Below are 82,392 nucleotides of genomic sequence, written 5' to 3' on the forward strand. Positions count from 1 at the left end.
TTATCGCCCCTTCTGCTCGAAGCGCTGCCGCTTGCTCGATCTGGGCGCCTGGGCCGATGAATCCCACCGCATTGCGGGTGAGCCCGCCATGGACGAAACCGATCTCGACCGCTTGATCGACGACCTGGAGCGCGGCGAACCACGCCAATGAGACATGAACGCCAACGGCCCGCCAAAATGGCGAGCCGTTGGTATGCGATACCGCGCTGTTGCGACGAGCGCGTTACTTCCAAAGGTCGCGAATCGTCGCGATTCCCTGGGCGCCCACTGCACGCGCCTGATCGATATCGTCTCGGGTGACCCCGCCTAGCGCATAAACCGGCATCCCCGCCGTCTCCACCAGCTGCTGAAAATCGTGCCAGCCGACTGGCGCAGTTTCAGGATGGCTAGGGGTCACGCGCACCGGCGAAAAGGTCACGAAATCGCAGCCAATTGCAGCAGCCTGTTCAAGCTGTTGAGGATCATGCGTCGAGGCCCCCAGCCACTTGTCATGTGCAATAGGGCGATGTTTGAGTGCCATCAAGGCACGACTGGGCAGATGGATACCATCGGCATCGATGCTGTCGAGCAGTGCGGGGTCGCCATTGAGCATCAAGCGTGCCGCGTAGCGACGACAAAGCGCCAGCACTTGCTCGGCACGCTTTATATACGCGCTTTCATCCAGCGTCTTGGCACGCAGTTGCACCAGGCGCACATGATCGTCGCGCAAGGCGCGCTCGAGCTTGTCGAGAAATACCGTGTCGTCGGCTTCTTCGTCACTGATCAAATACTCGTGCGGCAAGCACACCGCACGCAAGATCGGGTGATTGGCCTCCGGGAACGGGTAATTGTGCAGCTCGTTCTGCGGTACCCAGCGCACCGCTTGGCCTTCGCGCCCAAAGGGCTCGCCCTCGAACTCATGCACCTGCCAGACATCGAGCAAAATGCGTTTGTCGGCATATTCATGGTGAACGCGAATGAGTGGTTGAGCGCGCAGGATCTCGACGCCCAGCTCTTCACGGAGCTCACGCGTGAGCGCTTCGAAACCGGTTTCGTAGGGTGCCAGCTTGCCCCCGGGAAATTCCCATAGCCCCCCCTGATCTACGATCGAGGGACGGCGTGCCAGCAGCACGTGACCATCCTCGCGAATGATGGCAGCCGCCGCTACGTGTACCCTTCTCTTCACCATGTTGGTCATTTCACCTTGACTGACTGTTCATGATCCGCGGACCGAAGACGGCCCGCTTATCGCTGCTGCCATCCGCACTCGGCTAGCCGTACTTTACGACTCGCACTCAACTACGGTAGTCGGCATTGATGGAGACATAATCGTGTGACAAGTCTGACGTCCAGACCGTCGCCGCGGTATCTCCGCGTCCCAGATGGATGCGAATCGTGATCTCGGACTCGGCCATGACCGCGCTTCCCGCCTCCTCGGTATACGAAGCCGCGCGACCGCCTCGCTCGACGAGCGCCACACTACCGAGGTCGATAGCGATACGCGACACATCCAGATCGGATACCGGAGCACGCCCGACCGCCGCCAAAATGCGTCCCCAATTGGCATCACTGGCATAAAGCGCCGTTTTCACCAACGGCGAATGCGCCACGGTAAAGGCAACGTCCAACGCTTCCTGCCGCGCCATCGCCCCTTCGACTTCGAGGGTTACGAACTTGGTCGCGCCCTCGGCATCACGGATGATGGCCTGCGCCAATTCTACCAGCACCTCGGTCAACGCCGCAGCAAAGCGCGACTCGCGCTCGTCGGTATCGATGCGAGCACCGCGTCCGGTGGCCGCCAATGTACAGGCATCGTTGGTCGAGGTATCCGAGTCCACGGTGATGCAGTTGAAAGAGTCATCGACGGCTCGCCGCAATAGTACTTGCAGGCGCTCGTCGTCGATAGCAGCGTCGGTGAAAACGAAGCTCAGCATCGTGGCCATGTCGGGCTTGATCATGCCCGAGCCCTTGGCAATGCCGTTGATCGTCACCATTTGGCCGTCGATCTCGATACACGCCGTGGCCCCTTTGGCACGCGTATCCGTCGTCAGAATGCCTTCGGCTGCCGTCTGCCAGGCATCCGCCGACAACACGGCAAGCGCCTCCGGCAAGGCATCGCATAGCCGACTCACCGGCAGCGACTCGCCGATCACACCGGTCGAAAACGGCAAGACGGACTGTGCGGCGACATCCGCCAGCTCGCCCAGTGCCTGGCAACTCGTCTCGGCATCATGCATGCCTTGCTCACCCGTACCGGCATTGGCATTACCGGTATTGATCAGCAGATAACGCGGCTTTTCCGTCTCGAGATGACGTCGAGCCAAATGAACCGGTGCCGCGCAAAATGCGTTGCGGGTAAACGCCGCCGCCAGCGTCGTTGCCTCGGGCAACTCGACCACCACCAGATCACGGCGCTCCGCTGCTTTGATACCTGCCATCGCCGTTCCCAGGCGAATACCTTCGATGGCCGGCATCGCCGGAAAACTCGCGTCCCCCACCGCCATATTGCCTCTCCTCACGCCACGCTTGCCTTGAGCTCAGTTCAACTGACCGTGGCAATGCTTGTATTTCTTGCCGGAGCCGCAAGGGCACGGGTCGTTGCGGCCCACCTTGGGGCCTTCGCGACGTACCGGCTGTCCATCCTCTTCGTCGCCAGTACGTTCCTCGCCTTCGACGGCCACTGCCTCGGCGGAGGCCACGGCATCTTCATGCACCGGCTGGCTGATCGCGCGTTCGCGCTCCAGCGTGGCACGCCGCTCACGTTCCATCTCATCGACTTCCTCCTGACGCCGTACTTGCACATGACTCAGGATGCGAATGACATCGTGCTTGATGTTGGCCAATAACGACTGGAAGAGCTCAAAGGCTTCACGCTTGTATTCCTGCTTGGGATTCTTCTGTGCATACCCACGCAGATGGATCCCGCGGCGCAGATGATCCATGTGTTGCAGGTGTTCCTTCCAGCGCGTGTCGAGCACTTGCAACATGACCTGCTTTTCGAAGCGGCGCATCAGCTCCGGTCCCACTGCCTCGGCCTTGCTGGCAAAGAGACCGCGATGCTGGTCGTGCAGACGTTCACGCAGCAGGTCTTCATGGAAGTGTTCGTCTTCTTCTGCCCATTGCACCAAGGGCACGTCGAGATTGAACTCCTGCTTGAGATAGTCCTGCAACCCGGCAAGATCCCACTGTTCGGGCAGACTCTGCGCCGGCACATAACTGGTAATGGCCTCGGACAAGACCTGCTCACGAATCTCAGCGATATTGGACGAGAGATCATCGGTAGCAAGCACTTCATCGCGCTGCTGATAAACGACGCGGCGCTGATCGTTGGAAACGTCGTCGTATTCCAGCAACTGCTTGCGGATATCGAAATTGCGACCCTCGACCTTTTTCTGGGCACGCTCGACAGCATTGGACACCATCTTGTGCTCGATCGCCTCGCCGCGCTCCAGGCCCAAGGCATTCATCATCCGCTGCACGCGATCGGAGCCGAACAACCGCATGAGATTGTCTTCCAACGAGAGGAAGAAGCGTGTCGACCCTGGATCGCCCTGACGGCCGGAGCGTCCGCGCAGCTGATTGTCGATGCGCCGCGATTCGTGGCGCTCGGAGCCAATTACGTGAAGACCGCCCGCAGCCAGTACAGCATCGTGGCGTTCCTGCCATGCCGCCTTGAGTGACGCGACCTGATCTTCGGAAGGATCATCGAGAGCCGCCGCTTCAGCTTCCCAGTTACCGCCCAGCACGATATCGGTACCACGCCCGGCCATATTGGTAGCGATGGTCACGGCACCAGGCTGTCCCGCCTGGGCGATGATTTCCGCTTCGCTCTGGTGCTGCTTGGCGTTAAGCACATTGTGCGGCACCTGATACTGCCGCATCAGTTGGGCGAGGTATTCGGAGGTTTCGATCGACGCCGTGCCCACCAAGACGGGACGCCCCGCTTCGCGTTGCGTCTTGACATCATCGATGATGGCTTCGAATTTCTCCTCACTGCTCATGTAGACCGAATCATTATGGTCCACGCGCACCAACGGGCGGTTGGTGGGAATCACCATGACATCCAGCCCGTAGATCTGACGAAACTCGAAGGCCTCGGTATCGGCGGTCCCCGTCATCCCCGACAGCTTGTCATACAGGCGAAAGTAATTCTGGAAGGTCGTCGAGGCCAGTGTTTGACTCTCTTTCTGAATTGTCACGCCTTCCTTGGCCTCGACCGCTTGGTGCAGACCCTCGGACCAGCGGCGACCTGGCATGCTACGTCCGGTATGCTCATCGACGATGACTACTTCATCGTTGTTGATGATGTAATCGACGTCGCGATGATAGAGATGGCGAGCACGCAACGCCGAATGCACATGCTGTAGAAGCCCCAGATTCTGCGCCGAGTACAACGAGTCGTCCGCACCCAGAAGCTCCGTCTCTCTCAATATCCCTTCCAGCTTCTGGTGGCCGGTTTCCGTCAGTTCCACCTGCTTTTGTTTCTCATCGAGAATGAAGTCCCCACTGGTCGGGTCCTCTTCGTCGCTGCACTCCTCGAGCCCCAGGGATAGCTGATTGATACGCCGATAAAGCTCGACGTTTTCTTCGACCGGGCCGGAAATGATCAGCGGTGTGCGCGCCTCGTCGATGAGAATCGAGTCGACTTCGTCGATGATCGCGTAGTGCAGCTCGCGCTGAACCTTGTCATCCAGCGAAAACGCCATGTTGTCGCGGAGATAGTCGAACCCGAATTCGTTGTTGGTCCCATAGGTGATATCGCAGGCGTAGGCTTCACGCTTCTGGGGCGAAGCCTGGCCGGAATAGATCGTCCCCACGCTGAGGTCGAGAAACTCGTAGAGAGGGCGCATCCACTCGGCATCGCGGCCCGCCAGATAGTCGTTGACCGTCACTACGTGCACGCCCTTCCCCGGCAACGCATTGAGATAGACCGACAGAGTACCGACCAGGGTCTTGCCCTCGCCGGTTTTCATCTCGGCGATGCGCCCTTCGTGCAGCGTCATCCCGCCGACCATCTGCACATCGAAATGACGCATTCCCATCACGCGCTTACTCGCCTCGCGCACGACGGCGAAAGCTTCGGGAAGTATCTTGTCAATGGATTCGCCGGACTCCAGACGCTTGCGGAATTCGCTGGTCTTTGCCGACAGCGAGGCATCATCGAGAGACTCGAAAGTGGGCTCCAGCGCATTAATGGCTTCACTGGCCTTGCGCATGCGTTTGACTTCACGCTCGTTCTTCGAGCCGACAAGCTTACGTACAATGGTATTGAGCATGTGAGATCCTGAAATACAAAAGTGCCTAAAACGTCATATCGGCCCGCATCGACGCGGTGCCGACGTCGATATCAGGCGGTTAGCCACCCGATATCTCGGAACGAGACACTGTGTGGTGGACCTCGGCGCGAGATGACATCCAACCCCACGCTCAACACATGATAGAAACGCTGGGGCAAACGCCACAGGCGAGAAGACCTTGGACGACGACGTCCAGTGCCCAACAAGCGCTTGCGCCGCACCACACGACGCGATTGGGCACGAATGGCTTCCGGCGCCATCAGACAGATCTGCGTCAACCGCCCAGCGATACGTAACGCGTCGGGGTGCATCAACCCTGCCGGCAATAGGCACCCGACCAACAGACCGGCAAGCCACCATTGCGCACGATGGCGCGTGCGGACGCGACGCGGCGGCGTTGAGCTATGGTGCGTAGCGCTGGTCATGCTATCGACGAGCTCCGGCTCATGGTAGATTGCGCAGACATTCTGCTTTCCTTCGCGCGGGCAAGCCCATGAGTATAAAGGCTAAGCGTTTCCGAGCACAGTCCATCCACCATCTCATCGACGGTTCCGGCGAGCTGGGGTCGGTGGTACGTATGGCGAAACTGCTGCAACGGGCCCAACAGCACCTGCGTGCCGGGCTTCCTGTCGAAATCGCCGAACACGTCTACGTCGGGGGCTACCGGGAAGGTGCTCTGACCCTCATCACCGATGGTGCCGTATGGTTGACGTGGCTACGCTATGAACGCCAACGTCTCCTCACATTGCTGCGTCAACTCCCCGAATTTGAAGCCGTACTCGCGCTCAACTTCAAGGTCCGCCCCGTACACCCTCTCAAGGCACCCGCTTATCAGCCACGCGCGCTTTCAACCGAGGCTGCACAACATCTCAAGGCATGCGCCGATGACACTGCAGACCCCAAGCTGAAAAAAGCCCTGGCTCGCCTGGCTTCCCATGCCCCGAACGACGCCTAGCCAGCCGCGTCACCCTAATAAAAAACGCCGACCTATCAGTCGGCGTCAATAAAAGCTTGGTCTTACACCTAATCTTAAAAACGGCTAATCTTACAAACGGCGCGACTATCAAACCAATGCTGGCGCTGCGTACGAGATAGGCGCAGCTTGCGTCTCGTCTTCAAAGGTCACGATTTCCCAGGCATCCTGCTGAGCCATCAAGGCGCGACATAGCTTGTTGTTCAATCCATGGCCAGATTTAACGCCACGGAACTCACCGATAAGGCTATGTCCTAGCTGATACAGATCGCCAATAGCGTCGAGTACCTTATGCTTGACGAACTCATCTTCGTAGCGCAAACCACCCTCGTTCACGATACGGTAATCATCGACGACGATGGCATTATCCAGGCTTCCTCCGAGCGCCAGATTCTGAGCGCGCAGAAACTCGAGATCACGCATGAACCCGAAAGTACGTGCGCGGGAAACTTCCTTCACGAACGAAGTCGTCGAGAAGTCGACGCTTGCTGTCTGTTTCTGGTGCGCAAAGACCGGATGATCGAAGTCGATGGCAAACGCTACTTTAAAGCCGTTATGCGGCAAGAAGCGCGCTTCCTTGTCATCTTCTTCAACCACGAGCTCCCGTTTGATACGGATGAACTTCTTGGCCGCCCCTTGTTCAGCGATGCCCGCCGACTGAATCAAGAAGACGAACGGTCCGGCACTGCCATCCATGATGGGCACTTCCGGAGCACTGAGCTCGACGAAGACATTGTCGATCCCCAACCCAGCAAACGCCGACATCAGATGTTCCACCGTCGCCACCTTGACGCCGTCACGTGAAAGCGCAGTACAAAGCGTTGTGTCGGTGACGTATTCAGCGTTGGCGGCAATCTGCACCACTGGATCGAGATCGGTACGTACGAAGACGACGCCAGTATTGACCGGCGCGGGGCGCAACGTCAGGTAGACCTTTTCACCTGAGTGCAAACCGACACCAGTGGCACGGATGGTATTCTTTAATGTACGTTGTCTAATCATGGGCGTAAGCCAAGCTTGGAAATCGTTATGAAACGCTGTTCACTATAACACCGAACGAACGTTTCAACAAAAAAATGTCGCCTGGCCACGCCTGTGCGCCCAGCATGTCGTCCGATCAATCGGCCTGACGGCGCAAGAACGCCGGGATATCCAGGTAGTCGTCGAGCTCTTGCGACTTACGGCGCGACTCCTGCCGGGACTTAGCCGACTCATCCTGCTCCTTGGCAGCCTGCTGACGCATGACCGTTGGCTGCTGCAGCTTGCGATAATCGGGCGATTCGGCACTGCGTGCCGCCGCAACCGTCTCACGCTGCGGTGTGGCGACTGTCGCTTTTTCCTTGAGACCCTCGAGACCCGCGGCCACCACGGTGACGCGTAACTCGTCGGACAACTCCATATCGATGGAAGTCCCGACCACGATCGTCGCGTCCTGGGAAGCGAATTCCTGCACGGTAGCCCCGACATCGTTGAACTCGCCGATGGATAGGTCCGGCCCCGCCGTGATGTTGACCAGGATCCCGCGCGCGCCATGCAGGTCGATATCTTCCAGCAAGGGACTGCGGATGGCCTTTTCGGCAGCTTCACGTGCACGGTTCTCGCCAGTGGCCGCGCCGGTCCCCATCATCGCCATGCCCATCTCGGACATCACAGTGCGCACGTCGGCAAAGTCGACGTTGATGATGCCAGGACTAGTAATCAGCTCAGCGATCCCCTGAACCGCACCCAGCAGCACGTCGTTGGCGGCGCTGAATGCCGACAGCAGGCTGGCGTTCTTGCCGAGCACTGCGAGCAGCTTCTCGTTGGGGATAGTAATCAGCGAGTCGACATACTCGGACAGCGCCTCCATCCCCTCTTCGGCAGCCCGCATACGCTTGGGCCCCTCGAAGGGGAACGGGCGTGTCACCACCGCCACGGTCAGAATACCCAGTTCCTTGGCGACCTGTGCCACGATAGGCGCGCCGCCGGTACCGGTACCACCGCCCATGCCGGCCGTGATGAACACCATGTCGGCGCCTTGCAGCAGCTCGGCGATCCGTTCACGGTCTTCCGTCGCCGCTTGACGACCAACTTCGGGACTGGCTCCAGCCCCCAACCCTTTGGTGATGTCGCTGCCGAGCTGAAGAACGGTCTTGGCAGCGACGCGTTTGAGCGCCTGAGCGTCGGTATTGGCACAGATGAACTCGACGCCTTCGATGTTGCTTTCAACCATGTGGTTGACGGCATTGCCACCGCCACCACCGACGCCAATCACCTTGATAACCGCGCTGCTAGAAGGTGCGTTATCTACCAGTTCGAACATAAGCCCCGTCTCCTGTGACCGCTACTTGTGCGGCCCTCTCAGAAATTTCCTTTAAACCAGCTTTTGATCCTTTCCAACCCCGAGCGTTCCTGCCTTTGTCCACGTCGGGTATGAGCCTCTTCTCTACGGGGCTGAGCCGACACGACGGCATTACGTTTGGCATCATTCATACCGTAGAGTAGCAAACCCACTCCCGTCGAATAAATCGGGTTACGAACGACATCGGCGAGGCCGCGAACGTTTTGGGGATAAGCAATGCGCACGGGCATGTGAAAGATTTCTTCGGCTAGCTCGACGACACCCTCCATGCGCGACGTACCGCCGGTTAGAACCACCCCGGCCGCCACGAGGTCTTCGTAGCCGCTACGCCGCAATTCTTCGCGCACCAATGTAAACAATTCTTCATAGCGCGGTTCGACTACTTCAGCCAATGCCTGGCGAGACAAATCCCGTGCCGGCCTGTCTCCCACGCTGGGAACCTTGATCATTTCGTCGCTGCTTGCGAGCTGGGTAAGCGCGCAAGCGTATTTGACCTTGATATCTTCCGCGTATTGCGTTGGTGTGCGCAATGCCATGGCAATGTCGTTGGTCACCTGGTCACCCGCGATGGGAATCACCGCCGTATGGCGTATGGCCCCCTCGGTAAACACGGCGATATCGGTGGTACCGCCACCAATATCCACCATGCAAACGCCCAGCTCGCGTTCGTCCTCAGTCAATACCGCATGACTGGAGGCCAGCTGCTCCAGAATGATGTCATCGACTTCCAGACCGCAGCGCCGCACGCATTTTTCAATGTTCTGCACGGCATTCAATGCCGCCGTGACCAAGTGAACCCGCGCCTCGAGACGCACACCCGACATCCCCATGGGCTCACGGATACCTTCCTGGTTGTCGATGGCGAATTCTTGGGGCAACACATGAAGAATACGCTGTCCTTCGGAAATAGCACGTGCGCGTGCCGAGTCGATGACACGATCGATATCCGAGGGTGTTACTTCCCGCTCCTTGATAGCCACGACACCGTCGGAATTCATCGAGCTGATATGACTACCCGCCACGCCAACATACACCGAGTGAATATCGCAACCAGCCATCAACTCAGCTTCCTCGACGGCACGCTGAATCGACTGCACGGTCGACTCGATATTGATGACGACCCCTTTTTTCATACCGCGCGAGGGGTGCGAGCCAATACCTGCGATCTCGATGCTTCCATCATCGGAAGGCTGGCCGACGATAGCCACTACCTTGGACGTTCCGATATCCAGCCCGACCACCATGTTGGAAGCATTGGATTGTCCTACCATAGGTCGGGGTCACTCCTCGAACTGCACTGGGTTTGAAATTTATCGATCTATAAAAACGCGTTGGGGTAATTATAGTAACATGTGACTTTATATCACCACCCAACAAATGAAATCGGCCTCAGAATACGGTGATTTTTTCGAAAAGGGAAACCCCCATCGCCCGGATTTCGTGGCCTGGCGCCGAAAAAGGCAACTGCGCCGTTACTCTGTCGCATCTATTTCTGTCTGTCCATGCCAAGCGACGGAAACACCATTGGGATAACGTAAATCAATGTAGCGAATTTGCGACGCCTGCGTCCCCAACTGTCGTTGCCAGGCCGCAGTAAAACGCGCTAGACGAGATTCGAGATCGGCACGCCCCAGGATAACCCATACACTGTCATTAACCTGAAAACGCCAAGCGCCACGATCCTCCAATCGTAATTGCGTTACACGCAAGTCCAAGGTCTTCAGACGGCGTAGCAACGAGTCAAGGTACGCCAGCACTTCAGGCCCACTGCCCTCGGGGCCCGCCAGATCGGGCAAAGGTTCATCGAAGTCATCGACCGGACCCGGCGAGAAAGGCTCTCCATGCGTATTGAGCAGCTTGTCGTCGTTCCAGTGTGCAACTGGCGTTTGTTCGAACAGCTCGAAGCGTAGGGCATCCGGCCATTCTCGCGAAACTTTTACTTCCGACATCCAATCGATATCGCGCGCCTTGTCGCGCACCTGGTCGAGGTCGATGGATAACCAGGTCTCACCGCTGACCAAGGGGGCGAGATTGCGCTGCAAGTAGGCCGCCGAAACGTAGTGCAGATCACCAGCGATGGAGACTCGCTCGATAGGCCGGTCGAGCCAGAGCCACAATGTACGCCCGCCCGCGCCGAACAAAACGATCAACAAGATCAAGCCTAACAAGGCACCACGCAAACCGGCCTCCTTCATTCCCGCGTCACTCACCGATCGTGGTGTCGAGAATCCGCAACACCAGCGCATCGAAATCGCACCCGGCATGCGCCGCCGCTTGCGGCACCAGGCTATGATCGGTCATGCCCGGCACCGTGTTGACCTCGAGTAGCCAGAAGCGTCCCTGCGCATCGCGCATGACATCGACACGCCCCCAACCACTGCCGCCGATCACCTCGAACGCACGGCGGCACAGATCGCCCAGCGCCCGCTCATCGGCGGCCTCGAGACCACACGGCAATAGATAGCGCGTGGTGTCGGAATGATACTTGGCCTCGTAATCGTAAAAGCCACTAGGTACCTCGACGCGAATCGCCGGCAACACCTCGTCGCCAAGCAGCGACACGGTATATTCCTCGCCCTGCACGAAACGCTCGGCCATGATGGCGTTATCGAAGCGTGCCGCCTCGGCATGAGCAGCGATCAATTCCTCCCGCGTGTCGACGATGCTGATCCCGATGGTCGAACCTTCGTGCACTGGTTTGATGATCAACGGCAAGCCGAGAGTCTCGATGACCGCATCCCAATCCACTGTACCTTCCAGCATGACGCTTTCCGGCGTGGGCAGACCATGAGCACGCCAGAATTGCTTGGTGCGTTCCTTGTCCATGCCCAGCGCGGAGGCCAGCACACCGCTGCCCGTATAGGGAATATCCATTAGCTCCAGGGCACCCTGCAAAGAGCCGTCCTCACCGTCCCGGCCATGCATGGCGATGAAGACACATGCCGGCGCAAGCGCTTCTAATCCACTCACCCCTCCACCGGCGAAATCGAACCCGCGAGCGTCGACACCGCTGCGCTTGAGCGATGCCAGGATGGCGCGGCCACTGAGCAGCGACACCTCACGTTCGGCAGAACGGCCACCGTATACCACGACGACGCGTCCCGGATGCTGGCGTTGCGCGCCCTCGTTCGTCACGCTGTCATTCATAATTCCATTCCATCCAGATGTAACCGACAATCGGCCAGACGCAACGAGATCCCACCGATATCACCGGCACCCTGGGTGATCAGAATATCGTCGGGGCGCAGCACGCGTGACAACAGCGCCGGTAGCTCCTGCTTGCTTTCGACGAACAATGGATCGACCTGGCCACGCTGACGAATCGATCCGGCCAATGTCCGACCCTCCGCACCCGGAATGGAGGCTTCCCCGGCGCTGTAGACATCCAGCAGCAACAGTGTGTCCACGCCCGAGAGCACACGCACGAAATCCTCGTACAAATCTCGTGTACGCGAATAGCGATGCGGTTGGTACAGCATGACCAAGCGACGCTCGGGCCAGCCCGCGCGCACCGCATCGATGACCATTTCCACCTCACGCGGATGGTGGCCGTAATCGTCGACCAGCATGACCTCGCCTTCAGCAATCGGTGCCGGAAACTGCCCCTGCACTTGGAAACGCCGCCCCACGCCGGCAAAGTTTGCCAAGCCGCGTTGGATAGCTTCGTCGTCGACACCCGCGTCGCTGGCCACGGCGATCGCCGCCAGCGCATTGAGGGCATTATGGCGCCCCGGCATACCCAACTGGATCTCGAGCGGCGCCATGCCCGGCGGGCGCTCGGCGGTAAAATGCACCACGCCACCGCGCTGGACGAAATCGCACAACCGGTAATCGGCATCCTCGGCGAACCCGTAGGTGACGAACTGACGCTGGAGGCGCGGAATCAAACCACGCACGTTGTCATCGTCGAGGCACAGCACCGCCAGCCCGTAGAAAGGCAGATTATGCAAGAATTCCAGGAAGGTATCCTTTAGCCGTGTAAAGTCGCCCCCATAGGTCGCCATATGGTCGGCATCGATATTGGTGACGATCGAAACCATCGGTTGCAAGTGCAGGAACGAGGCATCCGACTCGTCGGCCTCAGCGACCAGGTAATCGCCCTCGCCCAAGCGCGCGTTGGCGCCGGCACTGGTCAGCTTGCCGCCGATCACGAAGGTGGGGTCAAGCCCGCCCTCACCGAGCAGCGTCGAGGTCAAGCTGGTGGTAGTCGTCTTGCCATGCGTTCCCGCGACGGCGATGCCATGGCGAAAACGCATCAACTCGGCAAGCATTTCCGCACGCCGAACGACGGGAATGCGATGCTCACGTGCCCAGCGAATCTCCGGATTCTCGGTATCGACTGCCGTGGAGACGACCAGGACATCGGTCCCCTGGGCATGCTCATCGACGTGCCCGATGCACACACGAATGCCGCAATCGCGCAGATGCCGCGTGACCGGTGACTCACGCAGGTCGCTGCCGCTGACCGTATAGCCCTGATTGGCCAGCACTTCTGCGATCCCGCACATGCCGGCGCCGCCAATGCCCACGAAATGGATATTGTGAATACGGCGCATGCCCAATCCGGTGCGGTTGGGGCGGGTTGGGCCGGAAACGTTATTCGCTGTCAATATTTGCCTCCATGCACCCTGCCACCAGGCGCTCGACCGCCTCCAAGCGCGCCTCGGAGCGTGCCGCAATCGCCATGGTAGCCAAGGTCTCGGGTTCGAGAAGTGCCGCCAACGTCTCGGCGAGACCCGCCGCCGACAGTTGATCCTGCGGCATCAAACGCGCGGCACCGGCATCGACCAACTGTCGCGCATTGAGTGTCTGATGATCATCGACGGCATGCGGAAAAGGCACCAATACCGAAGGCTTGGCCGCTGCGGCTAGCTCGGCAACCGTCAAGGCGCCGGCACGGCAGACAATCAGGTCCGCCCAATCATAGGCTGCCGCCATATCGTCGATGAAAGCACTGACCTCGGCGCTGACGTCCACTGCAGCGTATTCCGATTGCGTCGTAGCTTCCTTGTCGCGCCCCGCTTGATGACGCACTTCGGGACGACGAGTCACCGGCAACTGTGCCACGGCCCGGGGCACATTGGTATTCAGTGCCTGCGCACCCAACGAGCCGCCCAATACCAGCAATCGCAAGGGGCGCGCGCGAAGCGTCTCGATATCGCGCGGTAACTCACCCAGCGTCGCAATGTCATCGCGAACGGGGTTTCCCACCACCTTCACCTGGCGTTCGCCGAACGCACCTGGAAAAGCGGCATAGACGCAATCCGCCAGACGCGCTAGATAGCGATTGGTCATCCCGGCCAAGGCGTTTTGTTCATGGATGATCAAGCGCCGCCGCATCAACCAGGCGGCCAGCCCACCGGGGCCGCTGGCGAAGCCGCCCAACCCGACCACCACTTGCGGGTCAAATGTGGCGATCACCTGGCGTGCCTGCCAGATAGCTTTGGTCAGACGCCATGGGGCCAACAACCACCCGGCAATCCCGTTGCCGCGCAAACCAGAGACCTGCACGCGGTGCAAGGTCATATTCGCCGCCGGTACCAATTGGTTTTCAATTCCCCGAGGGCTGCCCAACCATTCCACCACGACACCGCGCTCACGCAGCGCCTTGGCTAGCGACAGAGCAGGCACTACATGGCCGCCGGTTCCGCCCGCCATGATCAGAACACGGGACACTTGCTGATGAGGCACTAGCGCTCTCCTCGTTCTTGCTTCCTGGCTTGGCGTGCCGCCTGAGTGGCACGTGTCTTGGCCCGCATTTCGGCATCGACGCGCAGCAACAAGGCGACCATGACACAGCTGACTGCCAAGCTGGAGCCCCCATAGCTCAATAGCGGTAAAGTCAGCCCTTTGGTGGGCAACATGCCCGCGCTGACAGCAATATTGATGAATGCCTGCGCCCCGAACACCAGCGAGATGCCATAGCACAAGTAGGCGGAAAAGGCCCAGCCGCGCAATTCGGCCTTACGCCCGATGCGAAGCCCACGAAAGACAAGCAGCGCGAAAAGACAGACCACCCCCACGGCCCCAATCAGGCCCAGCTCTTCGGCCAGCACCGCAAACACGAAATCGGTATGCGCCTCGGGCAAATAAAACAGTTTCTGAATACTGTTACCCAATCCCAGGCCCAGCCAGTGCCCACGTCCGAAGGCGATCAATGCTTGCGTCAACTGATAGCCGCTGGAGTATTGTTCCGCCCAAGGGTTCGCGAAGCTGGTAATACGTTCCAGGCGATAGGGCTCGGCCACGGCCAGCAAACCACCAGCCGCCACGACCACGATCATGACAAGCCCAAAACGTCCCAACGGCGCGCCCGACATCAATAGCATGCCCATCATGCAACTGCCGAGCACCACAACGGCCCCGTAATCCGGCTCGAATAGCAACAGTGCGACGTACACCCCGAGCACCACGAATGGGCGCAAGAAGGCTCCCCAGTCACGGCGCACTTCGGGTAGGTAACGTTGCAAATAATCGGCGAAGTAAACGATCAGGCACAACTTGGCAACTTCCGAGGCCTGGATATTGGCAAAGCCCAGGGGGATCCATCGCTTGCTGCCATTGACTTCATGACCGATGAGCAGCACCACTATAAGCAGCACGATACCCAACAACAGAAAACCCGGCCCCCAGGAACGCCAGCGCTCGAGCGGTATACACAGCGCCACGAGCCCTAGCAAGATCGAGCAAAGCACGAACACGCCATGGCGAATACTGAAATAATAAGGATTGCTGGTGAGGCTGGTCGCGATCTCGGACGACGCCGACGTCACCATTATCCAGCCCACCACCAACAACGAGAATGTCGCCAGCAGCAACCACCCATCGGTGGCCTGCCCTTGGGTGGAAAGCCGTTTTTCCCAACGCGCTAGCATGTCATCGCTCCGCCCGGCATCAGCCACTGTCGAAAGGCGTCACCGCGCGCCATGTAATGGGGAAATTGGTCGAGGCTTGCGCACGCGGGCGATAGCATGACGGCATCACCGGCGCGCGCGATAGCCTGCGCCCGCCACATGGCCGCGTCGAGATCGTCGACACGGGTAACCGGGACGCGCCCGGACATGACATGCTCGAGACGCTGAGCATCGCGCCCGAAAACCACGGCTTCGCGCGCATAGCGCATCAGCGGCTCAATCAGTGGCGTAAAATCCGCGCCCTTGCCGTCGCCACCCGCCAGTAGAATCAGGCGTCCCACTAGCACCGGCCCAACGCCATCAATTGCCGCCAATGTCGCCCCCACATTGGTGCCCTTGGAATCATTGATCCAGCGCACGCCCTCACGCTCGACGACCAGTTCGCCACGGTGCGGCAAGCCAGGGAAACGCTCGAGTACACGACGCATCGCCATCAGCGGCAGCCCCAATTGAGTTCCCATCGCCAGAGCCGCCAGAGCATTGGCATGATTGTGTCGCCCTGGCATGCGCACACTACGCGTCGGCATCAATGGCGTATCGCCGTACATGAGCCAGGATTGCTCGGCGATACCCCAATCGTCACCAGAAGGAGCTTCAGTAGTAAACCGTGCCACGTCGCGCACATCAGTGTCAGGCCATGTGGTGGCATCGTCAGCATTGACGACAGCATGCCGCGCGCCGCGAAAAACGCGCTGCTTCGCCGCCCGATAGCCATGCATGTCGCCGTGGCGATCCAGGTGATCCTCGCAAAGATTGAGAAACGCTGCCGTCTCGGCGCTCAGCCAAGCAGTAGTTTCCAACTGGAAGCTCGAGAGTTCGAGTACGAACAACTCGGCATTCGGTGCCTCGGCAAGCAAGTCGAGTGCCGGTGTGCCGAGGTTCCCCCCGACCGCAACGCGATGTCCTGCTTCCCGTGCCATCTCACCAAGCAACGTGGTCACTGTCGACTTGGCATTGGAGCCGGTAATGGCGGCTATCGGCGCACGACTCGCACGTACGAATAGCGCAATCTCGCCGACCACCTGCGGGCCTTCACCCTCGGCAATCGCGTACTCGACGAGCCCCGGCGTGCGCAAATCCACCCCCGGGCTGACCACGATTTCACGCGCCTCGCGCATATCCAGCGCTTGTAGCGGGCCGCACACGACATCGACGTCCGGATAGGTCGCGCGAAACGTCTCCAGATCTGCGGGCATCTCGCGCGTATCGGCGATCATGAACGGCACTCCCTGACGGGTCAGATGCCGCGCGATCGCTTGGCCGGAGACACCCAACCCAATGATCAGCGTATATTCAGGTGGCACCTTGGTCATGTCAGCGAATCTTCAACGTCGCCAGCCCCATCAAGACCAGCACGACCGTGATAATCCAGAAACGCACGATCACGCGCGGCTCTGGCCAGCCCTTGAGCTCGAAATGGTGATGCAAAGGGGCCATGCGAAAGATGCGCCGCCCCGTCAGCTTGTAGGACCCCACCTGCAGCATGACCGAGACCGTTTCCATCACGAAAACGCCGCCCATGATGAACAGCACTATTTCCTGGCGCACGATGACGGCGACCACCCCCAGCGCCGCGCCCAAGGCCAACGCCCCGACATCGCCCATGAACACTTGAGCGGGATAGGTGTTGAACCACAGGAAGCCCAGACCGGCACCCGCGATGGTGCCACAGAACACGGCCAACTCGCCGGCGCCCGGCACCAGGGGAATATGCAGATATTGCGCGAATATGGTATTGCCACTCGCATAGGCGAAGATCGCCAACCCCATGGCAACGAGCACCGTGGGCATGATCGCCAGGCCGTCCAGACCATCGGTGAGGTTGACCGCGTTGGAGCTGCCGACGATGACTAAATAGGTCAGCACGATGTAGAACAGACCCAGCGGCACCACGATGTCCTTGAACAACGGGACGATCAGGCTGATCTCGACGGGGCTGGCAGCCGTCAGATACAACACCACCGCCGCGCCGAGCCCGATGGCCGATTGCCAGAAGTACTTCCAACGTGCCGGCAAGCCACGCGGGTTCTTCTCGACGACCTTGCGATAATCGTCGACCCAGCCGATGGCACCGAAGCCTAACGTCACGGCCAGCACCAACCAAACGTAGTGGTTGGTCAGATCTCCCCAGAGCAGGGTGCTGATAGCGATGGCAATGAGGATCATCGCACCGCCCATGGTCGGCGTGCCGGCCTTGGAAAGATGCGATTGCGGTCCATCGTCGCGCACCGCTTGGCCGATCTGACGCTCGGCCAGGCGTTTGATGACTTGAGGCCCCAACCACAGGCACAGCATGAGCGCGGTCAGCGTTCCCAGGATCACGCGCAGCGTCAGGTAGTTGAAAACGTTGAAGGCGCTTTGGAAATTCGCCAATAAGTCAGCCAGGAAAAGCAGCATGAGTCGCGTTCACCTTGGTGCATCCGTGCGCAGCTCGGCAATCAAGCGCTCCATGCCGGCACTGCGCGACCCCTTGACCAGCACACTGGCCCCAGAGGGAAGATGGTCGTGGGCGTAACGCACGAGCGTCGCCCAATCATCGAAATGACACGCCGAATCGCCGAATGCCGCCACCACAGGGCGGGCATCGGCACCGAACGTGCCGAGAAAGTCGATCTTCAGTTCCCGCGCAGCGCGGCCCAAGTCAGCATGCAAGCGCTCGCTATCGCGTCCCAGCTCCCCCATGGCGCCCAGGAAGCACCAGCGGGGCGCGGGCATATCGGCCAACACCGCCAGAGCAGCATGGACCGCGCCAGGATTGGCATTGTAAGTATCATCCAGCAGGCGCGAGCCACGCAGTCCCGGCACACACGCCATACGGCCCGACATTGCCTCGCAGGCCTCGAGCCCGACGACGATATCTTCGCGCGAGACGCCAAGTGCCCACGCCGCCGCTGCACTGGCCAGCGCATTGAGCACATTGTAGCGCCCCATTAAAGCCAACTGGATCCGGCCCAATGGCTCGCCATCCACGGATAGCGTGAAAGCATAACGCCCGGCGTCGTCACAGGCCAGCGCCTGAGCACGTACTCGTGCCATGGTATCGAGCCCGAAATCGAGCACCTCGGTTTCACCGGCCAGTTCCCGCCACAGCGGATAAAACCGGTCGTCACGATTGAGCACGGCTGCGCCAGAGGCCGGCAACCCCTGAAGAATTTCCGCCTTGGCCTGGGCGATCTGACCGAGACCACCGAACTCACCGATGTGCGCACCCGTGACATTGGTAATCACCGCCACATCGGGACGCGCCAGCGCCGTTGTCCAGGCGATTTCCCCCACGTGATTGGCCCCCACCTCGATGACCGCGCGGCGATACGTTGGCGATAACGTCAGTAACGTCTGCGGCACGCCGATATCATTGTTGAGGTTACCCTGCGTGGCGAGGGTGGGCTGCGAACGGGACAGGATCGCCGCGAGGATTTCCTTGACCGTGGTCTTACCGCTGTTGCCGGTGACCGCCACCAGTTCACCCGACCAGGTACGTCGCCGAACGCGCCCCAGCATCCCCAGTGCCAAGCGCGTGTCAGCGACTTCGATCTGGGGCAAAGAGGTCGCCACGGGCCGCGATACGATCGCCCCCGCCGCGCCCTTGGCGCCCGCCTCTTCCAAGAAATCATGGCCATCGAAGCGCTCGCCGACCAAGGCCAGGAAGACGTCGCCCGGTGCGATTCGACGCGTATCGCTCACCACCTGCACCGCCTCGGCGTCTACCTTGGGGGGAGACACCCCCAACCAGTCGGCGATATCGCGTAGCGTCGTCGCGCTCATGCCTCATGCTCCCGACGTCGCTCGAGTGCGGCCTGCGCTACCTCGACATCGCTGAACGGATAACGTCGGCCGTCGATATCTTGATAGGTTTCGTGCCCTTTGCCAGCGATCAGCACGATGTCGTCCGCGCCGGCCTCCTGCAAGGTACGCTCGATCGCCTCGCCACGCCCCGCCACGCATTGCGTGCGGGCCTGGCCCGTACTCGATAGTCCCGCCACGACCTCGTCACGAATCGACGCCGCCGGCTCGCCACGCGGGTTGTCGTCGGTAATCACCATGCAGTCGGCCAGCGCCTCGGCGGATTGTGCCATCAGCGGGCGCTTGCCGCGATCGCGATCACCGCCGCACCCCAAAACGCACCATAGCTTGGCCCCCTCTTGGGCGGGCACATGCGCACGTAACGCATCGAGCGCGTTGTGAAGCGCCTCCGGCGTATGCGCGTAGTCGACCACTACCGTCGGCGCATTATCCGCGACCAGACGCTGCATCCGCCCCGGCACCGGCGCGAGCTGCGCCGCAGCATCGAACAGCGCGGCCATTTCGTTCCCCAGGCCATAGAGCGTCGCCATCGCCAAGAGCACGTTGTCGAGATTGAAACGCCCCAGCAGTGACAACTCCAATTCACGCTCACCCTCCGGCGTCGCGATCAAGGCACGCTGCCCGAGCGCATGCGGAAACCAGTCGATGACACGCAAGGTCGTGGCTTCATCGCCTCCCGTAGCGAGCACGCGTACGCCCTTGGGCAGGCCAGCCAACATCAATGGCGCCAGGCGATCATCGCCATTGACCACCGCCAGCGACAACTCACGATGCTTGAACAGGCGTGCCTTGGCCGCTGCGTATGCAGCCATGCTGCCGTGATAATCGAGATGATCGCGGCTGATATTGGTGAAAACCGCCGCGTGAAACCGGCACCCGACCACGCGACCTTGCTCGAGCGCATGCGACGAGACCTCCATGGCGACGCGCTCGATACCCTGCGCACTCAGACGCCCCAGCGACGCTTGAAGCGCCAGCGGACCCGGCGTGGTCAACGTGGCGTGCTCGAGCTGCCCCGGACGTCCAATGCCCAAGGTGCCGATTATCGCCGTCGGCGTACCCAGCGATTCCGACAGCGCGGCCATATAGTGGGTGACCGAACTCTTGCCATTGGTGCCGGTCACGCCAATCAGCTCCAGTCTTTCGGGGACATCGAACAGATAGCGCCCGAGTTCGCCGAGTTGCCCTAGCAGGCCTGGCACGCCAAGCACACGCGCGTCCTGTACGGGCGTCTCTTCCGGTATCATGTCCGCATCGCATAGCACCGCGTCCGCACCGGACGCCAGCGCCTGCCCGATAAAGGCGCGCCCATCGACATGCGCTCCCGCCACGGCCACGAACAGCACGCCGGGCCCCGCTTCACGACTGTCGAGCGTCACCACACAGGTGGATAGCGCAGGACGCCAGCTATCGAGCAGCGTGGGCGTGGCATGCGATGGCCAGAGCACTGCCAGAGCGTCGACCAAACGCTGCGTATCGATTTCCATCACTCGGAAGTCTCCTGTTTATCGGGGGGCACATCGAGAAGTCGCAACGCCTTGCCCACTACACGGCCAAAGACCGGCGCCGCCACCAGACCACCGTAATAATCGTCTCCCTTGGGATTGTCGATCATCACCACCGTTACGATGCGCGGGTCGGACACCGGCGCAATACCCGCAAACAGGCCGCGGTAGGCTTTTTGCTGATAGCCTCCGGCAGTCACCTTGCGAACCGTACCGGTCTTGCCCGCGATGCGGTACCCCTCCACCATCGCGCGCGCGCCACCGGCATCGGGCTGAACGATTTTCTCCAGCATGCCCAGTAACTCATGCGCGATCGTCGGCGACATGACCTGGTCACCGATAGGAGCCGAGGTGCGCTTCAACAACGAGGGATGCAGACGCCGCCCGTCATTGGCGATCGCCGTGTACGCACTGGCAAGCTGCAGTGGCGTCAGTGAAAGACCATAACCATACGCCATAGAAGCCTGGGCACTACGCGATAAGCCAGTCAAGGACGGCAGACTGCCGCTACCTTCGCCCGGAAAACCGGTTTCCGGGGGCTGCCCCAGCCCCAGCTTCTGGTATTGTTTCCAGATAGTGCCCTTGTCCAACTTCAAAGCGATATGGGACATCCCGATATTGGACGAATGCAGCAGAATCCCCCCGGGGGTCAGCTTACCGTAATTACGAAAGTCGCTGATCGTATACCCATCGATGACCATCCACCCAGGCGAGGTATCGATGACCGTATCGGGATCGATCTTGTCCGTCGCCAGCGCCGCCGACATCGCCAACGGCTTCATGACCGACCCGGGTTCGATGGCGTCGGTCACCGCCTGATTGCGCAAACCATTGATGTCGATCGAAGTGCGATTGTTGGGGTTATAGGACGGGAGGTTGGCCATCGCCAGGACTTCGCCGCTGCGCGCATCCATCATGACCAGAGAGCCACCGTCGGCATTATGATCGTCGACGGATTTCTGCAATTCACGGTACGCCATGTACTGCAAGCGCAGGTCGATCGATAGCGTCAGATCGCCTCCCGGCTTGGCATCCTTGAGCAAGTGTAGGTCGCGCACCAGGCGGCCCTTGCGATCCTTGAGCACACGACGCTTGCCAGGCTGGCCACTGAGATAGTCGTCGTAGGCCAGCTCCAGACCTTCCTGGCCATGGTCGTCGACATTGGTGACACCCACTAGCTGAGCGGCGACATCTCCCGAGGGGTAATAACGCTTGTACTCGTCCTTGGCGTAAACACCCGGTATATCGAGATTGCGGGCAGGCTTTGCCGCTTCAGGTGTCAGGCGCCGACGCAGATACATGAACTCATGCTCGGAATAACGTTCGATACGCGCTTCGAGCTTATCGGGCTTCATATTCAAGGCACGCGCAAGCGTCGCCAGTTGGACCGGGTCGGAAGGTAGTTCTTGGGGGTTGGCCCATAGCGTGACCACCGGCGTGGAGATCGCCAGCGGGTCGCCATTACGATCGGAGATCATTCCTCGGTGCGCATTGATGGGCTCGACACGCAGTGTGCGCGCATCCCCTTGGTTCTGCAGGAAGTCTCGGTCGATGACGTTGAGATAGGTAATGCGGCTGACCAGGGCGCCCAGACCGATGATGACGATGCCCAGCAAGAACAGGTAGCGCCCACGGCCCATTGGCCCGTTATTCGGCGAACGACGCCCCGTGGTGGATCGACGCTCGCGACTCATGGACGAATCACCTCGACGTCATCAACGTTTGGCACACGCATATTCAGGCGCTTAACGGCCATGTCCTCGACCCGCGCCGGCGCCGACCAGGTACTCTCCTCGAGAAGCAGCCGTCCCCAGGCGGTCTGCAAGCTATCACGTTCGCTTTCAAGCTCTTGAAAACGCGCATACTGCACACGCGTCATATGGGTACTGGCGATGGACGCCAACGAGCTGATCAGCATCACGCCAATCAGCACCAGCAAGATGACATGGCGCCAACGCAAGCGGCTGGCGAACGGCCAGCCTGACTTGAGCGCGGTGCTTCGTCCTTGTGCCGCCATCACAACCTCAGTCGAGTTTCCGAGCCACACGCATCACGGCACTGCGCGCGCGGGGATTGAGAGCCACCTCGCGCTCACCAGGACGGCTCGCCTTGCCGACCATGGACAGGCGGCGGTTCAACTGCGTATCTCGCACCGGAAAGTCGCGCGGCAAGTGTGTATCGCCACGCGCCTGGTCACGAATGAAGCGCTTGACCAGCCGATCCTCCAGGGAATGGAAGCTGATGACCACTAAACGCCCCCCCGGCGCCAGCGCCTCGAGTGCCGCGGAGAGCGCGGCCTCGAGCTGTTCGAGTTCGGCATTGATATGAATGCGAATCGCCTGGAAGACGCGGGTCGCGGGGTGCTTGCCTTTCTCCCAAGCGGGATGCGCAGCCTTGACGAGTTCCGCCAGGTCTTCGGTATGCGTGATCGGTCGCTCGGCGCGGCGCGCGATGATCGCTTTGGCAATACGGCGCGCGAAACGTTCCTCGCCATAACGCTTGAAGACATCGCTCATGTCGCGCTCGGGGACGCGGGCCAGCCAATCGGCGGCACTTTCTCCTTGCGTGGGGTCCATACGCATGTCGAGCGGGCCATCGCGCAAGAAACTGAAACCACGCGTAGAATCGTCAAGCTGTGGCGATGAAACGCCGACATCCAGCAACACGCCCCTTAGACGACCATGCAACGCATGATCGTGAGCGATGGTGTCCAGCTCGGCGAAGCGTCCATATTGAAGAGAGAAACGCGGGTCATCTAGCGTGGCGCCTTCAGCCAGTGCCGCCGGATCGCGATCGATGGCCAGCAGGCGTCCTTGTGGAGATAGCCGCTCGAGGATCGCGCGGGAATGCCCACCGCGACCGAAGGTCCCATCCAGATAACTGCCATCGGGATCGGTAATCAGTGCGTCAACCGCGCCGTCGAGCAACACACTCGCGTGTCGGTAATCAGCCGCCCGATCATCGGAAGCACTCGGCGTATCAGAAAGCGGGGCCTTCTCAGGATTGTCACGATGCTGCATGAATCACTCGGGCGTTGGGGCCTGCCGCCGCTGTATCGGGCCGCCCGACGGCAGACGTCGCGGCATGACGCGCACAGACCCGGAGATCTGAAATTCGAATGGGAGCCAGCCTATAAGCCGGGTTCTGTCGAGGACAGCCATTCCTCTAGGGGCCGCGTCACCACGACCCTCAAGCAACCTACCCGAACCCAGCGCGGGCCACGCCTTTGGGTTCCTATTTGGTCTTGCTCCGGGCGGGGTTTACCTTGCCACGCACTGTTACCAGGCGCGCGGTGCGCTCTTACCGCACCCTTTCACCCTTACCGGCGGGCCAAAAGCCCGCTTAGGCGGTCTACTCTCTGCTGCACTTTCCGTCGACTCACGCCGCCCAGGAGTTACCTGGCACCCTGCCCTGTGGAGCCCGGACTTTCCTCCCCCGCGCAATACGCGGCGGCGACCGTCCGGCCGACTCCCAAGCGCGCAAGGATAACAGCACCTCGCAGGCCCCTCAAGCGCCTAAACTCCGCAAGGACACATTATCACGCATCGCCGTCCTTGAGGGCTTGAGCGCATTGATACCAATATTTCTTGCGCCCCCCAAGCCGGCTGGACACAACCGTCGCCGCCGCCTTGACCCCAACACCTTCGGCAAGCATCGCTGCGAGCCATGCCTCACCCTCGGCAAGGAAGTGCGTTTCATCATCCCGCGGCTCGGCGCCCGCCATCATGATCACGAACTCACCGCGTGCCTGATCGGGGTCTTCGCTCATGCGCGCCAGCAATGTCTCGGCATCGGCATCGAGAAAGGTTTCGAACGTCTTGGTCAACTCACGCGCCAGAACCACTCGCCGCGAACCGAATAGCGCCGCGATATCCTGAAGAGTTGCCTGAATGCGATGCGGCGACTCGTAATAGACCAAGGTTTCTTCGCGCTCCAGCGCTGCCGTCAGGCGCTGACGTCGCGCACCTCCCTTGGCGGGTAGAAACCCTTCGAATAGAAAGCGATCCGTCGCCAGACCGGCCGCCGACAACGCTGCAATCAGCGCACAGGCACCGGGCACCGGGATGACCCGATGGCCACTAGCACGCAGCTCTCGCACCACCACGAAACCAGGATCGGAGATCAGCGGCGTGCCCGCATCGCTGATCAATGCAACATCCTGACCGGAGGCCAGTGCATCGCGCAGCGCCGCCACCCGCGATGCCTCATTGTGCTCATGCAGCGACACCAGCGGCTTGTCGATTCCCAGATGACGCAACAAGCGTGCGCTGTGCCGCGTATCCTCCGCAGCCACCCAGGACACCTCACCGAGCAGACGGGCCGCGCGAGGGCTCAGATCCTCGAGATTCCCAATCGGCGTGGCGACCACGTACAATGACCCTTCACATCCTTCGCTCATTCGTTAATATCCCGGTTGCGACGCTCTATTGGATAACTTGCGTCGTGTCATGTCGCCAGAGCGCCACGCGCCAGTGGCTCAAGCGGTTGGCGCCAGGCTCAGCATGCGTCAGACATAATCCGGAACAGGGAACCGTCCGAGTCACACCGCCATAAAGGAATGACACCATGCCCAAATCGTTGCGCAGCCTGTTCAGGCTCGCCTTGATCGCTCTACTACTCGCCGGGTGCGCCAGCGGCCCGGGGCCCAGCGATACACGATCTGCCTCGCAGGGCCTCAGCCCCAGTGAGCTGCTGGACAAGGCCCAAGGCCAATCCGCTACGCAGGCAGCACAGAGCAGGCTCCAAGCGGCTCACATGCTATCACGGCAAGGCGACGACGAGCAGGCGCTGAACATCGCCCGAGACCTCGATGCGTCGCAGCTAACGCGCGAAGATCGCATCGACCGCGCCCTTCTGATCTCCGACCTCAGCCTGCGCAAGGAAGATGGCCGGAGCGCGCTGGCGGCCGCTCAGATACTCGGCGATATCGACGACATACCACGCGATGCACAGCAGACATTACGCCATCGTCGCGGCCTAGCCCTGACGCTAGTGGGCGAGTCGCGTGCCGCAGCAGAGTCTCTGATCGAGCTGCAACGCGACGAGGCGCCTTTCGAACTCAACGATGACATCTGGACGCCACTGTCGCGCTTGAGCGAGGCCACACTCGACCGCATGGAGGATCAAGGCGACACGCTCACCCAAGGCTGGGTCGAGCTCGCACGGTTATATCGCCAAAGCGGCGGCGACGTATCCCGTCTCACCGACGCACTGGACGATTGGCGCTCGGAGTACTCCAACCATCCCGCTGCACGCCGTCTGCCGAGCGACCTATCCGCGCTGAAGGATCTGCGCGGCAACGACGTCAAGCACATTGCCATCTTCCTTCCCGAGTCCGGCCCGCTGTCCAATGTGGCCAAAGCGATCAAGAAAGGCATCGAGGCTCGCCATATGGACGCCCTCAACCAGGGCGAACAGACACCACAACTGACGTACTACGACAGCAGCGCAGGAAATCTCGAGGCCCTTTACGCACAAGCCACCATGGACGGTGCACAAGTCGTGCTCGGACCGCTCGACAAGGACCTGGTCTCGCAACTCGAGCAACGCGACAACGTCGCCCTCCCGACGCTGGCTCTCAACTATGGCGAACACGACCGCAATCAAGCAGACGAGCTGTTCCAATACGGGCTATCGGCCGAGGATGAGGCGCGTCAGGTGGCCAAGCGTGCACGCATGGATGGCCATCACGACGCGGCCGCACTGATCCCCGACAACGCATGGGGCAAACGCGTCTTCAAGGCCTTCCGCACTCACTGGGAAGACCGGGAAGGCAAGCTCGATGCCGTCGTGCATTATGACCCCAAGGGCTCCGTCAGCGAGGCGACGAAGCGTCTGCTGAATGCCGACGGAAAGCGCAGTGGCAACGAGGATATCGACATGCTCTTTCTCGTGGCATTGCCTAGCTATGCGCGCCAAGTGCCACCCACGCTGGACTATTACTACGCGGGCGACCTCCCCGTCTACGCGACGTCTCAGGTCTACAGCGGCCGCCCCCAACCGCGCGCCGACCATGACCTCAACGACGTGATGTTCATGGATATTCCCTGGTTGATACCGGATGCTGCGGCCGGCGGCGAAGAAGCGTTGCCGTTTTACTCCACTTATCGCAAGCTCGGCGCCCAGGATGACCCCAGCTTGCTCAAGCTCAATGCCATGGGCGTCGACGCCTACGAACTAGCACGCCGTCTACCACAGATGCAGGCACTGCACTCGCTGGAAGTCTTCGGTGCCACCGGGACACTTCAACCACGGGACGACGGACGAATCCAGCGCACCTTGCCCTGGGCCAAGTTCCAATCCGGCGTACCCGCGCCGCTACTGACCGGCGGGTCCGACCTGGATATCGACAATGTCACGCTCGACCCATGACCCACGGCGGCGCGGCCTCGATATGGAGCGTCACGCCGCCGACTGGCTGACTACACATGGCTTGCAGCTGGTGGATACCAACCAGCACGCCAGACGCGGCGAAATCGATCTCGTCATGCGCGACGGCGAGATCCTGGTATTCATCGAAGTGAGGCACCGCGCCCACACCAGCCATGGTCACCCTCTCGAGACCGTGACCGCCGCCAAGCAGCGTCGCCTGATCAGCGCAGCACGTTTTTATCTCCATCGCAACGGGCTATCATGTATGTGTCGTTTCGACGTCGTAGGCGTCACCGGCACGCCACCCAACGTGTCGTTCGACTGGATTCGTTCGGCATTCGACGCCTTTTGACCCAAGCAAGGCCTCTATCCATGGATTTCCAATCACGTATACTCGGCCACTTCAACGCCAGCATCGATGCCAAGACCTATGCCAGTGAGGTGCTACCGGCCTTCATCGAAGTTGCCAGCCAGATGATGGTTCAATGCCTCGTCAGCGAAGGCAAGATTCTTGCCTGTGGCAATGGCGGTAGCGCCGGCGACAGTCAGCACTTCTCTTCCGAGCTGCTCAATCGCTTCGAGCGCGAGCGTCCCAGCCTGCCGGCAATGGCGCTCACCACCGACACCTCGACACTCACCTCGATCGCCAATGACTACAGCTATAACGAGATTTTCTCCAAGCAGATACGCGCCCTGGGGCAGCCTGGCGACGTATTGCTGGCAATCTCCACGAGCGGTAACTCGGCCAACGTAGTACAGGCCATTCAGGCCGCACATGATCGCGACATGCATATCGTGGCATTGACAGGACGCGATGGCGGCGACATGGCATCGCTGCTTGGCCAGGACGACTGCGAAATCCGCGTCCCTTCGACCTCCACGGCGCGCATTCAGGAAGTGCATTTACTCGCGATACATTGCCTATGCGATCTCATCGATCAACAACTGTTTGGCAGCACCGAATAAGGAATTCGTCATGACACGACAGGTTATCCTCCCGCTCCTCCTTGGCATCACGCTAGCGCTGGCAGGCTGCGCCTCACCTTCCACCGACAACCAGGGCGGTGAAAACTATGGCAAGCGCACCCCCGGCATGAAGGTGGAAGACGACAGCATCCAGGACAAAATTTCCGACAGCCTTGCCAGCACCGACGCGCGCTTTCGCGACGCACATATCAACATCGACAGCTACAACGGCATGGTGCTACTCACCGGCCAGGTGGCAAGCGACGAGCTCAAGCAGAAAGCCGGCAACGTAGCCGAACAAGCACGGCAGGTGCGTCGCGTTCACAACGAACTGGAAGTCGCCGCCAATTCCCCCATCGGCCAGCGTATGACGGACACCTGGATCACCGGACGGATCAAAGCGAGCCTCGCGACTGACGAGCGCATCGACGGCAGCCGCATTCGGGTAATCACCGAAAACAGCACGGTCTATCTTATGGGCATGGTGACCCACCAGGAAGCAGACATCGTGACCAATATCGCTTCACAAGTGGGTGGTATTCAGCGGATCGTCAAAGTCTTCGAATATCTTGATTGAGCACCGAGCAGGGTCGAAGACCCTGCTTTCACTTCACGACACGCAGTGATGGGCGCCCCTTGGTACGCGGGGCGTCGTCACTTTCACTCTCAGCTTCACTAGCTTCTTCATCGTCAGGCGACTCGACGCCTTCCAGCGCAGGACGCTCGCCATCGTCCTCCGGCTGCGTGTCGTCACCCTCGCTCGCTTCGGCTTCCGGCATGACCGGCTCATGGCCAAAGACCATACCGACCCCATTCTCACGCGCGTAAAGCGCGATCAATGCTTCCATGGGCACGATGACATCCATTGGCTGGCCGGAAAAGCGCGCCCCGAAGGTTACGGCGGCATTCTCGATATATAAATCACGTACCGCGGAAGGTGCAATATTGAGGACGATCTGTCCGTTTTGCACAGACTGACGGGGTACGTTCACACCTTCACGCTCGGCGTCGACAACGATATACGGTGTATGTCCGTTGTCCAGCAACCACTCATAGAGTGCGCGGGCCAAGTAAGGGCGACTGGAAAGCATAGACAACTTCCTCTTTCGGTTCGCGGCGACGGTTCATCAGCGCTGCACACTCATGCATGGCAACGCTAAGTGCGCATTTCCTTCTCTGCCTCCAGCAGGGAAGCCTTGAAGGCATCACGGCTGAAGAGGCGCTCCATGTAGTTCACTAGCGGCTGGACTTGCTTTTCCGGCAGCTCGACGCCCAGCGACGGTAGCCGCCAGAGAATCGGTGCGATGCAGCAATCTGCCAGCGAAAACTCATCGCTCATGAAAAACGGCATGTCTTCGAAGATCGGTGAAATGCCCGTGATGCTTTCGCGCAACTCCTTGCGCGCCTTCTCGGCATCTTTCTTGCTGCCCTGCTGAATCGTTTCGACCAGCGGGCACCACTCGCGTTCGATGCGATGCATCCACAAACGGGTCTGCGCACGCGCCACGGGATAGACCGGCAACAGCGGCGGATGCGGAAAACGCTCGTCCAGGTATTCCATCATGACCTTGGACTCGTAAAGCACCAGATCACGATCCAACAGGGTAGGCACGCTGTTGTACGGGTTGAGATCGGCAAGCTCTTCAGGGCTATTGTCATCGTTGACCTCGATGACATCGACGGCCACCCCCTTTTCCGCCAACACGATACGAACGCGATGGCTATAATGATCATCGTTACCAGAATAGAAGGTCATCGACGACCGCTTGGCCACTACACCCATGAAACATTCCTCGCTTCAGTTCGGACCCAGATGATAACACGTTAATAGGGGGCACGAATGCCACCCGCCGCCACTCATTGAGCATGTGGGAGGATAGATAAGGTCATGCACCCATACAAGCCGCCCCTATCGCGTGCGTCACGCAAAAAGGCCCGGACGACAGGTCCGGGCCTTTGCGTAGCGCGCCCCGATGGGTGCGAAGCGCTGCGTCTTAACGCTTGGAGAACTGCGGACGACGACGCGCCTTGCGCAGACCGATCTTCTTACGCTCGACCTGACGGGCGTCACGCGTCACGTAGCCCGCATCACGCAGCGGATGACGGAAGTCTTCGTTGTAGGCGAGCAAGGCACGCGTAATACCGTGACGAATCGCGCCCGCCTGCGCAGAGCCGCCGCCACCGCTCACGGTGACATAGACGTCGAACTGATCAGTGGTTTCAGTCAACTCGAGCGGCTGACGGACGACCATCTCACCGGTGACACGACCGAAATAGTCGTGCAAGTCACGATTGTTGACGGCGATTTTGCCGGTGCCCGGCTTCAAAAACACCCGAGCTGTGGACGTCTTGCGGCGCCCGGTACCGTAATACTGCTGTGTCATGGCGAAGAATCCCTTAGAGGTTCAGTTCAAGCGGCTGCTGCGCGGCATGCGGATGCTCGGCACCAGCATACACCTTGAGCTTGGAGTACATGGCACGGCCCAATGGCCCCTTCGGCAGCATGCCCTTGACAGCATTTTCGATAACACGCTCAGGCGCATGATCGATCAATTGCTCGAAGGACATGGAGCGCAGACCGCCCGGATATCCGGTATGACGATAATAATTCTTGGCTTGCGCCTTGTTGCCAGTGACGCGCACCTTCTCAGCATTGACGACGACGATGTAATCGCCAGTGTCGACGTGCGGCGTGTATTCCGGCTTGTGCTTGCCGCGCAAACGGCGAGCGATTTCGGTGGCCAGGCGGCCGAGCGTCTTGTCAGTCGCATCGACGACATACCAGTCGCGTGTGACGGACTGTGGCTTAGCACTGAACGTCTTCATGGGTGAATCACCAATTGCTTGTGTGGGCGTCACGCGTGTAAGGGCGTGATCAGCCAATCCCTATTTTTCTTGGTTGCCGCGCCTCGAAAGACGGACAACGTTAGAGCGAGCGCGCATTGTACACGACGTTTCTTCGGCCATAAAGCACGATGTCGCGCTTCACGGCAACCCTCATGGCTTGTGCGGCAATGCCAGATACTCTTGGGACTGCATTTCCTGCAAGCGAGACAGTGTCCGCTCGAACTCGAACTCTAGCTGACCATGAGTGTAAAGCGACTCAATGGCAACCTCGGCGGAAAGCAGCAGCTTGACTCCGCGATCATAGAACTCGTCGACCAGGTTGATGAATCGCCGCGCCAGGTCTTCCGTCGCCCCGCTCATCTGAGGCACGTTGGAGACGAGAATCGTATGAAACTCGCGGGACAACTCGATGTAGTCGTTCTGACTCCGCGGGCCATCGCATAGCGTCTCGAACTCGAACCATACGACATCTTCATGCAATCGATGAGGCTGCAGGACACGATGGTTAACATCGATCTCAGCTTCCCTCTCGCCTTCGGCACCCGCAATGGCATAGAAGCTTTCGCCCAGCGCACGGTCGGCGGCCTCGCCCCACGGATGATAGAAGATCTTCACTTGTTCCAGTGCCCGCAAGCGGTAATCGATTCCCGAATCGACGTTGACCACTTCGCAATGACGCTTGAGCAAGTCGATAGCAGGAATGAAACGCGCACGCTGCAGGCCATTCTTGTAAAGATCATCGGGCACGATATTGGAGGTCGTGACCAACACCACGCCCTGCGCAAACAACGCTTCAAGCAGATTGGCGAGAATCATCGCATCGGTGATGTCTTTGACGAAGAACTCATCAAGGCAGATCACCCTGGCCTCAGAAGCAAACTTGGACGCAATCAGCGTCAGCGGATTTTTTTCGCCCTTGTAATGCGTCAACTCATTGTGCACACGCTGCATGAAGCGGTGAAAATGCGTGCGCATCTTGTCGGCGAACGGCAAGGCCTCGTAGAACGTATCCACCAAGTACGTCTTGCCTCGCCCTACGCCTCCCCAGAAATACAACCCCAAAATCGCCGGCGGCGCCTCGAAAGGAGAAGGAGCAGACTTCTTGCCGAAGAGCTTGGCGACCTTGGACGTGAGGCCATCGTCACTTGCCGATGGTAAGCTCGACGATTGGCGTGGCGTATTTACCAACTCGTCATAGAGCCGCTGCAAGTATTTAACGGCCTCTTCCTGATCGGGATCGTACTGGAAATCGTCGCGCTGCAAGTCATGGCGATATTTTTCCAGGGGCGTACGTGTGTCCACGGACGGCGGCATGGTGGCACTCATGGGGGCGAAACACACCTCGACTGAATGATGAAAGCTGACATTATACGCATCATCACGATACTTGCATGGACACGCGCGGCGTGGTGCCACCCTTTCGGGTTTGACCCGTCGCGCCAAGACACCGATATAATAGCCATGCTTGGTATGCCATCGCATCGTAACCGCATGCCCGTGACGATCAAGGAGAGCATTGTGAACGAGAGCAACATCGACTGGATACTGGCCATCGCGTGCTTTCTGGCAGGCATCGGCATCGGTGCCCTCGGCTACCATCTGCTGAACGCCAACGTGGCGCGCAACCAGAAAGTTCGCCAACGACTAGCAGAGGCGGAATTGGAACTCAGCCAAGTAAAGGATGCACTGAACGACCATTTCGCCAAGGCAACTGACCTGGTCAACAACATTCAGCGTCAGAGCCATGAGCTTGAGCAGCAGCTATCTCAAGGCGCCGACCGTCTCGTCGACGACCTGCAGCTCAAGCGCCGCCTGCACCCGCGCCAGGAGGGTGAAACGCCAGAAGAAGAAGAAGATGCCACCCCGCCCCAGATGCCACGCGACTACGCTGAGGGCACTAAGGGCACACTCTCGGAAGACTATGGCCTCGAGCCACGCAGGCAGCGCGCCACAGAAGAAGAGACGCCGCCACCGCGCTACTGAGATCAAACGCTCCCGCTCGGCGTCCTCGTTGGGCGCCCCTCACGCTTATCACAACGCCTAAGCGCCAGCCATTTTAAACGCCCGGCGCTTGCTGTTTCGGAATCACTCAGGCCGGATTGTCGATATCAACGAAACGATGCGCGATGTCGAAACGTGACGCCAGCCAGTCCCCCAGCGCCCTGACGCCATCGCGCTCGGTGGCATGATGACCGGCCGCCACATAGGTCACGCCCATTTCACGTGCCATGTGCGTGGTGCGTTCGGAAATTTCTCCCGAGATAAAGGCATCGACACCCGCCTCAGCCGCCAGCGGCAGCATATCCTGGGCTCCGCCTGTGCACCACGCGACACGCTCGATCGGTCGAGCGTGTCCCGCTATGACCAAGGGCTCACGCCCCAGTTGTCGCTCGACATGCGCCGCGAATGCGGCATGATCCATCGACGCTGACATACCTCCATGCCACAAGAGGCCACGCCCAAGCGCGCCGTCGAGACAGCCTGACGACGTGAGGTCGAGCCGCTTGGCGAGCTGCATGTTATTGCCCAACGTCGCATGCGCATCCAACGGCAGGTGATACGCCAACAGATTGATATCATGCGTCATCAACGTGGCCAGGCGGCGACGCTTCATCCCCGTGACCGCCACCGGTTCATTCTTCCAGAAATAGCCGTGATGGACGAGCACCAGATCTGCCTTCCAGGCCACCGCTTCATCGAGCAGCGCCTGGTTAGCGGTGACGCCGCTCATCACGCGCGTCACCGTCTCGCGCCCTTCCACTTGCAGGCCATTGAGGGTGTAGTCCTTGAAGTCGCCGCACTGCAATTCGGACTCAATCGCGGCGATCAATTCTTGTCGAGCACTCATGGGCGGCTCCAGACAGTTTAAGGATGCAATGTTACACTCGGCGCCATTGTAACGGCTGCCTCACGGGGCAGCGACTGCCCGCTCGACGACAAGGAACCGTACATGCGTCGCTCACTGATGTCGCTCGTCTGGCCCATCATCAGTGGCATCCTGCTCGCCATCGTGCTGCTCAATGCTTTCCCCCAGTTGATGGGCGAGCGCAGTACCGGCGATGCCGCCACGCCAGTACCCGATACCAGCGCCGTGCGCGCCATCGCCGAACGTACCGACACCGCCGAGCGCGCACCGGAAGTCGTCGAGGCCGCCCCCCTGAACAGGTCTCAAGGCCCCGCGAGCTATGCCAGTGCCGTGAATAAGGCGGCCCCTGCCGTCGTCAATATCTATTCGTCACGTATGGTCGAGCGTAGCGAGCACCCGTTGATGTCCGATCCTTTTTTCCAGCAGTTCTTCGGCAAGGACATGCCGCAACGTCAGCGCATGCTCTCTAGCCTGGGCTCGGGCGTCATCGTCAGCGCCGAAGGGTACGTACTGACCAACAATCATGTCATACGCGATGCCGATGAGATTCAGGTCGCCCTCCGCGACGGCCGTGAGACACTTGCCAAGGTCGTGGGCACCGACCCCGAGAGCGACCTGGCGGTGCTCAAGATTCCCAGCGAAGATCTTCCCGTCATCCAGCTCAGTGACTCCGAGCAAGTCGCCATAGGCGATGTAAGCCTCGCCATCGGCAATCCCTTTGGCGTCGGCCAAACCGTCACCATGGGCATCATCAGTGCCACGGGGCGTAACCATCTCGGTTTGAACGCTTACGAAGACTTCATCCAGACCGATGCTGCCATCAACCCCGGCAACTCCGGCGGGGCACTGGTCAATGCGGAGGGCGCACTGGTAGGAATCAATACCGCGATCTTTTCACGCTCTGGAGGCTCACAAGGCATCGGCTTCGCCATACCCGCCAACCTGGCGCACCAGGTACTCGATCAGATCGTCGCTCATGGCCGCGTCATCCGTGGCTGGCTGGGTATCGATGTCCAGGCGATGACACCCGACCTGGCCTCGTCATTCGGCCTCAAGACCCTGACCGGCGTGGTCATCGCCAGCGTCGTACCCGACGGCCCAGGCGACAAGGCTGACCTGCAACCGGGTGACGTGCTCATGTCCATCGACGGCGAGCCTATCGTCGATGCCCGCGAGGCCATGGCCGATATCGCCGAGATTTCTCCCGGCACACAGCTCCCCATTACCATCGTGCGTGATGGTAAAAAACGTGAGATTACACTGACGGCCGGCGAACGCCCCGAAGCCTCAGAAGTGCAGTAATCAAAAGCAGCATGCCCCCACCGGCGCATCAGTAAGGGCATGAGAAGACTGATCGGAGGGCGCTAATCGTCGTCAGGTATCGCCGAGACGATTCTCCGCCGAACGCGCATGCGCCGTCAGCGACTCCCCTCGCGCCAGCACCGAGGCAGTACGCCCCAGAGTGGCCGCACCTTCCGGCGAGCAATGGATCAGCGACGAGCGTTTCTGGAAATCGTAAACGCCCAGGGGCGAGGAGAAACGCGCGGTGCCCGAGGTCGGCAACACGTGATTGGGCCCGGCACAGTAATCGCCCAACGCTTCCGCCGTGTAACGCCCCATGAAGATAGCTCCGGCGTGACGTACGCCTTCCGCCATTGACTCAGGGTCGTCGACCGAAAGCTCCAGGTGCTCGGGCGCAATGTGATTGATGATCGTCAGCGCCTCTTCGCGATCACGACACTGGATCAAGGCGCCGCGTGACGCCAGTGACTCGTGGATTATCGCCTCACGTTCCATGGTAGGCAGCAAACGTTCGATAGCGGCGTGAACCGCATCGAGGTGGGCCGCGTCCCAACCCACGAGAATCGCCTGAGCATCCTCGTCGTGCTCGGCCTGCGAGAACAGATCCATGGCCAGCCACTCGGGATCGGTCTCACCATCGGTCACGACCAGAATCTCGGAAGGCCCGGCGATCATGTCGATCCCCACCTGGCCGAACACCGCGCGCTTGGCCGTGGCCACGTAGGTATTGCCCGGCCCGACGACCTTGTCCACACGCGGGATGCTCTGAGTACCATACGCTAAAGCCGCCACGGCCTGGGCGCCTCCCACGGTGAACACATGATCGACACCGGCCAGATGCGCAGCCGCCAGTACGAGATCATTGAGCACCCCGTCTGGCGTAGGCACCACCATGACGATTTCGCGCACCCCGGCAACATGTGCAGGAATGGCATTCATCAGTACCGAGGACGGATACGCGGCCTTACCACCCGGCACATAGATACCCGCGCGATCCAACGGCGAGACCTTCTGGCCCAGCACACTGCCATCGGCCTCGGTATACTGCCATGACTCAGGCTTCTGACGCTGATGGTAGAGGCGAATGCGCTCGGCAGCGTGCGCCAGTGCCTCACGCTGTGCCTCCGGCAGGCCCTCATAGGCCTCGCGCAACCGCGCCGCGTCCAGCGTCAATTCACTCATGTCACGCGCCTGCATGCGATCCAGGCGATTGGTGTACTCGACCACTGCGGCGTCGCCGCGCGAACGCACGGCATCGATGATCTCCTCGACGCTTTCGGCCACCTGCTTGTCGGAGACACCTTCCCACGCCAGCAACGCTGTCAGACGTGTCTCGAAATCGTCTTGTGTGGTGCTCAGACGCGCCACATTCATGACATTGTCAGTCATCTCGCCCTCTCGTGTTCTTACGCCTGCGTCTCACCGCGCCGCGATTCGACCGCGCGCCCCAGACGCTCGATCAGCGGCTTGAGCCGATCATGTTTCATCGTCATCGAGGCCTTGTTGACCACCAGTCGCGAACTGACCTCGTCGATCAATTCACGCGGCTCCATGCCATTGGCGCGCAAGGTGTTACCGGTATCGACGATGTCGACGATTTCATCGGCCAGATTCATCAAAGGCGCCAACTCCATGGCACCGTAGAGCTTGATCACCTCGGCCTGAACCCCCTGCCGGGCATAGTAACGACGCGCCACATTGACGAACTTGGTGGCCACCCGCCGCCGCGCATGAGTCGGTTCCGCTCCGACCACGCCGGCCGTCATCAACTTGCAGCGCGATATTTCCAGATCCAGAGGCTCATACAGCCCTTCGGCCCCGTGCTCGAGCAAGGTATCCTTGCCCGCCACACCGACATCGGCGGCACCGAGTTGCACGTACGTCGGCACATCGACGGCGCGAATCACGACCAATTTGACATCGGGAAGATTGGTATCGAACAGCAACTTGCGACTCTTGCCGAAATCTTCCGCCGGCTCTACGCCCGCATCAGCCAACAGCGGGAGCGTTTCTTCCAGTATGCGCCCTTTGGACAGGGCCAGAATCAGTTGCTTTGACATGATGTTGGCACATCTATTGAACTTGGCGTTCCGCCACCATGGCGGAACGCGAGAATGAAACCGCCGATCAACCGGGGACGCGGCGAATCTTGGCACCGAGCAATTGCAGCTTCTCCTCGATGCATTCGTAACCGCGGTCGATATGATAGATGCGATCCACCTGCGTTTCGCCTTCCGCCATCATGGCCGCAATGACCAGGCTCGCCGACGCCCGCAAGTCAGTGGCCATCACCGGCGCACCGGAGAGATGTTCGACGCCTGTGATCACCGCGGCATTACCTTCCAGTGCAATCCGCGCGCCCATGCGGTTGAGCTCCTGCACATGCATGAAGCGGTTTTCAAAGATCGTCTCGACGACGGTGCCCGACCCTTCGGCGACACAATTGAGCGCGACGAATTGGGCCTGCATGTCGGTGGGAAACGCGGGGTAAGGCGCAGTGCGCACATTGACCGCCTGTGGACGCCGCCCACGCATGTCGAGCTCCAGCCAGCCGTCACCCACCTCAACGTGGGCCCCGGCTTCATCGAGCTTGGCGAGCACGGCCTCAAGCGTATCGGCGCGAGTGTTACGTACCCGGACGCGACCACTGGTCACTGCGGCCGCCACCAGGAAGGTGCCCGTTTCGATGCGATCCGGCATGACATCGTAATGACAACCATGTAGATACGGCACGCCCTCGACCACGATCGTATCCGTGCCGTGGCCACGAATCCGAGCGCCCATGGCGATCAGGCACTCGGCGAGATCTACCACTTCCGGCTCGCGCGCAGCGTTCTCGAGTACCGTCGTCCCCTCGGCCAAGGTGGCGGCCATCAGCAAGTTTTCGGTGCCGGTCACGGTCACGGTGTCGAAGAAGATCGTGGCGCCCTCGAGGCGACCGGCGCATCGCGCCTGCACGTAGCCGCCATCGACATGGATCTCCGCACCCATGGCCTCGAGACCGCGCAGATGCAAATCGACGGGGCGCGACCCGATCGCGCAGCCGCCCGGCAAGGACACATCGGCCGTGCCGAAGTGCGCCAGCAAGGGGCCGAGCACGAGAATCGACGCACGCATTTTCTTGACCAGTTCATAGGGCGCATGGCACTGCGTTACCTGGGAACCATCAAGCTGAATACTCATCTTGTCGCCCATCACCGGCTCGACGCCCATGCGTCCCAGCAGCTCCAGCGTGGTGGTGATATCCTGCAGATGTGGCAGGTTGCCGATAGTCACCGGCTCATCAGCCAACAGGGTCGCTGCCAGGATCGGCAAGGCGGAATTCTTGGCTCCACTCGCCCATACTTCCCCGTCGAGCGGCCCGTTACCGGTAATGATCAATTTGTCCATGAAATTCCGTGCTTAGACGCCCGCGTTTTCAGGGGCTTGCTCCCACTGAGACGGGGTGTAGGTCTTGATACTGATGGCATGTAGGGCGCCACTGGCGATCTCATCTGACAACGCCGAATAAATCAGTTGCTGACGCTTGACCGGCAATAACCCCTCAAAAACGTCACCGACGGCGACCACCTGGAAATTGCAGCCTTCACCTTGAATATGAAACTGGCAATCGTCGATACGCGATTCGAGTAGGGCCTTGACGTCGCTGGGTTGCATAAGGAGTTGGCTCCTGTTCTACGGCACGGCGCGCGTGACACGCACGAGTGCGGTAATTGAGTCGGGATTTCAAACAGGCATGATAAAGAAAACGGGCGCCGTTGGCGACGCCCGCTTGCACGCAGAATACCGGGAGGCGACGCTCCGTGTTGTCATAACGTTTCCGAAGCCACCCGTGTCTCGTCACTGGGAAGCAAGGGATCCAATCCCGCCATGGCCGTCAACCGTGCCAAGGGCCGCGATAGGGCCACATGAACGATATGCACGCCATGCGCCTGCGCGCAACGCAGCCATTCGAGCAGGACACTGAGCACGGCACTGCTGGCACAGCTCACGCCGGTCAGATCGAACTCGACCTCGGCATCGCGCGGCAAGCTTTGCAACCACTCCTGCCCCTTGGCCGCCAGCGAGGCGGCGCTGTCGAAATCCGCCTCGCCGTCGACCCTCAGAATACGCTCGTCGCTTACTTCGAGCCGGGCATCGTCACGCTCGAGCAAGACATTCATTGGTTGTCGTCACCGCCTTTTTCGAGCTCATCGGTAGCGACGTCCGGCGCCCAACCATCGATGACCGCATCGATATCGCGATTATTGTCGCGCATGGCCTGATCGAATTGGTTGCGAAACGTCAGTCCAAGATTGATGCCGTTGACGATGACATTGATCACGCGCCACTCGCCGTCACGCTGGTGCAACGTATACACCACGGGATAGACATCACCATTGGTGGAGACTACTTCCATATCGACGCTAGCCTGATCCTCGTAGCGCCGCTCGCTATCATGATCGAGCACCCGAATGTCACGGTAATCGAATGTCACCAGCCCTTTGGCATACGTCTCGATCAGCGTCTTGCGAAACGTTTTAACAAAACGCGAGCGCTGCTCCGGCGAGGCATTACTGAAATATCGGCCCATGACGCTGGCACCGATATAGCGAAAATCGGCCACATCATCGAGGCTGTCATCGACCAGCGACTCGAGCTCGCCTTCATGCGAGGCGTAATAATCCTTGCGCCCATCCAGTTTTTGCATCAACGCGGCCACGTTGTCTTCGATCAACTGCTGGGGGGCTTGCTGGGCCTGCGCCGTCAATGCCACGCACCATAGGACCGACAGCAGTAGTGCGCAAAGACTGGAGCGCCGGGGAGTGAATTGCCTTGATGTCATGGGAACCTCCTTGGCTCATTCGCTTGTCATGTTCGACACGAACTGCTGAATCAATTGTTCCAGTACCAGCGCTTGCTGTGTATCGCGGATGGTGTCGCCTTCTTCGAGCATCTCAGGATCGCCCCCCACGCTCAGGCCGACATATTGCTCACCCAATAACCCCGAGGTGAGAATCGACGCCGTACTGTCGCGTGAGATCTTGCCCTCGAGATCCTCGTCCAGCTCCATGGTCACGCGGGCATCGAGCCATTCGGTATCGAGCTCGACGTCGCTGACGCGCCCGATGGTCACGCCTGCCATGGCAACCCTGGAGCCTGACTTGAGTCCGCCAATATTGGCGAAATTGGCCTGCAGCGTGAATGTATCCTGCGGTACGCCAAGGCTGATGCCACTGACTCGCAAGCCAAGAAACACCATGCCCAGAATCCCGGCCAGGACGAACAGCCCCACGCCGAACTCCATCATCTTGCTGCGCTTCATCCAAGTTCTCCAAACATCAGCGCGGTCAGCACGAAATCCAATCCGAGCACCGCCAGGGACGAATAGACTACCGTGCGGGTCGTCGCCCGCGAGATGCCTTCCGACGTCGGGATCAGGTCATATCCCTGAAACACCGCAATCCATGTAACGACGAGACCGAACACCACGCTCTTGAGCATGCCGTTGAGAATGTCGTCGACGAACGCGACACTGCTTTGCATATTGCTCCAGTAGGAGCCATCGAACACGCCCAGCCACTGCACGCCGACCAGATAGCCGCCCCAGATGCCGACCACGCTGAAGCCCACGGTCAGCAACGGCATCGAGATAAACCCTGCCCAGAGGCGTGGTGCCACGATGCGCCGCAGCGGGTCGACCCCGATCATTTCCATGCTGGTCAGCTGTTCGGTCGCTTTCATGAGCCCGATCTCGGCCGTCAGCGCCGACCCTGCGCGCCCCGCGAACAGTAACGCCGCCACCACCGGCGCGAGTTCACGCAGCAGCGACAGCGCCACCATCTGCCCCAACGCATCCTCGGCGCCAAAATCGACCAGGATGGTGTAGCCCTGCAGACCCAGCACCATGCCAATGAAGAGTCCCGATACCAGCACGATCGCCAACGACATGACACCGATGAAATGCATCTGACGCAGCCACAGGTGCCATCCTTCTCGAGAAGGAATGCCCAACACCGATTGCGCCAGGAACATCGCCGCCCGGCCCAAGGCACTCAGCGCATCGAGCGTCCCCCGACCCAGCGACGCGATAGGACGAATCATGGACGCTCCCCCTTGGTGGCCAGGATATCGCGATAAAAATCGGGCGCCGGGTAATGAAATGGTACTGGGCCATCGGGCTCGCCATGAACGAACTGCTTGACGCGCGCATCGCGATTGACATCCAGCGTTTGCGGCGTGCCATGGGCCATGACCTGGCCGTCGGCGATGATATACACGTAATCGGCGATGGAAAGCGTCTCCTTGATATCGTGCGAGACGATGACCGCAGTAAGCCCCAACGCTTGATTGACCGTCTTGATCAGTTGCACCAGAACGCCCATTGAAATCGGGTCCTGGCCGACGAAAGGCTCGTCGTAAAGCACCAGTTCGGGATCGAGCGCCACCGCACGCGCTAGCGCCACGCGCCGAGCCATGCCGCCGGACAGCTCCGCCGGCGGCAAGTCGTGCGCACCGCGCAAGCCCACCGCCTGAAGCTTCATCAGCACGATATCGCGTACCATGGCCTCCGGCAGGTCGGTATGCACGCGCAGTGGGAAGGCCACGTTCTCGAAAACGCTCAGGTCCGAAAACAGCGCGCCGCTCTGGAACAGCATGCCCATGCGCCGCCGCATCCGAAACAACGCACGGCGAGACAAGCCATGCACATCCTCTCCATCGATGCACACACGTCCCGCATCCGGCACTAGCTGACCACCGATCAACTTGAGCAACGTCGTCTTGCCCGTACCGCTAGGGCCCATGACCGCAGTAATCTTGCCTTTGGGAATACGCAGATCGACGCCACGAAAGATGTCATTCTCGCCCCGCGAAAAATGCAATCCCTCGACGTCGACCAGGGTCGTGTCAGTCACGTAACGCTCATCCACGTCTCGATAATTATCGAACATTGTATCCTAACTCTAGCGATCACCTCCAGCCTCGCCTTGCAACAATCTCGGCGAGTGCGTTTAATGAGCGCCTCAATTCGCTCGTCGCTCCCCGGAAGTCGGCGAGGCTTGAGCCCAAGGCCGCGAAGGGCAACAATCACCACCATGAACACTGTTACCGAGCAAGATTACCGCGCTAGCGCGCGACGCACGCTGACACTCGAATCGCAGGCCATCGCCGCTTTGATCGAACGCCTTGACGAGGCCTTCGACCACGCCTGTCGCCTGCTTCTAGCCTGCGAAGGACGTGTCGTCGTCACCGGCATGGGCAAATCCGGGCACGTCGCCCGCAAGATCGCGGCGACACTGGCTAGCACCGGCACACCCGCCTTCTTCGTCCACCCCGGCGAGGCCAGCCACGGCGACATGGGCATGATCACACCCCGTGACGTCGTCCTGGCCCTCTCCAACTCGGGCGAGACGGCCGAGATCACGGCGCTATTGCCACTTCTCAAACGCATGGGCGCCCCACTGGTCAGCATGACCGGGCGTCCCGGCTCGACCCTATCGCGTCACGCCGAAGCACATCTGGATACCGCCGTTGCCCGTGAGGCTTGCCCGCTCGACCTCGCGCCGACCACCTCGACGACCGCTGCGCTGGCCATGGGCGACGCCCTCGCGGTGGCCCTGCTCGAGGCACGCGGATTCACCGCCGAAGACTTCGCCCTGTCACACCCCGGCGGTAGCCTAGGACGACGCCTGCTGCTCAAGGTCGAAGATCTCATGCATCATGGCGAGCGCCTGCCACGTGTCGCACTGGGTAGCCCGCTACGCGACGCTCTGCTGGAAATTACCCGCCAGGGCCTGGGCTTTACCTGCGTGGTCGATAACGCCGGGCATCTAGCCGGCATTTATACTGATGGCGACCTGCGGCGCACGCTCGACCAACACGACGACCTTCGCCGTCTGCGCGTCGATGACGTCATGACCCATGGCGGCAAGACAATCCGGCCGGATCTACTCGCCGCCGAGGCCGTCAAGGTCATGGAAGACAATCGTATCACGGCACTTGCCGTGGTCGACGACGACGGACGACCGATCGGCGCGCTGCACATGCACGACTTATTGGTCAGCGGCGTCATTTGAGGAGCCCCATGACATATTCCGACGATTGGCGCGACAAGGCACGCCGCATCCGACTCCTGGCCCTGGATGTGGACGGCGTACTCACCGACGGCACGCTACACTTGCAAAGCGATGGCCAGGAAACCAAGAGCTTCAACATTCTCGACGGTCTCGGCATCAAGCTACTGCAGCAAAGCGGCATCGCAGTGGCATTGATCACCGGGCGTGAGTCGCCCATGGTCAGCCGGCGTGCCGAGGCGCTTGGCATCGCACACGTCGTACAAGGTCGCGAGGATAAGCTAGCCGCGCTCAACACCCTGTGCGAACAGCTCGGCCTACCACTGGACGAGATCGCCTATTGTGGCGACGATTTGCCCGACCTGGCCGCGATTCGCGCCGCAGGACTCGGACTGAGCGTGAACAATGCGCCGGATTACGTCCGTGCGCACGCCGACTGGATTCCCGCGCGCTCGGGCGGCCAAGGCGCGGTGCGTGAAATTTGCGATGCCTTGCTGAGCTGCCAGGGACGGTGGGACGTTTGCCTCGCACCCTATCTCGATGGCCAAGGATGAAGCGCGTCATGCCGACTTTTCTGTCTTCTCGCAAATGGGCACGGCTGGGGCTATTGCTGATACTAGTGGTCCTTGGTATCGGCCTGGCCATCGTCGAACAACGCGATGCTTCTTCTCCTGGCCCGGTCCCCAGCGATGACGCAGGCGAGCCCGATTACTACTTAGAAGGCGTCACCATGACGCGCTTCAACGCGCAAGGCACCCCCCACCAGACGCTTGAATCGCCGCGCCTCGTGCATACCCCTGTCGACGATGTCATTCGCGCCGACTCACCGAAGGCCAAGGTGCGTGACGAGGCGGGACGTAAGTGGGACATCTCCGGCGACAAGGGAAGCCTGGGGCCGCAACGCGATCTACTCACCCTGACCGGGAATGCCCGGCTCGTACAACCCGAGCAGGGCTGGCGTCTCGACACCGACGTGCTGTACTACAAGTCCAGCGAGGGCCACGCCTGGAGTGACACCGAGGCCGTATTGCGGCAGCATGAACAGCGCGTGCGCGGCAATCGCTTCGACGCCTGGATCGACACCAATCAAGCGCGTCTGAGCGGTGATGTGCGAGGCCACCATCCACAGCTTGCCGAGGACGAATCATGATGACACGACCATTGACGATGGCACTGGCATGCGCCGCGCTGGGACTCGCCAGCCACACGGCGCTAGCGCTGGATAGCGATGCCAGCCAGCCTATCGAGATCGTCGCCGATCAGCTGGATCTCGACGACAACGCCGGCACCGCGGTCTATACCGGCGATGTCGATATGCAGCAAGGTAGTATGCAACTGACGGCCGCGCGCGTGAAGATCGAACGCAACGCGCAGGGCGAAGTCTCCACGGTCACCGCCCATGGCGGGGGTGGCGAACGCGCCTATCTCGAGCAAAAGCCAGCGCCGGACGAGCCGGTGGCCAAGGGCTGGGGCGATACGGTGATCTATCATGCCGCCCAGCGTCGCGTGGAACTCATCGACAATGCCGAGCTACACCAGGCCCGGGATACCTTCAATGGCGCCTATGTCGAATACTTCCTCGACCGCCGCCAGGTACAGGCTCGCTCCGACGATGACGGCGATGGCGACCAGCGCGTTCGCATGACGCTGACGCCCCGCGATAGCGAGCAGTGACGTGTTTAGTGATTCACTCACCCCAGTTAGGTAGGACCCGACGCCCATGAAGACCCTGAGTGCCGCCAACCTCGCCAAGAGCTACAAGGGCCGCCGCGTGGTGCATGACATCAGCCTGACCATACGTCAGGGCAGCATTGTCGGACTTCTCGGCCCTAATGGCGCCGGCAAGACTACCTCGTTCTACATGATTGTCGGACTGGTAGGCGCCGATGCCGGCAGCGTGCACATCGACGAGCGCAACCTGTCACATGCGGCCATGCACGAACGCGCCCGCGCCGGTATCGGTTACCTGCCCCAGGAAGCGTCGATCTTTCGCAAACTCTCGGTCGCCGACAACATCATGGCAATTCTCGAGACGCGCCGCGATCTCGACAAGGCCGCGCGCAAGGCACAGCTCGAGCGCCTCCTGGAGGAGTTTCACGTCACCCACATTCGTGACAACCCTGGCATGAGCCTGTCCGGGGGCGAACGTCGTCGCGTCGAGATCGCCCGCGCCCTGGCCACCGAGCCCGCCTTCATCCTTCTCGACGAGCCCTTCGCCGGGGTCGACCCGATCTCCGTTGGCGAGATAAAGAGCATCATCCGCCAATTGCGTGATCGTGATATCGGTGTCTTGATCACCGACCACAACGTACGCGAAACCCTGGATATCTGTGACAACGCCTATATCGTCGGCGACGGTCAGATCATCGCCGAAGGACATGCAGAGGCCATTCTCGCCAACCAGAAAGTGCGTGACGTCTACCTCGGCCATGAGTTCAGATTGTAAACGCAAACTGCTGGAACCGCTGCACGCTTATATAAATGGCATGATTGTTGCTTTCATTCTTGCAAGTAGCGTCGTCGCGAGATAACGTACGAGAACCGTTTCAGGAAGCGACGATCGATTCTCCATGTCCATGAAACCTACCTTGCAGCTTCGCGTCGGCACGCAGCTGACGATGACGCCCCAGTTACAGCAGGCCATTCAGCTCTTGCAGCTTTCAACGCTGGATTTGCGACAGGAGATTCAGCAAGCGCTGGACTCCAATCCTATGCTGGAGCTCGAGGAGGACTTCGAAGAACGCGAGGTCAGCGAAACGCAGCAGGAAGATGATTGGGCAAGCGACATCCCCGAGAACCTGTCGCTGGATAGCGAATGGAGTGATACCTACCAGGATTCAGGCCCCTCACTGACGGGGGGTGGCGGTAGCGAGGAAGGCCCCGATATAGAGCGCAATACCGCGCATACCAGTCTTCACGACCATCTGGCCTGGCAACTCGCCATGGCCGACATGACGCCGCGCGAACATGATATTGCCGAAGGCCTGATCGATGCCATGGGGGCCGACGGTTATCTCACCCTGCCCCTGGACGAGCTTGTTGACGGTTTGCGCGGCCAAGGCCTTTCGGGGCTCAAGGTGGGCGATGTCGAACACGTCATGATGCGCGTACAACAGTTCGATCCCACTGGGGTAGGCGCCCGCGACCTACGCGAGTGTCTGTTGCTGCAACTCGGCGCCCTCCCTGAAGACATGCCGCTGATAACCCAGGCCAAGCGGCTGGTACGCCAGTTCCTCGCAGCTCTCGCAGGCAACGACCGCAAGTTGCTCAAGCGACGCTTGCGCCTCGACGATGAAGAGCTCGACCACGTCATCGCCCTCATTCGGTCCCTCGACCCGCGCCCCGGCCTCGCCTTCGAGGACAGCAGCAACGATTATGTCATTCCCGACCTCATCGCGCGGCGCATCCGACAGGATTGGCGCATCGAGCTCAATCCCGAGGCCCTGCCCCGCGTACGTATCCAACCGGATTACGCTGCACTCATCAAGCGCGCCGACAAGAGCGACGACAACACCTTCCTCAAGCAGCATCTACAAGAAGCCAAATGGCTGCTCAAGAGCCTTTCGAGCCGTAACGACACCTTGCTGCGCGTGGGCCAAGAGATCATGGCACGCCAATTCGACTTCCTCGAACGCGGCGAGGAAGCCATGAAACCGTTGATCCTGGCAGATATCGCCGACGCGGTAGACATGCACGAGTCGACCATCTCCCGCGTGACCACGCAGAAATTCATTCATACGCCTCGCGGCGTCTTTGAGCTCAAGTATTTCTTTTCCAGCCACGTCGGGGGGCAAGGCGAAACCGACGCCCATTCCAGCACGGCAATTCGTGCACGCTTGAAGAAATTGATTGGCGACGAGCCACCACGCAAGCCTCTATCCGACAGCAAGCTCGTCGACCTCCTGGCTCAGGACAGCATTCCGGTCGCACGACGCACCGTCGCCAAGTACCGTGAAGCGATGGGTATACCTTCCTCCAGCGAGCGCAAGCGACTCGCCTGAACGCGGGCAGTTTGCACGTATCGGCCACGCTGCGTAGACTCGCTGCGGTCTTCGTTAGCCAGCCTTGATCCAGGGCTATGCAGCGCTCTAAAAAGGGTTACAATCGAAGTGCCAACCGATGGAATAGGAGCGTGCCATGCAAGCCAATATCACCGGTCACCACATCGAATTGACCGATGCTCTACGCGACTACGTCAATGAAAAGCTCGCGCGTCTGGAACGCCACTACGACAACATCACTACCGTCCAGGTCACGTTATCCATCGAGAAGGAACGCCACCTGGCTGCATGCACGCTTCATGCCGCAGGCGCGGACCTGCACGCCGATACACAAAGCGACGACATGTACGCCGCTATCGACGCCCTAACCGACAAGCTCGACCGTCAGCTCGTCAAACACAAGGAAAAGGTGCAGGCACGCGCTCAGGGCGCCGGTGCCCGTTAATTCGCCATGATATTGGAAAGCATCCTACCCCCCGAACGCGCACTCTTCGGCGTTGCCGGGGGGAGCAAGAAGCGTGTGCTGGAATTTTTCAGCACCTTCATCGCGCAGAACACACCCAGCCTCGATAGCCAGGAAGTGTTCGGACGTCTCATCGGCCGCGAACGATTGGGCAGCACCGGTATCGGTAATGGTGTCGCTATCCCGCATTCGCGCAATCCGCATTGCAAGGAGCCGATTGCCGGTTTTCTACGCCTGCAGGAGCCCATCGACTTCGATGCCACCGATGGCGACCCCGTCGACCTGATCTTCGTTCTGCTGGTTCCAGAAGAAGCCGACGATGCCCATCTGTCGTTGCTTGCCCAGGTTGCCGCCATCATGAACGATAGCGCCATTCGCACCAAACTACGCCAGGCACAGACTCAACGACAGCTCTACGACACTCTGATCGAGGCCATCCGCCAGCACGACACCAGCGCAAACTGACATCCGCGCATACTGATACTCGCGCAACACAAGGGGCGCTCATGCAGCTCGTGATCATCAGCGGCCGTTCCGGCTCCGGCAAATCGATTGCCCTCCAAGCACTCGAGGATCTCGGCTACTACGCGATCGACAACCTGCCGGCCAGTCTCATGGCACCCCTGATCGATGAGCTACGTGAAGGCCCGCCGTCACGCACGCATATCGCGGTCAGTATCGACGCACGCAATCTTCCCGATGCCCTGAGACGCTTCCCGGTGCTGCTCGAAGAGATCCGCGCCCGAGGCATTCAGTGCCAGGTCGTTTATTTGACCGCCGACTCGCGCATACTACTGGAACGCTACTCGGCGACGCGCCGTCGTCATCCGCTGACGCGAACCAGTGAAATGACGCTCGCCGAGGCCATCGAACAGGAACAAGCCTACCTTTCGTCGATTCGCGATATCGCCGATCTGGTCATCGACACCTCCAACCTGTCGGTACACGAACTGCGTGGCCGCATCGCCGAGCAGGTGGCACGCCATAGCGGCCGACACCTGACCTTGACGTTCGAGTCATTCGGCTACAAACGCGGCGTCCCGCTGGATGCCGACATGGTGTTCGATGCGCGCTGCCTGCCCAACCCTTACTGGGACCCTCAGCTACGCGGTTTCGACGGTCGCGATTCTCAAATCGTCACGTTTCTCGAAGCCTACCCCGACGTTCACGCCATGGCCGACGATATACGTCAGTGGTTGGAACGCTGGCTCCCCGCCTATGTTGCCAGCAATCGTAGTTATTTGACCGTCGCGATCGGCTGCACCGGTGGCCAGCACCGCTCGGTATACCTGATCGAAGGGCTGGCTCGGTATTTTGCGACACAAATGAGTGGAGTGCGCCTACGCCATCGCGAATTGGGCGTGCAAGCCGCACTGCCGGAGGATGGCGATGCCGCGTCGTAGGCTGCAACTCACCAACAAGCGCGGCCTCCACGCACGTGCCGCGACCAAGCTCGTGCAATGCTGCCAACCTTATGCGGCGCGCGTCTGTGTGTTCCATGGTCAGCGTGAAGCGGATGCCACCAACATCATGTCACTGCTCATGCTGGCAGCCCCCTGCGGGACCGAACTCGACATTCAAGCCGAGGGCGACGACGCCGACGAGGTACTCAAGGCCCTCACCACCTTGTTCGAGTCACGCTTCGAGGAAGATGCTTGATTAGCGAACAGCGTTCGCGCCTGCCCGAAGCGATGTTAGAATTACGCTTCGCCCAAGAATCGACAAAGGATGCCGATTCCCCATGAGCCCCAATCACAAGCAATTACAGCCTCGGCTGGACCGCCTCAGCGAGGCCTTGGAAAGCGGTGCGCTGGACCAGGCGCGGCGCATGCTCAATCGTGGCCTGGCCCCGGTCGATGTCGCCCATCTGCTTGAATCAACGCCGCCGCGTGAGCGCAATGTGCTGTGGGAACTGGTCGACCCCGAATTGCAGGGCGATGTGCTGCAATACCTGGGTGACGACATCCAGAGCGAATTCCTGAGCCGCATGGACGCCGAACAGCTCGTCTCGGCGACCGAAGGACTCGACGTCGACGACCTCGCCGACTTGCTGCAACGCTTGCCCAACACGGTCATTCACGAAGTACTGCAAGCCATGGAGGCGCAAGAACGCCAGCGGATCGAGACCGTGCTGTCCTACCCCGAGGACACCGCAGGCGGCTTGATGAACACCGACACCATCACCATTCGCCCGGATATCACCCTGGACGTGGTGCTGCGTTATCTGCGCCGACACGAAAAGTTGCCCGACTCCACCGATACGCTGCTCGTCGTCACCCGCCGCGACGAACTGATCGGCACGCTACCGCTCAATTTGCTGTTGGTATCCGACCCTTCGATCCTGGTCCGCGAGGTCATGAACACCGATTTTGCTTCGGTGCAAGCCACGGCCGCGGACACCGAGGTCGCCAGCCTGTTCGAGAAATTCGATCTCATTTCGGCACCGGTGGTGAGCACCGACGGCGCCCTGCTGGGCCGAATCACCATCGACGACGTGGTCGACGTCATTCGCGAGGATGCCGAGCACCAGGTCATGAGCATGGCCGGCCTCGACGAGGACGAGGACACCTTCGCGCCAGCGTGGCGTACCGGGCGTCGACGCGCCGTATGGCTAGGCATCAACCTGATTGCGGCGACCATCGTATCGTTTGCCATCGGCATCTTCGAATCGACCATTCAGCAAATCACTGCGCTGGCCGTGTTGATGCCCATCGTCTCCAGCATGGGCGGTATCGCCGGGTCGCAGACGCTGACGGTGCTGATTCGCGGGATCGCCCTCGGACACGTCGGCGGCGCCAACGTGCAGTGGCTGCTGGTCCGCGAAATGCTCTCGGGGATGATGAACGGTGTGCTATGGGCCGTGATCGTGGCCCTGGTCGCCATCGTGCGCTTCGACGACTACAAACTCGGCGGCATCATCGCCTTGTCGATGGTCATCAACCTGACCGTCGCCGCACTGGCCGGCACCGTGATTCCCGTGCTGCTCAAGCGCCTGAAGATTGACCCAGCGCTCTCGGGAGGCGTGCTCTTGACGACGATTACTGATGTGGTCGGCTTCGTCGCGTTTCTGGGACTGGCCACAGCGTTTTATTGAGACGCGGCGCTGAGGCACCGCGTCACCGAGCTTTTTACTCGCCCGCCACCATCATGTCGCCGATCAACCAGCTCCCGGTATGCACACTGCCGCGCGTATCGGTATCGCTGCCTACGCCTTGGATATTGGCGAACATATCGCGCAAGTTGCCGGCAATGGTGAATTCCTCGACGGGATGCTGAATCTTGCCATCCTCGACCCAGAAGCCCGACGCACCGCGTGAATAATCGCCGGTCACGCCATTGACCCCTTGCCCCATCAATTCGGTAACGAGTACGCCACGCCCCATCCGCGCGAGCAATTCATCCCGCGAAACTAGAGGCGCCTCGATACGCAGATTGCGCGCGCCACCGGCATTGCCGGTCGTGGTCATTTCCAAGCGCCGCGCACTGTATGCCGAAAGCATGTAACTCGCCAAGCGTCCCTGGTCGATGAACACGTTGTCGCGCGTGGCGACGCCATCATTATCGAAGGCCGTACTCGCCATGGCGCCATATTCACGAGGCCGTTCACACAGCGTGAACCACTCGGGGAAGATAGTCTCACCCAACTGACCACACAGGAAGGATGCCTCGCGATACAAGGCGCCTCCGGCGATGGCGCCCATGAAACTACCCACCAAACCGCTGGCAAGCTCGGGCGCAAAGAGCACCGGCATTCGACCTGTCGCTGGTGAGGCTGCCCCCAAACGGGCCAACGTCTTCTCGGCAGCACGTCGACCCACCGCCTCGGGCGACTCCAAGTCCGCTGGATTGCGTACCGAGGTATAGTCGTAATCGCGCTGCATGTCCGCTCCCTGACCGGCGATGAGCATGCACGACAGCGAGTGGTGGCTTCCGCGCTGGCTCCCCAGAAATCCATGGCTATTGCCATAAACGCGCACGCCTTCACCACTGGATAGGCTCGCCCCCTCGGAGTTGGCGATACCCTCGACCCCGCGACCGGCGGACTCGCAAGCAAGTGCCAGTTCGATGGCATCGTCGGTGCTCAACGGCCAAGGATAATGGACGCCGAGATCCGGCAATTCCGTCGCCATCAGTGAAGCATCGGCCAAGCCCGAGGCCGGGTCTTCCGCTGTATAGCGCGCAATATCCAACGCTTTCTCGACCACCGCACGCAAGGATTCATCGCTCGCGTCGGATGTCGACACGCTGCCCTTGCGCTGCCCCACGTACACGGTCACCGCGATCCCTTGATCGCGGGATAGCTCGACGTTTTCCACGTCGCCCAGGCGTACACCGACCTCGATTCCTTGGTCCACGCTGGCGCCCACTTCACACGCATCGGCGCCCAATCGCTTGGCCCATTCCAAGGCCTGCGCGACGCGTGCCTCCAAGCGTGCTTGCTGCTCTACGGCATCGAAGGCCTGGCTCATGGTCTACTCCTGTACTCATAAGGCCCGAGACACTGCTCAAGGGCTCGGTAGGATTGTCGAGGAAGCCTGATATACTGCACGGTCATCCCCGAAGCATGATGGTAATGCAATGTCGATCGATCTCCCCGACCCGCACGATGAAGAGGCGGGACGCCCCAGCAAGACCCAGCGCAAGCACGAGATGAAAGCCCTGCAAGCGCTGGGTGAACGCATCATCGCCATGAGCGATGCCCAGCGCGCACGCCTGCCGCTTTCCGACGACATGCGCGTCGCGGTCGAGGAAACCTCGCGCATCCGCTCCCACGAAGGCCGTCGTCGCCACATGCAGTATGTAGGCAAGGTCATGCGCCGCGAAGACCTTACGGCCATTCAGGCAACGTTCGACGCCATCGAACAGGAAAAGTTACAGCGCGATAACGCCTTCCATCGTCTCGAGCATTGGCGCAACCGGCTCATCGAGGACGACAGCACCGACGCGCTGGAGGCCTTCATCGCCGAATACCCCGAGGTCGACCGACAGACGCTGCGGCAACTCACTCGCAATGCTAGAAGCGAGCGCCAGCGCGAAAAACCGCCGAAGAATGCCCGCAAACTGTTCAAACTAATTCGCGAAACCGCCGAAATGTAAGATTGGCACTCCGTGCCTCAAAGAAGGAAGACCGGCGCTTCGCGCCTGGAAGATGAAAGGAAACCACATATCCTGGCTTGCTCCTCGTTCTTCCTTCTTCCCTCTTATTGCTTACTTCTTCTCCCTTACCTCAGGACTGCGTCCCGCCGACGGTGAGTTCGTCGATCTTGAGTGTCGGCTGGCCCACGCCGACCGGCACCCCCTGACCTTCCTTGCCGCAGACACCGATACCGGTATCCAGATCGAGATCGTGCCCGATCATCGACACCTGCTGCATGACCTCTGGCCCGTTGCCGATCAAGGTCGCACCCTTGACCGGTGCGGTGATCTTGCCGTCCTCGATCAAATAAGCCTCGGAGGCGGAGAACACGAAACGTCCCGAGGTGATATCGACCTGGCCGCCGCCGAAGCTCACCGCATAGATGCCCCGCTTGACGCTTTTGACGATGTCCTCGGGATCATCTTGGCCGGCCATCATGCAAGTATTGGTCATGCGCGGCATGGTGGCGTGTGCATAGGACTCGCGACGCGCATTACCAGTGGGCGCCATGCCCATCAAGCGTGCGTTGAGCTTGTCCTGCATATAGCCCTTGAGGATACCGTCCTCGATCAGCGTGTTGCGTTGCGTCGGCGTCCCTTCATCGTCGACGGAAAGCGATCCGCGCCGGTCGGATAGCGTCCCGTCGTCGACGACCGTGACACCGGGCGCGGCCACACGTTCACCAATACGCCCCGCGAAAGCCGAGCTGCCCTTGCGGTTGAAGTCTCCCTCGAGGCCATGCCCCACCGCCTCGTGCAGCAGAATGCCGGGCCAGCCGTTGCCCAACACCACCGGCATTTGGCCGGCCGGGGCATCGACCGCCTCCAGATTGACCTTCGCCTGACGCACCGCCTCCTTGGCAAAGCGTTCTGCGACGTTTTCGTCGCGCAAGCGCGCCATCGAGTAACGACCGCCACCGCCTGCGCTACCCCGCTCACGACGCCCGTCACGCACGGCGATGACGCTGACGTTGAAGCGTACCAAGGGGCGAATATCGGCTGCTAGCGTGCCATCGCTGGCGCGCACCATCACCACTTCATAGACGCCCGACAGAGAGGCACTGACTTGCGTGATACACGGATCGGCGGCACGGGCCACACGATCCGCCGTCTTGAGCATGGCGATTTTATCCTCGGCGGACAGCCCCGCCAGCGGATCGACATCGGCGTAGCGGCGCGTAGGCGTGGCAGCCTGAACCGCCTGAGGCGGCAAGCGTTGGCCGCTTCGCGCGATACCCGCTGCAATACGCCCGGTATCGGCCAGCGCATCGGGACTGATCTGATTGGAGTAGGCAAAACCGGTCTTTTCCCCGGTCAGGGTGCGTACGCCGACGCCACCGTCGATGCTGTAACCGGCCTCCTTGACGTCGCCGTCCTCGAGGATCCAGCTTTCTTGCCAGGTACGCTGAAAATACAAGTCGGCATAATCGATACCCGGCCCCATGGCGTGGCCCAGGCCGGTATCTAGCGCCGCCAGGTCGAGCCCCCCCGGCGCGAGGAGCAATGAGGTCGCCTGATTCAAGGCGCTGTCGTTGAGTGCGTTCATCGGGCGCTTTCCAGTGTCAGTTGCGGCGACGACCATGGGCCGTGCACGCGGTAATGTATCTGCGTTGCCTTATCGAGCCAGCCGCCGAAAAGCTTGTGGGCGAGGTACAATCCCACGCCTACTTGCGGCGCGCCAACGAGCACGGCCGCCAGCGGCAAATTCTGGCTCACCGGCACGGTGATACCCAGTCGCTGATTCAGTGTACGCTGCACGAGATCGACTTCGCCTTGCAAGGTAAAGTGGGTGGCCGAACCGTCGATTTCAACCGGGCCTCGGGTTATGAGCTTGCCGTCGAATAGCGTCGCCTCGCCATTCACGCTATTGAAAGCCGTCCCCTCCTGGGTAATATCGGAGAAGTCCAACGTCAGCCGACGGAAGATGTTATCCAGATTGAGCAGTCCCACCAGCTTGGCCGGGCCCGATTCGACCTCCCGGAAACGGCCATTGGTCAATGCCAGTGATGCACTGCCCTGCGAGCGTTCAACGGCAAATTGCCATGGCGCCCCGGGCCATGCCAAGCGCGCATCCAGATCGACGCTTTCGCTATTGACCACTTCGGGTTGCCCTAGGCGAACCAGGGCGTCGCCGAGATTGCTCCCCTTCAGGGTCATCCGCGCGCGCGTCAGGCTATCTCTTCGCCCTGTGGCTTCCCAGGCCAGTTCGCCGCTCGCCGTCACGCCGTTGACCACCAACGACAACGGCTTGATATCCAGACGCTGTAACGAGGTCTGCCAGTCGGCATCGAGCGGACCGATGGTCTGCCCGTCATGACGCAGCTCGTCGACATGCAAACGCCCATCGGGCCAGCCTTCCACGCCATCCGGAAGCGCTACGGGATCTGGCGGCGTGGCGATTTCATCGCTGAGTTTCACCTTACCGTCGCCTTGGCTAGCACCCTCGGCAGGCCACAGGGTGTCAAGATCTAGACGCGTGAGGTTAATATCCAGCGAGCGCGGCGCCTCTGGCCGCCACTGCGCTTCTCCCGCCGCCACGGGACCGGCCAGCGCCAATTGCCATCCATCCTCGAGCGGGGTGATATCGGCTTGCAACGCGCCCCGGCATTGTCCATCGAGAACGACACAAGGCGACGAGACGGCGATACGCTGCAAACCACTCGAGAGGTCCTCGCCCGTGCCGCTCGAGGCGTCGTCCGGCACGCCCTTGGGTTGCGTGGTGACTTGTCGGTTGAGATCGCGTTCACGCAGCAGCGATATCCATTGTTGTGGGTCCAACCGAGGCGGCTGCCAGTTCACGCTCCAGCCATCCTGCTGTGGCCACTGGGGCGCTTCCGGCCAGTTTTCCAACCATGCCTGGCCCTGTAAACGTTCGTCTCGCACACGCCAGCGTAATCGCCCCCAATCCGATACGCTGACCCGGCCGCTACCCGAGGCCACATCCGCGTTGACTTTCAGCGACGCCGTGTCGTCGACGGCCTTGCCAAAGGGGGCTGGTAGTTGCAGAGCCAGGCCTTCGAGGTCGCTGGTAACGCGCACGCTCGCGTTGTCCTCATCGTCGAAAGTGACCCGGGCGCGATACGGTAGCGTACCCTCGGCAAGCGCTGGCTGCGGCGCCAGGCGCGCCCAGCTCAATAATCCCTCGGCGCTGGCACGGCCCGTGAAGGTAAAGCCATCACCGCCCATGTCCAGCGTGCCATTCATATTTCCCCCCAGCGCCCGCGCACTCACGTCACCGGTCAGCAGGTCCTGATCCTTGAGGTGTCGATAACGCAGATCGCCCTGAACATCTTCGAGCGGAAGGCGCAACATGCCGAGATACAGTCGCGAGGCCTCGACACGCCCCTTGATATCGGCCTTCATCGCTTCAGGAATTGCCAGCGGAATCGTCATGTCGAGATCGGCCTCGACCTGGCCTTCACTCTGCCAATCGGCAAAGGTCTCGCTAAGATCTTCCAGCGGCGCTGCGGCGAGATAATCCAGCAAGGCTTGGCTGGATCCCGTGACAGGCCCACGCACACCCAACGTATTGCCGATCATCAAGACGCGGGCATCGCGCGTTTCCAGGCCCATGCTAGAGGCGTGGTCCACCTGCGCGACCAGGGTCTGATTGTCGATATCCAAATGGCCGGCAACGTTTTCCAGCGCTGGCCATTCGGGGTCATAGGGTAGCCGGCCCTGCTCGACATCCAGCGCCAGCTGCAGGCGATCATCGGGATTGACGAACAACTGGCCCTCGGGTGCCTCACGTTCGGTCAGCGTCTGCGACAATGACAGACTGCCTTGGGGAACGCGGCCGCTGACCTGCGATAGCCAATCGAGCAATTCGTCGTCCATGGCTTGGGTGGGCAGCCAGTCGAGCAGCGGCGTATCGATCGCATCAGCATCGGAAAACGCCAGATCGAGATCGAGATGCCCGGGCCTGTCCTCTGCCATCGGTATGTGCGTCGCGAACGTACCGTTGACATCGGCCCCACGCCAATTGGCTTGCAGTGCCTTGCCCTCGATGTCGAAAGCATTACCGTCACGTTGCCAGTCGACATGTCCGGTCGCGGCATCCACCGCAATCGGCTGGGCATAGACATCGGGGAACGCAAGCACCATGCCCGGCTCATCACGAAAATGCACGCTGCCCGAGGCGTTGTCGGTGGTCACCCAGGCGCTGAACGGCCCGCCGCCGGGGATGCCGTCCCAAGCCGACACGCGTGCGCCCGTCAATGCCGTGCGTGTGAACCAACGGTCGTCATGACGCCCGACTTCGAGGCCGGCGACTCGCCCCTGCGGCGCCATCTGCTCGAGCATGCGTGCGTGCTCATCGGATAACGGCAGCATGCGGCCCCAGGCGGCCAACGCATCCAGGGAAAAACCACTGCTGCGCAGCCACCAGTCGGCGCCGTCAACACGCGCCTGTAATCGCTCGGGCAAGGGGGAGCCTTCGCGGTCGTCGCCATCGCGCTTGGCAACCAGGTCATTGGCCCAGATATCCCAGCCGCCATCGTCATCCCGCAACGCCTGGGCACGCACGCCGATATCCTCGAATGCCAGCGGCGAGCCACCTCGCCTGGTGATCTCCAGCCTGGGTAGCGACAAGCGCAGACGCACATCCTCGAGACGGGCATCCTGCCAGCGGGCCCATAGCCGGGCGTCGCCTTCTACCGTGTTCAGAGTGTAGCGTTGCTGAGCAGTCAACACCTGGCCCAGGGCACGCAGCCCCTGGGCGTTGACGTCGACTTGCAGGGCGGCATTGAAGGCACCCAGTCCATGACGCCCGGGTAGCACCTCGAGAACCGCACTCAAGGCGGCATCCGGTTGGCCGTCGACATGCATCTGGCCCTCGAGGTGGGCCTGTGAGTCGCCGCCCGCCATCAGCATGCGCGGTGCTACGAGCGTGACCTCGTCCTGCCGCCCATGCAGCACCACGCGCACGTCATGAATGGCGACACGCTGACGCACAAGAACACCGACCCAACGGTCGATATCGGCGAGGCGGAAGCGACCCGGTGCCTGAACCTCATCGGGCACTTCCGCCGAAGGCCAGCCCCATCCTCCTTCATCACGCTGATAAAGATGAAGCGTCGCCTGTTCGACCTCGGCCTTTTCGAAAACGGGATACCCCGCGCGCAGCGACGCCAGGGTATCGAGACGCGCATGCGCACTCTCGAGGCTCAGCAAAGGCGGCGCTTGAGGCGCTTTGGCACGCAAGGTCATTCCCGAAAGGGTCGCCGACGGATCCCATCCATGCCAATCGGCGCCGATATGCTCAAGCTCGGCATCGGCGCTGAAACGTTCGGAAAGTTGGGCTTCGATATCGTCGCGAAACGCATCAGCCTGTGTCGCCAGACCGCGAGCCGCCAGCAGCACCAGCACGATGACGCTCAGTACCACTGCCACGACCGTGAGCGCCCAACGCCACGCTCCTCGCAACGCATTCATGGGCTCACATCAGCACGATGTCGTACTGCTCCTGAGAATAGTGGGCTTCGACCTGGAAGCGAATCGTCTTGCCGATGAAGGCTTCCAGATCCGCCACCGCCGTGGACTCCTCGTCGAGCAGGCGATCGACCACTCCCTGAGAAGCCAGCACCATATAGGTTTCCGGGCTGTAGGCGCGCTCCTCGCGCAGGATTTCCCGAAATATCTCGTAGCACACGGTCTCCGGTGTCTTGAGCGTTCCGCGTCCCTGGCAGGTCAAGCAAGGTTCACATAGGGTCTGCTCGAGGCTTTCGCGGGTGCGCTTGCGCGTCACCTGCACCAAGCCGAGTTCGGTCACGCCGGTCAACTTGTTCTTGGCATGGTCGCGTTCCAGCGCCTTCTCGAGAACACGCAGGACTTGGCGCTGGTGCTCGAGCTCTTCCATATCGATGAAATCGATGATGATGATGCCACCCAGATTGCGTAGCCGCAGCTGACGCGCAATCGCCGTGGCCGCCTCGAGGTTGGTCTTGAAGATGGTTTCCTCGAGATTGCGATGCCCCACGTAACCGCCGGTATTGACATCAATGGTGGTCATCGCCTCGGTCTGGTCGATCACCAAATACCCGCCTGACTTGAGCTGTACCTTGCGGCCCAGCGCCTTCTGGATTTCGTCCTCGACGCTATAGAAATCGAACAACGGGCGCTCGCCGGGATAGTACTCGATGCACGACTCGACATCGGGCATGAATTCCTTGGCGAACTCCTTGAGCTTGGCGTAGTTTTCGCGCGAGTCGATTCGTACGCGCTCGATATCGGCGCGCAACACGTCGCGCAACGTGCGGATGAATAACGGCAGATCGTCGTAAAGAAGGGCCGGTGGTGTGGCGCTGTGGCGACGTTCATCGACCTTGCGCCAGAGCCGCAACAAAAAGTGCATGTCGGTCGCCAGCTCTTCCTGTCCCACACCCTCGGCAGCAGTGCGGATGATCACGCCCCCCGGCGCCTCATCGTGTTTTGCCGCCTGAGAGGCTTCGATCAACGTCTTGAGCCGCTCGCGTTCGCCCTCATCCTCGATACGCTGGGAGACACCGGTATGCGGCGAGTCAGGCATATACACCAGATAGCGCGACGGCACCGACAGGTGTGTGGTCAAACGTGCCCCTTTCGATGCGATGGGGTCTTTGGTGACCTGCACGACTAACGGCTGCCCTTCCTGGAGCAAGTGCGAGATCGTGGTGTGTTCATCGGTGCTCGCGTTGGGCGCAACGACTTCATTGACATGAATGAAGGCCGCCCGATCGAGCCCAATATCCACGAAGGCAGCCTGCATGCCCGGCAGTACACGCACCACCTTGCCTTTGTAGATATTGCCCACGATGCCACGTCGACGGCTGCGTTCGATGAAGGCTTCTTGCAAGACACCGTTCTCGACCACGGCGACACGCGTCTCCATGGGCGTCAAATTGATCAGTACCTCGCCGCTCATGCGTTGCCCCTAACCAGATTATCTGTCGGCATTATGGCACAGCCAAGCGCTCGCCCCACAGCGAGACACCTTGACGCGTCAATAACTTGGCGGTCTCGAAAAGAGGTAACCCGACTACCGCAGAGTGACTGCCTTCGATGCGCTCGACGAATATCGCTGCCAGCCCTTGAATGGCATAGGCACCCGCCTTGTCGACGGGCTCACCACTACGCCAATACGCATCGATCTCGTGCATTTCGAGCGGACGCAGTGTCACCCGGGTCGTCACGTAGGTCGACAAAACGCCACACGGCCCAGTCACCGCGACGCCCGTCATCACGTCATGCGTGGTGCCCGACAACGCCGTAAGCATGGCGACGGCATCTTCGCGATCACGCGGTTTGCCTAGGATGCTCTGCCCCAGCACCACGGCTGTGTCGGCCCCCAATATGGGTAACGACGTTCCCGCCGCACCGGCCTGTGCCTTGTCTCGCGCCAAGCGTTCCACATAAGCGGCAGGCAACTCCCCCGCCCGCGGTGTCTCATCGATATCGGCCGACGCTACTTCGAGCGTTACGCCAATCGACGCCAACAGCTCACGGCGACGCGGCGAAGCCGACGCCAGGCGCAGCGACGCCCCCTGGGATGTGGACATGTGCTTTTCCTCACGACTTGGGTGACAAAGGTTTCGCGGAATGAAGCAGCGAGGTCAAATGATTTTCAAGCGGCGCCGTAGTACTTGCATCATGGTGAACAACCACGGCCATAAGGCAGCGCCTATGAGCGCGGGCAGCAAGAATGCCAGATGAATAGAGACCGGGCCGAAAATCGTGCGCAGCCATTGCTCGACCAGTTGAATCAAGCCCAGCAATACAAAGAGCAAGACGGCCTGTTGCCAGATGGAGTAGGCACGCAGGCGTTGATAGAGCAAGAGACACAAATAGGTGAGCAGCGACAATGTCAAGGCGTTCTGGCCCAAGGGCGTGCCCTCAATCAGATCCAGCAGCAAGCCAAGTACGAAACCATGGAGGACACCGACGCGCTGGGGGGCGGCAATGCACCAATAAGCCAATGCCAGGCCGAGCCAATTGGGACGCCACATCAGCCATGCATCGGGCAGCGGCATGACCTGCAAGCACAAGCTCACCAGCAGGGTGAACCAGATCATGAGAAGTCCTGGCAAGCGCATCATGGACGCGCCTCCTCAAGCTCGTTGGGTATTTTTACCACCCCTCCATCCATCAAGTGCAATGCGGCCTCGATATTGACGTCGCTGGTAATGGCCGCCGCCGCAGGTGAGGGAAACAGTAGCAAGAAATGCCGTGAGCGCTCGGGTTGCGCAAGCGGTCGCGCTTCGACGCTCGCGAAAGAATGCTGGCCATCCCTATCTACCTGCGTGATCTCCGCAACAGGGTACCCCTCGGGAAAACGTCCGCCCAATCCCGAGGTCGTGAGCAGGTCACCTTCCTTGATATCGGCGGTCGCCGGCACATTAAGCACATTCAGAGTATCGAGGTCGCCGGAGCCCTGGACGATGAAACGCTGCCCGCTGCGATTGACCTGCACCGGTACGGCATTATTGGCATCGCTCACCATCAGCACACGGCTGGTATACGCGGAAACGGCAATGACCTGCCCGATCAAGCCAGAGGCATCCATGACAGGCTGCCCCACATAAACGCCATCACGGCGCCCCCGACCGATCACCATCTGCTGGGTGAAAGGGTCGGAATCCAATGACAACAATTCAGCGGTAATATAGGGGACTTCATCGCGCGGCGCAGCATTCAGCAACTCTCGCAGTCGCACGTTTTCCGCCGTCAAGTTCGCCATGCGCTGCACGCGATGCGATAGCGTCAGTAACTGCTGACGCAAGCGCTGGTTCTCATCCACCAGGGCACGCTGATCCGAAAAGACCAGCGCCGCCCAGGACAAACCCTCACTGGGCAGACTCACCGCCCATTGCACGGGCGCCACCACAGTGGTCAATTGCGAGCGCACATCGTCCATGAAAGGCAGGCGATGCTCCGCAAACATCAATGAGAAAGCAGCCACCGCACATAACAACATGCGATAACTGGGCACCGGACCGTGTGAAAACAGAGGTTTAATAAGCCTTCCTCCGCAAACAGGGCGCAAGACTCATAACGATCGGACACACGCTGGAAGCCACACACGACGCATGTGGCTTCCAGGCAGGCGTATCAGCGCTAACATGGCAAGCGCCCGAGTGCGTCAATCGCTGGACAGCAACTCGAAGGTCCGCTGATCGATCATTTCCAACGCCTTGCCGCCGCCACGGGCCACACACGTCAACGAATCCTCGGCAACGATCACCGGCAAGCCCGTTTCTTCGGCGATCAACTTGTCGATGTCACGCAACAACGCGCCACCGCCGGTCAATACCACGCCACGTTCGGCAATGTCCGACGCCAGCTCGGGCGGTGATTGTTCCAGGGCGCTCTTGACCGCCGCGACGATGGACGAGAGCGGATCCTGCAAGGCGTCGAGAATCTCGTGCGAATTGAGCGTGAAGCTGCGCGGGATGCCTTCCGCCAGATTGCGACCGCGCACATCGATTTCACGCAACTCACCGCCGGGATAGGCACAGCCGATTTCTTCCTTGATGCGCTCGGCGGTCGCCTCACCAATGAGGCTGCCATAATGACGGCGCACATAGGCCGAAATCGCCTCATCAAAGCGATCGCCCCCAACGCGAATCGACTCGGTGTACACCACGCCATTGAGCGAAATGATCGCAATCTCGGAAGTTCCGCCACCGATATCGACGACCATTGACCCCATGGCCTCCTCGACCGGCAGGCCGGCGCCGATGGCCGCCGCCATGGGCTCTTCGATGAGGAAGACCTCACGTGCACCAGCGCCTTCTGCGGATTCCTTGATAGCGCGCCGCTCGACCTGGGTCGACATGCACGGCACGCAGACCAAGACACGCGGGCTCGGCGTCAGAAACGTGCTTTGATGCACCTTGCGAATGAAGTTCTGGAGCATCTGCTCAGTGACGGTAAAATCAGCGATGACACCATCCTTCATGGGACGGATCGCGGTAATGTTGCCAGGGGTACGACCTAGCATGCGCTTGGCATCGATCCCCACGGACGCGACGGTGCGCATATTGCCAGACTGGCGGATCGCCACGACCGACGGCTCGTCGAGCACGATACCGCGACCGCGCACGTAAATCAGCGTGTTGGCGGTTCCCAAGTCGATCGACAGATCGCTCGAGAAAAGCCCCCGTAAACGTTTAAACATGGAAGTCTTTCACCTAGTCCAGACCGGAACCCTGTGCGGACGCAAACGGTACCATCACGGGGATGGCGCGGCAAGCAAAGGCCTGTCAGCGCTCGCCAGATATGGTAAATTCTGTGGTTACCCACGGCGACCTTCATTGGCGCTCATTGGCGCGGCGCTGACACACGCCGCGCAGTCTCCATAAAAGGCAAACGATATGGCGATCGAACATGCAGACGTGCTCCGTGCCGCCCACTTGGCCCGCGTCGGCTTGAGTGAAAACGAAGCAACCGGTTATGTCGACGACTTGAGTCGCATACTGAAGATGGTCGACCAACTTCAGGCCGTCGACACTCAAGACATCACCCCGCTGGCGCATCCACTGGATGCCACCCAGCGCCTACGTCCCGACGAAGTGACCGAACATAGCCAGCGAGAGCGCTTCCAGGCTTGTGCGCCAGCCGTTACCGACGGCCTTTATCTCGTCCCGCGCGTCGTCGAGTGAAGCATCCTCGTCAGGATTCGAATCAGGAGTCATATTCTTCCATGCATAACAAGACCCTCACGGAGCTTGCCGCCGGTCTTCAAGCAGGCGAGTTCTCCAGCCGTGAGCTATGCCAGGCGGCACTCGAACGCATCGAGCACCTCGATGGCGAGCTCAACAGCTTTATTACCGTGACCGCCGAGCAGGCACTGGCCAACGCCGATGCCGCCGACCGTGCACGCGAAGCCGGCGATGCCGGCCCTCTCGCCGGTTTGCCGCTGGCCCTCAAGGACATCTTCTGCACCCAGGGCGTGCGCACCAGCTGCGGCTCGAAGATGCTCGACGACTTCGTCTCGCCCTACGATGCCACGGTGGTCGAAAAGCTGCGCCAAGCCGGCGCCGTCAACCTCGGCAAGACCAACATGGACGAGTTCGCCATGGGCTCGTCCAATGAGAACAGCTTCTATGGTCCGGTCAAGAACCCATGGGACTTGAGCGCTGTGCCCGGCGGCTCCTCGGGCGGTAGCGCGGCCGCCGTCGCCGCGGGACTGGTGCCCGCCGCACTGGGGACCGATACCGGTGGCTCGATCCGCCAGCCGGCGGCCTTCTGCGGCATTACGGGCCTGAAGCCTACTTATGGCCGCGTCTCGCGCTATGGCATGGTGGCGTATGCCTCGAGCCTCGATCAGGGCGGCCCACTGGCACGCAACGCCGCCGATTGCGCCCTGCTGCTCGAAACGATCGCCGGTCAAGACGTTCGCGACTCCACCAGCGTGGCGCGCGTCGTACCCGACTACACCGCCGATCTCGATACTTCGCTTTCCGGCCTCAAGATCGGCTTGCCCAAGGAATATTTCGGCGACGGGCTCGACCCCGAGGTCGAAACCGCCGTGCGTGAAGCGATCAAGGTCTACGAGTCGCTCGGTGCCAAGGTCTGCGAGGTCAGCCTGCCGCATACACATCTGGCGATCCCCGCCTACTACGTCATTGCCCCGGCAGAAGCTTCTTCCAACCTGTCGCGTTATGACGGTGTGCGCTTCGGCCACCGCTGCGATGATCCGACAGACCTCGAGGACTTGTATAAGCGCACGCGGGCCGAAGGCTTCGGCGAAGAAGTCAAACGGCGTATCCTCATCGGCACGCATACCCTGTCCGAAGGTTTCTTCGATGCCTACTACCTCAAGGCACAGCAGGTGCGTCGCCTGATTCGTCAGGACTTCCTCGATGCTTTCGACGAAGTCGACGTACTGATGGGTCCGACCGCACCGACGCCCGCGTTCGATCTGGGCGCACAGAAGGACCCGGTGTCCATGTATCTGCAGGATATCTACACCATTGCCGTCAATCTGGCCGGTATTCCGGGCATCAGCGTTCCCGCCGGCTTTGCCGGCAATCGCCCCGTCGGCCTCCAAGTACTGGCACCGCACTTCGCCGAAGCCCAACTGCTCGGCGTGGCGCATCAATTCCAGCAAGCCACCGACTGGCACCTCAAGCGTCCGGCATTCGGCAAGGAGACGGCATGATGCAGTGGGAAACCGTGATCGGGCTCGAGGTTCACGTTCAGCTCGCCACTCAATCCAAGATCTTCTCCGGCGCGTCCACCGCCTTCGGCGCCGAGCCCAACACGCAGGCCTGCGCCGTCGACCTCGGCATGCCCGGCGTACTGCCGGTACTCAATGAAAACGCCGTCGCCATGGCGGTGAAGTTCGGCCTCGCGGTCGACGCCGATATCCCCGAAACGTCGCTTTTCGAGCGCAAGAACTACTTCTATCCGGACCTGCCAAAGGGATATCAGACGAGCCAGATGGCGCAGCCCATCGTTGGCCCCGGCAAGGTCGAGATCACGCTCGACGACGGTTCGACACGCAGCGTCCGCATTCATCACGCCCACCTCGAGGAAGATGCCGGCAAGTCACTGCACGAGGATTATCACGGCATGACCGGTATCGATCTCAACCGTTCCGGCACGCCACTGCTGGAGATCGTTTCCGAGCCCGATATGCGCTCGGCCAAGGAAGCCGTGGCTTATATCAAGGCGCTGCATGCCATCGTCACCTATCTCGGCATCTCCGACGGCAACATGGCCGAGGGCTCGATGCGCTGTGACGTCAACGTCTCGGTACGCCCCAAGGGACAGGCCGCTTTCGGTACCCGGGCGGAAATCAAGAACGTCAACTCATTCCGCTTCGTCGAGAAAGCCATCGCTTTCGAAGTCGAACGCCAGGTCGAACTCATCGAGGACGGCGGCGAGGTCATTCAGGAAACCCGACTGTTCGACCCAGAACGCGACGAGACACGTGGCATGCGTACCAAGGAGGAAGCCAACGACTACCGTTACTTTCCCTGCCCCGACCTCCTGCCGGTCACTCTCGACAGCGCCTATGTCGATCACCAGCGCGCACGCATGCCCGAGTTGCCCAGCGAAAAGCGCCACCGCTTCGAAAACCAGTTGGGCCTTTCCGCCTACGATGCGGGTGTGTTGGCCTCGAGCCGCGCCATGGCCGAATACTTCGAAGCCGTCAAAGAAACATGTGACGATGCCAAGCAAGCCGCTAACTGGGTTCAGGGCGAGCTATCGGCCAACCTCAACCGCGAAAGCTTGGAAATCGGCAACAGCCCGGTCACGGCCGAGCAGCTCGGCGGCCTCATTCGACGCGTAATGGACGACACCATCAGCGGCAAGGCCGCCAAGCAGGTCTTCCAGGCGCTCTGGGACGGCGAGGCGGACACTGCCGATGCTATCATCGAGGCGCGCGGCCTCAAGCAGGTCACCGACACCGACGCCATCGAGGGCATGATCGACCAGGTCATCGCCGACAGTCCGGTTCAGGTCACCCAGTACCGTGAAGCCGACGAGACCAAGCGCGGCAAAATGATCGGCTACTTCGTGGGCCAGGTCATGAAAGCCTCGCGCGGCACCGCCAACCCGCAACAGGTCAACAGCCTCCTCAAGCAGAAGCTGGATGACGCCTAACGGCGCCTCGACATATCCGAAGGCTTTACCCCAGCCACCACGACAGCAGCAAAAGCAGGAGCAGCACGCCGGCCACTATTTTCCATAGCGTGGCCGGTTGCTGCCATGACTCGCGGGCTTCGAGGTCGTCACGGCGCTTGGGCGTGCGCAGATGAGAGGCAAACTCGCCCAGCCGCCGAAAACGCAAGGCACGTTGGGGGTCGAGGGCACGCTTCAAGGCGTCATCGAGTTCGCTGGTGATGGCGGGATTGTAGCGCCGTGCACTGGTGTAACTCATACGCTCGAGATCGGTATGGCTGCGTAACTCGTGGGGCGCCAGCGCATAGGGCTGATGCCCGGTCAGCAACCAATAGATGGTCGAGGCCAGCTCGTATTGATCGCTGCGCCGCCCTACTTCGGTATCCAGCGCATATTCCGGTGCGCTGTGCTCGTTCAATCCCACCTGACGCGCCAGCTCACGCGCTGCTTGCTGACTATCGCTTTCACGCAGGTGGCAGGCGCCGAAATCCGTCAGCACCAGCTGCCCATGTGAATCGACCATCAGATTATCGGGGTGGATGTTCTGGTGCAGCACATCGCGGCGATGCAGGGCCTGCACCGCCTTGACCAACTGACGCGCTAAATCCAGACGTGCCTCAAGACTCGCCTGGGGATGGCGTAGCGCCCAGTCACTGAGCAATTCGCCCTTGATGTAATCGAGCAAGTAATACTGATAGCGGCGCGGGCGGGACGGGTCCACGACCTTGGCCACGAACGGCGAGTTGACACGCTGCACGATCCATTGCTGAAGCGCGAAATGTTCTTGATAGGCATTGCGCAGCGACAGCTCGGGGCTCGGGGCCTTCATTACTATCTCACGCTCGTTGCGCGCATCATGCACGCGATAGACACGCGACTTGGCTGTACGCGACAACACCTCTTGCACCTCCAGCCCATCGAGACGCTCTCCGGGCGATAATTCGGGAGGCACCGGCAAGTCACCATACAACGGCACAGGATGATCGGGCTCGACTTCCTCGGGCAGCCGGTCGATGCGCACCAACTGAAAGCAGAATTGGTCGCCGCCGTAACCGCGTTCCTGAGCCCGGGCCAGCGCCGCCTCGGCCAAGCGTTCGCAGGCCGCATCGAGGTCGCTGACATCGGCACGGATCAGTTGCACGAAATCCGAGGGCAACAGGGTGCCGCGTACGGCCTGGGTAGTGAACAGGAAAAGGTCGCCCTGCTTGAGCGAATCCGTCACGTAATCGATGTCGAGGCTACCGTCCATGCCAAGCGCCCGTGATGGATAGCGATAACCGCCCAGTTCGGTGACGTGATCACGCGACATTTGCTCGAATTCGGCGCCTCGCAGGCGGAATACCAAGGTGTCTCCCATATGAAAGAGATGCACCTCACGATGACGGAACACCATGGCCGATAGCGAGCAGATATAGCTGCCGCCTTCGATGTACGCGCTTTGGCTATAGCTCCAGCCATTCAAGGCACGCAGCACGCGATGTGCCGATGTCTTGACGTCCCAATGCTCCGGCGTCGAATAATAATCGGCGAGAAAGCCCCGTACGCTCAGATCTCCGGCCTGCTTGGCGATGGCGTTGCGCCAGGTGGAATCACTGATCAGGGCGCAGGCCCCCTTGGCGGACAATTGCGAACCGCCGGGTATCTGTACCGACATCGAACTGCGATGGCGACGCCGATCCGGTGCCACGAATGCCTGACCGAAGCTGATAGAAAGGCTGCTTGCCGTCAACGAGCGTCTCCTTGTCAATGATGATGAGACGGATAATTCCCGCGTTCGCTGAGCATGACGATGCATGACAACGATTGCATGATGCCATTTACGTCCCACGTCGGTTGGTAAACGCTGGACGCTACTCGTATAATTTCTCGGATTTTCTCCCGCTGGTGTTCAACCTGCAAACCGCAAGGACTCGACGATGAGTTTCAAAAACATTCCCGCTGGCAAGGATCTTCCCAACGACGTCTATGTGGCGATCGAGATCCCTGCCAATCACACGCCGGTCAAATATGAAATCGACAAGGACATGGACGCGCTGGTCGTCGACCGTTTCATGGCTACGCCGATGTTCTATCCGGCCAATTACGGTTTCATCAACAACACCCTGGCCGACGACGGCGACCCGCTCGACGCCCTGGTGGTCACCCCGTATCCCGTCCAGGCGGGCAGTGTGATTCGTGCGCGTCCGGTCGGCGTGCTCAACATGTCCGATGAAGCAGGCGAAGACGCCAAGCTGGTCTGCGTCCCGCATCCCAAGTTGAGCGCCTTGTATGACGACGTGCAGGAAGTCACTGACTTGCCCGAGCTGCTGCGCCAACAGATCGCGCATTTCTTCGAGAACTACAAGGATCTCGAGAAAGGCAAATGGGTGAAGATCGACTCCTGGGACGGCGCTGAAGCTGCCCGAAAGGCGATCGAGAAAGCAGCCGACGCTTATACCAAAGCCTGAAGCGCTCGCCGCCCGCCCAACACCCCGCGCCGGACATACCGCCGCGGGGTGTTTTATTGAGGGCTATTGTGCCCCGAGATCGCTGCGTATCTCTTGAATCAGTTGTGATGCCCGCAACGTGTAGTTGGCCATCATCAGCGAGTGATTGGCAAAAATGCCAAAGCCGCTGCCATTGAGTACCACCGGACTCCAGACGCGTGCCTGCGAAGCCTCGAGTTCGTCGATCAGCCGATCATATGACTTGCCGACCCCGGCCGCCTCGATGGCCGGCGCGAAGTCACGCTTGGCCGCCTTGAGCAGGTGCATCAAGGCCCAGGTGTTACCGCGCGCTTCGAAGAAGACGTTGTCGATACGCCACCACGGGGTACTCTCGCCATCCTCGCCGGTTTCGATATCGGCACTGTGGCGTTCGGCGCTTCCCACACTCGCTGCCAGACGCTGCGTCTGCTGATCGAGCCGAGTCTGAACACGATCCAGCCAGGCAGCTAATGCCGGGGCATCCGATGAGAAATCCGCCTGCTGCTCACCCAGACGTCCCAAGTAATCGCGTAGTGCTTCGCGCGCCTCTTGGTAACGCCCTTCGGCTGACGGAAAACGCCAGGCGTCACTGCGTGCTGCCAAGGCATCGACGGCTTGTTGTACGTCTTCGTCGCCACTGGCGATGGAATCATTGAGGGTCGCGCTCATGGCCCGCACTTGCCCAAGCACGCCATGTTCCCAGCTCGGCATGTTATCCAGCCACAATCCCGGCAGCGCGATATCGTTGCGCAAATAGCCACCGGGCTTGTCGAGCAAGCTGCCGAGAAGCGTCAAGGTAGTGGCGGTCACGGTTTCGCCTGGCCGAGGGGCATCCGACGCGGCCTCGGCACCGGATGGCTGCGCGGCGCCGCGCTGCACGCCCACCGCGTCATCGACGTTAAAATCATCGGGCCGCTGGCTCCACCAGACGCCCAGCGCCACGCAGACCACGAGGTAGATGATCAGCAAGGCGACCAGAGGCTTCCAGATCCAGCCATATTGGGGCGATTCCAGAATATTGCGCTGTTGACGCTCACGCTTACGAAAAAGAGCCATAAGACGTCCTTGTGATGAAGTTGAGAGCAATAACTTTCATCCTATCATGCAGTGGCGTTTTTGCTTGTGCCAACGCAAACTAGACAGCTCGTCCGTTTTTGGGCAAACTCCGCCCACACTAACGATATATGGCACCAGAAGCGGCATCTTGCGTGATCGTGCCGTGATCTAAGCCAATCCTGAACAGGTTAACAGCGTCGATCAGGACCCATGAAATGGCGAAGCTTCTCGTACTCAACGGCCCTAACCTCAACCTGCTCGGCACCCGCGAGCCAGGTGTTTACGGTACTACCACCCTCGAGGACCTTCGTCTGCGTCTGACCCAGCGCGCCTCTGATGCCGGCCACCAACTCGATTGGCTACAGTCCAATGCCGAGCACTCACTGATCGAGCGTGTTCATGCAGCGCATGACGACGGCACCGACTTCATCCTGTTCAACCCGGCCGCCTTTACGCATACCAGCGTTGCCCTGCGCGACGCGCTCACGGGTGTCGCCATCCCTTTCATCGAGCTGCATCTTTCCAACGTGCATGCGCGCGAGCCGTTTCGCGCGCATTCGTATTTTTCGGATGTCGCTCGCGGCGTCATCGCCGGATTCGGCGCCGATAGTTACGAGCTTGCCTTGGAGGCCGCGCTACGTCAGCTCGGCTGACAGCACCCACGCTCCGATGCAAACCACGCCACCTCACATTCACATTGATCGAGACAGGCTTATGGATATTCGCAAGGTCAAGAAACTCATCGAACTCCTGGAAGAGTCCAATATCAGCGAGATCGAAATCCAGGAAGGCGAGGAGTCTGTGCGTATCAGCCGCCACACCGGTGGTTTCAGCGCACCGCCCGCCGCCGAGGCCCCCGCGCCGGTCGCAGCGCCCGCACCCGCCCCTGCAGCGCCGAGCGAAGCAGCCGCGCCAGCGGCCGAGGCGGCACCCACGCAGCCCAGCGGCCACCCAGTGACCTCCCCCATGGTAGGCACCTTCTATCGCTCGCCGGCGCCGGGCGCGAAAGCCTTCGTGGAAGTCGGCCAAAGCGTCAAGAAAGGCGAGACCGTGTGCATCGTCGAAGCCATGAAGATGATGAATCAAATCGAGGCCGATCAGGATGGCGTGATCGAAGCCATCATGGTCGAGGACGGCGAGCCGGTCGAATTCGACCAGCCGATGGTCATCATCTCTTGAAGCCGTTTGCGATCGCCCTTGGCGGTCAATCGCGCAACGCTTCCGAGCTTACATAGAGACGGACGACACTATGTTGGACAAGGTACTCATCGCCAACCGTGGCGAGATCGCTCTTCGCATACTACGCGCCTGCAAGGAACTGGGCATCAAGACAGTAGCGGTCCATTCCAAAGCGGATCGTGAACTCATGCACGTGCGCCTGGCTGACGAAGCCGTGTGCATCGGACCGGCCTCCTCCGCGCAGTCATATCTGAATATCCCGGCACTGATCAGTGCCGCCGAGGTCACCGATTCCAGCGCCATCCATCCCGGCTATGGCTTTCTCTCCGAGAACGCCAACTTCGCCGAACAGGTTGAGCGTTCGGGCTTCGTATTCGTCGGCCCGCGTGCCGAAACCATCCGCATGATGGGCGACAAGGTCAGCGCTATCTCGGCGATGAAGGCAGCCGGCGTACCCACCGTGCCCGGCTCCGACGGCCCACTCCCCGAAGATAACGACGAAGCCGTACTGGCCACCGCGCAACGCATCGGCTATCCGGTCATCATCAAAGCAGCCGCCGGCGGTGGCGGACGCGGCATGCGTGTGGTGCACAGCGAGGATAGCCTGCTCTCCTCGGTCAGCGTGACACGCAATGAGGCCAATGCGTCGTTCGGCGACGGTACGCTTTACATGGAGAAGTTCCTCGAGAATCCGCGTCACGTCGAGGTACAGGTGCTGGCCGACGGCCAGGGCAATGCCATTCATCTCTACGATCGCGATTGCTCTCTGCAGCGCCGTCACCAGAAAGTGTTGGAAGAGGCGCCGGCACCTGATATCGATCCCGAGGCCCGCGAAAACGTTTTCAAAGCCTGCACCGATGCCTGCATCGAGATCAACTATCGCGGCGCCGGTACCTTCGAGTTCCTGTATGAAAACGGTCAGTTCTTCTTCATCGAGATGAACACCCGCGTACAGGTCGAGCACCCGGTCTCCGAGATGATCACCGGCGTCGACATCGTCAAGGAACAGCTGCGCATCGCCTCCGGACTGCCGCTGTCCATCTCGCAGGACGATGTGCATCTCAGCGGACACGCCTTCGAGTGCCGGATCAATGCCGAGGACTCGCGCACTTTCATTCCCTCGCCCGGCAAGATCGATCTCTACCACGCGCCGGGGGGCTTGGGCGTTCGCATGGACGCGCATATCTATACCGGCTATAGCGTGCCGCCGCATTACGATTCGTTGCTCGGCAAGCTGATCACCTGGGGCGCCAGTCGTGAGACCGCGTTGACGCGCATGCGCAATGCGCTCGACGAGCTGCTGGTCGAAGGCATCAAGACCAATATCGATCTACAGAAGGATCTGGTCCGCGATAGTGCATTCCAACAAGGCGGGGTAAACATTCACTACCTCGAGAAGAAGCTTGACCTGACCTGATCAGCTCAAGCGACTCGACACGGGGCGGCCTTGGCCGTCCCGTTTGCGTTGATGCTCAAGGAGACTTCATGTCCTGGCTACAACTCAAGGCACACATCGCTCCGCAGCATGCCGAGACCCTGGAAGAGCTGCTGCTAGCCGAAGGTGCTCAGGCTATCACCCTGCAGGACGCTTACGACGATCCCGTCTTCGAGCCCGAAAGTGGTACCACGCCGCTGTGGGATGAAACCGTGCTGACCGGCCTCTACGACGATCTGGAAGATATCGAGCCAATGCTCGACCGAGTTCGCCAGCAGTGGGCCGCCGAGATGGCCGACGAGCCCTGCCCCGAGATCGACTACGAGTTGCTCGCCGATCGTGATTGGGAGCGCGAGTGGATGGGCGATTTCACCCCACTCAAGATGGGCGAACGGCTTTGGGTGGTGCCCAGTTGGCATGCCGCCCCCGAGCCCGATGCCGTCAATCTGCTGCTCGACCCCGGCCTGGCCTTTGGCACCGGTACGCACCCCACCACCGCACTGTGCCTCGGCTGGCTCGATGGCCTCGATCTCGACGCCAGCAAGGTGCTGGATTTCGGCTGCGGCTCCGGCATTCTGGCTATCGCCGCGCTCAAGCTGGGAGCCGATCACGCTACAGGCACCGATATCGATTCACAGGCCTTGCAGGCGAGCCGTGAAAACGCCCAGCGCAATGCCATCGCCGATGAGCATTTGTCGCTTTGCTATCCAGAGCGACTCGCGGCACAACGCTACGAGGTAGTGGTCGCTAACATCCTCGCCGGCCCCCTGGTCGAATTGGCGCCGACGCTTTGCGCCCATCTCGCCCCGCGTGGTCGTCTCGCACTATCGGGGATTCTCGCAGGGCAAGCCGAGGAGGTAATGGAGGCCTATCGCGCCCAAGGCATCGACCTCGACACGCCTTGCGAACGCGAAGGCTGGGTGCGCATCACCGGTGTCGCCGCCTCATGATGAAGGGCGGCCACACCAGTGGCGACGAAAAGCCCCTTCAAGAACATCGTTCTGGCGGCTATCATGACCCCCTTTCACCATCTAGACGCGTCTCGTGATGCCGACCCATGTCTCATCTCCGGTGTCGCCGTTGCCGCGCATCGGCCCTTACGCATTGCCCAACCGGGCGATTCTCGCTCCCATGGCGGGCGTGACCGACCGTCCGTTTCGGCAATTGTGTCGAGAACTCGGCGCGGGCCTGGTCGTCTCGGAAATGGTCACCGCCGACGCGCGCCTATGGCATACCCGCAAGTCGCGACAGCGTCTCGATCATGCCGGCGAGCCCGGCCCGCGCGATGTACAGATCGCCGGCGGCGACCCGGAAATGCTCGCTGAAGCCGCGCGCCTCAATGTTGCGCAAGGCGCCGAGATCGTCGATATCAACATGGGGTGCCCTGCCAAGAAGGTCTGCAACAAGGCCGCCGGCTCCGCGCTATTGCGTGATGAGCGTTTAGTTGCAGCAATTCTCGAAAGCGTCGTTGCGGCTGTGGATGTCCCGGTGACATTGAAGATCCGTACCGGCTGGTGCTCGGAGTCGCTCAACGGCAAACGCATCGCACAGTTGGCCGAGGCCGCCGGCATCCAAGCACTCGCAGTGCATGGCCGCACCCGCGCACAGCGCTATCGAGGCGACGCCGAATACGACACCATCGCCGCGATCAAGCAAGCGGTATCGTTGCCGGTGTTCGCCAATGGCGATATCGACAGCGCCGAGAAAGCCGCTCGCGTCCTCGACTACACTAAAGCCGATGCGGTCATGATCGGACGCGGCGCCCAAGGCAACCCGTGGATCTTTCGCGAGATCGAACACTACTTACGTACCGGTGATACTCTGGCGCCCCCGACGCCCGCAGAAATCGCCGCCGTGATGCACCGTCATCTCGAGGCACTGCATGCCTTTTACGGTGAACACATGGGGGTGCGCATCGCACGCAAGCATGTGGGCTGGTATCTCGCCACTCGCCCACAAGCGGCGGCATTGCGCGCACGCTTCAACGTTCTGGAACAGCCCTCGGCCCAACACCGCTTCGTGGATTCGCTCGCTCACGATGCGCTTGCGTTGGCCTCAAATGGAAGCAATGCAGCATGACCAGCAGGCAAGCATTTCCCATCGATCAGAATACGCTCGATGCCAGCGCCACAGCATCGCCAGCGCATCAACAAACCTTGCGTGAGTCGGTCGAGCTCGCCATGCAGCGCTACTTCGGCCACCTGGATGGCGAAACGGTCAGTGACCTTTATGGCATGGTGCTGACCGAGGTCGAAGTGCCCTTGCTGGAGGCCGTGATGCGCTACGCCGACGGCAACCAGACACGTGCTGCCGACATGCTGGGCCTCAATCGCGGCACCCTGCGCAAGAAGCTCAAACAGTATGACCTGATCTGAGTCCGAACCGATTTGACAGGAGCGCTCTCGCCGGGCGCTCTTCACATTTCACGCTAGTGTCTGGCGTCAATCGTCCCTCACCTTTCAAAAGTGGAGCCCCATGGCCGATCACACCGCATCCTCGTCTCCCCAGCCTGTGCGCCGCGCATTGATCAGCGTGTCCGACAAGACTGGCATCGTCGATTTCGCCCGCGAACTCAGCACAAACGGCGTCGCCCTGCTCTCCACCGGCGGCACCTTTCGCCTGCTCAGCGAACACGGCATCCCGGTCACAGAGGTCTCGCAGCATACCGGCTTCCCGGAAATCATGGATGGTCGCGTCAAGACGCTGCACCCCAAGATTCATGGCGGCATTCTTGGGCGCCGTGGGCAAGACGACGAGGTAATGGCCGAGCATGACATCGACGCCATCGACATGGTCGTGGTCAACCTCTACCCCTTCGCCGACACCATTGCCCGTGACGATTGCACGCTGGAAGAGGCCATCGAGAACATCGACATCGGTGGCCCCACCATGGTCCGCGCCTGTGCCAAGAACCACGCTCACACCAGCGTCGTGGTCAATGCGTCCGACTATGGCCGCGTGCTCGACGACATGCGTACACATGGCGGCGTCGGCGCAACGCTGCGTTTCGACCTGGCGGTCAAGGCCTTCGAGCATACTGCCGGCTACGACAGCGCCATCGCCAATTATCTGGGTACCTTGGTGGAAGGCGGCGAGGCGAACTTCCCGCGGACCTATAACGTGCAGTTCCAGAAAAAACAGGCGATGCGCTACGGCGAAAACCCGCATCAGCAGGCAGCCTTCTATGCCGAGACAGATGCCACCGAAGCCAGCGTGACCACGGCAGAGCAGCGCCAGGGCAAGGCATTGTCGTTCAACAACGTCGCTGACACCGATGCCGCCTTCGAGTGCGTCAAGGTCTTCAGCGAGACGGCCTGCGTCATCGTCAAGCATGCCAACCCTTGCGGCGTCGCCATTGCCGACACGCCGCTCGCCGCCTATCAGAGCGCGTTCGCTACCGACCCCACCAGCGCCTTCGGCGGTATCATCGCCTTCAACCGCCCACTGGACGCCGATACGGCACGTGCCATCGTCGACCGCCAGTTCGTGGAAGTCATCATCGCGCCGGGCATCGACGATGCCGCCGCCGAGATCGTCGCCGGGAAGAAAAACGTGCGCCTGCTCGATGTCAGCGAGCACTGGCCCAGTCAGCCGCGTCCTGCCCATGATTTCAAGCGCGTCACCGGCGGGCTCCTGGTCCAGGACCGCGACCAGGGCATGGTCGAATCCGACCAACTACGCACCGTCACCGAGCGCGCGCCCAGCGCCCAAGAACTAAGCGATCTCAGCTTTGCCTGGAAAGTTGCCAAGTTCGTCAAATCCAACGCCATCGTCTATGCCAAGCACGGTCAGACCATCGGCGTGGGCGCCGGGCAGATGAGCCGCGTCTACTCGGCCAGGATCGCCGGTATCAAGGCCGCAGACGAAAGTCTGGAAGTGCCCGGCTCGGTAATGGCCTCTGACGCCTTCTTCCCCTTCCGCGATGGCATCGACGCTGCCGCCGCTGCCGGTATCACCGCCGTCATCCAACCTGGCGGCTCGATGCGAGACCAGGAAGTGATCGATGCCGCCAACGAAGCCGGTATCGCCATGGTCTTCACCGATATGCGCCACTTCAGGCACTGAAGACGGAAGACGGAAGACGGAAGACGGAAGACGGAAGACGGAAGACGGAAGACGGAAGACGGAAGACGGAAGGTCAGGATGACCTTTGCTACGAAAAGCTAAAGCCCCCGTAGATGGATACAGGGGCTTTTCTTCCCTCTTACTTCTTACCTCTGTGGGATCAGCCCAGATCCATGCACAGGTACTTGGTTTCCATGTATTCGTCGATGCCGTACTTGGAGCCTTCACGGCCCAGCCCCGAGGCCTTGACGCCCCCGAACGGCGCGCTGGCGTTGGAGATCAATCCCGTATTGATACCGACCATGCCGTACTCCAACGCTTCGGCCACGCGCCATACACGACTCAGATCGTTGGCATAGAAGTACGATGCCAGCCCAAAGCGCGTGTCATTGGCCATCTTCACGGCAGCTTCCTCGTCATCGAACGGCAGTACCGCCGCCAACGGCCCGAAGGTTTCCTCGTGTGCCACCTTCATGTCGGTATTGGCATGACTCACCAGTGTCGGAGAGAAAAAACGCCCACCCAACGGGTGCGTATGACCACCCAACAACAACTCGGCGCCCCTCTCGACGGCATCCTGAATATGCTCCGAGACCTTGGCAACGGCGTCATCGTCGATCAACGGCCCTATGTTCACGCCTTTTTCGGTGCCCGGGCCGACGTGCAATTCGCTGTTCATGGCCGCCGCCAGCTTTTCGCTGAAAGCATTGATCACGCTGGACTGCACCAGAAAGCGGTTGGTGCACACGCAGGTCTGGCCGGCATTGCGGAACTTGCTGGCCATCGCGCCCTCGACGGCGGCATCGAGATCGGCGTCTTCGAACACCAGAAACGGCGCGTTGCCCCCCAACTCCAGCGAAATCTTCTGGATATGCTCGGCGGCGCTGGCCATCAACTGGCTGCCCACCTCGGTCGAGCCGGTGAAGGTGATCTTGCGCACCACGGGCGATTCAGTCATCGCCTTGCCGATCTCGCTGGCGCGCCCCGGCACCACATTGAACACGCCGCGCGGCACCCCGGCCTGCTCGGCCAGCGCCGCCAGCGCGGTAGCAGAAAACGGCGTCTGACTGGCCGGTTTGATGACGATCGGGCACCCCGCCGCCAATGCCGCCGCCGCCTTGCGAGTGATCATCGACGACGGGAAATTCCACGGCGTGATCGCCCCGACGACGCCGATCGGCTGCTTGAGCACCACGATGCGCTGGTTGGACTTGGCCGCAGGGATGGTGTCGCCATAGACGCGCCGCGCTTCCTCGGCGAACCAGCGCAGGAAACTCGCCGCATAGGCGATTTCACCGGCCGCCTCCTTGATAGGCTTGCCCTGCTCGGCGGTCATGATCGCCGCCAGCTGGTCCTGATGCTCGAGCATCAGGTCGTACCATTTCATCAGGGTATCCGCGCGCTCTTGCGCCGTCAGGGCACGCCAGGCCGGCCAGGCCGACTCGGCGGCTTCGATGGCACGCTCAGTCTCGGCACGCCCCAGCTTGGGCATGCGTCCCACGACCTCACCGGTGGCCGGGTCGTCGACCTCGATCTGTTCGCCGCTGTCCGCTGCCACCCAATTGCCATCGATATAGGCAAAGGGACGAAACAGCGAGTTCTCCTGAAGGGACTCCATGGCGTTCTCCTTCCTGACAATGAGGGCGACGCTGGCCGTCGCCGTGAATTCATCTTATGCCGAGTCTCTTGATGCCACCAAACGCAGCGCACCCTGACATGACGTTCACCCAACACCCCAGATAAAGAGACTCAGCACCGCGATGGCAATGGCGGCCCCACACAGTGCCTGCCCCCTGTAACGCGACGGCGAGCGCCGTATCTGCCGGATCCCGAGCACGGCCAGTAGGATCGCCAGCACATCGACGAGCAGCATATAAGACGCGAACAGCGGAGCCACGGCGACAAGCACCAGCGCCAGCACCGCCCAGGGCGACAATAAAGAAGATTTGATGTGCCCCTGATCGTCACGCGTCTGCCGCGCGGTGCGCTGAGGAACGGGGGCATCGAACACCTGCTCGGCACGACCAGCGTCACCATCGAAACGTAGCCGACTGCCTTCCCTGGGAAGGCCCCGGCCACGCCACTCGGTCAATGTGAACGTATAACGATGTCCATCGTTGCCGACGATCACGCCGCGCTGGGCCGCGTCGTCGAAGTGTTCGAGCTTACCGTTCACGACGCGACTCCCAGCCGAATACCGATGACATGGTCATGTCGCCTCAATCGAGCCGCGAGTCCGATAGCGTCACCGAGACGGAGTCGGAAAAACGCAGCGCGAAAGGCTTGTCGATTTCCACTTGCGCCGTGAGGACCTGCTCGTAACTCATGATGATATCCAGAACCTCGCGGGTCATGCGTTCCAGCAAGAGGAAGCGGTTATCCTCGACATAGCCGATGATATGCTTGGTGATCGTACGATAATTGAGTGCCTGCTCGATATGATCGAACTTGACCGCGCGATCGGCCCGATAACGGATGATGGCATTGATCACCACATCCTGGCGGTTCTGGATTTCCTCGTCCTTGATACCGATATGGGTACGCAGGCGCAGATTCTTGATGTTAATCGTTGCCAGATCGTGATCGAGGTGCTGATCGTTCAGGGCATGTAAGGCCATGCAGCATTTCTCCTAAAGTGTGAAACGCGCGTCACGCGACGGTGATCGACGCCGCGCTCAGCCATGCACCAGCGTCAAGAACTCCTGACGCGTATTCAGGTTATTGCGGAAAGCGCCCAGCATCACGGAGGTCTTCATGCACGAATTCTGTTTCTCGACCCCACGCATCATCATGCACATGTGCTGCGCTTCGACGATCACACCCACACCGCGCGCCTCGGTCACCTCCTGCACGGCCTCGGCGATCTGGCGTGTCAGGTTTTCCTGAATCTGCATGCGTCGCGCATACATGTCGACGATACGCGCGAACTTGGAGAGCCCCAGTACCTTGCCCTTGGGCAAATAAGCGATATGGCACTTGCCGATGAATGGCAACAAATGATGTTCACACATCGAATAGAGTTCGATGTCCTTGATCAGCACCATCTCGTCGGTCTGCGATTCGAACACCGCGCCGTTGACCAATGACTCGAGCGTCTGCCCATAGCCCTGGTTGAGAAACTGCATGGCCTCGGCGGCTCGCATGGGCGTATCACGTAGCCCTTCCCGATCGGGATCCTCGCCCAAGCCGGCGATGATGTCGCGGTAATGCGTTGCGAGTTCTTCTGTCATTTAAGTGCCTTTGAGTGCCTTCGTCATGACGCCCGATCGGGCATACGTTACAAAATGAATACAACACCGGAAGTTTGGCACACCGGCAAAGCGCGACGCACGCGCGATTCGCACCGACGTCGGCGACACTACATTTCCCGACGCCGCCCCGGGGCCTTCGAGGCTGCAAAGTCACGCCAGCCAGCGCGGATTTTCCAACGCGAGGCGCTGTTGCTCGAGAATACGGATGTGCTGATCCCAATACCCCTCACTGGCTACCCAAGGAAAAGCCTTGGGAAACGCCGGATCTTCCCAGCGGTCGACCAACCAGGCGCTATGGCGCATCAATCGCAACGTGCGCAACGGCTCGATCCAGCGCAGTTGGCGCCGATCGAACTCGACATGCTGCTCGTAACCCTCGATCACTTCGGATAACTGCATCTGCCATTCGTCGGCTTCAGACGCCGTCAATAACATCCACAAATCCTGGATCGCTGGCGCCATGCAGCAATCATCGAAGTCAACCAGTGCAAAATCCTCATCGCGCCCCAGGATGTTGCCCAGATGGCAGTCGCCATGTACGCGTTGCAGGGCCGTCTCCGGCCATCGCTGTTCGGCCAGTAGCGTCTGCAGGCGCTCGACGATGCGGGCGTATGCCTGACGTTGACGACGACTCAGCCAATCGCTCGCCAGCACGCGCTCACAACTGGCTTGGCTGATCGCCATAGGCTCCTGAACAGGACGCGCATGGAAGGAACCACGACGTGCCACGGCATGCACCTGGCCGATCAAGTCACCAAGAGCAAAGAGATGCGCGGGGTCCTCGAGCTCCGGCGCCTGTCCTGCGAGATGCGGAAACAACGCGAACGCAAATCCATAGGCATGATGGAGCGTCTCTCCAGCATCGTCGCGCCAAGGCGGCGCGCCGGGCACTCCCGCGGCATCGAGTTCATCGAGAAAGGCATGCTCCTCGCGAATCTGCGCTTCGCTCCAACGCTCGGGACGATAGAACTTGGCCACCCAGCGGCGGCGATCGTCGTCGCTCAACAGGAACACGCGATTCTCGTAGCTGTTGAGCGCAAACGGCTCGCCCGGCAACCAAAAACCCAGCGACTCGACGGCATCGACCACGTGTGCGGGCGACAAACTTTCGAACGGGTGCTTTGGGGCGGTCATGACGTGTCCTATTGGAGATGCATCCTCATGCTATCAGATTTCTCGCGGCGTTCGCGTCATCGCCCAGGCCTCGACATGCTGGGCGCCCGCCCCTCGGCAGGCATCGGCCAGTGCCGAGAGCGTACTGCCGGTGGTCATCACGTCGTCGACGAGCGCCACGTGAGCCGGCAAGCCTGGCGCAACACCAAAAGCCCCGCGCACGTTGCCGCGACGCGAACGGCGTGTCAGCCCACGCTGGGTCGGCGTGTCACGCTCACGCCAGGCACGCTGGCACGGTACGCCCAATTGATGCGAGAGTTCTCGCGTCAGCCAGACGCTATGATCGAAACCGCGTTCACGCCGCCGCTGCGGATGCGTCGGCACCGCAACGAGTGCCTCGGGTAACGCACCTTCCCTATCATGTGCAAAGAGCGTCGCCAGCAAGATGCCCGCACGCGGTTGCGCGCCGAACTTGAAGCGCTGAAGCAATGCCTGCGAAGCATCTTCGTAACGTAGCGGCGCCCGCGCCACATCGAAAGACGGCGCATGACGCAGACAGTGGCCGCACAGATCAGCAGGACGCGCCAACGGCTCGGCACAGCGCGTACAGGCCACGCGATTCCAGGGCAACGCCTCGAAACATGCCTCGCACCACGGTGACGCCGGCGGCGTCATGCCCATGCAAAAGGCACAAGGACCCGGCAACCCTGCGTGCACCGACAAGTTGACCAGCATCTTTATCTTGGCAGACAAATACCAAACGTTTTTCACTGTTATCATGATTAACTGGTTCTTTTATAAGTTCTCAAGACTATTCAACAAAGTTCGACAGGAACAGACTAGCATGCCTGCCACCTCCCGCATGCTGCGCTCAATGCCGACATGCCGACCAGTATCACCGTGACCGACACCCTCCAAGACCTTCAATATCGCCTCAGTGCCCATGGCGATTGACTTCCCTCTCTGTATCCGTAGAATATCGCTCGACCTGCCCGACTGCGGATGTGGTGGAATTGGTAGACACGCTAGATTTAGGTTCTAGTGCCGAGAGGCGTGGGAGTTCGAGTCTCCCCATCCGCACCATAGGGCTTCCCCAAGCCTCACCTGATCTCCTCACGATGCTTTTAAAGCCGCATTCTGCGGGCTTTTCTTTGACCTGACTTAAACTCTCCGAACCCGATCCACAGTTCCTCACCGTGTACACCGACATGTACACTGAGAGTTCTGGTGTACACGGGATGCGTTGGGGAGCGCTAATCGAATGTTCAGAAATCAAGCGGCAACCACTGCCCTCTCTGCCAGCCTAGTTGTCCAGATGGCGATTTCGCCTGAATCCCACTCAGAGAGGGTGGTATGAGAGCTTCCATGCCAAGGTACTCCGAAGAACGTAAGGCCGCAGT

At 60.6% G+C, this 82,392-nt stretch carries 82 protein-coding genes, 1 tRNA gene and 1 other RNA gene (1 of these 84 cut by a window edge); 32 read left to right on the forward strand and 52 right to left on the reverse strand.

What is annotated here, in order from left to right:
* On the forward strand, positions 1-151 hold the 3' portion of the coding sequence (gene yacG / locus OP496_RS04500) for a DNA gyrase inhibitor YacG (protein ID WP_040241746.1). Its footprint begins 83 nt before the window's first position; 151 of the gene's 234 nt are visible here — the last part of the coding sequence; its start codon lies beyond the left edge, outside the window; its stop codon occupies positions 149-151.
* 72 nt (positions 152-223) lie between these two features.
* On the opposite strand, the gene OP496_RS04505 is transcribed toward yacG, so the two are convergent.
* From OP496_RS04505 to OP496_RS04520, 4 genes are all read right to left on the reverse strand, one after another.
* A complete protein-coding gene (locus tag OP496_RS04505) occupies positions 224-1,168 on the reverse strand; it encodes a Nudix family hydrolase (protein WP_280562284.1) in 945 nt (314 codons plus the stop codon).
* A gap of 106 nt (positions 1,169-1,274) precedes the next feature.
* Complete coding sequence (argJ, locus tag OP496_RS04510) at positions 1,275-2,483, reverse strand: bifunctional glutamate N-acetyltransferase/amino-acid acetyltransferase ArgJ (RefSeq protein WP_280562285.1); 1,209 nt, start codon at positions 2,481-2,483, stop codon at positions 1,275-1,277.
* A 33-nt stretch (positions 2,484-2,516) separates the two neighbouring features.
* Complete coding sequence (gene secA, locus OP496_RS04515) at positions 2,517-5,255, reverse strand: preprotein translocase subunit SecA (RefSeq protein ID WP_280562286.1); 2,739 nt, start codon at positions 5,253-5,255, stop codon at positions 2,517-2,519.
* 71 nt (positions 5,256-5,326) lie between these two features.
* Positions 5,327-5,701, reverse strand: a complete 375-nt coding sequence (locus tag OP496_RS04520; RefSeq protein ID WP_280562287.1) for a hypothetical protein — start codon at positions 5,699-5,701, stop codon at positions 5,327-5,329.
* Positions 5,702-5,769: 68 nt separating this feature from the next.
* Between OP496_RS04520 and OP496_RS04525 the strand changes: the two genes are divergently transcribed.
* Complete coding sequence (locus OP496_RS04525) at positions 5,770-6,231, forward strand: DciA family protein (protein WP_280562288.1); 462 nt, start codon at positions 5,770-5,772, stop codon at positions 6,229-6,231.
* 108 nt (positions 6,232-6,339) lie between these two features.
* Here OP496_RS04525 and lpxC read toward each other — a convergent pair whose 3' ends face one another.
* From lpxC to rsmI, 17 genes are all read right to left on the reverse strand, one after another.
* Complete coding sequence (lpxC, locus tag OP496_RS04530) at positions 6,340-7,251, reverse strand: UDP-3-O-acyl-N-acetylglucosamine deacetylase (RefSeq protein WP_280562289.1); 912 nt, start codon at positions 7,249-7,251, stop codon at positions 6,340-6,342.
* A gap of 115 nt (positions 7,252-7,366) precedes the next feature.
* Complete coding sequence (ftsZ, locus tag OP496_RS04535) at positions 7,367-8,551, reverse strand: cell division protein FtsZ (protein WP_280562290.1); 1,185 nt, start codon at positions 8,549-8,551, stop codon at positions 7,367-7,369.
* 38 nt (positions 8,552-8,589) lie between these two features.
* Complete coding sequence (gene ftsA, locus OP496_RS04540) at positions 8,590-9,861, reverse strand: cell division protein FtsA (RefSeq protein WP_280562291.1); 1,272 nt, start codon at positions 9,859-9,861, stop codon at positions 8,590-8,592.
* Positions 9,862-10,062: 201 nt separating this feature from the next.
* Positions 10,063-10,785 carry a cell division protein FtsQ/DivIB gene (locus tag OP496_RS04545; RefSeq protein ID WP_280562293.1) on the reverse strand — a complete coding sequence of 241 codons (723 nt, stop codon included), beginning with the start codon at positions 10,783-10,785 and terminating at the stop codon, positions 10,063-10,065.
* Positions 10,786-10,792: 7 nt separating this feature from the next.
* Positions 10,793-11,737 (reverse strand): D-alanine--D-alanine ligase, encoded by a 945-nt coding sequence (locus OP496_RS04550; protein WP_280562294.1) that lies wholly within the window; start codon positions 11,735-11,737, stop codon positions 10,793-10,795.
* Complete coding sequence (murC, locus tag OP496_RS04555) at positions 11,734-13,146, reverse strand: UDP-N-acetylmuramate--L-alanine ligase (RefSeq protein WP_280562388.1); 1,413 nt, start codon at positions 13,144-13,146, stop codon at positions 11,734-11,736. Before murC ends, OP496_RS04550 begins: the two co-directional genes overlap by 4 nt.
* Before the next feature lie 40 nt (positions 13,147-13,186).
* Positions 13,187-14,248 (reverse strand): undecaprenyldiphospho-muramoylpentapeptide beta-N-acetylglucosaminyltransferase, encoded by a 1,062-nt coding sequence (murG, locus tag OP496_RS04560; RefSeq protein ID WP_280562389.1) that lies wholly within the window; start codon positions 14,246-14,248, stop codon positions 13,187-13,189.
* 32 nt (positions 14,249-14,280) lie between these two features.
* Positions 14,281-15,465, reverse strand: coding sequence for a putative lipid II flippase FtsW (gene ftsW, locus OP496_RS04565; RefSeq protein WP_280562296.1), 1,185 nt, complete (start codon positions 15,463-15,465; stop codon positions 14,281-14,283).
* Complete coding sequence (gene murD / locus OP496_RS04570; protein WP_280562297.1) at positions 15,459-16,817, reverse strand: UDP-N-acetylmuramoyl-L-alanine--D-glutamate ligase; 1,359 nt, start codon at positions 16,815-16,817, stop codon at positions 15,459-15,461. The genes ftsW and murD overlap by 7 nt, the downstream gene beginning before the upstream one ends.
* 1 nt (position 16,818) lies before the next feature.
* Positions 16,819-17,901 (reverse strand): phospho-N-acetylmuramoyl-pentapeptide-transferase, encoded by a 1,083-nt coding sequence (gene mraY, locus OP496_RS04575; protein WP_280562299.1) that lies wholly within the window; start codon positions 17,899-17,901, stop codon positions 16,819-16,821.
* A gap of 9 nt (positions 17,902-17,910) precedes the next feature.
* The gene (gene murF / locus OP496_RS04580) at positions 17,911-19,269 is read right to left on the reverse strand and encodes a UDP-N-acetylmuramoyl-tripeptide--D-alanyl-D-alanine ligase (RefSeq protein ID WP_280562301.1); all 1,359 of its coding nucleotides are present in this window, start codon (positions 19,267-19,269) and stop codon (positions 17,911-17,913) included.
* Complete coding sequence (locus OP496_RS04585; protein WP_280562303.1) at positions 19,266-20,795, reverse strand: UDP-N-acetylmuramoyl-L-alanyl-D-glutamate--2,6-diaminopimelate ligase; 1,530 nt, start codon at positions 20,793-20,795, stop codon at positions 19,266-19,268. The genes murF and OP496_RS04585 overlap by 4 nt, the downstream gene beginning before the upstream one ends.
* Complete coding sequence (locus OP496_RS04590) at positions 20,795-22,507, reverse strand: penicillin-binding protein 2 (RefSeq protein ID WP_280562305.1); 1,713 nt, start codon at positions 22,505-22,507, stop codon at positions 20,795-20,797. Before OP496_RS04590 ends, OP496_RS04585 begins: the two co-directional genes overlap by 1 nt.
* On the reverse strand, positions 22,504-22,830 hold the full coding sequence (ftsL, locus tag OP496_RS04595; protein WP_280562307.1) for a cell division protein FtsL: 327 nt from the start codon (positions 22,828-22,830) through the stop codon (positions 22,504-22,506). The genes OP496_RS04590 and ftsL overlap by 4 nt, the downstream gene beginning before the upstream one ends.
* 7 nt (positions 22,831-22,837) lie before the next feature.
* Positions 22,838-23,833, reverse strand: coding sequence for a 16S rRNA (cytosine(1402)-N(4))-methyltransferase RsmH (rsmH, locus tag OP496_RS04600; RefSeq protein ID WP_280562308.1), 996 nt, complete (start codon positions 23,831-23,833; stop codon positions 22,838-22,840).
* Positions 23,834-23,930: 97 nt separating this feature from the next.
* Positions 23,931-24,285, reverse strand: an RNA gene (gene rnpB / locus OP496_RS04605) — RNase P RNA component class A.
* Between the two features lie 66 nt (positions 24,286-24,351).
* Entirely contained in the window at positions 24,352-25,212 is an 861-nt protein-coding gene (gene rsmI / locus OP496_RS04610) for a 16S rRNA (cytidine(1402)-2'-O)-methyltransferase (protein WP_280562309.1), read from the reverse strand.
* Positions 25,213-25,379: 167 nt separating this feature from the next.
* On the opposite strand from rsmI, the gene OP496_RS04615 reads away from it, so the two are divergent.
* The 4 genes from OP496_RS04615 to OP496_RS04630 are packed head-to-tail and all read left to right on the forward strand — an operon-like array spanning position 25,380 to position 28,728.
* Positions 25,380-27,185 (forward strand): penicillin-binding protein activator, encoded by a 1,806-nt coding sequence (locus OP496_RS04615; RefSeq protein WP_280562310.1) that lies wholly within the window; start codon positions 25,380-25,382, stop codon positions 27,183-27,185.
* On the forward strand, positions 27,166-27,537 hold the full coding sequence (locus OP496_RS04620) for a YraN family protein (protein WP_280562311.1): 372 nt from the start codon (positions 27,166-27,168) through the stop codon (positions 27,535-27,537). The genes OP496_RS04615 and OP496_RS04620 overlap by 20 nt, the downstream gene beginning before the upstream one ends.
* Before the next feature lie 20 nt (positions 27,538-27,557).
* Positions 27,558-28,151 (forward strand): phosphoheptose isomerase, encoded by a 594-nt coding sequence (locus tag OP496_RS04625; RefSeq protein WP_280562312.1) that lies wholly within the window; start codon positions 27,558-27,560, stop codon positions 28,149-28,151.
* 10 nt (positions 28,152-28,161) lie between these two features.
* Complete coding sequence (locus OP496_RS04630; RefSeq protein ID WP_280562313.1) at positions 28,162-28,728, forward strand: BON domain-containing protein; 567 nt, start codon at positions 28,162-28,164, stop codon at positions 28,726-28,728.
* A 28-nt stretch (positions 28,729-28,756) separates the two neighbouring features.
* Here the strand turns inward: OP496_RS04630 and OP496_RS04635 are convergent, their stop codons facing one another.
* From OP496_RS04635 to zapE, 5 genes are all read right to left on the reverse strand, one after another.
* On the reverse strand, positions 28,757-29,242 hold the full coding sequence (locus tag OP496_RS04635) for a ClpXP protease specificity-enhancing factor (protein WP_280562315.1): 486 nt from the start codon (positions 29,240-29,242) through the stop codon (positions 28,757-28,759).
* Positions 29,243-29,307: 65 nt separating this feature from the next.
* A complete protein-coding gene (gene sspA, locus OP496_RS04640; RefSeq protein ID WP_280562316.1) occupies positions 29,308-29,934 on the reverse strand; it encodes a stringent starvation protein SspA in 627 nt (208 codons plus the stop codon).
* A gap of 211 nt (positions 29,935-30,145) precedes the next feature.
* Positions 30,146-30,535 (reverse strand): 30S ribosomal protein S9, encoded by a 390-nt coding sequence (gene rpsI / locus OP496_RS04645; RefSeq protein ID WP_280562317.1) that lies wholly within the window; start codon positions 30,533-30,535, stop codon positions 30,146-30,148.
* A 13-nt stretch (positions 30,536-30,548) separates the two neighbouring features.
* Complete coding sequence (rplM, locus tag OP496_RS04650) at positions 30,549-30,977, reverse strand: 50S ribosomal protein L13 (RefSeq protein WP_280562318.1); 429 nt, start codon at positions 30,975-30,977, stop codon at positions 30,549-30,551.
* Between the two features lie 171 nt (positions 30,978-31,148).
* Positions 31,149-32,312 (reverse strand): cell division protein ZapE, encoded by a 1,164-nt coding sequence (gene zapE / locus OP496_RS04655; protein WP_280562320.1) that lies wholly within the window; start codon positions 32,310-32,312, stop codon positions 31,149-31,151.
* A 204-nt stretch (positions 32,313-32,516) separates the two neighbouring features.
* Here zapE and OP496_RS04660 point away from each other — a divergent pair, with 204 nt between their 5' ends.
* Complete coding sequence (locus tag OP496_RS04660) at positions 32,517-32,981, forward strand: DUF1043 family protein (protein ID WP_280562322.1); 465 nt, start codon at positions 32,517-32,519, stop codon at positions 32,979-32,981.
* Between the two features lie 106 nt (positions 32,982-33,087).
* Here OP496_RS04660 and OP496_RS04665 read toward each other — a convergent pair whose 3' ends face one another.
* Positions 33,088-33,846: a Nif3-like dinuclear metal center hexameric protein gene (locus OP496_RS04665; protein WP_280562323.1), complete on the reverse strand. Its 759-nt coding sequence runs from the start codon at positions 33,844-33,846 to the stop codon at positions 33,088-33,090.
* 102 nt (positions 33,847-33,948) lie between these two features.
* Between OP496_RS04665 and OP496_RS04670 the strand changes: the two genes are divergently transcribed.
* Positions 33,949-35,166, forward strand: a complete 1,218-nt coding sequence (locus tag OP496_RS04670) for a Do family serine endopeptidase (protein ID WP_280562325.1) — start codon at positions 33,949-33,951, stop codon at positions 35,164-35,166.
* Positions 35,167-35,238: 72 nt separating this feature from the next.
* On the opposite strand, the gene hisD is transcribed toward OP496_RS04670, so the two are convergent.
* From hisD to OP496_RS04715, 9 genes are all read right to left on the reverse strand, one after another.
* Positions 35,239-36,555, reverse strand: a complete 1,317-nt coding sequence (gene hisD, locus OP496_RS04675) for a histidinol dehydrogenase (RefSeq protein WP_280562326.1) — start codon at positions 36,553-36,555, stop codon at positions 35,239-35,241.
* Between the two features lie 17 nt (positions 36,556-36,572).
* Positions 36,573-37,226 carry an ATP phosphoribosyltransferase gene (hisG, locus tag OP496_RS04680; protein WP_280562327.1) on the reverse strand — a complete coding sequence of 218 codons (654 nt, stop codon included), beginning with the start codon at positions 37,224-37,226 and terminating at the stop codon, positions 36,573-36,575.
* A 67-nt stretch (positions 37,227-37,293) separates the two neighbouring features.
* Positions 37,294-38,556 carry a UDP-N-acetylglucosamine 1-carboxyvinyltransferase gene (murA, locus tag OP496_RS04685; protein WP_280562328.1) on the reverse strand — a complete coding sequence of 421 codons (1,263 nt, stop codon included), beginning with the start codon at positions 38,554-38,556 and terminating at the stop codon, positions 37,294-37,296.
* A gap of 12 nt (positions 38,557-38,568) precedes the next feature.
* Complete coding sequence (locus OP496_RS04690) at positions 38,569-38,823, reverse strand: BolA family protein (protein WP_280562329.1); 255 nt, start codon at positions 38,821-38,823, stop codon at positions 38,569-38,571.
* Positions 38,824-38,975: 152 nt separating this feature from the next.
* Positions 38,976-39,329: an STAS domain-containing protein gene (locus OP496_RS04695; RefSeq protein WP_280562330.1), complete on the reverse strand. Its 354-nt coding sequence runs from the start codon at positions 39,327-39,329 to the stop codon at positions 38,976-38,978.
* A complete protein-coding gene (locus OP496_RS04700) occupies positions 39,326-39,991 on the reverse strand; it encodes an ABC transporter substrate-binding protein (protein WP_280562331.1) in 666 nt (221 codons plus the stop codon). Before OP496_RS04700 ends, OP496_RS04695 begins: the two co-directional genes overlap by 4 nt.
* 15 nt (positions 39,992-40,006) lie before the next feature.
* Entirely contained in the window at positions 40,007-40,471 is a 465-nt protein-coding gene (gene mlaD, locus OP496_RS04705; RefSeq protein WP_280562332.1) for an outer membrane lipid asymmetry maintenance protein MlaD, read from the reverse strand.
* On the reverse strand, positions 40,468-41,250 hold the full coding sequence (mlaE, locus tag OP496_RS04710; protein ID WP_280562333.1) for a lipid asymmetry maintenance ABC transporter permease subunit MlaE: 783 nt from the start codon (positions 41,248-41,250) through the stop codon (positions 40,468-40,470). Before mlaE ends, mlaD begins: the two co-directional genes overlap by 4 nt.
* Positions 41,247-42,062, reverse strand: coding sequence for an ATP-binding cassette domain-containing protein (locus OP496_RS04715; RefSeq protein WP_280562334.1), 816 nt, complete (start codon positions 42,060-42,062; stop codon positions 41,247-41,249). The genes mlaE and OP496_RS04715 overlap by 4 nt, the downstream gene beginning before the upstream one ends.
* A gap of 180 nt (positions 42,063-42,242) precedes the next feature.
* Between OP496_RS04715 and OP496_RS04720 the strand changes: the two genes are divergently transcribed.
* The 11 genes from OP496_RS04720 to mgtE all read left to right on the forward strand — a co-directional run bounded on the left by OP496_RS04720 (position 42,243) and on the right by mgtE (position 50,778).
* On the forward strand, positions 42,243-43,223 hold the full coding sequence (locus tag OP496_RS04720; RefSeq protein ID WP_280562335.1) for a KpsF/GutQ family sugar-phosphate isomerase: 981 nt from the start codon (positions 42,243-42,245) through the stop codon (positions 43,221-43,223).
* Positions 43,224-43,231: 8 nt separating this feature from the next.
* Entirely contained in the window at positions 43,232-43,774 is a 543-nt protein-coding gene (locus OP496_RS04725) for an HAD hydrolase family protein (protein WP_280562336.1), read from the forward strand.
* Between the two features lie 8 nt (positions 43,775-43,782).
* Positions 43,783-44,370 (forward strand): LPS export ABC transporter periplasmic protein LptC, encoded by a 588-nt coding sequence (gene lptC, locus OP496_RS04730; RefSeq protein WP_280562337.1) that lies wholly within the window; start codon positions 43,783-43,785, stop codon positions 44,368-44,370.
* Positions 44,367-44,894, forward strand: coding sequence for a lipopolysaccharide transport periplasmic protein LptA (gene lptA / locus OP496_RS04735; protein ID WP_280562338.1), 528 nt, complete (start codon positions 44,367-44,369; stop codon positions 44,892-44,894). Before lptC ends, lptA begins: the two co-directional genes overlap by 4 nt.
* Before the next feature lie 46 nt (positions 44,895-44,940).
* A complete protein-coding gene (gene lptB, locus OP496_RS04740) occupies positions 44,941-45,666 on the forward strand; it encodes an LPS export ABC transporter ATP-binding protein (protein ID WP_280562339.1) in 726 nt (241 codons plus the stop codon).
* Between the two features lie 124 nt (positions 45,667-45,790).
* The gene (locus tag OP496_RS04745; RefSeq protein ID WP_280562340.1) at positions 45,791-47,221 is read left to right on the forward strand and encodes an RNA polymerase factor sigma-54; all 1,431 of its coding nucleotides are present in this window, start codon (positions 45,791-45,793) and stop codon (positions 47,219-47,221) included.
* Positions 47,222-47,357: 136 nt separating this feature from the next.
* Positions 47,358-47,666, forward strand: a complete 309-nt coding sequence (raiA, locus tag OP496_RS04750) for a ribosome-associated translation inhibitor RaiA (RefSeq protein WP_040241842.1) — start codon at positions 47,358-47,360, stop codon at positions 47,664-47,666.
* A gap of 6 nt (positions 47,667-47,672) precedes the next feature.
* Positions 47,673-48,149, forward strand: a complete 477-nt coding sequence (ptsN, locus tag OP496_RS04755) for a PTS IIA-like nitrogen regulatory protein PtsN (protein WP_280562341.1) — start codon at positions 47,673-47,675, stop codon at positions 48,147-48,149.
* 41 nt (positions 48,150-48,190) lie between these two features.
* Positions 48,191-49,087, forward strand: a complete 897-nt coding sequence (gene rapZ / locus OP496_RS04760) for an RNase adapter RapZ (RefSeq protein ID WP_280562342.1) — start codon at positions 48,191-48,193, stop codon at positions 49,085-49,087.
* Entirely contained in the window at positions 49,074-49,343 is a 270-nt protein-coding gene (locus OP496_RS04765) for an HPr family phosphocarrier protein (RefSeq protein ID WP_280562343.1), read from the forward strand. Before rapZ ends, OP496_RS04765 begins: the two co-directional genes overlap by 14 nt.
* A gap of 82 nt (positions 49,344-49,425) precedes the next feature.
* On the forward strand, positions 49,426-50,778 hold the full coding sequence (gene mgtE / locus OP496_RS04770) for a magnesium transporter (RefSeq protein WP_280562344.1): 1,353 nt from the start codon (positions 49,426-49,428) through the stop codon (positions 50,776-50,778).
* Between the two features lie 34 nt (positions 50,779-50,812).
* Here mgtE and pmbA read toward each other — a convergent pair whose 3' ends face one another.
* Entirely contained in the window at positions 50,813-52,153 is a 1,341-nt protein-coding gene (gene pmbA, locus OP496_RS04775) for a metalloprotease PmbA (protein ID WP_280562345.1), read from the reverse strand.
* A 109-nt stretch (positions 52,154-52,262) separates the two neighbouring features.
* On the opposite strand from pmbA, the gene yjgA reads away from it, so the two are divergent.
* On the forward strand, positions 52,263-52,781 hold the full coding sequence (gene yjgA / locus OP496_RS04780) for a ribosome biogenesis factor YjgA (RefSeq protein WP_280562346.1): 519 nt from the start codon (positions 52,263-52,265) through the stop codon (positions 52,779-52,781).
* A gap of 130 nt (positions 52,782-52,911) precedes the next feature.
* Here yjgA and tldD read toward each other — a convergent pair whose 3' ends face one another.
* The 7 genes from tldD to OP496_RS04815 all read right to left on the reverse strand — a co-directional run bounded on the left by tldD (position 52,912) and on the right by OP496_RS04815 (position 62,973).
* A complete protein-coding gene (gene tldD / locus OP496_RS04785) occupies positions 52,912-54,366 on the reverse strand; it encodes a metalloprotease TldD (RefSeq protein ID WP_280562347.1) in 1,455 nt (484 codons plus the stop codon).
* Positions 54,363-58,253 carry an AsmA-like C-terminal region-containing protein gene (locus OP496_RS04790; protein WP_280562348.1) on the reverse strand — a complete coding sequence of 1,297 codons (3,891 nt, stop codon included), beginning with the start codon at positions 58,251-58,253 and terminating at the stop codon, positions 54,363-54,365. Before OP496_RS04790 ends, tldD begins: the two co-directional genes overlap by 4 nt.
* 4 nt (positions 58,254-58,257) lie before the next feature.
* Positions 58,258-59,721, reverse strand: coding sequence for a ribonuclease G (rng, locus tag OP496_RS04795; RefSeq protein WP_280562349.1), 1,464 nt, complete (start codon positions 59,719-59,721; stop codon positions 58,258-58,260).
* A 31-nt stretch (positions 59,722-59,752) separates the two neighbouring features.
* Positions 59,753-60,355, reverse strand: a complete 603-nt coding sequence (locus OP496_RS04800) for a Maf family protein (protein ID WP_280562350.1) — start codon at positions 60,353-60,355, stop codon at positions 59,753-59,755.
* 54 nt (positions 60,356-60,409) lie between these two features.
* Positions 60,410-60,892, reverse strand: coding sequence for a rod shape-determining protein MreD (mreD, locus tag OP496_RS04805; protein ID WP_280562351.1), 483 nt, complete (start codon positions 60,890-60,892; stop codon positions 60,410-60,412).
* Positions 60,889-61,812 (reverse strand): rod shape-determining protein MreC, encoded by a 924-nt coding sequence (gene mreC / locus OP496_RS04810; protein WP_280562390.1) that lies wholly within the window; start codon positions 61,810-61,812, stop codon positions 60,889-60,891. The genes mreD and mreC overlap by 4 nt, the downstream gene beginning before the upstream one ends.
* A 123-nt stretch (positions 61,813-61,935) precedes the next feature.
* On the reverse strand, positions 61,936-62,973 hold the full coding sequence (locus OP496_RS04815; protein WP_280562352.1) for a rod shape-determining protein: 1,038 nt from the start codon (positions 62,971-62,973) through the stop codon (positions 61,936-61,938).
* Positions 62,974-63,169: 196 nt separating this feature from the next.
* On the opposite strand from OP496_RS04815, the gene gatC reads away from it, so the two are divergent.
* Genes gatC through gatB form a run of 3 tightly spaced genes read left to right on the forward strand, consistent with a single transcriptional unit; the run spans position 63,170 to position 66,410 of the window.
* The gene (gene gatC, locus OP496_RS04820) at positions 63,170-63,457 is read left to right on the forward strand and encodes an Asp-tRNA(Asn)/Glu-tRNA(Gln) amidotransferase subunit GatC (protein WP_280562353.1); all 288 of its coding nucleotides are present in this window, start codon (positions 63,170-63,172) and stop codon (positions 63,455-63,457) included.
* Positions 63,458-63,498: 41 nt separating this feature from the next.
* Entirely contained in the window at positions 63,499-64,959 is a 1,461-nt protein-coding gene (gatA, locus tag OP496_RS04825; RefSeq protein WP_280562354.1) for an Asp-tRNA(Asn)/Glu-tRNA(Gln) amidotransferase subunit GatA, read from the forward strand.
* The gene (gene gatB, locus OP496_RS04830; RefSeq protein WP_280562391.1) at positions 64,959-66,410 is read left to right on the forward strand and encodes an Asp-tRNA(Asn)/Glu-tRNA(Gln) amidotransferase subunit GatB; all 1,452 of its coding nucleotides are present in this window, start codon (positions 64,959-64,961) and stop codon (positions 66,408-66,410) included. The genes gatA and gatB overlap by 1 nt, the downstream gene beginning before the upstream one ends.
* A gap of 25 nt (positions 66,411-66,435) precedes the next feature.
* On the opposite strand, the gene OP496_RS04835 is transcribed toward gatB, so the two are convergent.
* Positions 66,436-68,157, reverse strand: coding sequence for a bifunctional protein-serine/threonine kinase/phosphatase (locus tag OP496_RS04835; protein ID WP_280562355.1), 1,722 nt, complete (start codon positions 68,155-68,157; stop codon positions 66,436-66,438).
* A gap of 187 nt (positions 68,158-68,344) precedes the next feature.
* Here OP496_RS04835 and ppa point away from each other — a divergent pair, with 187 nt between their 5' ends.
* Positions 68,345-68,875 carry an inorganic diphosphatase gene (ppa, locus tag OP496_RS04840; protein ID WP_280562356.1) on the forward strand — a complete coding sequence of 177 codons (531 nt, stop codon included), beginning with the start codon at positions 68,345-68,347 and terminating at the stop codon, positions 68,873-68,875.
* Between the two features lie 63 nt (positions 68,876-68,938).
* Here the strand turns inward: ppa and OP496_RS04845 are convergent, their stop codons facing one another.
* Positions 68,939-69,949, reverse strand: coding sequence for a DUF2333 family protein (locus OP496_RS04845; RefSeq protein ID WP_280562357.1), 1,011 nt, complete (start codon positions 69,947-69,949; stop codon positions 68,939-68,941).
* Positions 69,950-70,164: 215 nt separating this feature from the next.
* Between OP496_RS04845 and aroQ the strand changes: the two genes are divergently transcribed.
* The 7 genes from aroQ (at position 70,165) to purH (ending at position 76,628) form a co-directional block, all read left to right on the forward strand.
* Entirely contained in the window at positions 70,165-70,602 is a 438-nt protein-coding gene (aroQ, locus tag OP496_RS04850) for a type II 3-dehydroquinate dehydratase (protein ID WP_280562358.1), read from the forward strand.
* Positions 70,603-70,663: 61 nt separating this feature from the next.
* On the forward strand, positions 70,664-71,128 hold the full coding sequence (gene accB, locus OP496_RS04855; protein ID WP_280562359.1) for an acetyl-CoA carboxylase biotin carboxyl carrier protein: 465 nt from the start codon (positions 70,664-70,666) through the stop codon (positions 71,126-71,128).
* A 70-nt stretch (positions 71,129-71,198) separates the two neighbouring features.
* A complete protein-coding gene (gene accC, locus OP496_RS04860) occupies positions 71,199-72,545 on the forward strand; it encodes an acetyl-CoA carboxylase biotin carboxylase subunit (RefSeq protein WP_280562360.1) in 1,347 nt (448 codons plus the stop codon).
* 68 nt (positions 72,546-72,613) lie between these two features.
* On the forward strand, positions 72,614-73,513 hold the full coding sequence (gene prmA / locus OP496_RS04865) for a 50S ribosomal protein L11 methyltransferase (RefSeq protein WP_280562362.1): 900 nt from the start codon (positions 72,614-72,616) through the stop codon (positions 73,511-73,513).
* A 97-nt stretch (positions 73,514-73,610) separates the two neighbouring features.
* A complete protein-coding gene (gene dusB, locus OP496_RS04870; protein ID WP_280562363.1) occupies positions 73,611-74,642 on the forward strand; it encodes a tRNA dihydrouridine synthase DusB in 1,032 nt (343 codons plus the stop codon).
* Positions 74,639-74,938: a DNA-binding transcriptional regulator Fis gene (gene fis / locus OP496_RS04875; RefSeq protein WP_040241893.1), complete on the forward strand. Its 300-nt coding sequence runs from the start codon at positions 74,639-74,641 to the stop codon at positions 74,936-74,938. Before dusB ends, fis begins: the two co-directional genes overlap by 4 nt.
* A 100-nt stretch (positions 74,939-75,038) precedes the next feature.
* Positions 75,039-76,628, forward strand: coding sequence for a bifunctional phosphoribosylaminoimidazolecarboxamide formyltransferase/IMP cyclohydrolase (gene purH / locus OP496_RS04880; protein WP_280562364.1), 1,590 nt, complete (start codon positions 75,039-75,041; stop codon positions 76,626-76,628).
* A gap of 160 nt (positions 76,629-76,788) precedes the next feature.
* Here purH and OP496_RS04885 read toward each other — a convergent pair whose 3' ends face one another.
* The 6 genes from OP496_RS04885 to OP496_RS04910 all read right to left on the reverse strand — a co-directional run bounded on the left by OP496_RS04885 (position 76,789) and on the right by OP496_RS04910 (position 81,727).
* On the reverse strand, positions 76,789-78,246 hold the full coding sequence (locus tag OP496_RS04885; protein ID WP_280562365.1) for an NAD-dependent succinate-semialdehyde dehydrogenase: 1,458 nt from the start codon (positions 78,244-78,246) through the stop codon (positions 76,789-76,791).
* A 105-nt stretch (positions 78,247-78,351) separates the two neighbouring features.
* A complete protein-coding gene (locus OP496_RS04890; protein ID WP_280562366.1) occupies positions 78,352-78,804 on the reverse strand; it encodes a hypothetical protein in 453 nt (150 codons plus the stop codon).
* Between the two features lie 43 nt (positions 78,805-78,847).
* Positions 78,848-79,246: a dihydroneopterin triphosphate 2'-epimerase gene (gene folX, locus OP496_RS04895; RefSeq protein ID WP_280562367.1), complete on the reverse strand. Its 399-nt coding sequence runs from the start codon at positions 79,244-79,246 to the stop codon at positions 78,848-78,850.
* A gap of 57 nt (positions 79,247-79,303) precedes the next feature.
* Positions 79,304-79,858, reverse strand: a complete 555-nt coding sequence (gene folE / locus OP496_RS04900) for a GTP cyclohydrolase I FolE (RefSeq protein ID WP_280562368.1) — start codon at positions 79,856-79,858, stop codon at positions 79,304-79,306.
* Between the two features lie 171 nt (positions 79,859-80,029).
* On the reverse strand, positions 80,030-81,013 hold the full coding sequence (locus OP496_RS04905; protein WP_280562369.1) for a serine/threonine protein kinase: 984 nt from the start codon (positions 81,011-81,013) through the stop codon (positions 80,030-80,032).
* Between the two features lie 33 nt (positions 81,014-81,046).
* Entirely contained in the window at positions 81,047-81,727 is a 681-nt protein-coding gene (locus OP496_RS04910) for a ComF family protein (RefSeq protein ID WP_280562370.1), read from the reverse strand.
* A 263-nt stretch (positions 81,728-81,990) separates the two neighbouring features.
* Here OP496_RS04910 and OP496_RS04915 point away from each other — a divergent pair.
* Positions 81,991-82,075: transfer RNA gene (locus OP496_RS04915), tRNA-Leu, on the forward strand.
* Positions 82,076-82,392: the final 317 nt, after the last annotated feature.

The sequence above is a fragment of the Chromohalobacter sp. 48-RD10 genome (assembly GCF_029889785.1).
Lineage (GTDB): Bacteria > Pseudomonadota > Gammaproteobacteria > Pseudomonadales > Halomonadaceae > Chromohalobacter.

What these genes read in the sequence shown, in the direction of transcription:
- OP496_RS04505 (WP_280562284.1), bottom strand. Translation starts at nt 1,168, where the DNA reads ATGGTGAAGAGAAGGGTACACGTAGCGGCGGCTGCCATCATTCGCGAG.
- argJ (WP_280562285.1), bottom strand. Translation starts at nt 2,483, where the DNA reads ATGGCGGTGGGGGACGCGAGTTTTCCGGCGATGCCGGCCATCGAAGGT.
- secA (WP_280562286.1), bottom strand. Translation starts at nt 5,255, where the DNA reads ATGCTCAATACCATTGTACGTAAGCTTGTCGGCTCGAAGAACGAGCGT.
- OP496_RS04520 (WP_280562287.1), bottom strand. Translation starts at nt 5,701, where the DNA reads ATGACCAGCGCTACGCACCATAGCTCAACGCCGCCGCGTCGCGTCCGC.
- OP496_RS04525 (WP_280562288.1), top strand. Translation starts at nt 5,770, where the DNA reads ATGAGTATAAAGGCTAAGCGTTTCCGAGCACAGTCCATCCACCATCTC.
- lpxC (WP_280562289.1), bottom strand. Translation starts at nt 7,251, where the DNA reads ATGATTAGACAACGTACATTAAAGAATACCATCCGTGCCACTGGTGTC.
- ftsZ (WP_280562290.1), bottom strand. Translation starts at nt 8,551, where the DNA reads ATGTTCGAACTGGTAGATAACGCACCTTCTAGCAGCGCGGTTATCAAG.
- ftsA (WP_280562291.1), bottom strand. Translation starts at nt 9,861, where the DNA reads ATGGTAGGACAATCCAATGCTTCCAACATGGTGGTCGGGCTGGATATC.
- OP496_RS04545 (WP_280562293.1), bottom strand. Translation starts at nt 10,785, where the DNA reads ATGAAGGAGGCCGGTTTGCGTGGTGCCTTGTTAGGCTTGATCTTGTTG.
- OP496_RS04550 (WP_280562294.1), bottom strand. Translation starts at nt 11,737, where the DNA reads ATGAATGACAGCGTGACGAACGAGGGCGCGCAACGCCAGCATCCGGGA.
- murC (WP_280562388.1), bottom strand. Translation starts at nt 13,146, where the DNA reads ATGCGCCGTATTCACAATATCCATTTCGTGGGCATTGGCGGCGCCGGC.
- murG (WP_280562389.1), bottom strand. Translation starts at nt 14,248, where the DNA reads ATGGCGGGCGGAACCGGCGGCCATGTAGTGCCTGCTCTGTCGCTAGCC.
- ftsW (WP_280562296.1), bottom strand. Translation starts at nt 15,465, where the DNA reads ATGCTAGCGCGTTGGGAAAAACGGCTTTCCACCCAAGGGCAGGCCACC.
- murD (WP_280562297.1), bottom strand. Translation starts at nt 16,817, where the DNA reads ATGACCAAGGTGCCACCTGAATATACGCTGATCATTGGGTTGGGTGTC.
- mraY (WP_280562299.1), bottom strand. Translation starts at nt 17,901, where the DNA reads ATGCTGCTTTTCCTGGCTGACTTATTGGCGAATTTCCAAAGCGCCTTC.
- murF (WP_280562301.1), bottom strand. Translation starts at nt 19,269, where the DNA reads ATGAGCGCGACGACGCTACGCGATATCGCCGACTGGTTGGGGGTGTCT.
- OP496_RS04585 (WP_280562303.1), bottom strand. Translation starts at nt 20,795, where the DNA reads ATGGAAATCGATACGCAGCGTTTGGTCGACGCTCTGGCAGTGCTCTGG.
- OP496_RS04590 (WP_280562305.1), bottom strand. Translation starts at nt 22,507, where the DNA reads ATGAGTCGCGAGCGTCGATCCACCACGGGGCGTCGTTCGCCGAATAAC.
- ftsL (WP_280562307.1), bottom strand. Translation starts at nt 22,830, where the DNA reads ATGGCGGCACAAGGACGAAGCACCGCGCTCAAGTCAGGCTGGCCGTTC.
- rsmH (WP_280562308.1), bottom strand. Translation starts at nt 23,833, where the DNA reads ATGCAGCATCGTGACAATCCTGAGAAGGCCCCGCTTTCTGATACGCCG.
- rsmI (WP_280562309.1), bottom strand. Translation starts at nt 25,212, where the DNA reads ATGAGCGAAGGATGTGAAGGGTCATTGTACGTGGTCGCCACGCCGATT.
- OP496_RS04615 (WP_280562310.1), top strand. Translation starts at nt 25,380, where the DNA reads ATGCCCAAATCGTTGCGCAGCCTGTTCAGGCTCGCCTTGATCGCTCTA.
- OP496_RS04620 (WP_280562311.1), top strand. Translation starts at nt 27,166, where the DNA reads ATGTCACGCTCGACCCATGACCCACGGCGGCGCGGCCTCGATATGGAG.
- OP496_RS04625 (WP_280562312.1), top strand. Translation starts at nt 27,558, where the DNA reads ATGGATTTCCAATCACGTATACTCGGCCACTTCAACGCCAGCATCGAT.
- OP496_RS04630 (WP_280562313.1), top strand. Translation starts at nt 28,162, where the DNA reads ATGACACGACAGGTTATCCTCCCGCTCCTCCTTGGCATCACGCTAGCG.
- OP496_RS04635 (WP_280562315.1), bottom strand. Translation starts at nt 29,242, where the DNA reads ATGCTTTCCAGTCGCCCTTACTTGGCCCGCGCACTCTATGAGTGGTTG.
- sspA (WP_280562316.1), bottom strand. Translation starts at nt 29,934, where the DNA reads ATGGGTGTAGTGGCCAAGCGGTCGTCGATGACCTTCTATTCTGGTAAC.
- rpsI (WP_280562317.1), bottom strand. Translation starts at nt 30,535, where the DNA reads ATGACACAGCAGTATTACGGTACCGGGCGCCGCAAGACGTCCACAGCT.
- rplM (WP_280562318.1), bottom strand. Translation starts at nt 30,977, where the DNA reads ATGAAGACGTTCAGTGCTAAGCCACAGTCCGTCACACGCGACTGGTAT.
- zapE (WP_280562320.1), bottom strand. Translation starts at nt 32,312, where the DNA reads ATGCCGCCGTCCGTGGACACACGTACGCCCCTGGAAAAATATCGCCAT.
- OP496_RS04665 (WP_280562323.1), bottom strand. Translation starts at nt 33,846, where the DNA reads ATGAGTGCTCGACAAGAATTGATCGCCGCGATTGAGTCCGAATTGCAG.
- OP496_RS04670 (WP_280562325.1), top strand. Translation starts at nt 33,949, where the DNA reads ATGCGTCGCTCACTGATGTCGCTCGTCTGGCCCATCATCAGTGGCATC.
- hisD (WP_280562326.1), bottom strand. Translation starts at nt 36,555, where the DNA reads ATGACTGACAATGTCATGAATGTGGCGCGTCTGAGCACCACACAAGAC.
- hisG (WP_280562327.1), bottom strand. Translation starts at nt 37,226, where the DNA reads ATGTCAAAGCAACTGATTCTGGCCCTGTCCAAAGGGCGCATACTGGAA.
- murA (WP_280562328.1), bottom strand. Translation starts at nt 38,556, where the DNA reads ATGGACAAATTGATCATTACCGGTAACGGGCCGCTCGACGGGGAAGTA.
- OP496_RS04690 (WP_280562329.1), bottom strand. Translation starts at nt 38,823, where the DNA reads ATGCAACCCAGCGACGTCAAGGCCCTACTCGAATCGCGTATCGACGAT.
- OP496_RS04695 (WP_280562330.1), bottom strand. Translation starts at nt 39,329, where the DNA reads ATGAATGTCTTGCTCGAGCGTGACGATGCCCGGCTCGAAGTAAGCGAC.
- OP496_RS04700 (WP_280562331.1), bottom strand. Translation starts at nt 39,991, where the DNA reads ATGACATCAAGGCAATTCACTCCCCGGCGCTCCAGTCTTTGCGCACTA.
- mlaD (WP_280562332.1), bottom strand. Translation starts at nt 40,471, where the DNA reads ATGAAGCGCAGCAAGATGATGGAGTTCGGCGTGGGGCTGTTCGTCCTG.
- mlaE (WP_280562333.1), bottom strand. Translation starts at nt 41,250, where the DNA reads ATGATTCGTCCTATCGCGTCGCTGGGTCGGGGGACGCTCGATGCGCTG.
- OP496_RS04720 (WP_280562335.1), top strand. Translation starts at nt 42,243, where the DNA reads ATGAACACTGTTACCGAGCAAGATTACCGCGCTAGCGCGCGACGCACG.
- OP496_RS04725 (WP_280562336.1), top strand. Translation starts at nt 43,232, where the DNA reads ATGACATATTCCGACGATTGGCGCGACAAGGCACGCCGCATCCGACTC.
- lptC (WP_280562337.1), top strand. Translation starts at nt 43,783, where the DNA reads ATGCCGACTTTTCTGTCTTCTCGCAAATGGGCACGGCTGGGGCTATTG.
- lptA (WP_280562338.1), top strand. Translation starts at nt 44,367, where the DNA reads ATGATGACACGACCATTGACGATGGCACTGGCATGCGCCGCGCTGGGA.
- lptB (WP_280562339.1), top strand. Translation starts at nt 44,941, where the DNA reads ATGAAGACCCTGAGTGCCGCCAACCTCGCCAAGAGCTACAAGGGCCGC.
- OP496_RS04745 (WP_280562340.1), top strand. Translation starts at nt 45,791, where the DNA reads ATGTCCATGAAACCTACCTTGCAGCTTCGCGTCGGCACGCAGCTGACG.
- raiA (WP_040241842.1), top strand. Translation starts at nt 47,358, where the DNA reads ATGCAAGCCAATATCACCGGTCACCACATCGAATTGACCGATGCTCTA.
- ptsN (WP_280562341.1), top strand. Translation starts at nt 47,673, where the DNA reads ATGATATTGGAAAGCATCCTACCCCCCGAACGCGCACTCTTCGGCGTT.
- rapZ (WP_280562342.1), top strand. Translation starts at nt 48,191, where the DNA reads ATGCAGCTCGTGATCATCAGCGGCCGTTCCGGCTCCGGCAAATCGATT.
- OP496_RS04765 (WP_280562343.1), top strand. Translation starts at nt 49,074, where the DNA reads ATGCCGCGTCGTAGGCTGCAACTCACCAACAAGCGCGGCCTCCACGCA.
- mgtE (WP_280562344.1), top strand. Translation starts at nt 49,426, where the DNA reads ATGAGCCCCAATCACAAGCAATTACAGCCTCGGCTGGACCGCCTCAGC.
- pmbA (WP_280562345.1), bottom strand. Translation starts at nt 52,153, where the DNA reads ATGAGCCAGGCCTTCGATGCCGTAGAGCAGCAAGCACGCTTGGAGGCA.
- yjgA (WP_280562346.1), top strand. Translation starts at nt 52,263, where the DNA reads ATGTCGATCGATCTCCCCGACCCGCACGATGAAGAGGCGGGACGCCCC.
- tldD (WP_280562347.1), bottom strand. Translation starts at nt 54,366, where the DNA reads ATGAACGCACTCAACGACAGCGCCTTGAATCAGGCGACCTCATTGCTC.
- OP496_RS04790 (WP_280562348.1), bottom strand. Translation starts at nt 58,253, where the DNA reads ATGAATGCGTTGCGAGGAGCGTGGCGTTGGGCGCTCACGGTCGTGGCA.
- rng (WP_280562349.1), bottom strand. Translation starts at nt 59,721, where the DNA reads ATGAGCGGCGAGGTACTGATCAATTTGACGCCCATGGAGACGCGTGTC.
- OP496_RS04800 (WP_280562350.1), bottom strand. Translation starts at nt 60,355, where the DNA reads ATGTCCACATCCCAGGGGGCGTCGCTGCGCCTGGCGTCGGCTTCGCCG.
- mreD (WP_280562351.1), bottom strand. Translation starts at nt 60,892, where the DNA reads ATGATGCGCTTGCCAGGACTTCTCATGATCTGGTTCACCCTGCTGGTG.
- OP496_RS04815 (WP_280562352.1), bottom strand. Translation starts at nt 62,973, where the DNA reads ATGTTTAAACGTTTACGGGGGCTTTTCTCGAGCGATCTGTCGATCGAC.
- gatC (WP_280562353.1), top strand. Translation starts at nt 63,170, where the DNA reads ATGGCGATCGAACATGCAGACGTGCTCCGTGCCGCCCACTTGGCCCGC.
- gatA (WP_280562354.1), top strand. Translation starts at nt 63,499, where the DNA reads ATGCATAACAAGACCCTCACGGAGCTTGCCGCCGGTCTTCAAGCAGGC.
- gatB (WP_280562391.1), top strand. Translation starts at nt 64,959, where the DNA reads ATGCAGTGGGAAACCGTGATCGGGCTCGAGGTTCACGTTCAGCTCGCC.
- ppa (WP_280562356.1), top strand. Translation starts at nt 68,345, where the DNA reads ATGAGTTTCAAAAACATTCCCGCTGGCAAGGATCTTCCCAACGACGTC.
- OP496_RS04845 (WP_280562357.1), bottom strand. Translation starts at nt 69,949, where the DNA reads ATGGCTCTTTTTCGTAAGCGTGAGCGTCAACAGCGCAATATTCTGGAA.
- aroQ (WP_280562358.1), top strand. Translation starts at nt 70,165, where the DNA reads ATGGCGAAGCTTCTCGTACTCAACGGCCCTAACCTCAACCTGCTCGGC.
- accB (WP_280562359.1), top strand. Translation starts at nt 70,664, where the DNA reads ATGGATATTCGCAAGGTCAAGAAACTCATCGAACTCCTGGAAGAGTCC.
- accC (WP_280562360.1), top strand. Translation starts at nt 71,199, where the DNA reads ATGTTGGACAAGGTACTCATCGCCAACCGTGGCGAGATCGCTCTTCGC.
- prmA (WP_280562362.1), top strand. Translation starts at nt 72,614, where the DNA reads ATGTCCTGGCTACAACTCAAGGCACACATCGCTCCGCAGCATGCCGAG.
- dusB (WP_280562363.1), top strand. Translation starts at nt 73,611, where the DNA reads ATGCCGACCCATGTCTCATCTCCGGTGTCGCCGTTGCCGCGCATCGGC.
- fis (WP_040241893.1), top strand. Translation starts at nt 74,639, where the DNA reads ATGACCAGCAGGCAAGCATTTCCCATCGATCAGAATACGCTCGATGCC.
- purH (WP_280562364.1), top strand. Translation starts at nt 75,039, where the DNA reads ATGGCCGATCACACCGCATCCTCGTCTCCCCAGCCTGTGCGCCGCGCA.
- OP496_RS04885 (WP_280562365.1), bottom strand. Translation starts at nt 78,246, where the DNA reads ATGGAGTCCCTTCAGGAGAACTCGCTGTTTCGTCCCTTTGCCTATATC.
- folX (WP_280562367.1), bottom strand. Translation starts at nt 79,246, where the DNA reads ATGGCCTTACATGCCCTGAACGATCAGCACCTCGATCACGATCTGGCA.
- folE (WP_280562368.1), bottom strand. Translation starts at nt 79,858, where the DNA reads ATGACAGAAGAACTCGCAACGCATTACCGCGACATCATCGCCGGCTTG.
- OP496_RS04905 (WP_280562369.1), bottom strand. Translation starts at nt 81,013, where the DNA reads ATGACCGCCCCAAAGCACCCGTTCGAAAGTTTGTCGCCCGCACACGTG.
- OP496_RS04910 (WP_280562370.1), bottom strand. Translation starts at nt 81,727, where the DNA reads ATGCTGGTCAACTTGTCGGTGCACGCAGGGTTGCCGGGTCCTTGTGCC.